The sequence below is a fragment of the Bacillus sp. ISL-39 genome (assembly GCF_018613295.1).
GTDB lineage: Bacteria > Bacillota > Bacilli > Bacillales > Cytobacillaceae > Mesobacillus.
The window spans coordinates 1-113778 of record NZ_JAGGQM010000022.1 but is presented as its reverse complement, the minus strand read 5'-3'; the positions used below and the strand labels follow the sequence as shown (position 1 = coordinate 113778).

Here is a 113778-nt window from a genome sequence, read left to right as displayed (position 1 = left end):
CTTTACCTCTTCAAAATATTCTTTGTAATAACCGCCAACCTTGCCGGAATTATCAATAATGAAGAAAAATTCATCAGTCTCGTTTTTGACTTCATATACCTTTCCAGATGTCAGCTTGTTATTTACAATATATTTTTTTGCATCTGTGTGGACGCATTTTAGCGTCTTGATCGTTTCGCGTTCGTTCCAGTTCGTGTGGATCATCTCTGCACTTCCTTTAAGTAAGTTTCTTATACTATAGTATAGTATAAAGAAAAGATGATCGAATAAGCAATAGTTAGCTGGCACTCGCTTCTTCACCTGCTATTTTCAGGCCACGTACGTCCGCTTTATCAAAAGTCATTGTTTCACCAGTAATAACATTTTTTAAAGTTATATAGCAAACATCACATATTACATCTTTGCGAATATATTGTAAAAAAGAAAAACGTTCATTTTTATAAATCAGTTCATAAAATCCGTTTTTAGTAAATCCATTCATGTTAACCCCTCTTTCCAGGATGTTTTCATCTTGGTGTTTGGCTGTGTCTTTCTTTACCACAATCAAGACTTGTATTAAACATCCCGGAACTAAAGGAAATTTTTTCTATAGACTGTTAATCGGAGCAATTAGTTCTTTTCCTTCATTTCTGGCAGAATTTATTGCGGTTGAAACCGGGTAGGATTCCATGAAATCTCCATCATACGGAATCAGCAGTTTTTTTAGTTTTTCAGCTTGGCCAAAAGAATGGTCAAGCCACATATCAAGCTTATCCTCTGGCAGAATCACAGGCATCCTGTCATGGATTTTTTCGGTAACTTCATTTGGACTTGTCGTGATGATCGTACAGGAAGTAATATTCTTCCCACCCTTATTCCAGTGTTCCCAAAGCCCTGCTAACGCGAACGGTTTTTTATTTTTCATACCAAAACGGTATGGCTGTTTTTGCTTGCCGTCTTTTTTCCATTCGTAAAAACCATCAGTAAGAATCAGGCAGCGCCTTTGTTTAAGAGCATGCTTAAAGCTCGCTTTTTCATCGACCGTCTCTGCGCGTGCATTGATCATTCTATAGCCAATCTTTTCATCATCCGCCCAGAAGGGAATCAATCCCCACCTCATTTTTGTCCCAATCCTGCCTTCTCCACTATCAATTACTGTCATTATGTCCTGCCCGGGTGCGATATTGTACCTGGCATCGATATCGTCCGCGAAGTCGAACTGAAATTGTTCCTTCAAAGAGCCAATGTCCTCGAATAGTGAAAACCGTCCGCACATTTTTCTTTCCTCCATCACATGGTTTTTTACTATACTTCCCGTCCTCTTCGGGAAGTAACATTTTCAGTCAAAAAAAATAAGCCTGCTCCTTTTTAGCCTGGCTTATCTATATCTTTTCCGCATCCAAATTCTTTTTTATTTTTGCCCTGAGAGCAATATTTGCTGCAACCAGCAATGGTATGATCGACGCAATCGTAAAACCTAGCGCATAACCCGATATACCTTCATTCAAAACTCTATCGTTTATGCTGAACCCTAGAAACGTAATACCAATGCCATCCCCATCCACATGGTCAATGACCGACCAAAGCTCAATCCCTTTAATAAGGAATAAAACACTTATGATCGACAGCACTAACACCCAAAGCCACTTCATTCGACCATCCCCCCCTAAGCCCAAACCATGATAAGGTTCGGGTATATACACTATATTATAGGGAGATATGGTATTAATTAATATAATGCTGGTACAGTTGTAACAAAATGTTCAAAATGATGTTCAAAATTTGTTCAATTCAGTGTGTTTTATTTGCTAAATTCAAAACAATCATAATGGTAATTTACTCTTCATCAAGTGATCCAGCTGTAAAAAAGCGTTTTTTACTGTTTCTTGAGGAACTTCTTCATAACGATCCCCAATACTTACTTCAAAATAACACGAGTGTTCTCCAGTTGACTTTAGGTGATTGATGAATCCTACACCTGTTTTTCGTATCACTTCTATTAAAACTGTTTCTATTTCCTCTTTCGGATGAGGAAAATGGACATGAAACATGTTTGAAACCGGAATCTCGGGCAGTGTAGTAATCGAATGGCACGAGTTATAAAAGCCAGCCAGTTCCTTTGCATTTTCGTAATACAGTGCCATTTTGTGAGATTTCTGATTGAAATAGTGATCTGCTGATAGAATATATGGATAAAGGCTAATCAAATCTCCGCCATACCGCCTTTTCCAGACCTTTGATTTAGATACAAATTCTTCCTCGCCCGCCAGGATTGCACCGGCGATCCCTCCTATTCCCTTGTAAAAAGAGAGATAGACACTGTCAAAAAGCTCGCACACTTCAGAAGCTTTCTTCTCATAATAGGGCAGCACTTCGAGGAGTCTCGCTCCATCAAGGTGCAGCTTGATACCATTCTTTCGGCAATACCTAGATATGTTTTCAAGAGTCTCAAAGCTTGGCAGCTCCCCGCCAATCTCCCTTTGGGGCAATTCCAGCAATAGGCAAGCAACAGACTCCTCCATGGATGACACGTCTTCAAGCTCGATCACACGGGTTTCGTCTGCAAGCACTACTGTCTTGATATTATGTAATTCTTTTAACCCATCCTCCTCGTGGATTTCCAGGTGGCTTAACGGATGGTATGCGACTTTCTGCAACCCTTTCTCATCACACCAAATACGCAAAGCGATTTGCTGGGCCATCGTTCCGCTCGGAAAGAAAACAGCCTTTTCCTTGCCCAGGAACGCAGCCATTTTGTCCTGAAAGTCTTCTATAACTTTTCCAGTTCCATAAATATCACTATCCAGCTGTCCGTCGATTTTTTCAAAAGCATCCTTTAAGACCTGGACATTTCTTTTGCCGTGGCCGGTCAATTGGTATGTCGATCGATTAAAAGCTTCCTGCAATGTATTAACCATGAATCATCCCTCCATTCCGTTCTTTAATCGGCCCATCACAACCATATTATAAAAATTGCCATCAGACAGGAGTTTATCATTCTTCAAAACACCTTCGACTTCGAAGCCAAGCTTTTCATAGAGCCTCCTGGCACTTTCATTAGTTTCCATCACATGCAGAGTGATTTTCTTAATTTCGTTTTCATCTGCCCAGGAAATGGATTCAAGTAACAAGTTTTTGCCGATACCATAGCCCCAGAATTCTTTTAAAATACCTACCCCGAATTCTACTTTATGCCGGAACCTCTTCAATTCATTTCCAGCACACCTTGAAAACCCGATAAGCCTTCCATTCGTTTCTGCGACCAGAAATATGTTTCTAGGACTCTCCGTATCTGCTTTTATTATTGACTGAAAACCTTTCTGATCAATGAATGCCTCGCCTTGTTCCCGGTCAAGATTTTCAGTCTCCCCGTCAATTTGCAGCCTTAATTCTGACAAAGCCTCCGCATCTGACTCAACTGCCGATCGAATTTTATAATTCAAACCCTTAATATTAAAACCCTTTTCACTTATCAGCATCGAATTTCCTCCAAAATATCCCTTAGCTTAATTTTAGACATTGAGAACACTTCTGTATAGTTCAATTTATCATAGCAATGTCCAAACTGCTTACAACAACATAAAAAGGATGGAATCCGGCGATTCCATCCTCTTTTTTATACATTCTTGAGCTCTTCCACAGCTTCCATCGCCTGTTCTCTTAGCTTGAATTTTTGAATTTTTCCAGAAGCTGTCATTGGGTAGCTTTCGGTGAATTCGATATATCTTGGAATTTTGTGCTTGGAGATTTTGCCTTTGCAATATTCTTTGATTTCTTTAGCTCTGGCAGATTCTCCATCTTTTAAAATAATCCATGCCATAACTTCCTCTCCATACACACTGTCTGGGATTCCTACAACCTGGACATCAAGGACTTTCGGATGTCTGTATAGGAATTCTTCGATTTCGCGTGGGTAGATGTTTTCCCCGCCCCTGATAATCATATCCTTTAGTCTGCCGGTTACGCGGCAATAGCCATTTTCATCCATGACAGCCAAATCCCCTGTGTGTAGCCAGCCTTCTGCGTCAATTGCTTCCCTCGTCGCGTCAGGATTTTTATAATACCCGTCCATAACATGGTAGCCGCGTGTGCAAAGTTCTCCCTGGACTCCCCTTGGAACTTCCTCCATCGTGCCTGGCTTGACGATTTTCACCTCGACCTCAGGAAGGGCTTTTCCTACAGTTTCCACCCTCAATTCTAGTGGATCGTTCGTCCTCGTCTGCGTAATGACTGGAGACGATTCTGTTTGACCATAGGCAATTGTTATTTCCGTAGCTCCCATTTTGTCATTTACAGCTTTCATCACTTCAATCGGACAATTGGATCCAGCCATAATCCCCGTTCTCAAGGATGAAAGGTCATATTTTTCAAATTCAGGCTCGTTCAGCTCGGCGATGAACATGGTTGGTACACCGTGAAGGGCCGTACACTTTTCTTTTTCGACGGTCTCAAGAACTGCTTTTGGACTGAACTCCTGGACAGGAACCATCGTTGCGCCAACAGTGGCACAAGCAAGGGTACCCATAACACAGCCGAAGCAATGGAAAAACGGCACTGGAATACACAGTCTATCTTGATCCGTAAGCTTCATTGCAGATGCAACATTATACGCGTTATTGACAATATTACTGTGAGTCAGCATAACTCCCTTAGGAAAACCAGTCGTACCTGAAGTATATTGCATATTAATGACTTCACTTTGCTTCAATGTTGCCATTTGCGCGTCGAGTTCTTCCTCTGTCACACCATCGGCCATATCCAGGATATCCTGCCAGCTGTATGTCCCCGGGAAACGCTTTTCTCCCATTACAATCACATTTCTTAAGTATGGAAGGGTGCTGCTTTCAAGCTTGCCTGGCTCACTGGTTTTCAACTCTGGAACAATCTCGTACACCATGTCAATGTAAGATGCGTCTTTGTATTGTTCCATCAATATGATGGTCGTGGAATCTGACTGTTTTAATAGATACTCCAATTCGGCCGTCCGATAATTTGTGTTGACAGTAACAAGCACTGCCCCCATCTTTCCTGTGGCAAACTGGGAAACGACCCATTCCGGCGTATTAGAAGACCAGGCAGCAATGTGCTCTCCTTTCTTCACCCCCAGCTTCATTAAACCTCTGGCAGCTTTGCGGCATAGCATGTTAAATTCCTTGTAATTCATCCTCAAGTCACGGTCTGCATAGACAACCGCTTCGTGCTCAGGGTACTTCTTAGCTTGTACTTCCAGTAATTCACCCACTGTGTATGGCAGCAGATTCTCCATTCAATCAGCCTCCTAAACAAGTTAAATTATGTAAGCGTTTACCAATAACTATAACACTCTAGTTTGAATATTCAATATTTTAAAAATATATTCCTCCCTTTTTACTAAAAATATAAATAAAAAAGCAGGGAAATTTCCCCGCTTCAAATGTTACTTGTCATGCCACATATAGGATTTTCCAGTTTTCTTGGACACAATCGAAATTCCGATAGAGGCGCCATGTCCCGCAGCTATGACGGATTGACTTGAAAGACCTGCCAACAGACTCGTGATAAAAAGATTCGGGAGTTTTGTAGTTCCATCGTGCTCAACCCCAAAGACCTTTATTATTTTACCGCTAGGTACCTTCTCATTAACTGCCAGCTCGAATCCAAGGCTTTCAAGCAACGAGGTTTGAAGGTTCGTGGCAATAATCAGGTACTTTGCAAATCTTTCATTGCCATCAGCCAATTTGACTGAATAGCCATGGTCGTTCCGTGTGACTGTTTCAACCGAACCCTCAAGCCATTCAGTGCCCCCATCAATAGCCTGGTCTTTAATGTTATCCAGAAGTTCTGAACCGGTAATTCCTTTGATTCCCGGATAATTAAAAAGCTTTGAAACTTGTTTGATTTGGGATTTTCCTGAATCGATGACTGAAGTTTTCAATCCGCCCCTGGAAGTGTAAATTGCAGCTGATCCACCTGAAATCCCGCCTCCAATCACTATTACATCTAGCATTTAAAAGTTCCCTCCTGAACTTATGTACCCTCCCCTTATCTAAAGGGAGGCTATCTTTAGAATAACTTAGAAATCAAATAAATGACTCCTGCCAGGAGCCATACGTACGTGGCTGGTCATATGGGCGGAAAGCCAGAAAACTTCCCTTGCCCTTCATCAGCTGTACGCTTTGGTCCGATTCCTCAGGAACCGCCTGCACAATGGTTATTTTTCTTATTTTCTTCCAAATCCTCACCTCATAAGCAATCATTATACTTAAAAAGAGGAAAGCTGTGCTTTCCTCTTTTTGTTTTTAGTGAGTGTGGTGTACAGCGCAGCGGTTAGGGCCGATTTCCAGCTCCATCGCTTCTTCTGCTGTCACTTCTTTTACACCGCGGTTGATCGCAACAATCTCTTCAAAATTTGGCGGTGTCTCACTTGATGCAGATTGAGCTACATGGTCGACAAATTCATCAACTGTTTTACCGGCCATAATTTCATTTTGCTCGCGGATCAAACCTAATTGGCTTCCAATGAACCCTTCTTCATTTACTTCGTCATCAAAGGCAGCATAGTGGCCCGGCAATACAATAACGTCATCTGCAATTTGGGATACTTTGCTATAAACAGTATCATACAAATCTTTTGCCCACTCTGCAGCTTTTCCGCCAAGGTCAGGCCGGCCAAGGCCATTGACAAAGATAGTATCGCCTGAGAAAAGAAGTTTATTATTCACAAAGAAGGAAACACTGCCCGGGGTATGACCAGGTGTCTTAACCGCCAAGACTTCAAGTGTAATGTTCTCGAATTCAATTTTATCATGCTGCTCCAGCGCTTCAAAGCCAAATACTGCGCCTTCACTCTTCATTAGGTAATATTTCGCTCCTGTGACCTCAGCCAGCTCCTTGCCGCCGGATAGGTGGTCAGCATGAAGGTGAGAATCTACGATATGTGTGATTTTCACACTTTCCCTTTGTGCAACTTCAGTATAACGGCTCGTGAACCTTGATGGATCCACAACAAGTGCCTCATTTTCAGAAAGAACCATGTATGAAAGACAGCCTTTCCCAACACGGATGAACTGAAGGACTTTGACTTTTTCATCCTTATATACTTCAACTGGATAAAGGTATTCACTCCAGGATTTCATCCCGCCAGAAAGATAGGAAACATCAAAACCTGCATCGGAAAGCATCTCAGCAACCATTACTGAAGAACCTTCCTTAGCACAGATGACCACGATGTCTTTATCCTTCGGAAGCTGGTCAACTACTTCGTCAACTCCATCGATCAAGTCAAAGTAAGGGATATTAAGGTAGTTAATTTTTTCACCTTCAACCTTCCAGTCTTCAAAGTCTTTAACATTCCTTACGTCAAAAATAAAAAATTCTTTTTTGTTTACTACCCATTCATTTAATTTTTCAGCAGTGATTGCTTGCATTCCCATTAAAATTCCTCCCGTTGTAAAAAATGATTATGTCGAGTATCAAATCCTCATTTAATACCCTTATGGGTATATAATATAATTATGAATGATAAATTGCAAGCTTTTTTTGTTTAATAATGTGACTATGGTGCTTTGTCCAGATTCTGAAGCGGTTTCCCATTATAAAACAGGTTTTGACAGCTTCTCAAATCATGAAAAAATTTCTAATAAAAAATCTTCATAATGGGTTTTCAAATCCTTAATAAACCTTTACAATGAATGAAACTATACAATATAGTTTGAAAATTCAATCCATTCTTACCGAGGAGGAATGCAAATGAAAATTATGAGCAATGAACAGTTGGTGGTCTCGTATCGTGATGCATTAAAGTCGGAACATGATAAAGAATGGGCAAAAATACTTAAAACAGAAATCTCCAAAAGAGGACTAAAGCCATTTAAAAACCGTTAAACTGAATCAAGAAAAACATTTGTCGCCTTGTGACAAAAGCCGCTTGTTGCCATATTGGCAGTTGAGCGGTTTTTTTATTTTTTCGGGGAGATTGAAACTGGTTTGCTGCCGCATTAGTGGCTGATCGTTATTTGTGTGAAGTTAAACTGCTTAATCATTCTTCAGCTTGCTGAAAAGTTAACAAAAAATTCACAAAATTGCATGCCTGTATAGATTAAACTGAGCTTATAGAAAGGAAGTGGACCATGCTACTAAAAGCACGCACGGAGCCAATGGAATTAATCACATTACGGCACTTAAGCAGAAAAACGGAATTATCTCCGCAGGATAAGTTCCAGCTTTGGACGATGGAAAAGGGTTTTACCGGAGAAATGATCTTCGACCGGATGACCGAAAATCTCGCAGAAGAAAGGTATATCATTGATGATCTCCTACTCCAAGTGAATAACTCCTATTTTCAGCTGGATAAAGTCATCATTGCGCAGGATGGAGTTTATCTTATCGATGTCAAATATCACGAAGGCGATTATTATCTCGATGGGGACAAATTATATTCCGTCCGGACGAGCCGAGAATACAAAAACCCTGTCATTCAGTTGACACGAAGTGAGACCCTTTTCCGGCAGCTCCTGCAAAACCTCAAGATGAATCAACTTGTTCGTGCCTCCGTCATCTTCAACAATCCTGAATTCACCCTATACCAGGCCCCTATGGATCAACCGATCATTTTACCAACACAAGTTAATCGTTTCCTAAAGGAGTTAAACTGCACCCCCTCCAAATTGGATGATAGCCACAAGAAACTCGCCCAAGCATTGCTATCATTACATCAGGTTAAAAACCCATTCGCAACTCAGCCTGCCTACCAATATGACCAGCTGGAAAAAGGGATGTATTGCCGGGAGTGCGGATCCTTAAATACCGAAGTCAATGATTATGATCTCGTTTGCGGAAAATGCGGCAAACAAGAAAGAATCGAAAAAGCGATCGTGCGGCATATCGAAGAAATCAAAGTGCTGTTTCCGGAAAAGAAGATCACCACGCAAATCGTTTATGAGTGGTGTAATCGGAAGGTTAGCAGGAGGACGTTTTTGAGGGTGTTGAAGAAACATTATGTTTTAGTAGGAAAGACTAGTGATAGTTATTTTAAGTAAGATGGTCTATCAAAGGTGCTTTTACATGTCAATCCTGTCTGTCGCTGACTAAGTGTCAGTGTTCGGGCAGGTTTTCTTTTTTAACAGATGTACCTGCATGCAGTTATGCTTTCTTCTGACAGCTTTTCTTCTTTTCCCGCCAAACCTGTCTTAAGTTGAGCTTTCTTTTGACAGCTTTTCTTCTTTTCCAGTTAAACCTGTCTTAAGTTGAGCTTTCTTTTGACAGCTTTTCTCCTTTTCCCACCAAACCTGTCTTAAGTTGGGCTTTCTTTTGACAGCTTTTCTTCTTCACCCGCCAAACTTGTCTTAAGTTAGGCTTTCTTTTGACAGCTTTTCTTCATTTCCCACCAAACCTGTCTTAAGTTGGGCTTTCTTTTGACAGCTTTTCTGCTCTTCCCGCCAAACCTGTCTTAAGTTGAGCTTTCTTTTGACAGCTTTTCTTCTTTTCCAGTCAAACCTGTCTTAAGTTGGGCTTTCTTTTGACAGCTTTTCTTCTTCACCCGCCAAATCTGTCTTAAGTTGCTCCTTCTTTTGACAGCTTTTCTTCTTTTCCAGTCAAACCTGTCTTAAGTTGCTCCTTCTTTTGACAGCTTTTCTTCTTTTCCCGCCAAACCTGTCTTAAGTTGAGCTTTCTTTTGACAGCTTTTCTTCTTTTCCCACCAAACCTGTCTTAAGTTGGGCTTTCTTTTGACAGCTTTTCTTCTTTTCCCGCAAAACCTGTCTTAAGTTGGGCTTTCTTTTGACAGCTTTTCTCCTTTTCCCACCAAACCTGTCTTAAGTTGGGCTTTCTTTTGACAGCTTTTCTTCTTCCCTACCTTTTGAATTCCCCTTGGCTAACATTGCTCTTCTTCTCCCATCTCTGTTCCCATATGTACCTCCAAACCGTAATAAAAAGCACTGCCAAAAGAATTCCGGCAGTGCTTCCCAAATTTAACCCTGTAACAGCAACGATTCTGGGTCTTCCATCAGTTCCTTGATACGCTTCAGGAAGGTAACGGCTTCTTTTCCATCGACAATCCTGTGGTCATAGGATAAAGCAATGTACATCATCGGCCTGTTTTCCATTCGGTCTTTATCGATTGCTACGGGACGAAGCTGGATGGTATGCATTCCGAGAATACCTACCTGCGGGCCATTGATGATCGGTGTGGACAGCAATGAACCAAATACGCCTCCGTTTGTAATCGTAAAGCTTCCTCCCTGAAGGTCCTTCAAGGAAAGTTTGTTTGTTCGAGCCTTTTCGGCCAATTCGTTTATATCGTTTTCGATTTCGGCAAAGTTTTTTCTGTCTGCGTCCCTGATGACAGGCACTACAAGCCCTTCATCTGCGGCAACAGCGACTCCAATGTCATAAAACTTTTTGAGGACGATTTCGTCTCCCTGGATTTCAGCATTCAGGTAAGGAGTCTTTTTCAACGCTGCCACAACAGCTTTCGTGAAAAACGACATAAATCCTAAACGAACATCGTTCTCCTCATAGAAACGATCCTTCCATTTCTTCCTCAATTCCATAACAGCCGTCATATCGACTTCATTGAAGGTCGTAAGCATCGCTGCTGTCTGTTGGACCTCTACCAGCCTGTTCGCGATAGTCTGGCGTCTTCGTGACATCTTGATACGTTCGACCCGGCTGTCATCAGCAGAATTGCCAACAGGAGCAGCCTTTGGCGCAGCAGCTTTTTCACCCGCTGGCTTTTGTGAAGCCTTTTCTCCAGCTGGACTTTGAACATTTTCTTGCCCCGGAGTAAATGACTCAACATCCTGTTTTCTTACTCGGCCAAGCGGATCCTGAGAGGTTACCTTGCTCAAATCTATGCCCTTTTCCCTGGCCAGCTTTCTTGCAGCAGGTGATGCAATGATTCGCTCCCCTGCTTCCTCGGCACCAGACTGGTCACCCGATATACTGGTATCGGTTTTTGTTACTTCAGAAGAACCACCAGCAGGTTCATCAGGTGACTCAGTCACCCTTCCTGCTTCTGCCGTATTCTCTTGGTTTCCTGCGCTCCCCTGTTCACCAATAATTGCGATTGCTTCTCCAACCTTCACTGTATCTCCCTCTTCGGCGAGCAGCTCTGTTAATACTCCATCATAGTCAGAGATAATTTCAACATTAACTTTATCGGTCTCCAGTTCGAGGACATATTCACCTTTCGCGACTTGATCACCCTTTTTTTTCAGCCATTGGGCAATCGTTCCCTCGGTGATTGATTCGGCCAATTCAGGAACTTTAATCTCTGCCATTTTTAATTCCTCCTCCATTTGTCCTTGTCAGTGCATCTCTTATAATTCTTGCCTGCTCCAACTTGTGGATGTTTGGATCTCCTTCTGCCGGGCTTGATCGTCTTCTTCTGCCAATATACGAAGCTTCCAGCCCTTTTGGTGCTGCTTCATTGATTCTCGGCTCGACGAAGGTCCATGCACCCATATTCTTTGGTTCTTCCTGGACCCAGACGATTTCTTTTAAGTTCGGATAACGCCCTAACTTCGCTTTTAAAAGTTCAAGCGGGAAAGGATAGATTTCCTCGATTCTTAATACATGCAGCCATCCATGCTCTTCCGGCTTTATCTTTTCAGCAATATCTATGCTCACTTTTCCAGTGCACAGTACCACGCGCTCCACATTTTCAGGCTGGCCGCCAAGTCCTGGCTGCTCAATGATCGGCTTGAAGCTGCCTTCGGCCAATTGTTGTGGTTCCGCTGCAACCGTAGGATTTCTCAGCAGGCTCTTAGGTGTCATCAACACCAGCGGTCGTACTGCCTCCTGCCTTAATATCGACGCCTGTCTCCTAAGGATATGGAAGTATTGAGCCGCAGAGGAAAGGTTTGCAACAGTCCAGTTGTTCTCAGCTGCGAGTGTTAAAAATCTTTCTACTCTACCACTTGAATGCTCTGGACCCTGGCCTTCATAACCATGAGGCAGAAGCATGACCAGACCGGATTTCTGTCCCCACTTTGCTCTCCCTGCCGCCACGAACTGGTCGAACAATACTTGGGCAGCGTTGGCAAAATCACCATATTGTGCTTCCCAGAGGACTAAGGTTTCCGGGGCGAATACGTTATAACCATATTCAAAGCCCACTACAGCCGCTTCAGAAAGCGGGCTGTTATGGATAGAGAAGGATGCTTTGGCATCAGGCAATACATGGAGTGGTGAAAATTGGTCTCCAGTTTCACTGTCATGCAAAACCAGATTCCTCTGGGCGAAGGTTCCTCTCTCGGAATCCTGTCCTGTAAGTCTTACTGGTGTGCCGTCTATAATTATTGAAGCAAACGCCAATGTTTCAGCCAGTCCCCAGTCGATTTTACCACTCGCAGATAAGGCCTCTTTCCTTCTCTGAAGAATTTTCTCCAACTTATTAAAAACATTGAACCCTTCAGGCCAGTTAAGCAGATCACTATTTATTTTTCTTAATGCTTCGATTGGCACCCCAGTTTCTATCTCTGGTATTCCCATTTCCACTACTTCTGGAATATCGGGTTCGTTCGTTACTTCCTTTTCTTTCTTCGGAACTTTTTCATATGCCTCTGTCAGCATGTTCGTGACTCTTTGCTCAATCTCGTTTCTTTTCTCTTCAGACATGGAGCCCTGATCTACAAGTTTATTGCCATAGAGTTTCTTAACTGTCGGATGTTTGTGGACCAGTACATACATTTCAGGATTTGTAGTCATTGGCTCATCCATTTCGTTATGGCCAAATCGTCGATACCCAATCAGGTCAATCAAGAAATCCTTCCCGAAAGTCTTTCTGTATTCAAATGCCAGCCCGGCCGCCATCAAGCAAGCCTCAGGATCATCAGCATTGACATGAATGATCGGAATTTCATATCCCTTCGCAAGGTCGCTGGCATAACGAGTGGAACGTGAATCCATTGATTCAGTAGTAAAGCCAATGGTGTTATTGGCGATAACGTGAATGGTTCCGCCTGTTTTATATCCGTGTAAACGGCTCAAGTTCAATGTTTCAGCCACAATTCCCTGCCCAGGGAAAGCAGCATCTCCATGGATCAGGATCGCCATCGCTTTCACTGGATCATATTTTGCGTAACCAGGTTCGTTCCTGTCATCCTGAGCGGCACGCGTAAAGCCCTCAACCACAGCACCTGCAAATTCCAGGTGGCTCGGATTATTGGCCAGAGTCAGTCTTGCATTCGCTGTATTGTCTGACTTTATCTTACGGTCAAGGCCAAGGTGATATTTAACATCGCCGGTCCAGCCGAAATTAATTCCAATAGATCCTTCTGATGGAACCAGCTCTTTATTTGGTGCATGCTGGAATTCAGCAAAAATCATTTCATACGGTTTACCGAGAACATGGGCAAGGACATTGAGTCTCCCCCTGTGTGCCATACCTATGTTAATTGTTTCAACACCATTATTCACTGCACCAGCGATAACCTCATCAAGAAGAGGAACCATCGAATCGAGGCCTTCAATTGAAAACCTCTTTTGCCCGACAAAAGTCCGGTGCAGGTACTTTTCAAAATTCTCGACTTCTGTAAGACGTTCATATAATCTGATTTTTCTTTCTGCTTCAACTTTAGGAATTAGTTCACCAGATTCAACCTTTTGCCTCAGCCATTCCTTTTCAGCCATTTCATTTACATGTTCAAATTCGTAAGCAATCGTATCGGAGTACACCTGCTTAAGGAATTGAAAAGCCTCTTTTCCATTCTTTATAGAAGAAGGGGCACTCGGACATATGAGATTTACTGGAATGTCCGCCAAATCAGCATCAGTCAATCCCCATTTTGCATAGTCGTCAAGTTGAGAATCCTTGCTGCCAAAATGCAATGGATAAATATTTGCAGATAAATGACCATAAGAACGAATATAATCAGCATATCTCAATGCAGCTGCGATTTTCGCTGGAGACCCCGCTGGTCTTTCCACAAATGATTCTTCATCACGCTTTTCAGGTCCTTTAAATTGAAGACTAGAATGCTGTTCAAAATATTCCTTGATATCAGCATCAACGGAATCAGGATCACTAAGGTACATTTCGTATAATTCTTCGACATATCCCTGGTTTGGCCCATGAAATCCCGGCCATATTGCCTTGTTCCCTGTAACTGGCTTTTTCACAAAAAAACCCCCTTGCCAATACTATATTCGCTAATTATCTGTTACCCTGTCGTGCTTATTTCTAACTGTTATTTCAAAGAATAATATTATAATTCAGATATCAATCGCTTACATTAATATTTTACCATGATATTTTCTTTTAACCAAAGGTTTTGACTATGTCGATAGTGTTAATTCAATTCACACTTTTATTATTTCGGAAAAACTATTCCTTTTAAAAAGGACAATAAAAAAAAACCGGTTATACCGGTTTTTGAGTTTGTTGCTTTATAATCTATAAACTCATCATTGTAGCAAACATGTTTTTGGGTGCAAAAAGATTATTTCTTTTTTCTATCTGACTCGGCTCTATCATTTCACTATGTTCTACAGGCATTTCAATATGCCCGCATGTGATGCACTTCTGAAATCTGGATCCGGCTGTGAAAATGTCTACACCATCATTGGTTGTAAACCCAACATGTTCCTCGTGCAAAGAAAAACGGTGGTGGCAATTTTTTGATTCGCGCATATTCACCCTCCTGTTAATGTTCCTCTTCAAATTATATATCAAATATTCAGAATTTTGCGTGACAAATATCATAACTATAGTCCAAACTGCAAAATAATTTCAGCCTGCCAAATTAAGGGCTTACTCCCAGGTAAAAAGAAAAGGGAAAGCATTTTAATGCCTTCCCTACTTAATTACCTTTTATCAGTCTTTTTAAACCGCAGTTGAGCCAGAAAGTGTCTTTTGTATTTCTTTTTCTATATTTTGTATGACGTCTGGGGCGTCTGCATCAATTTCCACAAAAGGACCATCATACTCTAGCAGTGCATGGTTATACCGGGGATCATAATAATGGACCAGTAAAATCTCAATCAAATCTTTATAATTTTTTTCTTCCAGAGCTGCAGCCAAAGAGGGTGATATTTCATGATTGATTCGCCTTATCAGCTTTGTTACCTTCTCTCTGACTTCTTCTTCAAACCAGGCTTTTCCCATAAAAGGCTGAACATATTCATTGTATATGCGTTCAACTCTAGCAGGTATAGAGCTTTTAACCAGGAAATGAATTCCATTATTTTTTTTTAATAGCAGTTCTTCCGGCTGCGCTGATCGCCCGATTCTTTTGCTCTCCGCTTCAATGATAAAGTAGCTGGAACCTTTTAGCTCATTGAGCCTTTCAAACAGTAAAGCGTCAAATGTTTTCTGATTGTGCGCCTCTCCCTTGCCAATCATTCCAAAAATGGATCCTCTGTGGTTTGCGATTTTTTCCAGATCGACTACAGGGTATCCCTTTTCCTGGAGAGCCTGCAAGATATCCGTTTTTCCAGTACCTGTCATTCCATGCATAACGATGGCTTTTTCGGGCAGCAACTGAGGAGTTTTCTCCAAAATATATTCCCTGTACGCCCGATAACCGCCTTCCAGACGCATTGCGGGGATTCCAGCGTATTCAAGGAAGGAGGCTACAGACCTGCTCCGCATCCCGCCTCTCCAACAATGGATCACCGGTTCAGCACCTGTCTTTTTGAGATCTTTTATCTCACCGAGCAAGCGAGGAAGCTTCGGGGAAACAATCTCCATTGCCCGCCATTTTGCCGCCTCCTCACCAGATCGCTTATAAAGCGTGCCGATTTCTTGTCTTTCATCGTCTGTGAATAATGGTATATTGACCGACCCGGGTATTGCCGATTCACAATGCTCGATTGGCGCCCTGACATCGACTGGTATATATTCCTTTGAGCTGATTAATTGTTGTACTGATATATCTTTCATTTCTCTATTGACCTCCATGGTCGCATGTTTAAAACTACATCTACTTATTGTACCTAAAATAAGCAGATTTTTCACCATTATTCCCTTAAAACAGCTTAATCCTGTCATATATTGAAAAGAAAAAACCGCAGAAGACCTGCGGTTAACATGAAAACTTTTTTCCTACGAGTATACTGACTGCCTGGCAGAATTCCTTCCAATGTTCTGGAAAGGAATCAAGGCCCCTGCTTTCATAGGTCCTGCCTTTTGTTTTTAGTTTTACTGACCAGCTGGTTCCATCCACTACAATACCTTCTGTTTGGTAATCTTCTTCCCACTCCCATAATTTCAAAGGATACAGCTTCTTTTTAAAATCCTCCACGTTTCCAAATGTACCGACTTCAAGCGGCTCGGAAGCTTTAGAATCAAGATGCCATTCAAAGTACGTGAAGCTGTTCCTTTTAAAGTCTATTCTCACCCTCATTTCAGGTCCAGGATATCCATGCAATACCACTGTCATTAAAAGTGGCTCTTTATCAGGCCTTATTGAAACGATGTCATCTTTTAATAGAAATAATTCACTATCTCTGCTGACAATTGTTTTTATATAAGAAGGTTCTACTATATCACTCTTACTTACTACGCTTTGATCATGTTCACTCATTTCCTGGCAAATTACTGGTATCGTCGCATTTCCCTTTTTACCTAAAATATCGAGAATCGCTTCATACATTTTCATCTCGTTCAACTTCCTTTATTAAAAACTAAATATTTCGTCTCTTTTATTTCCTGCCGTTAATTCCTGCCGTGAAAAACTTTAAGTAAAGTATATACAACAAATAATTGAATGTACTGTAACAAATGGCACGCTTTAAGAAAAAAATAAGTTAGCGCATTTGACAAATTCAGTCATTTTTTCATTTAACTATCTTTTAATGTTGTAATTTGTCCATTTCTGCGCTTTCCCGAGAAATAATTTTCAGAATAGACTGTCTTTATTTCCGCCCTGCGTTGTCTTTTGAAGATAAAACGATAGGTATTAAAAGGTTGGGAAGTTTAAAAATATGAGATAACTGGTATAAAAGAACAACCAGGAATAAATCCTGGTAAAAAAATCAGGAGTGACGAATATGATAGATTCGATGGCGAAGCAATTCGAGAAGCCTAAAGGCATACTCGGGAAGCTGGCAGGAACTATAATGTATTTTGAGAATCGCAAAATCAATAGATGGAGTATAAACAAACTTCAAGTAAATAAGAATGATCGAATCTTGGAGGTTGGCTTCGGTCCCGGTTATGGCATAAAGACTTTAATGTCAAATTTTCGCGGAATTGAAGTGGATGGAATTGACTTATCTGCAAAAATGAAGGAGGAAGCGGCAAAGAGAAATAAAGAATGGATCGAAACAGGGAAAGTACAACTGACTATAGGGGATGTTATCGACTTCCAACCCGATCATCGTTACAATAAGATCATTTCGGTTAATAATTACCCACTTTGGGACCAACCGCACACTTCCTTAAGGCATTTATTTCGATTGTTGAAGCAAGGAGGCAGAATCGTCCTGACTGTCCAGCCTCGAGAAGAAGGATCGACTGCAGAGACAGCTAAGCACTTGGGAGAACGCATGAAAAGAGATTTGATGAATGCCGGATTCAAAAACCCGGAGATATCATATCTGCAGGTAAGACCTGTTTTGACAGCATGTGTCACCGCGGAAAAGAAATAGCCGCTGCTTGGAAGGCAGCGGCTATTTTTTGCCGTTTTTGGAGATTAACGATTCTCAAATTAATATCATTACTTGTAAGCTTGTAAGCCAACCTCTTCGGCAGTACGAACGAGCTGTTTTATTCCATCAAGATCTCCTTGTTCAAATAAATCAATAATTTTACTTCCAACAATCACTCCATCACAATGCTTGCACACTTCTCTTACTTGCTCAGCATTTGAAACCCCGAACCCTGCAAGCACCGGGACTGAACTGACACTTTTAACTGAACTTAGGAAAGCAGCAAGATCCTCGCTGAAATTGTTTCTTGCACCAGTGATACCTGTTACGGTTACGGCATAAATGAAACCTGTTGCCCTGGAGCCGATTTCTTTTATTCTCTCAACTGGTGTTGTGAGTGTCACTAGCCTGATTAAGGCGATCTCCTGCTGCTCGAGCGCCGGAAGAATGAAATCTTCCTCCTCAAGCGGGAGGTCGGGGATGATGCATCCTGATATACCAGCGTTCGCAGCATCCTTAGCAAACCTTTGGATCCCGTATGCTACAATGGGATTCAGATAAGTCATTAGAATTAGAGGAATTGAGATTTCAGTTTGGAAGGTTTGTATCGTCTCCAATACCTTTCTCAAGGTAGTTCCATTGCTAAGCGACCGGATACCAGCTTCCTGGATTGTGGGCCCATCCGCAACTGGATCAGAAAAGGGGATGCCAAGTTCTACCGCATCGGCACCACATTCCTGTAAAAACAACAGCTTCTCCTTGAGGGTTTCAAGCCCTCCATCCCCAGCCATTATATATGGAACAAAAGCCTTTTTTTCTTTTTCAGTAAGAGCCTTCTGAATTTTATCCATCATTCCAGTCCTCCGATCCTGTCCTTAATTGTCTGAACATCTTTATCACCACGGCCAGATAAGCAGACAACGATACTCTCGTCTTTATCCATCCCAGCGGCTAGCTTGACCGCGTAAGCAATGGCATGTGCGCTCTCCAGAGCAGGGATGATTCCTTCTAATTTTGAAAGCAATTGAAATGAATGAAGTGCTTCGTCATCCGTTACGGATTCATATGTGATTCTATTTATGTCATGCAGGTGGCTGTGCTCAGGGCCAATGCCAGGATAGTCCAGGCCAGCTGATATCGAGTGTGCTTCCTGAATTTGACCGTCCTCATCCTGCAGAAGATACATCATTGCGCCATGCAGCACCCCTGGTTTGCCCTTGGTTAGTGAAGCGGCATGCTTGTCAGTTGCCAAACCCAGACCGGCAGCTTCTACACCATAAATTGACACACTTTCATCCTCAATAAACGGATAAAATAAACCTATCGAATTGCTGCCCCCACCAATGCAAGCTACAAGAGCATCAGGCAGCTTGCCTTCCTTTTCGAAAAATTGCTGTTTCGTTTCTTTGCCGATGACACTTTGAAAGTCACGAACCATTTTTGGAAACGGATGAGGACCCATTACAGATCCAAGAATATAATGAGTATCACGGACATTAGTAACCCAGTAGCGAAGAGCTTCATTGACCGCATCCTTCAATGTCCCGCTGCCTGCATCAACACTGATCACTTTTGCCCCCAGGAGTTCCATCCGGAAAACATTTAATTGCTGTCGTCTTATATCCTCTTTGCCCATAAATATCACACATTCCAAATTAAGCAGGGCACAGACTGTTGCAGTAGCAACTCCATGCTGTCCAGCCCCTGTCTCAGCCACTATCTTACGCTTGCCCATTCTTACCGCAAGCAAGGCCTGACCGACTGTATTGTTGATTTTATGTGCCCCTGTATGGTTGAGATCCTCCCGCTTCAGGTATATTTTCGCTCCGCCGGCATGTTCCGTGAGATTTCCGGCTAGATATAATGGCGTTTCCCTCCCTACATAATCCTTCATTAATTTTTGCAATTCGTTATGGAATTCCTCGTCTTCCTGCGCCCTGTTGTATTCCTTCTCCAATTCGAGTACAGCCTGCATCAATGTTTCTGGTACGAACCGGCCCCCGTAATTCCCAAAGTGTCCCTTTTCGTCTGGTAAATTATAAGTAATTGAACTCATCCTGCATTTCCTCCCCTGATTTTTTTGCGTTATTGATAAATCCTTTTATTTTTACTAGATCCTTTTCTCCATTTGTTTCAACACCGCTGCTTACATCAACCATCAAAGGATTAACCTTTGCGATTGCTTCCCTGACATTTACAGAATCCAAGCCACCTGCCAGGATTACATTGGTGCTTGTATTTTTTAAGGCATTTGCCAGTTCCCACTCGAAACTCAACCCGTTTCCTCCCCGATATTCCGCCGGAGGGCTGTCAAGAAGGATAAAATCTGCTTCTATTTCACCAATTTTCTCAAGATCTCCCGGTGACTTAACCGAAACAGCTTTTATTAACGGCAGCCCAACTGATCGATAGTCACCTGGAACCTCATCACCATGAAGCTGAATATGTGTAAGGCCGGCAGTTGCGGCGATTTGCTGTATTTTTGCCGCATCCTCATTTACAAAAACCCCTACCTTCCAGACATGTGCTGGTGTTTCGGCAATGATTTGTTGTGCCTGCAGAACTGTTATTTGCCTTTTACTTTCTGCAAAGACGAATCCCAGAGCATCTGCACCATTCTCTACAGCATGGCTTGCTGCCTCAACCGTTTTAATTCCGCAAATCTTAACCTTCATGAAATTCCCTCACAATTGGAACAGTGAACTGGCTGAAAGTATTTTGGAGATCTGAGGAAGTCATCAAAGTTTCTCCAATCAATACGCCGCTTGCACCTGCAGCTGCTGCACGGATTACATCCTCCCTTGTTCTTATACCGCTTTCGCTGATCAGAAAGGCGCCTGCCTTTTTGACTAGAGGTCCTAGTTTTTCGGTATTTTCAAGATTGACTTCGAATGTTTTCAAATCACGGTTATTGATTCCGATGATTTGAGCTTTTATAAGAAGTGCCTTTTCCAAATCTTTATCGTCGTGGATTTCAACAAGGCACTCAAGCCCCTTTTCAGAGGCATACTCGTATAGCTCTGCCAGTTTTTCCAGGGGCAATGCTGATGCGATGAGCAAGATGACATCTGCTCCTGCGGAATAAGCCAGGTCTATTTGGATTGGATCAACGATAAAATCCTTGCAAAGAACAGGAAGCTCCACGGCTTCTCTGACTTGTTTCAAATCGCTGAAAGACCCCTTGAACCCCTTTTCATCGGTTAACACAGATATTGCCGATGCACCAGACAGGGCATAAAGTTTTGCCTGCTGAGCAGGGTCCAAAGAAAGGTTAATGTCCCCTCTCGAAGGTGAAGCCCTTTTAAATTCTGAAATAATGGCGACATTTTTTGCCTCGCTTAAGACTTTCAGCAGAGATCGGGGCTTCCAAGAAATTTCAGGTATTTCCTTTGCTGATTTCCTCAGCTCTTCCACCTCAACAATTTTTCTTTCTATGATTGAATCAAGAATAGTACCCATCTCATCCTACCGCCTTTTTGTTTTGATTACTGATGCTAATTAAGTTCTCCAGTTTGGCCATTGCCCTGCCTGAATCGATGCTTTCCGCTGCCAGATTCACACCCTGCAGAATCGATTCCGCCTTCCCGGCAGTATAAATTCCCAGACCTGCATTCAGCAGCACTGTATCCCGGTGTGCTCCTTTTTTGCCTTGAAGGACTTGGCGCAATATATCAGCATTATCCCGTGCATCCCCGCCCTTGATACTGGTATTATCGTATACTGGCAGGTTCACTTCTTCAGAATTGAGCTTGATTGGCTTGATTTCCCCTCCTGAAACGATGACCATTTCATTCTCACCCGCTAGAGAAGCTTCGTCCATTCCACCCGCTCCGTTGATGACGATGGCCCGCTTCCGGTTCAGGTTTTCCAGCACATGGGCAAACTTATCGAGCATATCCCTGCGGTAGATGCCCAGCAGCTGGTAGTCAAGCTGTACTGGATTTGTCAATGGCCCGATTAAATTAAAGATCGTAGGGATTTTCAGGTCCCTTCTTACCTTCATGATTTGTTTTAGTTTCGGATGGACATGGGGGGCAAAAAGAAATGCAATTCCATTCTGTTCAAGGATTTCTTCTGTTGCTTCCGGAGATAAGTCCAGACTGACACCGAGAGCCTCCAAAACATCCGCACTGCCGGTCTTGCTCGATACACTTCTGTTCCCATGCTTTGCTACCGTAATTCCGGCGCCTGCAATGACAAATGCGGAAGTGGTGCTAATATTGAAGCTTTTGGAACCATCCCCTCCTGTTCCACAATTATCCAGAACATTCGGTATTTTCTTTGTGAAATGCAACGCATGCTTCCTGATCGCCTTTACTAATCCAGATACTTCCTCAGCCGTTTCACCTTTTAATTTAAGCCCTGTTAAAAAAGATGCAATCTCGCTGTCTGTCGTATCTTGTGTGAAAATTTCCTGGACTGCTTCTTCCATTTCATGCTCCAAAAGCGATGTTCCTTCGACAACCATTTCAAGATAATGTTTCATAAGATAAAATCTCCTCTCTGATTTCAGTAAGAAAATTCGATAAAATCTGCTTTCCGCTGTTCGTTCCTATGGATTCCGGATGAAACTGAAGTCCATATAAAGGATAATGATGATGCTTGATTGCCATGATTTCCTTGTCATCAGCTGCTTCCGCCAACACCTGAAAATCTTCATTCAGCGTCATACGGTCGATCACCAAGGAGTGATACCTCATGACCTCAGGATGTTCCTCCAGATTAATCATTAGTGAAGTTCCTGTATGTCTGAGCTTCGATTGCTTGCCGTGCCTGATTTTTTTTGCCTTGATGATCGAGCTGCCAAATGCATGGGCTATCGCCTGGTGGCCAAGACATATCCCCAAGATCGGGATAGCTGGAGCCAATTGTTTAACAGTTTCAACACAGATCCCAGCCTGTTCTGGCCTGCCTGGACCGGGAGAAAGGACGATAGCTTCAGGTTCCATTTTCAAGATTTCCTTAACCGTTATTTTATCGTTCCTGATCGTTTTCACTTCAGCCCCAAGTTCGCTTAGATACTGGTAAAGGTTATAGGTAAATGAATCGTAATTATCAATGAGTAGAATCATTGGCTGCCTCCATCAATGCTTTTAATTTATGGTTGGTTTCATCGAATTCTTTTGCAGGATCAGAGTCATATACAATACCGGCACCTGCCTGTAGATATCCTTTGCCATCCTTGACAACTAATGTTCTGATCGCAAGGGCAAAATCCATGCTTCCACAGGCAGAGAAGTAACCGACTGCTCCTGAATAAACACCTCTTTTTTCAGCTTCAAGCTCGTTGATGATTTGCATCGCCCGAATTTTTGGAGCTCCGGACACTGTTCCTGCAGGCAGGCATGCCGCCAATCCATCAACAGGATGAGCTTCCGGCAAGAGTCTCCCGCTCACCTCTGATACGAGATGCATGACAAACTGATACCTCTCAACAGCCAGGAATTTATCAACCTTTACACTGCCTATCTCACAAATCCTCCCTAAATCATTCCTTGACAGGTCGACTAGCATCTTATGTTCGGCCAATTCTTTTTCATCCTCATTTAATTCCAATTCCATTTTTATGTCTTCCTCAGCTGTTTTTCCTCTTGGCCTTGTTCCTGCAATCGGGTTTGTAATCATCGTTCCATCCCTGTACTTTACGAGGCTTTCAGGGGAGGTACCGGCAACAACATAGCCTTCAAAGTCAATGAAGTACATATAAGGGGAGGGATTATCCACTCTCAGCTTTCGATAGAACGAAAATGGATCTCCTTTTGCATTCGCTGAAAGCCTTCTTGATAACACAACCTGAAAGATTTCTCCCTCTTCAATCAGGCTCTTTGCGGTCCTTACCGATTTTTCAAACTCCTCCCTGTTTTGCGATGTTCTAAAGTCTGATAGTGAAAATCGATTGACAGGATGTTTTTTGACTGACGAATCAAGCTCTTCTTTTCGTTTCTTTATTTTCTTTATAAGATCATCATTGCTGTACCCTGGAAACGGAATGCCAATCAGGTTGATCTTTTGTTTAAGATGGTCAAACACGATTACTTCATTGAAGAACATCAAGTGCGCTTCCGGCATATCGAGTGGATCTTCCTTCAGCGGCCCAATCTCTTCATAATCGCGAATGAAGTCATAGCTGACAAAACCTACCCCGCCTCCTATAAAAGGAATATCAAATTCAGTATTTAATTTAGGAAGCATTTCTTTCAGTGCCTTGGAAAATGGGCCACTTACACGCTCCTTAACCCCGTTCCTTGACAGATACGTCTGGCCCTTTTCATTCAAAAGCTCGTAAACGGGATCACAGCCAATAAAGGAAAAACGGCCGGAATCATTATGTTTATGGGAACTTTCCAGCAGAAATTTTTTCTTTCCGGAAATCATTTGAAATACAGATATAGGGGTTAATGTATCTCCCTCAATTTCCTCAATAAAAACATCAAGTGCCTCTACATTCATATAAATCCTCCTTTAAAATAGACAAGACGCAAAAAGCTTTGATCAAACCCTGTTGATTGTAGTGGAAGGCGCGAAGACTCCTGCGGGATGAGCAAGTCATGGGGAGACCCCGCAGGAGCTTTCGACGAGGAGGCTCCCCGACTGCCCGCGGAAAGCGAAGCGCCTGGAACGTAGATCAACAGCCAATAAAAAAGTCCCCTATACATGCACAATGATTGTGCTGTATAGAGGACGATTACGATAGGACCGCGGTGCCACCTCAAATTGGAGCTTTAAGAGCTCCCTCTCTTCAAGTACAGGAAAACCAAAAAAGCTTTCGATATACCCTATCCTTTTAACGGAGGAATCCCGGGCAAGCCCTACTGTTACTTCAGGCTGCCTCTCACAAGGCCATTCGGCAAGTATTTCTGTGCCGGTTCACACCATACCCGGCTCTCTGCAACAGAAATATCCTGCTTACTCTTCTTGTTCATCGAGTTTACATAATATTATTATCAATATCAAACAGCAGACAAAAAGGGTCCCCCATCCTTATTGAATACAATAAGGACGAGAGACCCGTGGTGCCACCTTAATTAGCTGTAAAACAGCTCACTTAACAGCATCGAGCATTGAATGCTTAATGCCTGCCTTTTATAACGATAAGGCCATTTCGCCAGAGCCTACTGCCGTAAGGGTTCGGTCCGGAAGCTCGGAAGTCCATTCGCTGCAACAGTTACACTGATTCCCACCAACCATCAGCTCTCTGAAGTACCTGATCCAGTTACTACTCTTCGTCATCGCTCATTCATTATATTAATCATTATAATAAAGCGGTGATTCACAAATGTCAAACAAAAAATGAAATATTTTAATTTTTCTGCATTAAAAATTTCTCTAGATTTCTCTTCCAGTCTTCTGCCAGTTCCTCGATTTCTAACAGTCCTTCAATCGCTTGATAGTCCTTCCTCTGGTGAAAATAAATTTCATTTGCCCTTAAAATCGAAAAGTCATTTTGTATCCTCTCCAAAAAAGTGATTTCGGAGTCTTCGTAGACCATTCCCTCTTGAAGAACACGGAAAAAATAGCCGGTATAGCCAGTCTCGACTACCCTTTTCAGCAGACGGTCAATTTGGTTATTCTTCGATATTTTTGAACACGGAATCCTTCCCTGTGTCACCTGGATCACAGATTCTCCAAGCTTGTATGTATCACCGATATAGATATCGGCTTCCAACATGCCCGGGGCTGAAATATTCTCCCCAAAGGTTGGAGGGTCAAATTCCTTTCCGAATTCAACAGACCATTTTGAATAATGCTCTGCGGGATAAAAACAAACCGCTCTGTCAGGTCCTCCATGAAATTCTGTTGCCGCCACGCCATCTCCCTGAAAAGATTCTTTTGTAAGTAACGCTTGTGTCACTCTTTTTTTTCCTATTGCTGAAAGTTCTTCTTTGCCGTTCCAGTTCTTAAGCTCCGGCTTCCCTATATTCAGGTACAATATTTGTGTCATGATTCCACCAACCTTCAAGCCTTTTCCAATTATTTTATCCTTTTCGCCCTAAAATCTCCATAAGGAATTTACACAGCAAATATCTTTCCCATAAAAAGACATCTGTTTTTTCTGTTGTTTATGTCCACACTAAAAATAGTATGAAAAAAGGCAGGTTAATATCATGAATTATATTGAAAGCTTGTTTCCAAAATCTGGTGGAGTTTCGGATAAAAAAGATACGAAAAAGGATAATGTCAATAATCAAAAATGGGCAATTGTCTCTCTCGCATCCATTCCGCTTGTGATGACACTTGGTAATTCGATGCTGATTCCTGTTTTGCCTGTCATGGAAAAGAAAATGGGCATTTCTTCCTTCCAATCAAGCCTGATCATAACTGTATATTCAATAGTAGCCATATTTTTAATCCCGATAGCCGGGTATTTATCTGATCATATTGGCCGAAAAAAAGTCATCATCCCAAGCCTGATCATAACTGGAATTGGAGGAACTATATCTGGGTGGGCATCATGGCAAATGAACGATGGATACTGGGTTGTCTTAATCGGGAGAGCTTTGCAGGGTGTGGGAGCAGCTGGAGCTTTTCCAATCGTTTTGCCCCTGGTTGGAGATATGTTTAAAAACGATGATGAAGTGAGCGGTGCCCTTGGAGAGATTGAAACCGCAAACACGCTGGGAAAGGTGCTCAGCCCGGTTTTAGGCTCTTTCCTGGCAGGATTCATCTGGTTTATCCCATTTTTTTCAATACCAGTGTTCTGTGCACTATCGATCATAATGATGATTTTCCTTGTAAAAAGTCCAAAAAAGAAAGAAAAACCATTACCTTTTAAGGATTTCCTCAAGAAAATCAAACTGACTTTCACCGAGAATGGGCGGTGGCTCTATGCCATCTTTTTTATTGGTGCCATTGTCATGTTCGTGTTGTTTGGAGTCTTATTTTACCTGTCCGATATTCTGGAGAACAAATATGGAATAAAGGATTTGAAAAAAGGATTGTTTCTTGCCCTGCCTTTAGGGGCTCTGTGCCTTTCATCATTTATTACTGGAAAATTAATTAAGAAGAACATGATCCTTATGAAGTGGATTACGTTCTCGAGCTTGGTTCTGCTTGGTATAGCAGTGGCCCTCTTGAGTTTTTCAAGAGAGCTATGGTTTCTAATCTCCATGTTCCTCGTTGCCGGCATTGGTATTGGAGCAAGCCTGCCTCCACTGGATGCATTGATTACTGAAAGTATTGAACAAGAAGAACGAGGGACCATTACATCCTTATACAGCTCAATGAGATTCATCGGGGTAGCTGCAGGTCCGCCTGTCATCGCTTTAATGATGAAAAATTCTAATAAGCTAATGTTCATAATTCTGACGGTATTAAGCATTTCTGCAGCCCTAGCCACATTTCTCGCTATAAAACCAGATAAACAAGAGGCGTAAAAACGCATTGTTTTTCGAACAATGCGTTTTTTTAACGCCTGGCTGATTGCTCTTCCAAAAATTTAGCCACTTCACTATTGAACTCCTGCCATTTCTTTACAGGTACCTGATGTGAGACTTTAGGGATGATCGCTGTCCGGAAATCTTCAAGCTCTCGTTCATACGCCCTTAGATGCTGATTGATAAAATCCCTCGCCCCATAAATAAGCAATAGAGGGACATTCAAATTCTTCAGCCGGCCGATACAAGAATAATTCAATGACTCATGGTAAAAATGGAACCATGTATTTAAATCGGTCTTCAACATATGTTCAATCAGTTCGGTCCTGTAGTTTTTATCGAATGTGTGAGCGGTTGCAATCACCTTGGCCAGGGTTTTTGGTGAATTCCTGACGAAATACATCCCCAGCATATGTTCATATTTCAATGAGGGCGATTGTACCTCAGCAAAGCCTCCGCACAAGATAATTGATTCAGTTCGTTCCGGGTAGGCCAAGGCGAATTCCTGAGCGATGCTGCCTCCTGAGGAATAACCGCATAACGTCACCTTGTCCTGGCCAATAAAGTCAGCCAGCTCCAACACTTCTTTTGCATACTTTTGGATGGTAACGTTTTTTAATAAAACAGAAGACTCCCCATGACCGCTTAAGTCGGGTAAAATTAGCTTATAACGTTCGCTCAGCGGCTTCTGAAATTGAAATACCTTCCTACCCATACCAGGTGGATGCAGAAAGATAATTGGATTTCCCTGCCCAATCTCTTCGTAAAAGAGATCCCCATATTCTAATGTGCATCTAGGCATCCGTTATTCACTCCTATGCATGGATTATACAACTTCATTAGTATAGCCAAATCGCAAAACATCTCATGCATAAAACCCTTATAACCGTGACAATGACCGTCTCCTATGGTATTCTTGTATTGTATGAATGTAAAGAATGACTGCCGGTGTTGGCCCACCAGCAGTCTCCGCAATAGCCGTTCCCGCCTGAGGTTCGGCAAGATAAGCAGATGGACCTCTCACTGTATTACAGTAAAGTGAGGTCTATTTTTTTTGGCTTAACGTTAGGATTGCGAGGATTAGACTGGCAAATGAAAACATAGCCATAAAGGTTTCGAATACCGTCAAAGGCATCACCCCCTTCCTCCGGGGCTTAGCCGACCACCTTGAGAGTGACTATTGCTACTCAAGTATAACATAACCTTGTCCAAAATAAGAACATCCGTTCTATATTAGAACAAAATTAGGGCTAAGATACTAGACGGAATGAATTCTATCTAGTATCCCCCTCCTTCAGTCTGTCTTCAATCTTGGCTTCCCGGGATCGCATTCCGGCTTATTCATTGAGGCTGCTTCAGCAACTTTGGATAAATAATAGCACTCCTCCCTGAACATATGGTCAGCCATTAGCGGAGCAAAGCTGCCCAGTGCCTGTTCAGTCAACTCGAGTTCCTTTAGTTCATCAAGAAACTTCATGAACAGCTGAATTTCCAGCGATACCTCTCGATTCATCCTTTGCAGAGCTGGAAATGAACTTAAATTTGTTCGCAGGTAACCCGTCATTTCGACTGCTTTTAAGTAAAAATCCTCAAAATGCTTCATGTATTTTTCACTCTTGGCCTTTAAACTTTTTTCAACCTGGTCAAGATTACTTTGAATGGCACCGGCATGACCAGCCGCATCAAGCAGCCAGACAGTATGATGGTGCAATTCGTGGAATACCGGCGGAACCTCTCCTCTTTTTAGATATCCAAGAACTCTGATATACTCCTCAACCTCATTTACCATATGGTTTAAAAAGGTTGGGCCGAAATGGATTTTGACATTGCCAGTCAGCATTTTTTCTATCAGATCCAGCTTAAATTGCCGAATTTTCTTTGCTTCTTCATCTGCTCTCAGGCTCAAATGAATGAGATTGGTCGTTTCTACCCTTTGCAGCAGCCTGTCAAAGGTATTAATGAAGTACTTCGCCGTTTCTATTTCTTCCTGCTCTACAGGTACAAGAGCCTCGTGCAGGAATCGCCCATGGTCACCAAGAACCTGAAGCCAAAACCGGTGTTCATACAAGGCAGCCGCTTTAAAATCCCTCTCCATCCTCTTTTCCCCCTTTACAAATCACTTCATAAAAGCTTATAGGCTAAGCGGGGGAAATATTCATATGTCCACTACTATAAAATTTTATACAAAAAGCCTGCAGACTTTAAGCCTGCAGGCCTTTGGTTTTATTTTGCAACTGGTTTCTTCAATATTCCAAGCAAGATGGCTGTGACGACTGAACCGATGAGAATTGCAGCCAGGTATAACAGCCAGCCTCCCTCGACTAGCGGTACTACGAACAATCCGCCGTGAGGAGCTCTCAGCCCAATGTTAAACATCATAGTCAATCCGCCGGCAACAGCTGATCCAGCCATTACAGAAGGGATTACACGGAGCGGATCTGCGGCTGCAAACGGAATGGCACCTTCAGTGATGAAGGAAAGTCCCATGATATAATTTGCCTTTCCTGCATCCTGGTCTTCCTTGGAAAACTTATTTTTAAAGATCGTAGTTGCCAGTGCAATTCCAAGCGGAGGAACCATACCGGCTGCCATGATTGCAGCCATTGGCTCATAAACACCGTTAGCAAGCAAGCCTGTTCCGAAAACATAAGCTGCTTTATTAACCGGACCGCCCATGTCGAATGCCATCATTAAACCGAGGACAATACCAAGCACTACAGCATTGCCAGTCCCTAGTCCCGAGAGCCAATCAGTGATTGCCTGATTCAAGGCACCGACTGGTTTGTTTACTAAAAACAGCATAATGAACCCTGTTGAAGCAATACCGAACAATGGATACAAGAGAATGGTTTTAATACCCTCAAGTGAAGCAGGAAGTCCAGCGAACAATTTCTTCAGTCCCAATACTAGATAGCCAGCGAGGAATCCGGCAACCAAACCGCCAAGGAATCCGCCGCCGCCAGTTGCTGCGAGTAATCCGCCGACCATACCCGGTGCAAAACCTGGCCTGTCAGCAATACTTAGTGCAATAAAGCCGGCAAGAATTGGCACTAACAATCCAAAGGCACCGCCGCCTCCGCCAATGTCCATCAATGCCTTGGCAATTGGGTGATAGGAAGGATCATCTGGATTAAACGCGTTATATCCGAACATGAACGAAATTGCGATTAGAATACCGCCGCCGACTACGAAAGGAAGCATATTCGATACGCCATTCATTAAATGCTTATATATTCCGCCGCGGCTTTCCTTCTTTTCTGCAGTTGCATTGCCTGATGCCTTATATAGTGGTGCGTCCTTTTTAACAGCCTTTTCAATCAAGTCCTTTGGTTTTCGGATTCCATCCGCAACAGGAACATCAATTAGAGGCTTGCCAGCAAAGCGGTCCATATCCACCTTTGTGTCGGCTGCAATGATGACTGCTTCAGCGTTTTCAATGTCTTCTTTCGTAAGGACATTTTTCGCCCCACCCGAGCCATTCGTTTCAACCTTGATATCTACGCCCATTTCGGCAGCTTTCGCTTTTAAGGAATCTGCGGCCATGTAAGTATGGGCAATACCCGTAGGGCATGCAGTTACTGCAACGATAAACTTTTTATTGTTCCTCTCAACCTTCTCTTCGCTTTCATCCTTGTCGTAGCTGTTAATGATTCTAATGACATCATCTGCAGTCTTTGCTCCAAGCAGCTTTTCACGTGCATCAGCTTTCATCAAAATGGAAGAAAGTCGCGCAAGGGCTTCAAGGTGGGTATTGTTTGCCCCTTCTGGTGCTGCAATCATAAAGAATAGATGTGCAGGCTGTCCGTCCAATGATTCATAATCGATTCCAGCCTCAGATCTTCCGAATACAATTGCCGCTTCCTTTACAACTGAAGTTTTTGCATGTGGAATGGCGATCCCATCGCCTACGCCTGTTGTGCTCTGTTCTTCCCGTTTTAGAATGGCTTCCTTAAAAGCATTACGGTCCGTGATTTTCCCAGCCCGCTCTAGCACTCCTACAAGCTCATTTACAGCATCCTGCTTTGATGCAGCACTCATTGATAATAAAATAGTCTCTCTAGTCAGCAGTTCTGTGATTCTCATGTTTTCTCCCCCTTACTAGCTGTTTAATATTTTTACTTCTTGAAGAAGTTGTTCAACTTTCTCAGGTGTGCATAATCCGATTGAAAACGCAGTTGCGCTTCCGGATGCAACACTATAGCGGAAAGCTTCTTTGCGGTCACCGGTCTTTAAATACTGAGCCAGGAAACCAGCCACCATTGAATCGCCTGCACCCACTGAGCTTTTGACTTCACCTTGAGGAACATCAGCTTTATAGGCGTCGTTTTCATTGATATAGACGGCACCTTTCTCAGCCAATGAAACGATGACATTTTTAGCACCAGCTTCAACAAGTTTTTTTCCATAAATAATGGCTTCATCAGCTTCGGTAATTTCCTTGTTGAAGAACTGCCCCAACTCATGATGATTCGGTTTAATCAGGAAAGGCCTGTGGACAAGGATGTTTTTCAGCAAATCACCTTCTGCATCCACGATCACTTCTGCTCCTGTATCCTTGCAGATTTGGACTATCTCTTCATATATGGAATCAGGCATGCTGGAGGGAATGCTTCCCGCGAGGATCAGATAATCACCGAGTCCAAGCTGCTTGATTTGCTCCTTCAATGTTCCTATTGCCAGTGTGGATATTTCCGGGCCACTGGCATTTATTTCTGTTTCTGTTCCGGCCTTAAGCTTAATATTGATTCGAGTATCACCCTCAACATTGACAAATCTGGTTTGCACGCCTTCCCTGTTAAGAAACTCCTCGACATACCTGCCAGTGAAACCTCCGATAAAACCTGTAGCCTTGCTGTCAACTCCAAGGGAGCGAAGTACCCTTGAAACATTGATGCCTTTACCGCCAGGAAGTTTTGTTTCATTCGAACTTCTATTCAAACTGCCTAAATGAATTTCATCTGCTTCAACGAGGTAATCAACAGATGGATTAAGAGTCAGTGTGTATATCATGATGTCACAACCTTTATTGAAGTTTTGCTCGTATATTGTCCTTTATGATCCTCATCAATGGTATTGGTAATGATCGCAGCCTCATGGAGATCTGCAATTTTTGCGAAGGTGATCTCAGAGAACTTTGTGTCATCAGCAAGGACAAATACCTCTCGGGACAATGTCATTGCTTTTTGCTTGATCAGCGCTTCTTCCTGGTCCGGCGTCGTATAGCCAGAATGTGGATGAATTCCATTAACTCCGAGGAAGCATTTATCGAAGCGGTACTGTTCAAGGCTTGCCAGAGCTCCTCTTCCAATGACCGCATTCGTTTTCGGCTTGGCATATCCGCCGATCACATACGATTCTATATTTCTTTCAAGCAGCTGCGGTAAGTGCATGAGTCCATTAGTAACTACGACAATATCTTTTACCGGAAGGAAACTAACCATTTCCAAAATAGTCGAACCGGCATCAAGATAGATGCTATCCCCTTCTTCCACAAGACTTGCTGCATATTGAGCGATTTGTCTTTTTTCCTGAAGGAATTTGGTGGATTTTTCAATCATGCTTGGCTCCTGGAGTTTGCCCCTTAACCTTGCTGCTCCGCCATGCACTCTTTTCAGGAACTTCCCTTCCTCAAGGATGGTCAGGTCCCGGCGGATGGTCGATTCCGAAGCCTCAGTCAGATCAACTAGTTCCTGTATCTTCACTATTGGTTTTTCTTTTATTAATTGTAAAATGAGCTGGTGGCGCTCAGGTGTCAACATGAGCCATTCCTCCTAATTGCTTCGTATTATCATCATAATGTAATCGATTTCAGAAATCAATCATTTTCTTTCAAAAACAATCATTTTAAGTCAAATTTTAAATAAATATGAACGTTTATGACAGTTATCAGAAAATAAAAAAACCTCCGAAATGGAGGTTTTCTAATAGAACTACTAAAATAATAAAGCCTTGATACCCTGGTAGCCAAAATAGAAGCCAAATCCGAGCAAGGAAAGGCCGGACAATATTGAAATAGCCCTCAAGCTGCCATAATTCAAAAACTTCCTGAAACCGGTGGTAATCGCTGCTACAAAAATGTCCCACAATGCCAGGCCGAGAAAAATCATACTGCTGTATATCAGCAGGTCTGTCCGTCCATAGTTGCTGGCGGTTTTTGCAAGCACAGAACCATAGATTCCCAGCCAGAAAAGAATGGATAAAGGGCTGCTGATCGACATGATAAAACCCGTAAGGAAACATTTGAGCAACGATTCTTTACCGCGGCTGAAAGCGAGATCAATGGTATTGGCCTTTATAATACACTCTATCCCCGAGTAAATCATGACGAATCCGCCAAACAGCCAGAGGAATATTTGAATGATAGGCATGTCCAAAAAATTCACAAGACCCAAATAGATTAACAGCATAAAAATGGCGTCGGCAATCATCGAACCTGTCCCTACAATCCAGGCATGCCAGAAACCATTTTTGATCCCCTTATCCAACCTGGCTGAATTTACCGGGCCGATTGGTGCAGCCAGCGTTAACCCAAGGAATATATAACTGACTAGTACACTTACACTCAAGGCTTCGTCCCCCAACATACAAAAACTTTGTACATTGTATGTTGGAAATTTCAATCCTAATACTACCTGTCCAATTTTTTAAAATACAATTTGCAGCTTTGTTTAAACAGCATGATCCTTACTGCACTGCACAAAATTTTTTTCATTGTAATCTATAGTTTCTGTGCTATAATTCTGGTATAAATACGCGGGTGTGGCGGAATCGGCAGACGCGCTAGATTCAGGTTCTAGTGGTGGCAACACCGTGGAGGTTCAAGTCCTCTCATCCGCATACAGAAAAGGTGCCTATACATTGGGCACTTTTTTTGTGCAAAAAAACAGCCTGGATATCCATCCAGACTGTTTTGACTACAATATTATCCAATTAAATTCTGACTATGGTTGTTGACTACTTCAAGAACCTTAGTCTCCTGCTCCATATCACTTTGACAAATTGGGCATGCGGGGACATTGCTGCTTTTAAAGTTGTCGCGAACCCAGCAATTGCAATCATCAGAAGTACATACCCATATTTTCGTTTCAGCGGTTACGATCTCTTCAGGCGGTTTTCTTCCAAATGCCATTTCCTCACGCTCCTATAGTTTAATAATGGCCCTTTTCATTTTTGCAGGCTTTCAATAATAATCCCAGTTTATTCTGGACTTTATAAAGCAGCAAAACATTCGAAAAGACCTTATCATCGTTCGATTGATAAAAAAATTCATTTATTATAAAAAGCCGGCAAATGAAACTTTTTATAATAAATGAATGATCCGAAAGTTGATATCTATTCCATTTTACCACACTTTCTTATTTTTACCAAAAGTGACACATCTGCAGTAGCCTGCGCAACAGTTACTAGTATATTCTTTTCATTTTAAATTTATTAAGACTGCCCTAAAAAAAGAAATTATTTTTGTAAAAATAGGTTGTACGCCTCCATAAGTATGAATAGAAATAGTACAAGCAAATTACGATTTGACTATTGGAGGATTAAAAAGTGAATGTTTTCTTGGGTTATATTTTCCTTGGATTATCACTGGCCGCCCCGATTGGCCCTGTTAATGCCGCACAGATGGACAAAGGGATCAAGAGTGGTTTTTTTCAGGCATGGCTTCTTGGCCTGGGCGCACTGACAGCTGATATCATTTACATGCTGACTGTCTATCTGGGTGTAGTTAAATACCTCGAGACACCGTTCATGCAATCATTTCTCTGGCTGTTCGGATTCTTTGTCTTGATGTATACAGGCATTGAGACAATTATCGGCTCTGGCAAAATCGTCATGGATAATCGAAGTGAGGAATCCGGTTTTAAGTCTTTTTTATCCGGCTTTATCATGTCCATTTCTAACCCGCTCACCATCTTATTTTGGCTCGGAATTTACGGATCAGTCCTTGCCAAGACTGCTTCCTCGTACGGCACTGGCGAACTAGTCATTTACAGCTTTGGGATCATTCTCGGCCTTATTCTCTGGGATATCGTTATGGCCGCAATTTCCAGCAGCTTCCGAAAGCTGCTTACCACAAGGTTGCTTACGATTATTTCCCTCCTATCAGGAATATCACTAATTGGCTTTGCCTTATTCTTCGGATATCAGGCGTTGAAGCTTTTTCTTTAAAAAAGAGTGCCCAATGCATCTCACATACTGTAAAGCTGTCACAATAACAGCTGTTTCTTGACAGCTTTGACCGGGTTTCCTATAAAGCTGTCACAATAACGGATGTTTCTTGACAGCTTTGATTGCGTTTCCTGAAAAGCTGTCACAATAAAGGCTGGTTCTTGACAGCTTTGACTACGTTTTCTGAAAAGCTGTCTCAATAAAGGCTGTTTCTTGACATCTTTGACTACGTTTCCTGAAAAGCTGTCTCAATAACGGAGGTTTCTTGACAGCTTTGACTGCGTCCCCTTAAAAGCTGTCACAATAATTTCTTTGTTTTTAAATCGCTGGTATGTCACCGGTCTCCGTTCCAGTACTTGCAATGGGCTAATAAACACCTGTTTTGTTCCAGGTTGCGATTTCCACATACTGCTCCGTTTTCATTAAGTCCTGAAAGCTGCCTTTTATCCGGCAATCTTCCCTTTGCTTCGAATTCCTTGATTGTTTTTGATGTTTTCGATATATAATAGAGGTGACAAAATTAAAAGGATGAGCATTCATGAATATTACCGGACATACTGTCGAGCTTCTTGAGGATCCATTTGGACTTCTGTCAGGGAGCAGATATGAATATTTCCTAAATATCGAGGTAGACGAAGAAGACGAGCTCTATACTGAAAAAGGCTTACTTTTGAAGGTGCTTTTTTTGGTGAACGGCGAAGAGAGACGGATCCTGCAGAGCTATTTTATTGAACAGGAAACGGAAAAGGTTCTTGATTTTGAACTTGAGGAAGATGAAGTGCTGCAAGTGAAAAAGTATTGTGAGGAAAACTTGCCCGCTGAGGAAGAAAATGAAGAGGAAACAAAATAAAAAAGAGCAGATTCCTGCTCTTTTTTATTTTACTTATACTTCTACTGCCTTTCCTTCCTCAACGATGTGATAAAGGAGATGAGCAAGATGCTGAACAGGTCCAAGCTCCCCCTCTTCTTCGTTAAGTTCTTCAGTAAATTCCAGATCATTCAAGTATAATGCTGAAAACTCATAGAAATCCTTCAGTTCGAAGCCGTAGCAATTCGATGGTTCTTCCTTCTGCTCCTCATATTGGAGCATTAAATAATAGACCTTGCCATCTTTATCTTCCGCATCAAAAAAGACAAAGAAACCAATATTCGTATCAAGGTCAAATAAATGGCGTGTACCGCCCTCTGTAGCCTGCTCATAATCCTCGCTGCTTAATTTTTGAACCTTCATTGTTTCTACCTGATCTTCTGCGTGAAATTTCACATCAAAGGTTTTCATTGTTGAATTACCTCCTGTCTCGAATTTACATAGTGGATCTAAAAAAAGATATGCTTTGCGATAATTCTTTCTTCGACAGTCAGGATACCATAAGAGAATTGCTGCTGTCTCCTTTTATCAGTCGGTGATCCTGGGTTAAAGACAATCACACCACCGATTTCCTTGAGGACGGGGATATGCGAATGACCATATACTATGCAATCTACCTCATCGGCTGCGAATGTTTCAATTGCCCTTTTTTCGGTAGTTTTCCCGGTGCCGTGTCCATGGACTATCCCTATATGGAAATCACCTGCCACGAGGATTTCTTTTGTTTTGAGCAGTTTTTTCAGTTCGGGTCCATCTACATTGCCGGTCACGCCGATAACCGGGCCAAACTGTTTTAACTCGCTATATAGCTCCACGGTCTGCCAATCGCCAGCATGAATAATATAGTCACTATCTTGCAGGTCATTGAGCAGTTTCTCAGGCAGCTGCTTTGCTTTTTTTGGCATATGAGTGTCAGAAATGACAACTATTTTCATGGCTCGACACACTCCCTTCGCCTGCCATCCCCTTTTATGGTACCCTGGTGAGAATGGATTAACCTTTTTCAGGATCTTTATATTTTGTCACATTAAAATAATCTTTCGTATCATTATAACTATTGAACTCGATATCGAGGTCATGAAAATATCGGTGAAGCTGAAGTAAGATTTTCTTATCTTTTATCCCATCTTCAATGGTTCTTGAATAATTGGATATCGTATCAAAATCAGCCTGGAGGGCAGTATTGTCAGTTTCGACAGTTGCCAAAACTGAGATGATTTCAGAAGCGATCTCCCTTTGCTCCTCCCATTCAACCGTATCTATCCTTCCCCAACCAAGAGTATCATTATATTTAGTATGAAATTCACGAATGAAGCCGCCAACTGTTGAGTAGTTTTCATGCTCTGAATTCTCCTGAAATAACGCGACAGTCTGACCTCCGTTTTTAAGGTTGCTTTCATCCCTGGCTTCATGATGACTCCTTTTCTCCCACATTGTATAACCTGCATATAACCCAAACGCCAGTAAGAACAGACTTACAGGTAGAACCATAAGTTTCCATGTGCTTTTTTTCTCCATTTGCCTGCCCCCTGTTAGAACTCGTCGTTTATATTCCGCCACTGAACCTATTATTAATATTATTTGACACCCATCCCGAAAAACCTTTTTAATGTTCTTCCATTTGCGTCCCAGCAATAAATTAACGATGAGGAGGAATGAATATGTACTTGAATTTTGGAAAGGTGCGTCCTTACTTAACAACAAGAAGCCTTATCCCTGAAAATCAGGAAACTCTGATTAACTTTGTTTCTTTTCTTCAGCCGGTTGCTGAGCCTCTATTTTACCGCCGGAATCACTTTTCTTATCCGATTTTAACACCAGAGTCATTCACGCTGACAATTTCCGGCTCAGTTGATCACACTTTACAATTCAATTACTCTGAATTTTTGAAGCTGGCATCTAAATCCAATAGGGTGCTCATTGAATGTTCAGGTAATAAGAGGGCATACTTCAAAGAAAAAGTCTTTGGAGAGCAGTGGGAAGATGGTGCGATGGGTGAGGGAATTTGGAAGGGAGTTCCTTTGAAAACCTTGCTTGAGTACACCGGAATTAAAGAAGGTGTATCTGATGTTGTTTTTAGAGGAAGAGACGCAGGCATCAAGAACAGCAAGTGGATCCACTTTGAAAGAAGTTTACCAATTGCCAAGGCCCTAGATCCTGAAGTAATGATCGCATATGAGTACAACGGGAAACCCATCCCCCATAAACACGGTTTTCCTTTCCGGCTGATTGTTCCAGGGTGGTACGGGATGGCGTCTGTTAAATGGCTAAATGAAATCATATTGATTAAAGACAAATTTAAAGGGCCCTTTCAGAGTGATGATTATGTTTATTATTATAAAAACGGCACAACTGAGCCAGTCACTATAAACAGAGTGAATTCAACAATCCAGCAGCCACTTGATAGACAGTTAGTTAAAAGCGGAACCTGCGAAATCAGAGGGATCGCCTGGACAGGTTCCGGGGTCATCGCAAAGGTGGAAATAAGCTTTGATAATGGAGCTAATTGGGAGCAAGCCAGACTGGATACCCCCACTGTGGAACATCAAACTGTTTCATGGAGTTACGCGAAGTTTTTTAAATATGGAAATTCATATCATATATCAGTCCGGGCAACCGATACCGAAGGTAAAACCCAGCCTTCAGAAGCTGTCTGGAACGAGAAAGGGTATGGATACAATGCAGTTATGCAAATTACTGTAAAGGCAGAATGAAGAAAACCCAGGTGCAGAGTATCTTTGCGCCTTGGTTTATTTTAATGCATATCATTCAGTTCAATATAATAGATGAACAATTGATCCAATAATTGATTTAGTTCGGTAAATTTAAAGCCCAGACCAGCTGCAAGTGCAGTGTCGATCGACCAGGATCCAGGCAATGCATACGGAGAGACCGTTCCGTTTTCAGTGGTATCCTTCACGATTGCTTCTTTATTGGCCAGCAAAGCTATTTTATCAACCAATTCTTTCAAACTAATATCTCCGGAAGATCCAGGATTGATTGGTCCCTCAAAATTTGACTTCCCGATATCCAACAAAAAATCTGCGGCTTCATCAGCGTGGATGAAACTGTAGCGCAAATCAGGGTCTGGCATGCCTATTGGTTGTCCTGAAAGTATTTTATCTACATGGAACTTCAGGCGTTCTGTGTAATCGTCTTCCGAAACGACAATTGGGAACCGGACGGAAACGACCTCAAAATAACCAAGCTGATTGAATACCGCTTCTGAGGCTCTTTTTGCCTCTTTGTAGCCTTCATACCCTGGGTATTCCTTTCGGCTTTTGTATTCTATTGGATATGTAAAAGCATTAAAATTGCCTTCTGTATGAAGCGTGCCAAAGTCATATACAGCTTGAGTAGAGGTGAAAATATAGCGGGCCGCTTTCCCCTTCAATGCCTCTACTGTATCTCTCGCCTCCATTGGCGAAAAACAGGATTGGTCATACACAAGGTCCCATTCTTTTCCTTCGAAGGCTGCTGCCATCGTCTCTTTCTTTTCCCGATCAATTACCAGCCGCTTAACATTTTCACCAAAAGGGTCATTTTTCATTCCCCTGGTAGCAATCGTTACCTCATCACCATTCTTTATCAGCTTTTGCACCAGCTTTTTTCCAAAATACTGGGTTCCTCCAAGTACAAGAATTTTTCTCATCGATAATCCCCCTTCACTATAAATTTATTCTTCTTAAGCTCCGGATTCTCCTTTAAAAATAATCCAAACAAAAACCGGCCACATAGTGATGGCCGGCTGTGTAATCTGTGCTTGTTTCTTTAAGCTTGTTTCTTTTCCTTAGCCTTTGGTTTAGCGGCTGTTTTCTTCTTCTTTGCTGAGGCTGGCGCTGGCTCTTTCTTTTTCTCAGGCTTGGTACGGTCGATAGAAGCCTGAAGCGCTGCCATAAGATCTGTAACATTGGAGACTGGCTCTTTTTCGGTAGGAGTGACCATTTCTTTGCCCGTACGCTTTGCTTCGATAAGTTCCAATAAAGCGGTACGATAATCATCCTTGTACTTTTCTGCATCAAACTCGGTTGTCAGCTGATCAATGAGCATGATGGCAGTAGCCAGCTCCTTTTCCGTCACTTTATCTTCTTCTGGTACATTCGGGACATCTACTGCGTTTCTGACTTCATCCGGGAAATGGATGGTCTCCATGACGAGTGTATTGTTATAGACGCGTACAACTGCAAGTTGTTCCTTTGCCCGAATGATTATTTTGGCAATTCCCACCTTCTGCGATTCTTCAAGAGCTTTCCTGAGTAGAGAATAGGCCTTACCGCCGCCCTCGTTCGGAGACATGAAATAGCTGCGCTGAAAATAAATCGGATCTATTTCCGTAATTTTTACAAAGTCGATTATTTCCACGGCTTTATCTTCATTTTCTTTCCTTAACGCTTCAAGATCCTCATTTTCAAGAACGACAAACTTACCTTTTGTGTATTCATAAGCCTTAACGATGTCTTCGTTTTTCACTTCAACATCGCACACTGGACAAGTTTTCTCATATTTTATTGGCGAGTGGCATTCTTTATGAAGAGTTCTCAGCTTGATGTCCCGATCCTCAGTCGCAGCATGAAGCTTGACCGGGATATTGACAAGCCCGAAGCTGATGCTCCCTTTCCAGATTGTATGCATTACATTCTCCACCTTATCGTTTTAATACTAATTTGCTTAATAATTGTTTTATCATGCATTAAAACATTTCCCAGTGTACTAGGATGGAGCCAAACAGGAACAATATAAATAGTCACTGGTGTGAAAGGATGGGGAAAAATGCTGAAACCAATGCTCCCTACACTGGCATTTGAAACGCCGCAGGGGAATGAATGGCGTTATGAGATCAAATTTGACGGCTTTCGTGCCTTGTTGACATGGGATTCAGAAATTGAATTGACAAGCCGCAATGGAAAACCGCTGCTTCCTTTGTTCCCAGAATTAGAAGTGTTCCTTACTGCCAACAAGGAAAAGTTCCAGCCATATCTGCCTCTGACATTAGACGCTGAGCTAGTTTATTTAGAGAACCCTTATAAAGCCAATTTCGGGGCAATCCAAATCAGGGGAAGAATGAGATCAAAGGAAAAAATCAAAGCCGAAGCTGACAGGAATCCATGCAGGCTGATGGTTTTCGACCTTTTGAAGGTAAAAGGAAAAAATATAGCATCTGAGAGTTACAACCACAGGCGGACAAACCTTCAATCCCTGTTTTCCGAGATTGGGCTGCCTCTCTCTCCCAATCATCAAAACCCGGACTTGGTCCAGCTTATTCCGAGTGAAACGGATTTGAAAAGCTTATGGGAAAAAATCGTCATTTACGATGGAGAGGGGATCATTGCCAAGCAATACAACAGCAGATGGGAGGAAGGAAAACGGACAGAAACGTGGATTAAATCGAAGAACTGGAAGTATGTTTCCTGCTTTGTCACGGCTTATGAGAAATCAAACGGTTACTTTTATATCTCAGTTTACAGGGATTCAAAAATACATCAAATTGGCCTGGTAATCTTCGGATTCAAGCCCGAGGAAAAAAATGCCCTCCATCAAATCATCAAACAAAATAAAAGTGATGAAGATACTCAGTTCATTTATGTGGAACCAGGCATTTGCCTTGATGTAAAGTATCTGGAAATCTATGAGGACCAACTTCGTGAGCCTCATTTTCATCAGTTTCGTTTCGATTTAAGTCCAGATACCTGCACTTATGAAAAGTTTGTTTTCCAACAAAAGAATCTGCCTCCGGATATTGAAGTCACCCATCCCGATAAGCCGATTTGGGAAGAACCGCCGATCCAAAAGATGGATTACATTCATTATTTAAGGGAGATTTCCCCCTATATGCTTCCATTCCTGGAGGACCGGCTGTTAACAGTGATCCGCTATCCTCACGGGATGTTTGGCGAAGCCTTTTACCAAAAAAACGTCCCTGATTATGCACCGGCTTTTGTCCAGACTGCAAAATCTGAAGGAATTGAATATATTGTCTGCAATAATATGAAAACCTTGCTTTGGCTCGGTAATCAAATTGCCATTGAGTTTCATATTCCCTTCCAGACAATCAACAGCAAAGGGCCTGATGAAATCGTCTTTGACCTTGACCCGCCATCGAGGGACGATTTCCATTTAGCGATTAAAGCTGCCGTTTATATCAAAGAGGTCCTGGATGAATTAAAGCTGATCAGCTTTATAAAAACTTCAGGGAACAAAGGACTCCAGGTGTATATCCCGCTCCCGGATAACCGTTATAGCTACGATGATACAAGGTTGTTCACCTCCTTTATCGCGAACTACCTGGTATCTAAAGAGCCGGAATCGTTTACGATCGAACGGCTGAAGAAAAACAGGGGCAACCGATTATATGTGGATTACATCCAGCATTCTGAAGGCAAAACGATTGTCAGCCCCTATTCCGCTCGCGGAAAATCACATGCAGGTGTGGCCACTCCGTTATTTTGGGAAGAAGTGAATGAGAATTTAAGACTTGAGGATTTCCATCTAGGCACAATCATCGAGCGTGTGCAAAAGTCAGGCTGTCCGTTCAGGACTTATTTTGCTGCAAAAACAGCGCAGAATTTCGAACCGGTCCTGAATGTTTTGAAGTCAAAAAAATCCTGAGGAAGCTCCTCAGGATTTTTTTCGTTTAAAATTGGCTTAGATACTTTTTAGCATGCTCCTGCAGTCTGCCGTACAGGATATCTTCGTTGAAATCTTCCTGTTCCAGTATTTCCTCAAGTAATCCCTTATTTGAAAAATCAACTTCAATGTGAGCAGAATATACAAAAGTCGCATTGCCGATCAATTCGATGGTATAAGTATCATTTTCTTTATGGACAGCGCATTGAACCATTCCGCCATTATTATAGACATTGATTGGCTGGCCAAGGTCATTCTCACCCATCAGGCATGTGACAAGTGTGGAGGCCGACATCGCTGTTCCACAAGCATTCGTATAGCCAACGCCTCTTTCATATGTCCTGACAAAGATACTCCCCTTTTCAAGGAGCCTTATGAAGCTGACATTAACACCATCAGGAAATAAATCATTAGGATTGTTTACCTTTTCACTCAATCTCGTCTGCAAATCGGATTCCAATTGCTCTTTGCTGACTACAGCCGTCAGGTGAGGATTTGGCACTGCAAGAGCTGTAAACGTCAATTCCTCAGATAACTGCGGAATCTTCTCCTGAATCAGTTTTTCCTGATTGAGCACTAACGGCAAATCCTTCAGGTCAAAAGTTACCGGTGATATTTCCACCTGGTAAGTTGGGATATCACTGAAAATTTCCTCATGCTTCTTCACCTTGAGGTTGGCTTTCATCGTTTCAATCACGGCTTCATCCACGCCAAGCTTCTCACAGACATAACGTCCTGCACAGCGAAGGCCATTGCCGCACATGGATGCCTCTGTACCGTCAGAATTAAAAATCCGATACTGGGCGTCTGCAACCATGCTTGGACGGATAAACAGAATTCCATCCGCACCCAGTGACGATTCCCTGTCACAAAGCGCCAGCGCTAGATCACGCCTTTTAAAATCATCAAATTTATAATTACGGTCGGTTTCATCTATCAATAAAAAATCATTATTTGATCCATGACATTTAATCAAATCAATTAACATACTTACGCCCCCAAAAACCTTCGTTATATTACAAGATGCCATAAAAGCTCGAATTGTTCAATATTGAAAGTCGTCAGAGATTATTTTTCTTTTGGCTGAGCTTCTGCTTACTGTTTTAGACTTCCCGAGCGGATTTCGGGCAATGCAGATTCCCTCATTTTCAGTTTAGCCTATTCCCTTTTTCATACATAAAAAGAACCAGCTTGGGTTGCTGGTTCTTCTTGTTTTATGATGCCATTCGTCTGCATTCTTCCGCACATTTAAAGCAGGCTTCGGCACATTTTTGGCAATGATCATGGTCATGCTTTTTGCATTCATTGCCGCAAGCTTCGCAAATTTCTGCACACAAACCGCAAATCTGGTTCACAAAGTGGCTGTTTGTCTGCATTGCAGTGACTGCCATACCGCAAATTTCTGCACATTCCCTGTCCATTCTGATACATTCTGCCATCATTTTTACATTCTCTTCCTTTAAACAGGAATCAAAACATACATTACAGGCTTCAATACATTCTATGCATGCCTGGATACAATCCTGATATTGTTGGTTTACCATGTCCCAGCCTCCTTCTAGTTTCTATCTATTTGTTAACCTCTTGGAGCCCAAAATAAACGAAACTTTCAAAAATGGAATAATTTTCAAACTAATGGTTGTAATACATATAAAGATTTGCGAGAGCAGCAAATACAGCCATCCGCTCTTCCTCACCCATCGTATAGTCCAAAGTTAACACAGGGATATTGGCTTCTTTAAAGAACCTGGTCCATTCCAATGGCATCCACCCTTTTTGCAGCCTGGCTGTTGTGTTGCCGTCTTCCCGGACAAATTTATAATCATGAGTCAGACCAGGGGGTTTTTCGATTTTCAACTGTCCTCCACCCAAGACAGCCGAACCAATAGTCACTTTGGTGTTCTTCTTTGGAAAAAACATACCAATTACATCATTTTGTGCATTTAGCATTTTATATCTATATCGCTCTTGTTTCAGCTTTCCTTGCAGATTTCCTTTGGAGTCATAGATTCCAATTTCTTTCATTATTCTTTTATCTGCAAAATAAGGGATAAACCAACGGAACCTTCTAATAGTGAGTTCTCTTAATTCTCCGGCCAGCATTCCGTCGGGAGTAAAAAAGAGCAGCCTTATTGCAGGCGCAGGAGAAAAGGCGATGAGAAGGTGGTTTTGCTCAAATAGTTGTTTATCATCATACCGGTGGAATGCTTCCTCGCTCTCTTCTGATTTTTGTTTATATAATATAAAGTGATTGTAGTGTAGGAAGACTAAAAGCAAGAACGGTACTGCTACCAGGAACAGAGGTATATTCCATGAAAACAGCAGGCTTGCCGTCAAAATCAATGTAAGAAGACCTGCTGATATAATGGAACCGTTTAAGCTGATATAGGCTGTCTGCTGATAATATTGCCGTATACTCATATCTATTATCTCCTCGAAGAAAATCTATTTCGTCACTCTAAGTCTATTAATCGAAGTGCATAATCATTCTGCCTTTTTTCGGCTAAGGCTGTTTTCGATTAATCATAGTGTTCGAACATGTCCTTTCTTCGCCATTCTAATAGGTATCGTGGCATTTTTAGAGACGACTCAGAAGAAAAGTTCATAGAATTATCTACAACTCAATAACTTTATAATTTCCTTAACCAAAAAAACCGGACAGGAGTCCATCCCATCCGGTTTTGCATTAGATTATTTCATTTTCAGCGCATTTACTGCATTGATTAGACCATAGCCAGTTTGCTCATCATAACCCGGTTTGAAAAGATCTTCAGCTGAGTTTTGGATGATTGCCTTGACTTGAGCTGGAGTCAATTTGTCCTTACCGTGTTTGGCGATTACCACACCTGCAAGAGCTGCAGTTTTTGGTGCTGCCATTGAAGTTCCGCCTTTTGCGCCGTATCCATGACCAATGACTTCCTTCGTATCTGGATCAAGTACAGGTACAGTGCTGTAAGCAAGGTAACTATTATCTCTTCCAGTACGAGTAACAGGATCATAATTCGGTCCAAGGTCGCCGCCAGGAGCCATTACATCGATTTTACCAACGCCATAGTTGGAGTAGAATGCAAGATTCTTTAAAGCACCGCCAGCGGAAACTCTGATCATCGTCTGGCTGCTGGGGCTTCTGTGAGTAGCACCAGTGTCATCACCTGACAATTTTCCCGGGCTGCTAAGATCGACACCGTTGTTTCCTGCAGAGCCGACAACTGTTACACCCTTCTTGATTGCGTACTGGATTGCACGATTGAACAATTGAACATCAGCGACGATGTCGTTCGTTGCATACGCTGGATCCTGGAACCAATCATACCCGCCAAGAGACATGTTGACAACGTCGACGTTATCGTCTGCTGCTGTCATTAGAGCTTCGGCAATATGGGAAGTAGCTGCTCCGCCAGTTGGACCAAATACTCTGTATGAGGCTACTTTAAGATCAGGTCCTACACCAAGCGCTTCACCTTTTGCCGCAATTGATCCAGCAACATGGGTTCCGTGGCTGTTCTGGTCGATTGGGTCAGAATATCCAGGTACAAATGATTTACCGCCTGCGTAATTATCTTTTAAATCAGGGTGATTATAGTCAATGCCTGTGTCGATTACGCCTACAACGATATCTTCACCATCAACAGATAATCCAGTTCCCCCTGGAAGGTTCCATGATTCACCATTATTTGTTACTTGCTTAATATCCCACATAAACTGATTATAGAAATCTGCACCTTCAGTAAGGTCTTCAACTGCTACTGTCTCTCCTTCAATCGTTTGTTCAGGATAAACAGTATTCTCTACACCAGCCTCTAAAACAAGAGATGATTTCTTCACTTCATTCAGGAAGTTGGCATTTTTAGAGGTAACCTCTACAGCGCCAAGCTTGTCCAATTTATCTTCCACTTGGCCGCCGGCTTTTTTGATCGCATCCGCATACCCAGCTGGAAGCCCCTGCTGGTCCTTAAAAATGACCAGGTATGTATTTTCTGTATTTGTTTCTGCTTCTCCTTTTGTTACGCCTGCATTAAAAATGGTAGCGGCTCCCAAAAGGACAGCGAGTGTTCCTGCATAAAGTTTTTTTCTTGTCGACATATTACCCCTCCTTTTTCTTAATTTTCATTATATTTAAAAATCAAACTTTAGCAATATAATGAATTCGACATCTAAAATCAGTATTTATCCAGAAAACTAGGTATATTTTATTATTCATAAGTCTGTTTTTGAAACTAATATCCATTTAAATATGTTTAAAGAATCAATTTAACAATTTAATTATCTAAATATTTCGACATAAATTTAGTAAAAACAGTTCTTCCGTACTAGCAAAAAAATAAGATCTGGTCATTGACCAGATCTCAATCTGCAAGTTCTTTTCTTTTAAAAATATATATTGCCAATACAACAAATAAAATTGTCATTGATAAAGTGACCCCTGTCGCTGGCCAGACATGCTCTGGCCACTTTTCGGTAATCAATCTCTCAGAAACATAGGTAAGGAGCTGTGTCGGGCTCCATTCTAGCAGATGCTGGAAGGAGCCTCCTATTATCGTAAAAATAAAGACTGTAACAAGGGCTGCCATACCGGCTGCGACTGGCTGCATGAACAAAGCACTGCAAAGGATTATGAAGGACAATACAAGTACTAGCCATAATGCATATAGTCCGAACGATTCCATGAAAGAGCCAAATGGAATAAACTCAAACAGAACGCCAGTATAATACCAGCTTGCCAGCATACCCAGGAACAATGATAGGAGTATTAATATAAGTGCCGCTGCCCATTTTGAAGTAATATAAGAGAAATAGGAAACTGGCTTTACGAGGATCAGCTGTGCGACACCGCTCTTTCTCTCACCTGCAATTGTTCCCATCATGGAAAGGACGATTACCAGTATTCCAATCATCTGGAATTCTCCCAAGCTCATGATAAACACCTCCTGAGCGGAAGGTTCGGGCATTTCGAATACTGCCCCTTCCGGAAGACCGCCGACGGAATTAAGAATCTCTGGCAAGTAATAGGTGGTTAGCGGGTCCATCACCCCAAGCAAAATAAAAGTGATTGGCATCCAGATCCATTTGTAGTTCCTTGCCATCTCAAGGAATTCTTTGTTTAGTAAAGTGGACCACTGCTTCATTTTCCCACCACCTTCATGAACACATCTTCCAGACTGATTGAACCAATTTCATATTTAGTAAGCGGCCAGTTCTCTCTGGCTGCCTGGCTCAGTATAACCTCTTTGACTGCTTCAAGGTCTTCCGTGTAAATACTCGCTTTATTGACTTCAATTTGGATGGAATCGATTTGTGGATGTTCTGAAAGATGTTTTAAAAAGCTCGAGGCATTCTGGCTGAAAACAAGATCGATTTTTGACTGGTGATATTTCTCCCTGAATTCATCCATTGTTCCAGATTCAATAATTTGACCATTGTGGAGGAACAGAATGCTTTCACACACTTCTTCCGCATCATTAAGAATATGGGTGGAAAATAATACAGTCGCCTCCTTCTTTAGCTTCTCCAGCAGTTCTAGGACCTCTCTTCTTCCAAATGGATCCAGGGCGGAAACTGGCTCATCCAGCATGATCAGTTTCGGCCTGTGTATGATCGCCTGGGCAATCCCCAGCCGCTGCTTCATCCCGCCAGAAAACTTGCCGATCCTCCTGTTTTTTGCATCTGCAATGCCCACAAGCTCGAGAAGTTCAGCGGACCGTTCCTTCGATTCCTTTGAATTCAATCCTGATAGCTTCCCAATATACTCAAGAAACTCTTTCGCCGTCATCCAGTCATGGAATACAGGATGTTGCGGAAGATAACCGATCAATCGTCGATGGTCACCGCCCTGCTTTTGTCCCACAAATGAAATCACCCCATTGCTGGGCTCAAGAAGCCCGGAGAGCATTTTAAGAGTGGTCGTTTTCCCTGCACCATTTGCTCCGATTAACGCTACACATTTCCCATTTTCGAGCTCGAAATCCAATCCCTTGATCACCTGCAAGTCTTTAAAACTCTTCTCCAAATTTTCAACTCGGACTAAGGGCATTATTGATTTCTCCTTCCAATCACGAAATACAGGATAGGCCCGATGATGTTAACCACTAATATAACAATAGCCCACACCCATTTAGGACCATTTGTTTTTTCTATCTTTATAAGATCAACCAGTGCAACAATTAATAAAATCACCTGAATGATCAATATAGGTGCAAGTAAAGCCCAATTTAAATCAAAGAATAATTCCATTCTGACAACCCCCTCATTTGTTTTACACCCATAAGACGGCTGAAGGGAAAAATCGTTCAAACATTTTCAAAAAAAATTTTATATTAAGCTTTCGGAAAGCGAGACCTAATATGTAAAAAATCTATCAACAAAAAAAATCCGGCAACTAACTGCCGGACATTTTTAAAAGCCATATTAAAGAATCCTGAAAATGAATGGGATTCGATATTCCTGTCCTTCATACGCTTTTATTGCACCTACTATGGTAAATACCATCGCTAAAATCCCGATGATCCATAACATGAAAATCCCAATCAACAGGATGACAAGAATTCCGCTGACGATGCCATAAATAGTATAAGAAATAAAGAAGTTCATATATTCCCTTCCATGGTAATCAATATAGCTGGAATCATCCTTTTTAATCAGCCAGATAATCAGCGGCCCAAGAAATGCAGTAAAAAAGCTTATAACATAAATGCCTGCTGCAATAAGTCTTTCATCATTTTTCGGCATTGTCTTTCTCCCTCCAATACTCTTATAGTTAAATTTACGGAGAAGGTGTAAAAAAGTTTCATAATTAGCGTATTTTTTCTTTATAATGAAAAATAATGTGTACTTTTTACACCCTTGATCCATGCCAGTGTGCAAAAAAATAAATACAGGATAGGATGGAAAATGAACAGGATACTACTTAGGAATGCGAATGTAATGCCAATTACCTCTGAGCCAAGCTCAAATTGCGATGTTCTCATAGAGGATGGAATAATAAGCAAAATCGAAACTGATATTGCGATTGAGCCTGGTGACGAGCTTATTGAGTGCGATAATAACTTTTTGCTGCCAGGCTTCATCGATGTCCATACCCATCTCGGCCTTTATGATGAAGGTACAGGCTGGGCCGGAAATGATGCCAACGAAACGATTGAACCGATGAGTCCCCATGTTCGGGCGATTGACGGTGTTTACCCGCTCGATCCCGCATTTGGCGATGCCCTAAAATATGGTATAACCACTGCACATGTTATGCCAGGGAGTGCGAATGTAATTGGGGGAACGACATCTGTCATTAAAACGGCTGGAAAAAACATTAAGAATATGATCATTCAGGAAACAGCAGGTCTTAAAATTGCTCTGGGTGAGAACCCAAAACGAATCCATAGTATGGGGAATAAAGATTCCATCACCCGAATGGGAATCATGGGGATGCTGAGGGAAGCTTTTTACGAGGCGATGAATGCTGAAAATCCTGACTCCTTAAGGATTAAGCCGATCATTAAAGCATTGAACAGGGAAATCCCTGTCCGGATCCATGCACATCGAGCAGATGATATCATGTCTGCGATCAGGTTTGCGGATGAATTCAACCTGGATTTGCGAATTGAGCATTGTACGGAAGGCCACTTGATTGCAGAAGAGCTGGCAGGCCTTAATTTGAAAGTTTCGGTAGGTCCAACACTTACCCGCCGCTCTAAGGTGGAACTTAAGAATAAGAGCTGGAAAACCTATCAGGAGCTGACTGACCATGGTGTTGAAGTATCTGTCACGACTGATCACCCATACACCCCCATCCAGTACTTAAATCTTTGTGCGTCCATCGCAGTAAGGGAAGGATTATCCGAACAAAAAGCACTCGAAGGAATTACAATTTTGCCAGCAAGGAATCTGCGGGTTGATGATCGTGTCGGCAGTATCGAGCCTGGGAAAGATGCTGATCTGGTCCTTTGGAACCAACATCCATTCCACTTCAGCGCAAAGCCAATGTGGACAATGGTCAATGGTAAGATCGTTTATCAAAATTAGTCGAAATCCGGTGTAGATTCTTGCCAAAAAAACACAGAAAAAAAGGGTGAAAAACCTATTTTCTTTTTTGAATATATCCTGTATTATACTCTTTGGAAATAAAATTTCATAAAGCAAAGTGATTAGGGAAGGCAAATGGTGCGCCACCAGTATCCTGGTTCTAGTGGGTTCGATTCCCACCCCGAAATTTTTTAGCAACTTACAAAAAATTTCGAGGGTGGCCGTGCAGTTACATTCGCACGAGATAGGACTGCCCTGCATGGAGGGATACAAAATGCTCAAGAAACGCGATCTGCATGATTGCCATGAATTATTTGAGCTGATGGCGCATCCGGAGGTCTTCCCTTTTGTGCGCCAGAAGGCACATTCATATGAAGAATTCGTATTTGTCACAAAGCAAACAATTGAAGCCGAAGAGCAAGGGGAACTGATTTCCCGTACCATCCTTGATGAGTGGGGAGCTCCAATCGGCACGATAAATCTTTTTGATATCCAGGAAGGAGCCGGATTCTTAGGTACATGGCTCGGGAAACCATTCCATGGAAAAGGGTACAATACATTGGCCAAGGATGCTTTCTTCCAGGAATTATTTTATGAACTAGGGATCGAAACGATCTTTATGCGCATCAGGAAAGTGAATATCCGTTCCATTAAAGCGGCAGAAAAACTGCCTTTTGTAGTAAAAGCGAACGAAACGCGCAAGCACATTTATGACCAGTTAAATGCTAATGGAGAGATTTACGATTTATATGAAATTCCAAAAGATCAATATACTCTATACCTGAAACGGTCTGGCATCCAGGAAGAGGGAGCTGCCCAATTGCTGGAGGCATAATTTAATACCATATAAAAACGCCCTGAAAAATGAACAGGGCGTTTTCTAATGGAGCAGATCCTGCCCTGTTTCTTCTTCCCGTTCCGATAAGGAAGCTTCAGACAGGAATTTTTCTAGTTCGGCATCTGTCATTGTTTCATACCGTCCATCCTCAAAGAAAACCTGCGTCTGGTTTGGGTTTATCCTATTCATGTTAAACCCTATTCCCATTTTAACCACCCCCGCTTGATTAAACTAAATACTAATAATAATTAGATAATTCCATTCAATTTGATTGCTAATTGCTAGTAGTTTTCCCATCCTGTTTCATGTTATTCAATCAGGTTTTATTCATTAACTTCCAGCATTTTGATAGCCCGTTTTTTAAAAAAAAAACGCCAGCTGGCGTTTTTGCGGTCCATTCTATGGATTTTCACGAAAAGCTTTTCCCAGCACATCTTTTCCTCCTGTAATAGGGATGATACTGCCGGTTATGAAACTTGAATCATCATTCGCAAGGAAGCTTATAACTCTCGATATATCCTCCCCGGTACCCGGTCTGCCTACCGGTACTGAAGTGTCGATGGAGTCTAAGGATTCGCTGATTGCTCTCTCTTTCCACTCCCCTGTAATGTCACCGGGACAGACCATATTGGCAGTAATCCCGCTTTCCGCTTCTTCCAGTGCGAGTGTCTTTGTCAAAGAAGCTAATCCTGACTTTGCTGCCGCGAAAGCAGACCTGTAAATCCACCCGGGAGCCGACTCGACTCTGTCGAAACCAACTGTAATGATTCTTCCCCACTTCCGTTCCCTCATCGATGGTATTAGCAAATTAGATAAATAGAAAACTGCATTTAAGTTGCCATTAATTAAGTAACTCCATTCATCAACATGATAATCAGCCATTTTTTTCCTTTCAGAAATGTATGGTCCTGCATTATGAACGACTATATCAACCGCAGTGAATTCCTTCAAGGCCTGCGATACAATTTTCTTACAGTCATCATAGATGGTGATATCTCCCTGAACACAAAGATTCTTTGTGTTGAACCGATTCGATAATTCTTCAGCAAGCTGTTCAGCCTCTGTTTTACTGTTACGATAATTAATGATTATATTTGTTCCTTCGGCAGCAAGCTGCAGTGCTGTTCGCCTTCCTAAACCGGTGGCACCTCCGGTAATCAAAGCAGTTTTATTTTCCACAACTGTACCCCTCATCTTCGTTAGATTGCTTATCCTTATACTAAAAAGAAGCTAGCTGTTTTGCAACTTTTAACCTTTATACCCACACACCAAGTGGACTTTAACCGCTGGACCGGTGCCTGCATATAATATTCATATCGAAGATGGTCTGCTTGAAAGGCGGGATATAATTGTTTCCTTGGAATCTATTGCCGTTTGATCGAAATACACAGAAAAAGTTTTTGGAAATGAAACCAGATGAAATCGAAAATTATGTCCAGCAAATGATGGGCAAAATGCTCCAGCCAAATATGCAAGGGATGTTAAAGCCTGAAGAATGGCTCAAAGGGATGCAGCAGCAACATCCATCTGAACCAGCCAAACCGAACACTGGACTAAAAGCGGAAATGTTTGAAACTCATGATTTTGTTTTTGTAAGGATACCGCTAAAAGATGAAGACCTGTTAAAACAAATGAAACTGTTCTATACCTCGAACCAGGTAATCATTGAACACATTCCTGATCTATCAGATAAACACACACTAGTATTGCCAGCAACCGTAAAGCGTAAGGGAGCAGCAGCAAACTACCGGGATGGTGTTCTGGAACTAAGACTGCAAAAAATTGTTGATATGCAATATGCTGAAATCGACATTTCAACCTGATCATCCTAAAAACTTGGATTTTTTCATGGAATGTTGGCTTTTGAACATTCGTGTTCGCATTACATCTGGAAGAAATCAAGAAGCGACCAGACAGGAATCGGCATACACCCCAATATTGTTTACGAAAAACAAAAAAAGAACAGCCTGATGGCTGCTCTTTTCAATTTATTATTTTCCAATGAACATTTGTGTCCAGTAGTTGCCTGTTGCCACATGGCCTACACCAATGTGTGTATAGCTTGAGTTTAAGATATTCGCACGATGGCCGGAACTGTTCATCCATGCATTTACAACTTCTTCTGGAGTACGCTGACCCATAGCAATGTTTTCACCAGCTGAACGGTATGATATTCCAAACTTCTTCATCATATCGAAAGGTGAACCATAAGTTGGGCTAGTGTGGCTGAAGTAGCCTTTGTTTTGCATATCGCGGGATTTTTCCCTCGCTACTTTGCTTAGCTCAGTATCAAGCGCAAGTGGCTTTAAACCATTCTTGGCTCTCTCCTGATTTGTCAACTCTACCACTTTTTGCTCGTAAGCGCTAACAGCTGAAGAGACCGGTGCTGAAGCAGGTTCTTGAGCAGGGGCTTTAGCTGGCTCCTGTACTGGTGCTGGTGCTGGTGCTTTTACAGGCTCTTGTACGTTTGTTGGCGCAGTAGTTTTTACAGGCTCCTGGACGTTAGGTTTGGCTTGCTGAGCCTGTTTCCAAGAAAATTGATAGTTCTTAAAATACTTTTGTAAAATAGAATTGATTTGTTCATTACTTAAGTTACCACTCTGATAATAGTAAACTTTTGACTGTATAGTAGATGCATTTGCTTTATCCATAGCTGGATTTGCTGCGAATAATGCTGCGGCTGCAAAGGCTGTAAGAATCATTTTCTTCTTCATTCCCGAATTCCTCCCGAAATTTTAGTTTATCTCTCTCTTGCAAACTAATCATATCATGGGTTTTTTGTAATAAACCTGGAATAAAACGGGAAAACTATTATTCATATAATAATATTTTCGCTGAATATTTTCCTTGAGCCCAAAAATTCAGGAATACAAAGGCTTTCAATGAAGTTTTACATGGTTTATTTTAATTGCAGTATTTTCCTGATTACTTTCATAAATACCACCTGGACCACAAATAGGAAAAATAAAATTATTGACAGTTTTTGTGATAGACATGGTTCATGACATTTTTTTCACTTATATGACAATCATTAAAATATGTTACACGGTTTAGGGCAATGCTCAATCCATACTTCAATTAGCCTATGAAAGTAATTTGCATGAAAAAAAGCGGCAATCGCCGCTTTCCCTTAATGTCCACTCTCTTCATGAGCTTCTGTATCATTTTCATCCATATCTTCCTTTTCAGTGGATTTCTCATTTTCCTCTGGCTCACTTGGACTGCCGACCACAAATTCAATCTTTGGCATGTTATGCATCCTCCGTGCTGTAACGTGAGCAATAATATAATAGGTTCCTTCTTCACTAAAGGATTTCTTCAAGCTATAAATCCCGCTTTCATCGTGTTCCACAACTAACTTTTCATGTTCCTCTGCCTGTGAACGCCAGATTTCAAATTTCACCTCGTCGGCATCCTCTACTTCTTCTGTACCATAAGTAACCTTAGCTTCGAAAGTGACTTCTTCATTTAATTGAGCCTTTTCCGGATTTGCTTTAAGCTGAACATCCAGAAATTGCGGTTCATCCTCTACTTCCTGTTGTGCACAAGCTGTCGCTAAAAATCCCATTAATACTGTCATTAATAAAAGCAAAAATCGTTTCATTCAATAACCCCCTTAAAATAATAATGTTGTATAACCTATAAGATTTATAAGTCGAAAGGTCGAGCTAACTGCATGAACAATCATTTAGAAAAAAGAAATCAAGCACCAAACATTATAATTCCAAGGCCGGAAAATAGAGTTCGATAGTCGTTCCTTCTCCTAGCTCACTTGCTATCTCCATTTTACCATCATGCAGCTTGACTAATTTATCAACAATAGCCAGACCAAGTCCAGTACCACCATCGGCCCTCGATCTAGCCTTATTCACTCTATAAAAGCGCTCAGTTAGCTTGTTGACATCCTCTTCCGGGATTCCAATTCCAGTGTCTTTAATTTCAACTTTACATCCATAGGAATGCTTGGAAAGTATGACAGAAATCCTGCCGCCACTCTCTGTATAGCGAATCGAATTATCAATGATATTCTGGAAGATCTGTTCAAGTCTTCCTTCATCTCCGTTAATGATAATATCTGGATCAAGTTCAAGTGTTAAGCTGATATTCTTTTCTTTCAACGCTGGACCATATTTGATAATAAAATCCTCAATGAGCTGTGCCAATGGAAAAGGATTTTTTATTAAACGATATTCATCCGCATCCAGTCTCGATAAATCGAGAAGATCTTCTACGAGCTTTACCATCCTGCCAGATTCTCTGTTAATAAGCTTTAAATATTTATTTTTTTCATTATTTTCTTTTATCATTCCTGTTTCGAGTGCTTCGCTATATCCCTTTATATAGCTGATTGGAGTCCTGAGTTCATGAGATACATCCGCGAGGAATTCCCTCTTTTTCTCATCCTCTCTCTGAACAGACTCAGACATATGATTGAAGGCTTTAGCAAGCTGACCAATTTCATCATCTGACTTGATGTTAACACGCGCAGAGTAATCTCCTCCAGATACTCTTTCGGCTGCATCCTTCATGGCAGCAAGAGGCCTGGTAAGCCTGTGAAGCATTTTAAACCCTAGGAATGCGGCAATGATAATGAATAATACTCCGCCTATAAGCCATAAAAAGGAGAAATCAACAGTTAACTCAGATATTTTAGCAAGGGGAACATATAAATATATAATTCCTTCGAGTCGGTTATTATCAAGGAGTGGTATTGCCACAGCAAGGATTTTCCTGCCAAACCTTTCTTCAAATCCTGATTTCATGACTGGTTCACCTTTTAAAAGCAGTTCACGGTCTTCCTTTCCAATCAATGTTTCATAATCAATTGAATAAGGGAGGCAGGCGCTCAACTCTTTTGGGTTACTGACAAGAAAAACCTCAGATTCTGATTTTTCATTATACCAATCAACTCGCTGCCTCATTTCATCGGTTAATGGACCGCCTTTATAGTCACTGGCAAGGCGGTTCCCTTCTTCTATAAGTGACTCTTCAACTATGTCGACATAGAGCTTTTCATAAAATAGATAGGATAAAAAAAAGGAATACAATACGGTCACCAGGATTGTAGCTGTGACCGTCAGCCAGAGTTTTTTAAACAGGCTGTCTGAAAATGAGATCATGTTGCCGGCACCTCGAATTTATATCCTACACCCCAAATAGTTTGAATATAGTCTTCTGTCCCCAATTTCATCCTCAACGTCTTGATGTGGGTATCGACTGTCCTCAAGCTGCCATGGTAATCCATACCCCACACAAATTCAAGAAGCTGCTCCCTGCTTAGGGCCTGGCCCTGGTGCTGAACCAGAAAAACGAGCAACTCAAACTCTTTGAGGGTAAGCGTGACAATTTCACCTTCGACACTGACCCTTCTTCCCTTTTTATCGATGTTAATCTTGCCTAGTGTCACTGTGTCTTCATCATTCTTGACAAAAGATGTTCTTCTTAACAATGCATTGATTCTGGCTACAAGTTCTCCCGGGCTGAAAGGCTTGACTATATAATCATCTCCTCCCAGCTGGAGCCCTCTAACTTTATCCCATTCTTCGCCTTTAGCTGATAAAAAGATAATCGGTACTTGTGAAAAGGTACGTATCTTTTCACAAACGGCAAAGCCATCTTCAAAAGGCATCATAATATCAAGAATTACGAGGTCAAAATCTTCTTCATGCAGTTTTCTCAAACCTTCTGCTCCATTTGCAGCATGGACACACCTAAATCCAGAGTTTTCGAGATACATTTGGACAAGATTGCGCATATCCTCTTCATCATCTATGATTAAAATATTTATGGGATTCATCCTATTATCTCTCCCTAGTCACTATTTGGAATGGCCCGTTGCCAACTTCAAGCGTTTTTTCAATTGACAGGCTGTCCGGGTCGATTATATATACCTCGTTGCTGTCATAACCAGCAACAATAAGCTTATTCGCAAAAAAGTCAATTTCGAACGGATTCGCACCTACCTTTATCGAACCCTTCTTTGATCCGTCCTCTGCTAATTTATAAAGCATATTAGAGCCATGGCTCAGGACAAATATATCATCTTCATCCTTGGTGAAATCCACAGGCATGACAGGAGCAGAAATCTCTTTTTTCAAACGGCCATTATTAAGGTCGTAAATGTGTATCCGCTCCTCAACTTCAGTTCCTTTTCCATGTCCCCCGATCCATAGCTCACCTTTTTCCCTGCATATTAACGCACCGGCTGCAGCTGGGTGAATCTCAAACCCTGGAAGCCGCTCTTTATTTTCCAAATCCACTATGCTAAGCATTTCTTGTTTATAACTGATTGCATAAAGTTTTTTTTCAGCCTCAAGAAGTGTCAACGGCTCTTTTTCTACTTTGACTTCATCCACTTCTGTTCCATCTATATCAAAAAAACGCACACTGTCTCTTTCCTGGTCAGCAAAGGCTATTTCGGTCCCATCTCCGACTAATAATGCGTTCACTATTCCCTCTCCTGTTTTCCAGGAATCAATCTTCTTCCCTTTGCTTAATGAATATAAGTCTGCCGTATCCACAGCCTTTCCATAAAGCAATATTGTATCCTTGTCAGGCAGGATCAGACCTCCAATGTACGGGCGGTCAACATTCCAGTCAGGTAACTTTTCATCTTTTTCCATGTCATAGAATGAAATTGTCATTTCCTTGATGTTTATCGTAGAAATAAAAGAAGAATCTCCTGGTATGGGCTCAAAAGATTTCAAAGAGCAGGCAGATAAAAAAACAGTGAAAGTCGTTGCGGCTATTACTAAAATCTGCTTCATTATTTACTCCTTTTCTCTCACAAGTATCTCACAATATTATAGCTCTAATTTGTGATAATTCTATGAAATCGAACTACCCAAGTAAAAAGAAAAAACTTGCCGCCCGAGGAGACAAGTCATAAGTATGTATATTGTCATTTTGTCATTAATGCCTTTTTTACGGCTATTTCTTTCAATTCTTCTGCAAGCACTTCCAGCTCCCATGGGCTATCTGATTCAATAAAAAGCTCATTAGGTTTCACGCTGATTTTAAAAAAAGAATCATGAAAACCACCAGTGAACTCAATTTGACCCAGGGATATTATGCAACGATGGTCGTCTTCCTCAACCCAGCATCCCTTAACAAGCAAGTCATGGATACCTTCGACATGAACAGTTTCACTAACAAGTTCCAACTCCACGCGGCTTAAACCAGACATCAGAATTCCTCCTTGTTACTAATTGTCGAAATTTTCTCTTCATTCTTAGTGTACGAATAAAGCAACGCACAAGCAAGCATATTTCGACATTTCCTGGAAAAATCCTTCTCGATTTTCAACATTGCTTGACAATAATATACTTACTTTCAACCAGCCTTACTTCAAAAAAAGAGAGACGGCTTCCGCCATCTCCCTTTTGGTTTATTCTGTTGGACCCTGCCAAGCCATCATGCCGCCCTGCATGTTGATCACATTATAGCCATAGTAGTCCAGGAATTGTGTTGCCCTGGAGCTGCGGCCGCCTGAACGGCAGACCAAAACATAAGTCTTGCTCTTGTCTAACTCATTCATCCTGAATTCTAGCAGACCTAATGGAATATGAATTGCTCCCGGAATTTTCCCTTGTGCTACTTCATTTACTTCACGAACATCAACAACTTCAAATTCATTGGAGCCCAGTCCATTTTGCACTTCTGTTGGTGTCATCTGACGCATTTCAATTTCCTCCTTATAATTACCAGGCACTCATGCCGCCCTTTACATTTGTCACACTTTTAAATCCAGCCTTCTGCAACAACTTGCTTGCCTGGCTGCTGCGCATACCGCTCTGGCAAATAACGACTACATCTTTATCCTGGGAAAGTTCTCCAGTGCGGTTACCAAGCTGCTGCAACGGGATGTTCTTAAACCCTTTGATATGGTTTCCTTTATATTCTCCTGGAGTCCTAACATCGACGTATTGCACCCCAGCCTTCTTTGCTTTCATCATTTCACCTAATTGTGCTGTTGTGATTTGATTTACTCCCTTAGTTGGAGCGAAGCGGCTCCATAAGAAAGCTGCTGCAAGGACAACGATTAATACATTAATTACTACATCCATCCATATGCACCTCTTTTTCTCGAATTTTAGAAAGTCATGATTTAGCAGGGATGGAAGCTTGCACACCCCATATACCCATATGGGTATTTTAAGTGACGAAAATCACCTGGTCAAGAACTGAAATTCATTATTTTCTGCTCTTAACAAGCAATTCTACAGCATCATTTACAGCCTGGGATGTTTCTCTTCCTTCTTGTAAATCGCTGATCAGGCATTGTTCAAGATTTTTGCTGACAATCAAAGCAACGGTTCGGTCAACCGCAGAGCGGATTGCCGATAATTGTGTTACAACCGACTTGCATTCTTCCTGCTCTTCAATCAGCCGGATGCTTCCCCTTACCTGTCCTTCGATTCTTTTCAAACGATTGACTATCTCTTTATTGTACTCCACCTTGCCACCTCCTATTGTGATGGTCCAGTAATTGTATATCCTTTAACATTGTAACCATATTTCTTTAGCAATCTTGCTCCAAAATTCTTTTCCAATTCATTTGAGGCAATGATGACGATATGCCTGTCTGGAATTTCTTTTATATACCTTTTCAAATATCCACAAGGAATATTAATAGCGCCATTTACTGGATTTTTCGCAGAATCCTGATAATCTCTAAGATCGACAAAAACCGCATCCTTTTCATAGTCCTTTACCGCCGGGAGATTCCTGACTGGAACATAACGGTTGAAAACCAAGGTAACTAAAAGGAGACTGATGATTAAAGTTGTGAGCAACTACTCTTCACCTCTCGTTATAACTTGTTCATTACTGAACTTATAATATAGATATTATACCATGAGGGGTATAAAAGCAATAGTTATAGATTATATTTTTTGGCATTTTTTTTACCAAGCAAAAAAAGAAGGAAGAATTCCTTCCCTCTTTAAACATTCTATAGCATCTTGGCATGGTACACACTGCCAATTATACTTGTGATGCGGTCCATGTTAATTGTTTTTTGCAGATGCGTTTTAGGTACCTTCCCTGGTTGAAGCGGTGTCCCATGGATTTATTTTCCAACTTCTCCCTTAATTGCCTCAGCCAATTCCATATGCAACTGTATTAACATCATTTTACTGTCACTTTCCAAAGAGGCTTCCAGGATCCTTTTTGTGGAAAGGTAGTATTTTTCCATTAATGTCCTTCTTGCTCTTGGATGGGAGTTTTCATCCTTCAATTCTCTATAGATAGCTTCTTTAAGTATGTCTTCTGGTAACTGTTCAGAATGAAGTTTCCGGTTGTTCCATATGGTCCTGTATTCTTCAAGTAACTTTTCATAATCCTTTGCTGCCATCCTGTAGCCTCCTGAATAAACCTAACATAATCAAACCCTCACTAGTATATTTACATAATTCAGGCTGACAATGCAAAAAATAAGTTAAATTACTTTAAAGGAGAATAACTATGAGCAAACCGTATCGATGCCCTAACTGCAAGACAAACAGGACTAGATTCAATATGATTTCCCAAGTTCCCCAGCCTGTAAAACTGAACCCTCAATCCGGTGAAATTGTGGAGCAATATTCAAATGACCAGCTTGAGCCTTTTCATCTTCAATACAAAGGTCCAGAACTGAAAATCCAGTGTGCTGCCTGTGGACTTGTTGAGGATGAAAAGACATTTGCCAAGTTTGGGGAAAGTTAACAATAGCCAAGCCGTTAGGACCACTTATCATATTGCAGAATATAAAAAGCTTGAGATAATTCTCAAGCTTTTTCAATTGCTTACCTTTATTCCGGCTTCCTTAAAAAACTTTATTGAATCCACTCTCCATTGTTCATTAGGCATGAACCTCACCAGGAGGACTTCACCTGTAAAGGTCTTGCCGCCAATCTCTTTTAGCTGCAAATTAACCTCGACAGGAACAGTAAGGCTTATCTGATCTCCCACATCTTCACCAGGCAGTACCTCCATCCGTGAAATCCTGATATTTTCGATTTTGTACAGAATCTTCCCCCACTCAAGGTTTTGCAGTGAGACCAAAGAGACGATATCACGGTCCTGCTGCTTCAATCCGGCAATATACACATTTACCAGGTCGTAAGGGTCAGTTTGTTCCAAATATTTCTCAAGCTTTCCTGCTGATTTCAGGATCATAAGTTTATGGGAAAGATCCATGAAACTTGTCCGGTGCGTTGTGCTTCCATAAAAATGGATGCAAAAATGACCTGGAAAGTTATTCTTCAAAGCTCCTCCGCCATGTGGCATTCCATGCATTGAAGCTGCGATTTTCCCATCTTCCGAGATGACGATAATCGCCCTCCGTTTCCAGCTCCACTTCCCATTATAAATCTTCTTCATGATTGCAGTATCTTTTGGTGATAATGGCTGGACATCTGCATGGTTGCTTCCTGCCCTCCTTTGGACTCGGAATTTCATGCCTGTTTCAAGATCGACAACTGTGAACTTGCTATACCTTGGCAAAGTTTTATTAACCTCTTCCCACTGTATCATTTTGATCTGGTCTGTTTTTGGAGTCTTCCCGGCTTTTATGTTATACCCAGTGGAGGCAAGGAGAACAATTGTCAATATAATAACTTTTATTGTTTGCATTTTAATCATCTCTTTTTCACTCGGCTTTAATCTATCTTTTCAACTGCGCAGAATAATGCTTCATGAAAGTTTTTGCTTTTTTGCTTGCTACTATTCAGCTTGCCTCCCTTTCGAGCAAACAAAAAACCCAGCAGAGCTGGGCAACTTCAATCATCTTTATGATTTTCAACATATTCCCTTGCTTTGTCGATTGCAATGAGAATTGCCTTTCCATCGTGATAATGTTCTTCCTGGATAAGCGCATTTGCTATTTCAATAGCCTTCTCACGGACATCAGGGTCCAGGTTTTTCATTTAAGCTGGATAATCATTCTCTGTCCAAGGCAAATGAATCATCCTTTCGATCAAAGATATACATCTTTACCCTTTTCCAAAAAGTGAAAACGCGACTTACTTTTCCAGTTCCATCAGCTGCTGTTCAAGCAGGCTCCAGTCTGTTACCTGGCCGATGAATACGAGATTTAGCGGCAGTTTCATATATTCCTTCATATACAATGGCATCCCGTATGAGTACTGGAACAGGTCAGGGTATTGTGAATGGTCAAATAATACATACCCTTTTATCCGGTATATCGAATCCGGCAGCGCCCTCAAAAAATCCTCAAAACCTTTCTGGCTGATCGCTCCGCCAAATTGATGCACAAACGTGCTTAGCCTCAAATCAGACTGAACATGAGCCCCAGAACTTTTAGCTTTTTCGGTATGAGCCAATCCTTCCAGCAGTTTCATGGGCATTTTCGAATAGGTACTTAAAATACATTTAGCTTGAGGGTTGAGTCCCTGGATGTCCAAATTAACTTTTGCCTGCTCTGCTTCATTGAGCAAGTCTGATTTATTGACGATGATCAGATCCGCATGCTTCACTTGTTCAAGCAAGAGCTGATGCACCTGAGGGTCTAGCGTTGTCCTGTTGAGCCACTGCTGGCCATCAACTGTTGTAATGATCCCCTTGATTGCAAGCTTTTCGGCAAATAATGGGGAAAGGACAGCATCCAATACCTCTACCGGATGTGCGGCGCCTGTGGTCTCTATATAAATCGCATCGAGATCATGTTCAAATAATAATCCCTGAATCTGAGATTCGAGTTTGTCCTGGATTGTGCAGCAGATGCATCCTCCCAAAAGCTCTTTTAAAGGAACATCTGTGTCAACAGCATCCGAATCGATCGAAACACTGCCAAGCTCATTCATCATAACGGCAATGGTGCGTCCGTTATCTTTTTCATGTTGTAAAATTTGCTTAAGTAATGTCGTTTTACCGGTACCAAGGAAACCGGACAAAATATAAACCTCTGTTTTTTTCATTTTACATCCGCCTATCTTCTATGTAATATGGAAAATCTCCAGCAAAAGCTGGAGATCCTTTTTATTTATTCATTTCCTGCTTCAACACTTCAATCGCTTTCTGAATTTGCGGGTCTTCATTTTTAATCTGTTCGCGCAAAGCATTCATTAATTCGATCGTTGAGCTGCCTTTAAGGATACCCGTTTCTTCCAGTTCTTTTGATTTTTGGAAAGCCATCACAGCTTCCTTTGTTTTTTCATCATAAAAACCGTCTTCGCGGCCTGGATCAAATCCAAGAGCTTTGAGCATTTTTTGTGCGGCCCTGACCTGTTCGGATGCTGTTGATTCCTTCAATTCGGTTTCCGGATCGATAAATGGTAATGATGCGTATTCAGGCATGGATACTTCATGGTCCGGCTTTATGCCTTTCTTATGGATCCAATTGCCCTCAGGTGTCAACCATTTTTCTGTCGTCAACTTCATATTGGATCCGTCAGAAAAATCTTCAGCCCGCTGGACGGTCCCTTTGCCGAATGACTTTTCCCCGACAAGAGGCACTCCAGCAGATTCGCTGACTGCTCCTGCCAGTATTTCGGATGCACTCGCACTCCCTTTATCAATGATGACCACTAAAGGAAGGTTATTCTTATTTTCGTTCTCTGATGCATACTTCTTTACATTGCCTGCACGGTCTTCAACCTGGAAAAGTATTTCTCCCTCAGGTACAAAGAGGCTGGAAATCTTTATTGCCTGATCCAGCAGTCCGCCTGGATTTTGGCGAAGGTCCAGAACTAGACCTTTCATCCCTTGTTTTTGCAGGTCATTTAATATATTCACCAGCTCATTTGCTGTGTTTTGCGAGAAATTTGTAATCTGGACTTTCGCTACACCATCGTCCAGCATTTCACCGTATACTGTTTCGATTGGTATAGTATCCCGGGTTATAGTAACGTCAACAGGTTTTTCCCCGCCCTGGCGAAGAATCGACAGCTTTACGTCCGTACCCTTTTCCCCTCTTATTAGAGCCACTGCTTCAGTTGTACTCATACCCTGAACGCTCTTTCCATCCACGGACATGATTTTATCCTCCGGTTGAAGGCCTGCTTTTTCCGCCGGAGAACCTTTCAAAGGAGTAACAATAAAAATGAATCCATCCCGCTCCTGAATTTCTGCTCCAATTCCCTCAAACGAGGAGGACAGACTCTGATGGAAATTCTTCGCGTCTTCCTGGCTCATATAATCCGAATAGGGATCATCCAGTGATTCAAGCATTCCATCTATCGCACCATTTATTAGCTTTTCCTGATCGACTTCCTCGAAATAGTCATTTTTCAAAGTATCATATGCGTCGTATAGCTTTGCAAATTCTTCTCTTTCCCTAATTACCTGCACCGCTGGCTTGTCCTCGCCGAAAGCAAGTGCAAAGGTAGTGATACCTGCTGTTAAAAAGACTAGAAAAAACAACAGCATTGCAAAGTGGAACTTTTTTATCCGAAGAAAACTATTCTTGGTTTCTGTTTCTGTTGCCTTATTTTGGCCCTCAAGCTCTTCTTTGTTTTCTTCATTCATATTTTGCTGATCCAACCCTTTCACCACTTTCCAATCAAGCTTAAAATCCTTAATGATTAGGATAACATTTTTACTGTAAAATTAACAGAAAAATAGGTGCAGCACCAGAATTGAGCTAATATCCCACTCTCGAGCGGCTTTCTCAAACCGGATTGGATTTATTAATAAACAAAAAGAGGCTGTCATAGGTCAAAATCATGACCTCTTGACAGCCTCATTAATTTCTATTCTACATCGTACCCTTGATCTTCAACAGCTTCCTTCATTTTGCTGACTTCTGCTTTTGAAGCATCATATTCGACTTCAGCTTTACCTTCTGAAAGCGAAACGATGACGCTAGCCACTCCGTCTACACCCATCAAAGCGTTCTTGACTGCCTTTTCGCAGTGTCCGCAAGTCATGCCTGATACATTTAAAGTTGTTTTTTCCATTTAAAATCTTCCTCTCTTTTCTAAAATTTATAACTTAATCCGCTTCAAACGAAGGGAATTAGTCACTACTGAAACTGAACTGAAAGCCATAGCTGCTCCTGCCAGCCATGGAGCCAGGAGACCCATGGCAGCAATCGGGATTCCCGCTGAGTTGTATGCAAGAGCCCAGAATAAGTTTTGGCGGATGTTTTGCATCGTTTTTTTACTTAAAGAGATTGCCTTAGGAATCAGGGTCAATTCCCCGCCAAGAATGGTAACGTCTGCAGCCTCGATGGCAACATCTGTCCCAGTTCCGATGGCGATGCCGATATCAGCAAGCGCCAGAGCTGGTGCGTCATTGATGCCGTCCCCTACCATCGCGACTTTTTTGCCTTTTAACTGAAGTTCTTTGACATGGTTCGCCTTTTCTTCAGGGAGTACTTCAGCAATTACATTGTCTACTCCAACCTGGGCTGCAATTGCTTTAGCTGTGCGCATATTGTCACCAGTAAGCATATATACTTCAATACCCATTGATTTAAGCTCTTCAATCGCCGTTTTTGCAGTTTCTTTAACTGTATCGGCAACTGCGACAATTCCAGCCACCTGATTGTTGACCGCAATCATCATCGCAGTCTTGCCTTCAGTCTCCAGTCTTTCAAGCCGGTCTTCAAATTGAGCGAATTCAATACCTTCATTATTCATTAGCTTTCTGGTTCCGACAAAGACTTTTTCCCCATTGATGGTTGCAGCAATTCCATGTCCCGGTATCGCCGAGAACTCATCCATTGATAATACTTCTATATTTCTTGCGTTGCCGTATTCCACGATAGCTTCTGCAAGAGGATGCTCTGAAGCCTTTTCGGCAGATACTAAATATTTCAGGACCTTCTCCTCGTCACCGAAGAATTCAAGATCGGTTACGCTAGGTTTCCCTTTAGTAATTGTTCCCGTTTTATCAAGAACAATAGCATCAATCTTGTGAGTGGCTTCCAAGTGCTCTCCGCCTTTAAAAAGAATTCCATTTTCCGCACCCTTTCCTGTTCCGACCATGATGGAGGTTGGAGTTGCGAGGCCAAGTGCACAAGGGCAGGCAATAACGAGCACGGCAATGGCTGTTTCAAGGGCTGATGCAAAGTCGCCAGGAGTGATGACAAAATACCAGACAAGGAATGTAACGATTGCAATTGCGACAACAATCGGAACGAAAATTCCGGAAATCTGATCTGCCACACGCTGGATTGGAGCTTTGCTTCCCTGAGCGTCCTCGACTACCTTAATGATTCCTGCCAGGGCCGTGTCTTTACCGACCTTTGTTGCAGTCATCGTCAGAGTACCATTTTTATTGATGGTAGCACCGATCAAAGTATCGCCTGCTGCTTTTTCAACCGGAATTGATTCCCCGGTGATCATCGCTTCATCAACAGCCGACTGGCCGGATATGACCTTGCCATCGACAGGAATCTTCTCACCTGGTTTAACGATGATCGTATCATTTACCTTTACTTCTTCAATCGGGATTTTAATCTCCTCGCCATCCCTGATAACAGTCGCCTCTTTGGCCTGCAGGCTTAGAAGCTTGGAAATCGCTTCAGTCGTGCGTCCTTTTGCAAGTGCCTCAAACAGTTTCCCTACAAGGATCAATGTAATCAGAACAGCACTGGTTTCAAAATATAAATGCGGCATATAATCTGGATTACCAATTGTTTTTATAGCTTCTGCAAGACTATAAAAATACGCAGCGGATGTACCAAGTGCCACCAGGACATCCATATTTGCACTCTTGTTCTTAAGTGATTTATAGGCACCTACATAAAATTGCCCGCCAATCCAAAATTGGACCGGAGTTGCCAATAACAGCTGGAACCATGGATTCATCAACAGGTGCGGCATTGGCAGTCCCGTATCCCAGGGAGCATGGCCAATCATTGTATAAAGAAGCGGAAGTGACAAAAGGATGGATATAAATAACTTTCGTTTCTTTGCATTGATTTCCTCTTCTTTTTGCTGCGCCTTCGCTTCCCTCTGGACCTTCTCCTTCGCATCGTAACCAAGATCCTGTATTTTCGAAATGATTTTATCTGCTGAAAGGACAGCACTATTAAACTCAACTGAAGCCGATTCGGTTGCAAGGTTAACGGTTGCCGAGACCATTCCGTCCATTTTGTTGAGCACCTTTTCAATCCTTGTGGAGCAAGCTGCACATGTCATACCGAAAACATCCAAATCCATTTTTTCGTTTCGGACACCGTACCCCAAATCGTTTATTTTTTTAAATATATCATCAGGTTCAATTTTTTCAGATTCATATGTGACTGAGGCATTTTCCATTGCCAGGTTTACAGTTGCCTCGACGCCATCCATTTTATTAAGGACCTTTTCAATCCTTGTGGAACAAGAGGCACATGTCATACCCGTTATGTCGACAGTCATTTGTTCTTTCATCGTCTACACCCCGTTTCATTCGAACTGTTCCTTCCATCTCCAATATTTACTATACCCCTGTATAGTATATTATTCAACAATAAAGTTTGTGTTTTTTTCTATTTTACTCCTAAATGTGTATATAACAGTTAAAAATGTCACATTTATTATTTGATGCCACAGTTTAAAAAGAATTTTATATAGAATAAGCAAAAAACCTGGCCAACAAGCCAGGCTTTCCCTTATATCTTCCTTACATTCTCAAAATACTCTTCCAGTGTCCAATCATTTTCATACATCTCCGTTGCGGCCTTTATTCCCACATACCTGAAATGCCATGGTTCATACATATAGCCTGTTAAATCTTCTTTACCCTTTGGGTATCTGAGGATAAACCCGTATTCATGGGCATTGTGGGCAAGCCACACTCCTTCTTTGGTTGTTCCAAATTGTTCATTCAGATTAAAATTATTGGTTTTGCTGGAAATATCCATCGACAAGCCTGTCTGGTGTTCGCTGCTTCCTGGTCTCGCAACTGCCTGAAGGGCCTTGTCCTCCCCAACCTTATTGACCTCTGCGTTGAAAAGGTTTTCCTGGCGCCCATATGATCGGTATCCGGAAACGGCAGCAAGTTCAATTCCATCCTTCCTTGCGCCGGCAAACATTTCTTCCAATGCTGCTGCAGCTTCTTCCCTCATAAGACTCTTTTCAAGCTTGGCCTCTCCAAAAGAGAAGGGAACATTCGGTCGAACCAAGTCGGCCGGGATATAATGATCTGGCAACCCAAAAATCTTATTGACAAGCGCTAAAGTATTCTGCGGATTCTGGATGACATTCTTTCCGTCTGAATTCTGGACTACATTGAAGTACGCAGCTTCGAGTGTCAATTCGTCTTCTGCTGGCTTGTCCTCTATAGGAGGGTTGTTTTCCGCGTTCTGTTCGGGTTGATTTACCTCAGCCGGCTGATCATCGTGATTATCTTGTCCAACTAATTTATCTCCCAAATAAGGAATTTTTTCAAGATATGGCTCAACCTTTGCACATCCTGCCAAAAAAATCGGCAATGCGATTATCAGTATTAGTTTTTTCATCATTTCCACCAATCTTCAACATTTTAAAGCAATAACACCATTCTAACATTTTTCGGCAAACTTTCGAATGGCCTTTTTTCCCATTAGCCTTGCTAATCATTATACCTGTTATTGAAATGTGCAAACTTCTTGTTCCTGGGTAGTAGACATTTTTAGGATCACTCTGTGCTTTAAATGTCCTTTAAACGCAAGTTCTTAGACATTAGCTTCCATCTTGGCTTGAAATGTCCATTAAACACTGGTTCTTAGACATTTTGGCTTCCTTCTTGGCTTGAAGTGTCCATAAACGCTGGTCTTACTTCAATATGAATTGCTCATAATTAAGAATCTCCACGAAAAAACCCTTTCCACTAAGGAAAGGGTTTTCAAATAATTATTCTTTGATTGCCGCTTCTAGCGCAACCTCGATCATGTCGTTGAATGTTGTTTGGCGTTCTTCTGCAGTGGTCTCTTCACCAGTCAGGATATGGTCGCTGACTGTTAGGATTGAAAGGGCCCTGCGATCATATTTAGCAGCCAGGGTGTATAGAGCTGTTGTTTCCATTTCAACAGCAAGAATCTGGTATTGTGCCCACTTTTCTAATTCTGCATTATCATTGTAGAACTGGTCCGCAGTGAAAACATTGCCGACTTTAAGGTTCAAACCTTTTTCAAGGCCTGTATTATACGCTTTATACAATAAATCAAAGTTTGCTGTCGGAGCAAAATCCACTCCGCCGAAAGTGAGGCGATTCATCTGTGAATCGGTTGAAGAGCTCATAGCCAGAATTACGTCACGTACTTTGACATCCTTTTGGATTGCTCCGCATGTACCTACGCGAATCAGGTTTTGGACATTATAGCTATTCATCAATTCATTGATATAAATTGAAATGGAAGGAACCCCCATGCCTGTCCCCTGTACAGAAACTCTTTTACCTTTATATGTTCCTGTGTAGCCAAACATATTTCTGACTTCATTATATAACTTCGCATCTTCAAGGAATGTTTCCGCAATGTATTTCGCCCTTAATGGATCACCAGGCAGCAAAACCGTTTCTGCGATTTCATTTTCTTTAGCACCAATATGTACACTCATTTAAAATCCTCCATCCTATAGGTTGCTACCTCAAAACTATACCACAATATAGTTAAGCAGGAAAATCTTCAGTTTCATGACAATTTTGTATACGGGCAAGCTAAAAATAGCTTTACCAAAGGTGAAAGAAAAAATCCGCTGCACCAGTTATATAAAAATAAACGAAAAAGAAGGTGATGAAGCAATGGGCAAGAAACACCGCAACCGAATCAATTCACCAAAGAAAAACAATCATATCCCTCCTGAAGCAATCGTTGCTGAACAGGAAGCTCACGGCAAAGAATTTTCAGCTACAGGAAGAAAGAAACAAGGATAACAAAAATGGTCTTTTCTTACAAAAGAGTCACCTTTGCGAAGAAAAATAGGGCATTCAATCCTATTTTGTAGTCAATAGCAACAAAGTTTGAGAAAAGAGCCTAACAAAAAGACGATGAAGCAGTTTGCTTCATCGTCTGTACCTGCTTATTAGCAAAAACGCTCGATCGTGTTCTGTAATTTCTGCTTCAAAGACGGAAGATCAGATACATGGATATTCATTCTTACATATGTTTCATCCATCCCCATGGCTTCTGACAAGAAACCTCCAAGCCCTCTCGCCCTCCGGTCAACTTGCATCAAGACCTCAATTTCGTTCTCGCTGACTGGATAGAAAATTACTTCTAATTCATCCAACCGTCCTCTAAAGGTACCTGATGATGGCACAAATTCAAACTCCTGGACAAATGGCAGATTTCTGCGGAGATGTCTTGGCGCTTGCTCACACTCAGCTTCCCTCAAACGGAAGCCAAGATCGCTTATAGAGTTAAACACCCCATGCATCAATTGATTGGGCACTACCGTCAAAAAATCTTTATCGCTTGGATCCACTGCATTTTTGATATCAAGCCCAGTTGACACCCAAACCTTCGTCCTGCCCATTGATAATGGCATTTCCATAGGAAGCCTGAATGAGAATGGTATCTCCTTTATTTCATTCTCTTTGATTACGAATGACTGCGTCAGCTTGAATCGGTCAATCTGGGCTGTGGCAGTATACTTTTTGTCATCCGCTTCTTTTATATATGTTGTATGTAAACTCAAATAGATGTCATCGATGTTCTGCTCCGTGTTGCCCCCGCGAATTTCTACAATTCCACTTACTTCTTCTCCAGGCATCACCCGGTCCTTTTCCAGCTTTGTATCGACCTTAGCTGCTCCAATGCCGACACTGGCAAAAACCTTATTAAATAATGACATGTCCCTTGCCTCCCAGATTTCACATTTTTCTTTCATATAGATGTATACGTTTATAAATTGAGAGAGTTTCACAGAGAAGTGATTTTTTTTTAAAATAAGACTATGTTAATATTCCATGCCAGCTTTTTAGTTTGGTATGAGAATTTATAAGCGGAAAATTTCCGGCTATTGTATATAGAGAACGCTTCGAAGCAGAAATAGGAGGAGATATTCCGGTTAAATGCTAAAAATAAGCCAAAATCAAACGGTTGGGATGAAATAACCGGAAAAACAACCCTTATTTTAATGGAATTAAGGGCCGTTTCCAATTTAAGCGGAATTTTTCCGTTTATTTTTCAAGATCTGTTAAATCAACATTCTTTTATAACTAAGCGTAATATAAAAAGGCAGATTCCCAAAGAATCTGCCATAACTGTGTAAACCTTACCTAGTCTATATCTTCTTCCTCATCGATGATGCATTTTTCGATCAGATATTCAAAAGTGATATCTGCCATTTCTTCAAGCTCTTCCTCTGTGGGAACGTATCCCCTTTTTAAAAGTTCATGAAAGAAAAATTCAGCAATCTCCTCTGTATCGATTATAACCTCAATCTCTTTCACAGATTCGCCCCCCTTTATTCCAAATGTATGTGAAGAACCTATATTTAATGCCAAGCTCGATCAATTTTCTGAAAATTGTTCTATTACTTTTGGACAAGCATAGAATGGAATAAATCAAAATAGGAGTGATCTGGTATGGAGAGGCTGGGTATTCTTGCGGCAATGTTTGTAGACGATGTGAACAAAGAAGATAGTATGATTATTGAGTTGTTTGGCACTATCGTAAATTTCTTATTTAAAATTCTGTTGTGGGCAGGAATTCCTTTTCTTGCTTATGTGCTGCTTGAATTTGCAGGCCATTTTTAAACATGGCTTTTTCCATCATTGTTAACGAGCATTGACAGTTTACGAAGAATGACTCTCATGACATGGGCGTATTCATCATCCTGGAACCACTTATATAAAATTCGGTAATCGTTATAAATATCAAGCAGATTGTCGATCGTCATCCTCTTTTGATTGGTTTTCCTAAGCTCTTCTTTTTCACCTGCCCGCGGCTGAGGAGACTTTTTCTCGAGGTTGACTGATGGATTTACTTCTTTATTGGCAGAAAACAGAAGCCCCAGCTTCTGGATAAACGTATCAGCACTGTCCGAATCCGCAACAAGTGTCAGTTCTTCTTCCCCGGCTTCAAGCCATTCACCATCTTTAATCCTGGAAAGTTCATATATGACATCCTCCCAGGCATCTTCTTTATATCTCCAGATTTCAGTTCGAAATCCGACAACCTTAAATAGGTCCGAACCATAACCTTTTACCTGAACCAGGTCCCCAAAAAAATATTTGTACTCGATGTCGATTTGCTCCTTTTCAAGCAGCTTCCCATCGTACTCAGAGAGCATCTGCAAACTTGTTTCCAAATACAAGCCCTCGCTCTTATTTATCTCATATACATGAAGGCCGTCAAGCCATTTTACATCTGTCACTTTCCCCACAGTCCCATAAATAGTGATCACGACTGTATCACCGATGTTAAACTTAGGTTTCTTCCGTTTTTCCATTTCCTCCATCCTCTCAACGATGAGTCGTGAATTGTGATTACAACAGTATATGCATTTTTCTGAAAATCGCTACGCCTAGATGGTGGATGGAAGAAGCTTTTAACCTTTGTGTCCGGGTAGAGAAAACAAAATTCAATCAGCTTAATGAGCGCTTCATTTCAACTTCTTAGTATATAAAAAAGCTCCTGCGGATAGCCGCAAGAGCCTTTAACTTTCTGCAATCAAATATTCATCCCATGCTTCGTCAAATACAGTCATACTTTCCGGATATTGACCGTTCATTTCCAAATAGGAGCTGATTTCATCATAATCCTCCGAGTTTTTGGGAAACGAGAGATCATCATACGCGGAATTCGCGAACCTGCTGATCGCATCCTTTGGTTTGGTGGAACGATATTTCATGAGAAAGTGGTAAAAGCTTTTATACATATATGAACGCCTGCCTATTGTTAAATTAGTTTGTCCATACTATAACGGATTGGTTAAGGGCTCGTCCACTTTAATGCAAAAAAAAGAGCACCTTTCCGATTTAGGTAGGTGCTCTTTTTTTCAACTATATAAGAAAGTATAAACTTATTACACTTAGATTAGTGTCTAGCTCCAGCGCCTAGCCAGTTTTCATCCAATAATGTGCTTCCTCGAGTATCTTGCGAGAAGCGTTAGCTTTGAGCAGCTCGAGACGGTTGGCTAGTGTCGCCTCCTAGAAACTCCGAAACTTCAACTCCGCTGGCAGAAGCAAAAAGCGCTTCTTTGTCGGAGTCTCCAGTTTCTGCGTTTCTGATCAGTCGGCTATACTTTGCGATTTCGGTCCTGCCAATGAAGTCAAAGAATGACTTCACTGTCAGGCCCTCCGTGGCACACGATGTGTTAGACCCGCCAGCCACAGGACGTGGCGGTTTAGGCAGGCACCGCATGTCGGGGCTGATCAGGGCGCTTGCGCTTTTCTCATTGCCATCTGGCTGATTTCGCCATCTCAAGCAGTGCCCATATGATATTGAACATTAAAATCGCGACGGTGATTGGCACGGCATGAAGCCAGTTCATCCCGAACTTCTCCTTGATCAGCCTTACATAGTATCCGCAAAAGAATAAGACAACCATTGCCGCTACCAGCATGATGGATAAAGCGATAGACATTTTCTTTCCCCATTTCCATTAAAAATACTCCCCACTCTATTATAAAGAGGCGGGAGTAACTGGATAAAAAGGAAGTGTGAAACTTTTGTGAACAGCTTACCGACTCAGGTTATTTTTATCACACACCGGACTTCAAGATGAAAAATCAAAGTAATTCCGCTTCAGCAACCTTGGCTGTGCCATCAATTCCTCAAAGGTAACTTCCTTGCCGAGTTTTTTCGTATCGATTAAAAATAATTGGTCTTCGATTTCCTTTGTGATCAACTCAGTCTGGTAGGTCATCTCGCAATCGAGACAGTGGATGGCAGGAGTTTCATTGATTTGAATGGCTTTTGTACCGTCCGGAAGTTCCCAATAGACTTTGTCTGTTACAGCTTTCGTTTTTTCACTGCTGCACCACTCGCACTTTGCCATCAGTCAACCCCCTTAGTCGAAGGAATAGCTCCCTGGCCATCAACCACTTCAGCTGACGATTTGTTCTGCTGTGCCATGAATTTCTTTTCCTTCAGCTCATCACGTTTTTCACGCTTATCCTTCAAAGAAGCATGTGCAGGGTCATCCTCATATTTTTCCCTGCGGTCAAGCCTTCCAAGACCTTCTGGAATCAGGTTGAATTCACTGTCGTTCATGATTGCCGCGATTCCAGTGTTCGATTTTTTGTTTTCATATTCTGGATATACCTGTTTGAAGTATCCTTCTGCTCTGCCTGGAACATAACTTTCAGGCTCTGGATAAGAGGTGATTACACCTTCAAAATTCCGCAGCACCACTTTTTCTGGACTTTGGGAAATCAGGTAGTTTGGCTGCAAGGAAATTTTGCCGCCTCCGCCAGGTGCATCGACCACAAAGGTTGGGACTGTGTTTTTTATTGTAAGTATTAAATTTCAATTAGGGCGTAGCTTTTTAAATAAATAAACTGCAAACCGCGATCTTATTTATCATCTTGGTTTGCAGTGTCAATTAGATAATAGATAAACATGACTCCCCTGTCTTTTTCAAATAGTTTTTCTTCTACATTACAATATACTTTCCGCTAACAGTATTTTTAAATCTGTTTAAGAATAAAACTTCGAATGGAACTTCAAAAAAGGGATGTATATAGAATGTATTGAACAATATTCAATAAACAAACTTAAAGAAACTATATATTTCCTATAATCCTTATCAAACTTCTATCCAGGTTTCTGGAATAAGTGCTCTACCGTTTCTCCACGGTCTCTCAACCAAAGCATTTTGAAATTCACTATCTTGTAAGTTTGCATGATCAAGTACAATAATCTGAAAGTCGGGATATAACTCCTTACATACTTTAAATAAGAGATCGAACATCATTTTTACTGCTTTTCTATCCTCATCATTTAATTCCTCTACGTTTCCTTCTAACGTCTCATCCTTTTCAGGTGGAAAATAGACTTGCGTTGGTTGATCTAGTATAAGGAATGCAGGAACAGGTCTTTTTTTCTGAATAAAGTATTTATGAAGAGCAAGATGACTAATTAAATGACAACCTAACCAGTTTTCTCCGCTTCCCATTCGGTTTAAAGGAATAGGTCTTTCTTCTTGATCGGCAATAACCGTAAGGTTTTTAATATCCAACCGATAAGGAGCGTCGGAATGTTCAAGTTCTAACTCCTTTGCCCAATCCGTCATATATTTTGAAATTCTACTCATGATTGAAGATAATTTTTCTTCCTTATTCTCATGGTCAAGTAAGTCTTCTAAATAGGTAATATGGGCTTCAGTTTCATCTATCTTTGATTGTAATTCATTATTTTCATGTGTTTCTTTATAGTTTTCTAAGAAAAAACTTATACGCCCTATTACTCGTGATATTCTCCTATTTATATCCTCAATTTCTTTAGCCACTTCTTGTTCATGAATTAAAGCTTCTATAGAGGTTGAAGTATGATTGATTAGTTTTATTTTTTCTTCCTTTTCACTTTCTAGAGTTGCAATATATGTTCGAAGTTTTGGTCTTTCTCTGACAACAGCTTGTAAATTATTCTGCAATCTTTGTAACGATAAACTCATATTATTTAACTGCGGGATTTCTACTTCCAATTCGGACGAACAAAACGGGCATTTACTATGATTTTCTTCGGGTGCTTCCTCAAATAGAGAAATTGATTCAAGTCTTAGTCTTTGTTCATTCGCATGTGCAGAATAACCAGACGCTTCATTTGCATAAGACTCTGCAGCTTTGATCTGTTCATCTATGCCAGCGAGTTGTGCTATATAACTGGCTCGTTCCTCTCTTAAGTCCTCTAAACTGTTCGTTTCAATACCAGGAGTACTTGATGGTTTCCAAGATAGACATTTTCTTAACATAAGAATTATTTCCTCTTCACTTCCACTAAACCCTTTCTCCAATAAACCAACTTGCTGTGCTTCTTGTATCAAATTTTGAGCTTTTATTGCTCCACCACCGCTAAGCAATTCCGACTCCATTTTTTGCTTTTTTAAGAGCTTTAATGTTCGTTTCGTTGTGCGGAGTTCAGCTTCTAATTTAATGAAATCCTCCCTTACCGCTCCTAAAAAATAAGGTAATACATCTTTGATAGCCTGAGGCATAAACGGTTCTTTTTGCCGGTGAAAAAGAATACTCTCGTCTGCTATTACACTTTGTTTTTGGAAAAGGAATAACCTTGCGTGTTTAAAATTTGTTTCTAGTGGGTCCCTTGATTCTGAATCCTTTGGTATATGTTTATTAGGAGATATTCCTAAGTGACTACCAAGAAATTCAACTAAGCTATCATCATTAGAATTAGGTTTTATTTTTGCCAATGGAGGTGGCGTGATATCATTTCCTATCTCAATGTAAACACTACTTTGACTTTGTTTTTGTCCTACTGGTGGAGCTTTTGCGATAAAAATTTCTTCAGAGTTTGATATTAATTTAAGCGCATACATTGATACTGTTTGTCTAATAATTCCCTCAGGTATTAAAAAATCTGAACGCCCTAAACAATATTCAATAATTTCTATAATTGCAGATTTGCCCGTCTTGGACTTTCCAGTAATAATATTTACTTTTCCAGGACTAAATTCTAGATTTCTTGTTTGCCCTTCCCTATTGTAAAGAATTATTTCTTTTATCTGAAGTGTCATGGACTGATCCCCCACATTGTATAAATAGTAGAACTAGTGCCTGTTACAGCAAACCATTTTCCTAATAATTTTGCTTTTGCTTGGTAATCGGTCAGGTATAGATTTACTTCTCTATCCATGTTTAACCGTAACCTTTTAGAGGAGGTGCTTAACGATCCGTCATTATTTATTATCAACAGATCTCTAGCTGTTAGAAATTTAGTCGCTTCTTTTGTATATGGAACCAGTTCTCTTGCTCTTTTTGCATATCCAATTCTGACTTCTGGATTGCTTTGTAGCCAAGTATGCATGTATGAACGTATAGACCTTGGAAGTTTTTCTTTTGTTGGCTTGTGAAGAAGTATTGGGAGAGTTAAAAAAAGTAACTCATACGATATACCGCAATCATATTCAGACTTTTCCTCATACCCTTTTATCATTTCATGGATAAGAAAAGCACAGAATGAGGGGTTAATAAGATTTGCTATTTCTACTGGACGATTCTCCCATCTAATCATTTCCTTTCCCCTTTACATCTTGTAGAAAGGCAAGTTTATCGCTATATAGAGGATGCCAGCCAATTCTAAAGGGAATTTGATCTGCTAAAATATGAAAACTCCCCATCATAACAAAACGGTCCGTTACATTATTTCTAATATTAAGATAAGGGATTCTCATAACTTTATTATAGAATTCTCTTCCAAATTTCTTCATAAGTTCTTCATCAGAGTGATCGCTTATATCTTCGTGTAAGATAGCGAATTCTTCTTCCCACTCTTCCATCAATTTTCTTTCGTAGTCCTCTAATTCACTCATACTTATTAGTTGATCATCTACCCATTTGGCTCTTTGAGTTGATGCACGATAAAAGTCTTTTATGGCTCGGTTAATTCGTATATCCGTTAATGACAACACCTTTAATTGCTCTACAAATGTTCGATTATCACTTGAGAAGTAATCAGGTGGATTTGAATTCGCAAAATCAATTGGCAAAGAGTCTGGTTTTAACTGATCCCTTATCTCTTGTATTTTTCTTTGGACTTCTGAACCTTTTATAGGGTCATTTGAACCAAAGAACAAATGATGTACAGATACTTCAAACCACCAACCCTCAAGTCTTTCGTACAAAGCATCGATGTGTTCTGGGTTCACTGCAAATTTCAACTCACTTTTCAATTCCTTTTCTAAATCAACAATATTCTCTTCCTCATCCAGAATGTAAATGCTATCCACTAGCCTGTATTGTTGATTATCATCAAGAGATAAGAACGCCTCATATGCTGCTTTATTTCCATCTCCTCTGGATGTTGTAATATGATTCTTTAGTTTTAAGTGAGCTTCTCTTGGATTCCTACTTTTATCTGCTTTTAACAAAGAAACAAGTGAACCTGGAGAAGCTTTTGAAGTAGTTACTAGGCTAAACACTACTCCGGGGATGGATACGATATTGTTTTTGATTGCTTCCGACCAAATTCTTATGCTTTTCCATAAGTCAGACGAGCTATCAGTTAAATTTGCTGGACGTTTGCTTGAATGATGTTTTAACTGTAGAAGCTCAATAGGTGTCCCTTCTTTTTCAAATTCTATGTCATCTAAATTCTCAATAGCTACATCGATTGGGTGTCTTTTCATTATCATCAATAAGGCGTATCTAATTTGATATAAATACCCGACCGCAGAGCTGCCTGCTGAAAACTGATTTGTCATTCTCAATCCTCCTAACCAACTACCAGTGGCTTATATACGATTCAACTTTTTTCTCTGTGAAATTGTCGAATATTCTCGATATTAACTCAGGAAGTTTTAATGATGCGAGAGAATCAACAGCTGACGTTTCTTTAACATAGCCTTCTTTGAGTATTTTTTTAATGATATACTCGCGTTAATTCCGTAAACTGTTTCAAAACCACCCGGGAACTGTACATTTTCCTGTTTTCCAGAAATCCAATTGATTAACAATACTCCTCTGGAAGTATTCCCGCAGGAAACTTCTTTAGAAGAATGGGATCAATATCGAATGAGTTCATTAAACTTTTCGATATTGATGTAGTTTGTTTAGATTTTTGGTTCAAATTATCAGAAGAAAGTGTGTTTTTGAAAAAATATAAAATGCCCACCAGATTCCTCCTATTCTTCATAAAATAAATTAATTAGCTACTCCTTCTACACATGTACCATCTTAAGGTCCTTATAATCCATGTTATTTGAACTATCGCCTACTTTTATATTTCGACAATTATTGTAAAAATCCTCCAAAAAGCCACACTAAAAAATAGCACCCATTACTGAGTGCCGTTTGTATGTGCAAACTAAGAAGAAAAAACAAAAATATTTTCTCTTCAGCAATCTTGGTAGTTCCATTAGTTCCTTAAAACTTATAAAACTTCCAACTTCTTTTGTGTCAACCAAAAACAACTGATCCTCAATTTCCTTAATCACCTTTTCTTCCGATACACCATCTTACAATCATTGCACATCAAAGCCGGTGTCTCCGTGATTTCAATTACCCTCGCCACATCTGGCTGCTCCCAATAAACCTTACTTATTCCTAAAGTTGCTCTTCCTCCACACCACTCACAAATCATGCTCATGATCTAATCATTCCCCGCTGGTTCTTTTTCTTGGCCAATTATCTTTGCTGAAGTTTGTTGTTGAGCTTTAAATTTCTTTTCTTTTAATTCATCTCGTTTTCCCTGCTTATCCTTTAAAGAAGACTGATGTGGATCTTCCTGATATTTTTGTCTTCTATCTAGGCGCTGAAGATCTATTGTTAATCCTGATTATAATCAGCAGCTTGTTCCATGGTATTATGTATATAGGAAAATGTGTTTTCCGTGGAGGTGGATAGCATGGACAAGCCATCTGAGATTATTACAATAAGTGACCGTGATATAATTTCAGCCATTCAAGAAAATGGTTGGTACATTGACAAGGTAGAAAAAACGCCAGAAAGATGCTTAGAGGCTGTTAAGCAAGATGGTCGTACATTAAAATCAATCCCTAAAAATTTGCATTCTGTAGACTTGTGTTTTGAGGCTGTTAAACAAAATGCTTCAGCTATAAAATATGTGTCAAAAAAAAGTAATGACGAATGAAATTTGTATAGAAGCCGTTAAAAATGATGGAAGTATACTAGCCTACTCCTCATATATTGCTGATGAGTTTCGAACAAAAAAGCTTTATCTTGAGGCAATAAAACAAAACGGCAAAGCCCTTAAATATGTACCCGATAAGTATAAGTCGGAAAGTCTTTGCAGAATAGCAACTGAACAAAATGGTTTAGCGCTAGAATTTGTTCCGAAGAATATACTGTCAAAAGAATTATTCATGTTAGCAGTTGAGCAAAATGGATTAGCCTTGGAATATGTGCCGAGTAAAAACAGAAGCAAAGGATTGTGTAATGTTGCTGTTGATAATAATGCATTGGCGTTAGAGCATGTACCTGACAAATTTAAAAAAGTGGAGCTGTGCAATGTCGCAGTAAAATCCAGCTGGAAAGCTTTCCTTTATGTTCCTGAGAGTATGTATACTTTAAATAATTGCCTTGAAATATTTGAACGGATCTTAAGGGAATGCGACGATTCTTCTGAGATTTCGTATAGTGACCGATCTTATGTTAGAGCGATAGCAAACCGCTTACCAGATGATATAAACAGCGATATTAATATCATCAAGTTGGAAAGACAATTACAGGTACGGGAATTTAAGAGAAAATACTTTGATAAAGAAACACACAGGTTTATTACGATAGAAAAAATATGTTATAGAGAAGACGACGAAGTAAAAGAATTCGATTTATTTGTTGATTTTTATAACCATTTAGATGCGGATTTAAAAAATGCAAATCTACATGATTATGATTTTAAAGAAGTTAGTCTCGCCGATTTTAATATTGAAGATGCCTATATTAACAGCGATGTGTTAGTCGAACAACACTTATATGATAATTCTTTTTACGCTGAAAACGTCAAGGATTCTGATTGCAACACACAACTTATGATTTCGGCAGAAAATGAGGTAGTAGAGGCTATATCTGTTCTGCATGATATCGATTTTGTTTCAGGTGCCACACTAAACGACACTTCTTACAAGATATACTATATTAGTGATATCCACCTCAACCATAAGCTTTTGAATGCATTCCCGACAAATGCTACAGAACTAGAAGTTATAATGTATATCAGACAGCTTGTAAAAGAAATGATTGATACCGCTTCAGATAAATCCTACGACGACTACTTATTAATTGCGGGAGATATATCTTTTAACTTTGAAATATCTACTTTGTTTTATACAGAATTAGTCAAATTTTGGAGTCCCGGTCAAATAGTAGTAGTGCTTGGTAATCACGAATTATGGGATTTCAATCGACGCGGAGTCGCACATTCTAATTTGCTTACATTGGATGAAATTATTCTGCAATACCGGGATTTGTTTTCAAGTCAAGGCATCCGCTTTTTACAAAATGATTTGCTTCTTACAGACGGAACGATTATATCAGAAGAGCAATTGAAATCCATTGATCATCACGAGTTGAAACATATCTGCTTGAAAAGTCCTTATGTAATACTTGGTGGTTTAGGTTATTCTGGATTAAATTCAAACTTCAACGCCAATCAAGGAATTTACCGGCAAACCATTATGTCTTTAGATGAGGACATCAAACACACAAGCCAATTTAACTTCATTTACAACAAGGTGAAAAGCGTTTTAGGTAACGATAAAGTAATTATTTTAACTCATACGCCAAAAGAAAACTGGTCGAATGAAGATTACAACCGTAACTGGATATATGTGAACGGACATACTCATCGAAATGACTACTGTTGTGATGAGGAAAAAACTTTTTATTCCGACAATCAAGTTGGATATTATTCTACAAACATAGGTTTAAAGCATTTTAAATTGTCAAAGGTTTATGATATTTTCAAATATTATCCTGACGGAATTTATCCTATTTCAAGAGAGCAATATTTGGACTTTAACCGAGGCGTTAATATTAAAGTAACTTTTAATAGAACAGGCAATATACATATGCTTAAAGACAATAATGTATATTGTTTTATACTTGAAAACCAAAACACAGGGAAAATTTATCTGTTAAATGGTGGGATGATAAATAATTTAGAACATAACGACCTTAATTATTACTTTGAGAGAATGGCGTATTATTCAGATGCAATCAGAGGGATATTTAACGATTACAATCAAGCTCTAAAATCCATATCTGATAGTATTAAAAAAATCGGCGGTACTGGGACAATCCACGGTTGTATTGTTGATATAGATTTCTTTAATCACATTTATCTGAATCCGGAAGACGGAACCGTAACCCCTTATTTTGCACTGTCGATTATTGATAAGTATATCTATCCAGATGTTAAAGCGCTTTTGTTAGATCGAAGAATAGATTTATATAATAATTATTTGAAACTTTTAGACGGAGAGAGCGAGAACGTTAAGCTTTTAAAAGGAGAAATAAGAGCAGGAAGCACTGAAATATCAAGATTTATTCCAGATACTTATATGTATAGACCATCAAGGATAATGAAGTCATTGCAGTACCTGACAGAAGTTAATGTTATAAGGCTTTGGAACGATCGTATTTTCGAATCTGAATATCAAAATAAAAATAAAGCAAAAGATTTGGGTACTAATAACAATGACACCTTGTTGCTATCCGTTAGACGAAACAGAAGCAATTAACGCCCCTTTTCAGGGGCGTTTCTGCTGCTAAGATATATATTCGACAAATGAAGGAATCCGGAGCTTCCCGCCCTTTGTGTAATTCCGAAATTTTACGCGGCATGTTATTTTGGGTTCAAGGAAGAAAAACTTAGTGTTCTCATCATGGATATAATCCCGGTAAGAATCGTATAACCATTTCCTTGCATCTGGATTCATAAACTCCATGACCCCTACCGGTTTTATCTTCCCTTCTTCTTCTAATCCAAGAAGCAAACCGAATTCTTCTTTTCTGATTCCGATTACGACAGCATCAGCATATTGGTAATGGATAACTTTATCAAGACCTTTTTTAGAAATTTTCATTAAAATCAAGGCTTTTACATATTAGTCATGTTTAATATGTTACTCCTTTCCCAATCAGGTTTCGGGATATTTCTGTTAAAATAATAGGAAGGCTTATTCAACTAAACCAGCTAATAGTTTGTCAATATTTTTCATTAAAATCTAAAATTCAACCGTGATATACTAAAAAAGGGTATACCAAATAACCTTCATATTCTGTGAATTGGAAGGTTTTTCGTTTTTTAGTTAGATGTTGCTTCTAAGCTATATCTTGGAAAGTGGTTCTGTTTTTTAATAGGGCAAAAATCCAATGTAAAAGCTTATTTACACAAGCAATCACTGCTACTTTAAAAGGCTTTCCTTCTTCACGCTTCTTGTCGTAAAACTCACGCATTCGTTTGTTTCGGGGAATGATTTCATCCGTGGTTTTCTGTTTGCGACAATCGCGTATGGCACATCGAACAGCCATATATAAGGCGTGACGAAGCCTGCTGGATCCTCTTTTTGTGATTCGGTTTTTGGTGGCAGTAAACTTGCCAGATTCGAAAACACTAGGGTCTACTCCAGCGAAAGCCACCAGCTTTTTAGGATCAGTAAATCGGTCTATCTCCCCAATTTCAGAAATGATCGTTGCAGCGATCTTTTCACCGATACCAGGGATGGATTTGATAATATTATATTCTTCAACTTCTTTAGCGAGGGCATCTATCTCTGACTCCAATGTGGATAGGTGCTCTTTGTATTGAAGAATAATATTAATATACATACCTAAGCTTAAGATATGACTCTGATAGACTGTCTTTTCAAAGGGATTGCGAGCTGCCGCCTCTTTTAGTTGTAAGGCTTTTTCATTGGCCCATCTGATTGAGCGACTTTTACATAATTCCTTGATCCTCATTGAGAGAGTTTCATTACTAGCTTCTAAGATGTCTTCAGATGACGGAAACTCCTTTAACGTTAAGAGGGATACCACAGAATATAAATCACCGAACACTCCACGATATTCAGGAAATACTTGATCTAGAATAGCCTGGAACTGAAGCTTTGTCTGAATCATCACTCCTGTAATATTCTCGTGTTGTCTTGTAAGGTTACGAAGGTTTAAAAGCTGAACCCCTCGCTTTTTATACGGCTCTAACTCCTCCTTGTAAAACAACTCGCAGAGGTGGTAAGCATCGACGGCATCTGTCTTTACTTTCCTTAAACTTGAACTTTTCGCCTTGTAGGAAATCAAAGGGTTAATAATAATTAATAAATATCCACGTTCCTCTAGATATTGGACAACGGGTGTTTGATAGTGTCCGGTTGCTTCTAGTATCACAGGAGGCTTCATACCTGTTTCTTGCTGCACAAGTTCTAGAAACTCCACAAGTAACCCAAGTCCTTCAAGAGTATGAGATACTTTAAAGCTCTTACGAAATGGTTTGCCTTTATCTACAAAAGCTTGAACCTGACTTTCCCCCTTTGAAATATCCAGACCAACAACTGGATTCATCCTGTATCATCTCCTAATCTTTTATTTGCCGGTACCCCTTGTCCTTCTTGTAGTGTCACAGCTTCGCTTGTTATACGAGATCTATGTCCCAACCAGCCTCAATCATGTTTCTACAAGTAGGGGGCAAACTGTTTAGCTGACGGGATCCAGGTCCCACGGGCAGTTACGTTTTACCCCGGCTACCGTTATAATAAGACCATATAGAAAAAGGTCAACCAGAAATATTTTCTTTTCTGGATGACCTTATAATACAAACGAAGCAGTTTAGTTTTTTAATGAATTTACGATATTTAGTTAGAGATCACAATCCTTTTAATATAATGAATCTGTTATATAAAATTTGTAACGCAGAATTGTGGTATTAATAAGCAAGATGGCAAAAATATTTGAGGATTATTTTTCTGAGTTACACTGTACAATTCGTTTGTACGGTGGGCACCAAATACTTTTTATCATTCCATTCGATGGAGTCCCAAATCCTTAGGATAAATCAACGAAAGTTGTCAAAAATATGGTTTTCCCCTTTAACAAATTCTTCTTCGTATTGTTTGGATATAAAAAATTTCCCAATAATCAACATAGACTTATTGCTGAAAAGCTAAGAGGTTAAGGTATAAAAATGTTATTTATAACAAAAACAAATTTTTTTGTCATGAATTTTCCCAATTACAATTTTTTCAAAATTATATTACTTATTGTATATTTGTACCAAATATTACAATTTTTATAGGAGGATAGGTATATTTTTTTAATGTGAAATTTTAGGAGGGGAAATATGTTTAAGAAAAAAATGTTATCTGCATTAGCTTTAGCCACTGGATTAGTTTTTGCATCTGTAACACCTTCTTCAGCTGCTGCACCGTCTAATCCGACCGGATGGACTTACAACTCAACTGACGATGTGTTTAACCTACAGTATTTAAATAATGGATATACTGGTTATTCGTCAAAAATTGATGACGGAAAAAAATTATATAATGGAGAGTATTTTTTGCAGCAAACTTGGCTTTATAATGATAATAAATATTCAAAGATGAGAGCAGTTATTGGATATGATCCAACATATGTTTCTTACGAATCCGCTTCTAACATGACAACTAGCTATGTAGGAATTAGTAGTATTAGTGTGGGTCAGACAAATGCTGGAACGTGGGTTGTTGCAATTACTTATGGATACTCCGATTACCAAGATTGGAGTGCAGCAAACGTAAAGTTTAAATACAAGCGAGCATCTGGGACATCATATACTTGGAATGATTACCCTTATCAAGGATATTCATCAAATGGTTGGTACCAAAGCACAGCTGGTTTCCTGAGTACGTTGGGCCCCTATGCAGTGCAAGCTGACGTAACAGCAAAACCAGTTACAATTGGAGGGCTGTAAAATGAAAAAGATTCTAGCGGTAACTGCGACGATTGGTTTTTTGGCAATAGGGACCCTATTTGTTGGTGCTGAACCGGAAGAAACATATCCAGAGAAAGAAGTAACTCATAATCTTCCTGAAAATGCTCCCGACTTCGACGCACCGGTCACTGAAATTCCAGCAGAAGATGTGCCATTGGAAATTCGTGATAAAAAAGGCAATGTGATATGGAAAGGTAAGCAGAGGGATTTTGTGAAAAATCAAAAAGAAATTAGAAAATTAATAAAAGAAAAAACGGGACAAGACTTATAGATGTTATAATAGAATGAACTTAAGGATTTCTTTGGAATTTATGATTCTAGAGAAATCCTTTTAAATTATTGAGGAGGTTTCCCAAATGAAGTCTAAGTGGTTTATTACTTTAATAATTCCTATCATTATATTTGTTTTACTTTTTTTGGCTTCTGTACTTTTTAAGTCCGGAATAGATTTTGCTTTTATTGGGACTACAGGATTTCTGGTAGGTCTTATTGTCTTAATTGCTTCTTTATCATTTACCAAGATTATTCAATTCGGGACAAGAGCTCCACAAGCGGAATGGATCTTTCCAGACGAGCATTTAGTAGATAAAGTGCAAAAGCAATACGGCAAGAAAGAAAAGCTACATAATAGTGACCAATTTTTAATTGCTGGAATAATTATTATAGTGGTTAGTATTTTCTTTATTTTATAAGATTGCATATGAAGCAAAAAATATAAACTTCATTTGAAAGTATGGAAAATGCTTAGAGCCTAAAAAGGCCTGAGCATTTTTAATTATGGCTTACTATTTTATTGACTAATTGAAATTTAGAAATTTAATTAAATATAATTTATAACATAATAGTTTACCTCTATTTTTTTCCTTTCAAGCTAAATGTTGTTGTGTCCCATGGAAGAAATAATGCACTTTTTTCAACAACATTTCTTATTGAATTCCTTATTTTACAAACGTTGCAGTTCAAGAAGGATTAAAAAAACCCTTACAGCCCATTTACGAGCCGTACGGATTTTCCCTTTCAAAGTTTGAACTTGAAGAAATGAGTCTTTGGGTTTCAGCGTCAAATACGGCAGTGAGATACTGTTTCTCATCCTTGCTGACTGATACAAAAACATACACTTGTCTAGTGGGATGATATCCTTCTCCGCCAGTTCTAGACTTACCGTACTTATCAGCTTTTGATAGCACGCTATTAATGTCCTTAAAATAACTCTTTTCTCGAATATTCAATTTCGCATTTTCAAATTCGATATATTGCTTTTTATCAAGTGAATCATAAAATGAGTCAGCATCTTTGAAATGCATTGCTGAGTTATCAGGATACTTACTCCAAGGAGCTGGTGAATTGGCTAATGTAAAATGAACACTTATAGTGAGTAATGCGACTACCATAAAAATGAAGGAACTTACTTTTTTCATTAATACACCTCCTTTTTTGTATTATCTCCACAATTTTGCTTAGTATGTAAGATGAATATTTAGTTTGATTAAGGGGGAATCGAATGGATTTAACAATTATAGGTGTGCTTTATTGATCGGATTCATAGCTGCAATTATTCACTCAATTAAAGACATTTCAGTTATAAAGCAAGAAATTAGTCAAATCAAAAAACAAAATGAAGAGTTAAAAGAATTGCTTTAAAATAAAGATAGCCTTAACGATTAGAACTCAATGGTCTCTTAATTGTTCTAAAGAAAAAGGACTATCATTGTTATACTAACGATACAGAAGAACTGAAGAGTAACCTTAGATTAGGGTTATACTTTGTGAAAAGGTGTACTTAAAGTATTGGGTGCTTATCTTCAACAAACATATTAATATAAAGAAGCTCAGGGCTTTATGATATGCTCCCCTTTAGGTAGACAGATTAAAAAATAAAAATCTGTTTACTTAAAGGGGAGTATTTATTATGTCAAAAAGAGCACATTCCCTCCAAGATAAAATCATGATCATTAAGGCAATGGAAAACGGGAGCCAAACCATTTCCGAATTAGAATTTTTATATAAGGTAAATAATCTCTCCATATATGAATGGGTATATAAATATGAAAAATACGGAGTGGCAGGATTAAAAGAGTCCCCTTCCTGGAAGGTGTATTCGAAAGAATTGAAACAGGCGGCAGTACAGGACGTTCTTAGCGGGAATTACTCGATCCGAGAGGTTACGAGGAAATATGAAATTTCCAGTACTTCTCTCCTTCGCAAGTGGATTAAAAAGTATAATAGTCATAGAGAATTAAAGGATACTTCCAAAGGAAGGACAAGCACTATGACTAAAGGAAGAAACACTACCCTGAATGAACGGAAAGAGATCGTGCTATATTGCCTTGAGAACGACAAGGATTATCAGAAGGCAGCTGAGACCTACCAGGTCTCTTACCAACAAGTATATCAATGGGTTCAAAAATATAAGGATGGCGGAGAAGAAGCCCTCAGGGATAAACGCGGAAGGAAAAAGGAAGAAGTTGAACTTTCTCCAGAACAAAAGATCAAATTAGAGATGCAGAGGCTTGAAAGAGAAAATGAACGTTTACGTGCAGAGAACTTATTCCTAAAAAAGTTAGAGGAGATCGAAAGGAGGCGAAGATAAGCCAAGTACGCCTTGAGGAGAAGTATATCGCAATCAAAGAACTTCATCAGGAAGATGGGTTCTCTTTTATCATGCTTTGTAAAATAGCGGGGGTTGCTAGGTCAGCGTATTATAAATGGCTAAAGCGAACACCTTCCTCACGTCAACGCCAGAATGAGGAGCTTATAGAAGAAATAAAGGCTCTCCATGAGAAGGTTAAAGGGATCTACGGCGATCGTCGAATCACAATGACTTTGAACCGCAAGTTGGGGAAAAGCTTCAATCATAAGCGAATTTATAGGCTGATGAAGATTTTCGGCATTCAAAGTGTTATACGGAAAAAGAAGAAACGTTATAAAGCATCCACCCCACAACACGTGGCAGAAAATGTGTTGAATCGTAAATTTCAAGCCGAAACACCAAATGAAAAATGGGTTACGGATGTCACTGAGTTTAAGTATGGCGAAGCCAAAAAGGCTTATTTAAGTGCGATTCGAGACTTATATGATGGATCCATTGTCAGCTACGTTTTAGGACATTCAAACAACAATAAGCTTGTGTTTGAAACGCTGGATCAGGCTACAACCCAATTGAATAAAGCTCGTCCCCTTATACATAGCGACCGAGGGTTCCAGTACACCCATATAGGTTTTAAACGAAGAATAGATCAAGCACAGATGACTCAAAGTATGTCCCGAGTGGGAAGATGTATTGACAATGGTCCCATGGAATCATTTTGGGGAACTCTGAAAAGCGAAAAGTATTATTTGGAGAAATATAAGACGTTTGAAGAACTTTCTTCGGCGATTGATGAGTACATATACTTTTATAATCATGAACGTTACCAAAAAAGATTAAACGGCCTTAGCCCCCTTGAATACAGGGCTAAAGCCGCTTAGGTTGTTTTTATTATTTCCACTGTCTACTTGACGGGGAGCAGTTCATTATGGCTCCGAGCTTTTTTATATGCTTATTTAGCTCCTAAAGTACCCTGCTTATTCAAATGCGATTATTAATTAATAACACCCATTTTTTAAATTTTTTTATAAACTTCCGCATATGCAAATTTCACTTGTTCTCGCAACTCTTTGTTTTCATCTTCGAGTTTCTTTACTTTTCTCTTTAATGATTCGATCAGAGCGTCTTTATTATTATCATCCATATTCCTCTTCACCTGTTTTTTGCTAGGCGCGCTTATTTGTTGTAGGCGAAGAGATTCAATGCGGCGTCGAAGCTCCTGGTTATTGTATAACGTCGCCTTTGAGAGACCGGCTTCCTTTGCCACGCTATTAAAATTGATATTTTCATTTGATTTTATAAGTCTTTTTATTGCTTCATCCACTTTCATAGCTGTTGAAGCTTTACGGCTCTGATGGATTTTTTTTAATTGCTCCTTACGATCATAGTTTGTCATTACGATTCCTGCTTTCGTTTAATACGGTCCAAGCGACCGAAAATAATATTTCCGTTTTGGATAGTTTTTAGGATGTCCTGATATCTGTCTAGATTTTTTTTGTTTTTCTGGGCAACATCATACCGACCTCGTTGTTCCAGAACTTCAATGGTTTTTGAAGAAGTTTTAACAAGAAGGTCATATTTTTGCACATCCATATCGGACAATCCTATCGCCAGGTCTTTACAGGGGCTGCCTCCGTTACACGTAAGACAAGGAGGTTCTTCTGAATAAGGACAATTCCCATTAATTCTTGCGTGACATGTTCCATAAGGATTATCAATTGCGGTTAGCTTCTGCTCTCTCCATAACATTTCAAGAACATCTTCTGGAATATCCTCATTTGGTTTGATTTCTTTCACTTCACCATTTTTGTCGAAAGAGAATACACCGTTCTTTATTGCTTCTTCGAAAGCCTTTCGTTTTGTTCCGTCCAGCAATTTTGCATATCGCATTGTCATTTCTGGAGAGGCTTGTGCTAAAAGCTCTTTTACTGTTAAGATGTCGGTACCGTTATTGAGCATTTTTACCGCGTAGGTATGCCTGAATTGATGGGTTTTAAAATGAAAAATCTTGCCATCCTCTGTTTTGATTTCGCGGTCATGAGCCAAAGTATTTAATTTCTGTCTTACCCATTCCTGGCTGAAAGGCTTTCCCTTTCTAACGCCTGAATAACGCGAAAAAATGAATTTTTCCGGGTTGTTATCGCTATTACTGTTATTAATAGACAAATCGATTAAAGCAGCGATAATAGAAGCAATTTCTTCGTCTATTGGAATGGAATGCCCCGCAACATAGGTTTTTTTAATATCAGTAACTATTTGATATTTCCCATTTAATTTTACTAGACAGTCCTGCCGCAAGGACAAAATGTCCGAGATTCTTAACCCGGTTTTAAAGGCAATCCAGACTATTGGCTGTACTTCCTTATGCAAATGATTGATTTCAGTGAACAGCTGATCAAGGACGAAATCTGGGATATAATCAACTTGATCGTAAGCCTTTTTCTTCTCCAAAGGCTTATCCTCAGGGAAAATTAATATCCTTATGTCCGTTTCCGGCGCTGTGTCATATTGATAGTTCTGGAAATCCGTTAATACCTTTTGAACAATTGCCAAGGATTGCCGTACATATCCGTCCGGATTGCTGTTTCTATGATTTATGCTACTATTGGCATACCTATGGAGCCACTGAATGTAATTCAGTATGTGTTTTCGCTGCAGTTTTTTAAAATCTTTCCATTCAGGTTCTAGATCGCTAATGTGATTAAAAAACGGGGTAACATACGTCATGTAATTTCCAGCAGTAGTACCAGAGAAATTTTGTTTTCCTAGAAGCCGGTGCCTGAAATACTTCTTTACCGCGTCCTTGAATTTTGGATTTTTTATTTTATCGAAATGGAGAAAATAAGAATTTGCAGATTGATTGTGGGATATCCCGTATAGCTTTTTTAAATTCCTAATATCCCAGGATTCCTTTTCCCACTCATCACGGTCATCCGTCACAGTTTTTATTGCTGAATAAATCATTTTTAAAAATGTCACAATGCCTGTTGATGCCTTTTCAAAAGTGTCCCTATGCCCCACGTATTTGGTGATTTTCAAATTTACTCCTTTACTTTCTAACCAAAGCACCCATTTCTCAGCGGCTTTGTCCATATCAAGTTCTAAAATCGATTTAACATTTGGGTAACATTCATTCAAGAACCCTTGAATCTTATTGACTTGATAAATTGCTGTCATGATCCTATTCAATGACCATTCATCATTAAATAGCTTTTTATAAAATAAATACTTGATTTCAATTCTGAACGTTGGATTAAGAAGCCGGAAATCGATATTTTTGGTACTTCTATTGTAGCGTGAATGCATTTCTTTAAAGTTGTTAATTAAGCCGATAGTGTCTATATTCCAAACATCGTTTTTTTGGAAATAGGGATTGTTTTTCATTTCCGTTAAAACTTCCCCTTTAGTATTTACTGTTCTTTCGTAATAGGTAGACATTTCGTTCTTAAGCCGCTCATGGAAGCCCATTTCCGATTTTTGTTCTTTATGACTTTGTATCATGCGAATCTCCTTGTTGTTTTAAAGAGTTTATTTTAAATGCGTGCTGCGACCTTTCCCAATTCTCACGAATTTCCTCAGTGGACGGGTGAAGGTATAAATTCATCGTTGTTTGAATCTGAGAATGTCCCAGCCGTTCTTGGACCTGTTTAATGTCCTTTGTTTCTTTAAAAAAGATTGTTGCATGTGTGTGTCGGAATAAATGTGGGTGCACATTTATTCCTGTTTTCTTCTTTAAACGCTTAAACAGTGCGGAAACATCCTGATAATTCATTGCATGTCCCATTTTATCGCCGCGCAGTTTAACGAAAAGAAAGTTTGTAGCCGTGTTCAAATCATCCAAAACTTCGTATAGATAATCATCGTATAAATCCATCAGAGCCTGGGAAACAAAAATGTTCCGTTCACCAGTTTTGAGTTTTGCTCCGTTTTCAAGTTCTCCACGATTAACCAGATGGATTCGATTTCCGTTTTTATGGTCTATCTTGAAATCTTCAATAAATAAAGATAGTGCTTCTCCGATACGTAAGCCGGTTTCAAAAAGGAGTTGAAGCAAAAACTTATCCCTTATATTTGATGTAGCTTCTATAAGGAGTTCAACCTCTTTCTTTGTTAATACCTCTACTTTTCTTCGCGGCTCCTTGATTTTAATGATGTTTCTGCTTGACGATTTTCCTTTATTTACGTGAAAAAGGAAATCTTTATACTTCCTTTTTCCACCGGGAAAAACCTGCTTGAATAGTCGATCTACCACGTTTTTATCCAGTGCCTCGTTACGATGGAGAAAATCATAAAAATTTGTTACAGCGGTAATTGTAAGGTTAACAGTCCTTTCCGTCCTTACGGATGAAACTTTTTCAATTGGACTGATTTTTGTTGCACCGTATGGGTTCCTCAACCATGCTACGAATTCTATAAAATCCTCTAATTTTACATCTATGTATTCCTTTTTATTCTCCTGTAGGAATTCAAAGTAGAGTTTTAACGAATAGCAATACGTTTTTTGTGTGTTTACACTCTTGCCGCCAGTATCCAAGAATTTCAGGTATTGCATAACTGGTATTACCGGTTTTCCTACACCATCCAACAACATATATCTCTTTTTGTTTCCTTCAAGGATAATCTCCTGAACTCGCATATGATACCCCTCCCCCTGAATGATAACATTATATACATACTGTACATTATTTTTTAGGTAAATTTAATAATTCATTCTTGTATAAAAAAAGAGAATACATGTTACACTTTAAACATAGTATCCTCTTAATATTATAGTATAGTTAAGATGACTTTGAGCCAGTCGTTCGACCTTTTATTGATCTGGTATTTTGCATCTGCCTTTTTTAAGACAATTCCTTCAAGTCCTTGCTCTTTAATTAGGTTAAAATAATCAGTTCCCCTGCCGTACCATCCACTGAACCTTCGTGATTGCCTCTGTAGGCTCCAGAATGGCATCCAGAAGCTCTTTACGCTCTACCAAAGGCAACTGGGTCACTTTCTTTCCTTTGTGGTAAATGACGTCAAATACACAGTATTGGACCATGTGGTGAGACCGACGTGACATATATCGTTCCATCATGGCTTCAAAATCAGGTTTACCTTGTTTGTTTGTCCGTCACAACAATTTGTCCATCCAAAACCATTCCTTTTGGGATATCTACCTGATGTAGTTCCGGGAACTTTGAAGTCACTTCATTGTTATGCCGAAGGTATAAACGGACTTTATCTTCAAACTTAGTAAGAATGAGCCGGAAGCCATCCAGCTTCAACTCTGTTATATATTTATCATCATCAAATGGATGATTGGATTTGTGCAAAAGCATGGGTGCAACAAACTTAAGAACCACTCAACGTAATAGTAGCATGATAAGACGACCTACTTACCTGGTAATTTTTGATTTAACAATATTGCACAAATAATAAAAAGACAAGAAATTGACCATCTTGTCTTTTCAAACTCTTTTATTTACTTTACAGCATTTTCAAGAAATCTTGTTCACTCACAATCTCGATATTTATTCCTTCATTTATCATTTTTTCAGCTTTTATTAACTTTGAAGATTTATTTCCTTTGATCATAACATCCTCAAAATCGCCTAGTACAATATAATCTGTTTGATTGTTGATTCCGTTTTGAGGTGTTCCGCCCTTTTTCCCTACCAATACTGCAGCTTCTCTTCGTGAAAACACGGACAGTTTTCCCGTGAATACAACGTTCTTCCCGAACAATGGGTGTTCCGAATCTGCTTCATTGCTTACTTCAATTGAACGCAAATCCAACTTTTCTCCATTTCGGCTTAGTGCTGGGGAGAAGTAGTTTTCAAGCGATACTTTTCCTGGTTTTATAGATGTTTTTTCATAAACAGCATCTAAACTGTGTAATTCATAATTTTTAATTAAGCACATCATCAGTTCAGCACACGCCTTTGCGTCATCAAGGGCGTGGTGATGTTGGTTTAAACTAAGTTGAAAGTGTTGGCACAACGGTTTTATCCCGTAACTCGGAAGGTTAGGGACCAGTCTTTTTGAGAGCTGGTATGAACATAGTAGGTCATGATTAACCGGTGTGATTCCATACCGTCTTAAATTGTCACGCAGGGCATACCCGTCAAAAGCCATATTATGAGCGATCAACAGTTTATTTTCGATCCTGCTTTTAATCTTTTCGTAAAACACAGGAAAGGTAAGAGCATTCGCTACATCGCTCTCTCTTATTCCATGGATTAGTGTATTATAAGAATCAAATTCTTCCTCCGGATTGATGAGTTCATAAATAGAATCTAAAATCACACCGTTTTCTACAAATACCATTCCAACAGAGCAGATGCTATGACGGTTACGATTGGCAGTTTCAAAATCAAACGCAACGAAATCCATCCCTACACCTACCTCCTTTTTCGGACGAAAATGCCTTGTATAGTATGGATAGGTATTATATCCACGACCATCCGAATCGTTTTGATATTCATGGATTTGTTTTCTTACCAGTTCAATCAATTCTTCTTTCGTTGGTGCAAAGCAGCTTCTGCCAAATCCTACGAAACGCCAGACAAAGGCTTTGCGTTTTTTCACGTTATTGTTTTCATCTACATAATGCTCATAATCATACAGTAAAGTACCTACCCTGTTTTCAATCTGCACAAGTTCATAGGTCATGATTTTTGCATTCTTTTTGTAGTTTTCTTCTTTTTTCGTTAAAAACTGATATGTAGTGACTCCGTTATCAAAAAAATATAACAGCGCGTCTTCTTTTTTCACGTGATAATTGTTTATTCCACCGATACTTGTGACGTACTTACATTCTATTGGACGATGTGGGTCAGGATAATCAAAAAAATAAAGTTTTCCTTCTTTCATTTGTCATCAACCTCCTATACATCGATAATTAGTTCGATATTCCTAATGGAAATACCTGCTAATTTAATAAAAAAATCGTCCTAACTAATAGGACGATTTTTCAATAGTTACAAAAGCTGTGTTATTTCTGATAGCTTCTAATAATCAATAATTTTTTGCAAAGTAATACTCATTAAACACAGGATCATCACCTGGCAAGAAGGTGATTTTTATACTCTCTCCTTCATCCATATATGCAATTTTTCCTTTCCCTTCACCCTGTCTATATCATCAATCTTTAAGCTGTTGTAAATCGTCTGAAGCTTTTCTATAGGGATTACTTCATCAAACAGTTCAATCCGGGCTGCCTCATCTACTAGTTAATTAATTGGTCTAAACGCTTATTATTTTAAACTAAACCCCTTTTTAAGTAATAACACCATCGCAATAAAGGTTAAATTCACTTTAATAATAGTGTTACCTAAAAAAAGAGCATACAGATTGACAACTGTATGCTCCTTATTAATAATTATTCGCGCAGGCTGACATGGTTTCTTTTGTCGTTTGGGGATGACAGTGCGACTCTGGGTCTGGTGCCTTTTCGAGTGCCATCCATTTTCCACGTTTGAATTGGATTACCAATACTATTGCACGAAATGCGATATCGGCTCCGATTGCTATCCATACTCCCGCAAGTCCCCAGCCCAGCTTGATTCCAAGAAGATAGACAAGTACGGTTCGTACCGCCCACATACCGAATCCAGTCAGGTACATCGGGAATTTCGTGTTATTTGCCCCCTGGAATGCTCCTGTAAGTACCATTAATACAGCGAGGAACGGCTGGAAAATACCCGAAATCTTTAATGCGGTACCTATATCATCGATAACTTGCTGTTCGTCGGTAAAAATGCTGCCAGCCCAATCACCAAGGAAGAAGAGCAAGGCACCGAGCAAGGTCATCGCTCCTACTGTGAGATAGGTGGATAGTTTGGCATAATGCTTGGCTTCTTCAAGATTTCCCGCACCGATTTGCTGTCCAACCAAAATTGTGGCGGCTGTAGCAAATCCATATCCAATCATATAGGAAAATACTTCAACATTGCCGGCAATCTGATGAGCGGCAAATGCATTGGTACCAAGGGCAACGACGAAACCAAAATAGACGATTTGGCCGGCACGCATGACTAGTCTCTCGCCTGCAGCTGGGGCTCCAAGAGTAGTCAGTTCCATTAAATGTGTCCTGTCAATCCTCCAGTAATCTCTTCTGAAGGTAAGGGTTTCTGTTTTATTGACATAGTAAAATAGCGCAATGCTGCCAATCAATCGTGAAATTACGGTTGCAATCCCTGCTCCTACGATGCCCATTTCGGGGATGAACAAAAAACCAAAGATAAGGACATAATCCAAAACTGCATTTACAATATTGATAACAATACTTACCTTCATCGGCGATTTTGTATCGCCTGCTCCCCGCAGGATAGCGCTTAATACAAACATGAAGCTCATCACAATCGAAGGGATCCCAACAATCCGGAAATACAGGGCACCGGCCTCGAGAACCTCTGCCTCGATTCCCATCAGTTTCAGCAGCGGTTCAGCGAAAATCAAGGTAATGAGCCCTGTTAAAATTCCAAATATGGCAGCAAGTACGATTGATTGCTGTGATATATGCCTTGCTTTTTCCGGAAGGTTAGCACCAAGGAAGTTTGCAATCCTTACATTGGCCGCTACCCCAATTGCCATAAATAACGCAAAATATATCGCAAGGACTGCATTGGTGACCCCTACTGCCGAAACTTCTGCCAGACCGATTTTTGATACAAAGTATGTATCGACAAAGCCGAGGATCGTCTGGAAAAAATTTTCGATGACTGCGGGAATAGCAAGCACCGTGATAATTTTTAATCTTCCTTTGTTCGTTTGCGGCATGACAATTTTCCCCTCAATATCCTTCACAGTTCCACCTCCTTAACTAGAAAATTGAACAATAGCACACAATTCTGTGTGCCATTGCTGTACTGATGCCTATTACTTAACTTCAATCACAAAAGGCACCGTATAAAGTTTGTGTTTGTACTTGAACTGTCCCCAAATTTTATACAATCCACTTTGGGGAAAGCTGGTCATATACTCAACATCTGGTCCTTTTGTGTCTTCATCTACTGGATGGACATGGAGAAATTCATTCATATCCTCACTGACAATCACCACATGTCCTGCAGAACCAAGATATGGTTCAAGTTCAGTAATTGGGTTTCCATTCTTATCATTTAGAGTGAAAATCAAACTTATATGCTCATCCACTTTCGCTTCTGGGAGAATGAGCTCGATTGTCAGGTCGTCCATCTCCTTTTTCAAAAGCTTGTCGGGAACAACCTCTTCCATAGTTTCCGAACCGTTTACGACAAGCTCATGAGATGCAAGCTGCTGATTTGCCCCCTCCGGCAGGAAATCTGCATAAAATTTATATTCCCCTGCCTTTGGGAAGGTTGTCTCCACCTGAAATCTGCCTTTCCCACGATAATGCGGATGAAGATGCTGGAATACAGATAAATCCTTTTTAATTGCCAGTAGGTGCATTTCTTTTTCATGCACAGCTTGAAAAGTCTCGATAACCTTCCCGGAGAAATCTTTTATGTCAATAAAAATTTCTGTTTCTTGATCCACTTTGACCGTATGAGGGTTTGAGGTCCAATCAACCCGTACTTTTGCTATGTTCTCCTTATGGTCGGTGTGTCCCTGATGGGAGTCCATCATGCTATTTTCTTGATGATGTTCATGACTGTCATGTGGTGTTCGACTGGACTGGCTACTATCTTTAGTCATACTGCTGGTCTGACTGTGGTCATGATTGTTTACAGTACTATGTTCATTTTCAGTATTCATCTCTCGACCTCCAATCAAAATCTATTCTTCCATCATATGACTGAAATGATTCATGACTTTCTTTTGTTCATCTGGCGTACCCATAGGCGTTACATCTGCTTCAATCTCCTTCAGGAATTCAGTAACCATATTAAGCAGCTTTACTTGCTGAAGTGCCATTTCAATATGAGTCTGTTTGACCTGCGGGTCCTTCATTTTAAGAGCTGAGACGAAGTTATCCTTTGCCATTGCCTCTGTCGAAGCCTTAATTTCCATTGCGATATGCTTGTCCATCTGCTGTGATCCTCTAGATGTAGTTTCGAGCTGACCTTGCGGAAGTTCATTGAAATCCGGAAGTTTCTCAAAATCGCTTTTTTGAGAATCGAGCATATCCATCATGATGCGCACATGGCTTCTTAAAATTCCTAATTTGGTATTTAGTAATTTAATTAATTTTTCATCTTTTGCCTCTCTTGCCATAAGCTTCACTTTCATTATCATGCCGTCATGGGCAGGTAGGTGACTTGCAATCAACCCCAGGTCCGATGCTGGTAAAAACATGTTCATTCCTCCTTAATTTTTCGGTTCTTTAATATTTTTACCACAGGTTATTAGAACTAAACTCCATAGAAAATGCACATTTTACTACAGTAACCCTAATAATTGCAATTAAAAACTGGCGCTTATAAAATATGCACGGAGGTATTATGAGAATGTAATAATGCAATCATGTGAAAACTAGATAAGACGAAAAAGGAAGAAAAAGCTAGGTGAAAAAATTTGTTTTGGCCGCACTAGTCATATTGATTCTGGTCATTGCTGGCGGCTGGTTTTTTATGAGGGGCACTGGTGGGATGAACGGTAATATGCCAGGACAAGGCGGTGGTATGATGGGTAACGATAACGGAGAGGTTGAAGATATGAAGAATGACTCATTCGCTGATGGAGGAACCTTTCTTCCCATTCCCCCCATCCTAAAAGACGAGAATCCGGACCCAGGAAAAGCAGAGTTCACTCTTGTTGCCCAAAAAGGTTCTATGGAGTTTATAGAAGGCAAACCAACAGATACGTTTGGATATAATGGCGATTACCTAGGACCCGTGATTCGTGTAAAAACTGGAGATGATGTTTCGATCAAGGTGAAAAATGAGATTGATGAAGCAACCACGGTCCATTGGCATGGACTAGAAGTTGACGGCGACCAGGATGGCGGCCCTCATTCCGGCATCCAGCCTGGAACGACGTGGAATCCGCAATTCAAAATTGAACAAAACGCTGCTACTTTATGGTATCACCCCCATCTGCTCCATGAAACTGGCGAACACGTATATAAAGGACTTGCTGGTCTATTTATAATTGATGATGAGGATAGTGACAACCTGGATCTGCCTAACGAATATGGGGTGAATGATATACCATTAATAGTCCAGGATAAACAGCTCGATGAAAACGGTCAGTTTACCTATGATTTGAGCATGCACGATGTCATGATGGGACTGCATGGAGATACAATAATGGTGAATGGAGCCATTAATCCTTATGTTGAAGTTCCTAAAGGCAAGGTCCGTTTCCGGCTGCTAAATGGCTCCAATGCACGGATTTATCAATTCCAACTGAGCAACAATCAGAAATTTTACCAGATTGGGACAGATGGTGGACTCCTGGAAAAACCCGTAGAAATGGACAAGCTTATTTTAAGTTCTGCAGAACGTGCTGAGTTGATTGTTGATTTTTCAGAAATAGAAGAGGGAGAAACCGTGGAATTGACCGATAAGGGAACTTCATTTATGAAATTCATCGTCACGGGCGAGGAAAAAGGGCCAAATAATGTTCCATCAAAATTGGTTGACATTCCAGATCCAGATGAAACCATGGCTGCACGTACTCGGAAATTCGTCATGTCAGGAATGGGCCGTAATGTCAGCATCAACGGCAAACAGATGGACATGAATCGCATTGACGAGCAACTTAAGCTTCATGATACCGAGATTTGGGAAATTTCGAATGAAGGAATGGGCATGATGGGTAATAATATGGGCATGGCTCATCCGTTCCACGGCCATGGAACCCAATTCCTGATCCTTGATCGTGATGGGAATCCCCCGCCGCCAAATGAACGCGGATGGAAGGATACTATTTTGGTTGCACCTGGAGAAAAAGTCCGAGCAATTGCAACATTTGATCATCAAGGGTTATTCATGTACCATTGCCATATCCTCGAGCATGAAGACGCAGGGATGATGGGGCAATTTAATGTGGAATAGGCAAAAGACTCCGGTGATTTACCGGAGCCTTTTGGTTGACCACTGTTTTAGGGTTTATGCATCTCAGATTCGCACCTATGCAAATAACGCAACTATAGCAGAAAGGCTGTCGCATTTTAAACGACAGCCTTTCATGCATAGGAAGTAATCTATATTAAAAGGGGGGGTGTCCTAGCAATTAAATAATAACGAGTCAACGTGCACATAGTGTGCAATTCATATTACACATTTATTACATTTCGTTAAAATTAATAGGTGGATTTTATCTGTAACAGATATTATCGCTTTTTGTTTGTTCCAATTGATTCAATCAAGAAAACCAGATACTGTTCTAATTTATGTATAACATATTTACAAAACAGCTTATTAAAATTGTGTTCATCTTATTATCACTTATTCGGAAATCAAGGATCAGGAAAAATGACTATGGCCTGCTTGCCCATTTGCTCCCAGGCCTCCTTAAAACTGCTGTATGGTTCTTTCCTGTTTTTTATTCCCGTGATAGGATCGTTAAAATATATATATTTATCGTCGTAACCTGTAATCAGCACGGAATGTTCTTTGTAGGTGATTGATACAGGTCCTGATGGCGTTATCCATTCCTCAAAATAAGAGACCGGCAGCTCCTTATAGGTTGTATTAATAACCACCCATATGGGAAGGTCCAAAGATAAATAGGTATTAATTTCGGAAAAGTCAGCCCCCGTTATATCCTTTACTTTACCAGGTAAGTATTTTTCTGCTAGCTCAGCTATTGGTCTATGGTAAACACCAAACCCGGGTTTCTTATAGGTATACATATCCCCAATATAGCCATCGTTTGGATGTCCCCAGTAAGTTACACCCTCTCTTTTTTTGAGCAACACAGGATTCTTCTTAATACCTGAAGCTAATTCCATTTTATCCACATCAATATCATTGTATTGAAGCAACATTGCAAGACTAGTTACTTCACATCCTCGTGGAAGTTCCGGGAATTGTTTAACCACCGGTGCGTCAAGAAGCACTTTATCCTTTATTCTTACAATCACATTTTCCTTTATTGGTCCCTCGTTTTCATACGGTTCCTTCATTGAAGTTGCTTGATTTACAACATTCCCTCGCATTGCCAACACCTTATCAAGTGATTCACCGTTCCGATAAAGAATAAATGTATAAGCGATTTGGTAAGCAATTATGAGAGTTACCATAATGACTGCATGCCTCAATATAACGTTCTTAATCTTTGTACTCCCCCTGCCTGTAAATTTTTCAACCATGTTACCATTAAATTTAGGAGAATTTATGCAGGGTGTCATTTTCTTATCTTTTTGGTATTCTTTAATTAAAACCCCAGATCTCTATGGGAGTCTGGGGGGGTATGATATGTGTTTAAGCTACTGATTAGCAGCACTTTCTTTATATGACTCACCTGCCAATCCTTTACGCCTTCGATACCAGGCGAGTGAAAGAGAAAGGCCAATCAAAACCAGTGAAATGACCTGTGCAATTCTTAGTTCATCAGTTACCATTAGACTGTCTGTCCTCAATCCCTCCACAAAAAACCTGCCTACTGAATACCAAATGAGATAAGAAAGGAAAACTTCTCCCCGCTTGACTCCAAACTTTCTGATGGCAAGGAGTACAAAAAAACCTGAAAGATTCCATAATGATTCATACAAAAAGGTTGGGTGGTAATACGCTCCATCTATATACATCTGGTTAATAATCCAGTCTGGAAGCATTAAATCTTCAAGAAAGGTTCTTGTGACCTCTGTTCCATGCGCTTCTTGGTTCATGAAGTTTCCCCATCGACCAATGGCCTGCCCGAGAATAATGCTAGGAGCAGCTATGTCAGCGAGCTGCCAGAAAGAAATTTCTTTTTTTCGTGCGTAAACTATCGAGGTTGCTACCGCACCGATCAATCCTCCATGGATGGCGATGCCGCCTTCCCAGATTGCTAGAATCTGTCCTGGATTATCCAAATAGTAATCTAGTTTGAATACTACGTAATATAACCGAGCACTAAGGAGAGAAATCGGGATCGCCCAAAGAAGCAAATCTGAAAAGACATCCTGGTGCAACCCTCTTCTTGTTGCTTCTTTTGTAGCGAGTAACCATCCTAAGAAAATCCCAAAGCCGATAATTATGCCGTACCAATAAATAGTGATAGGGCCTAATTCCAATGCTATTCGATTAATTGGTTCAAAGTTTCCCATCTATTTCACCTCTTCTATGTCATTCTCTGTCATCATACCTTGTATTTATGGATTTTGTATGGAGGGAAACAAAGAACATTGATTTTCCCTTAATCGTCATTAGCTGGAAAGATAGAATTGTGCTAGCTGATTATAAATGAAGAAACGGCTGTATGCGGACCGTTTCTTCCAGGGGAGATTAAGAAGTAACCACCTACATGTTAGAGGAACTTTGTGCAATAACTAAGGATATTTAATCATTCTTCTCAACTTGGATTGAACTTTCCTTAATATATTGCCGATTTTTTTATGTGCATAAACTTCCTGCATACTTTCTTCTCATTTATTCGTTACCCTAGGTTAATAAAACTTTGTGAAAAGCACAGAGTGAATATCCTTAATTGGAGTGAGAAGCCATGCTAATCAGGAAACTTTATAATAATGGCCAAATCATCATACCGAAGAAAGTGACACAAAAACTCGGAATTGAAGATGGTCAAGTGCTTTATATTTATAACGAAAAAGATACTATTGTTATTGAGAAAGACCACGAAAATAAATACTTAAATCAGGCAACACTAAATAATGGTAACTTAACGATACCTTGTGAACTACGTAAATTGCTAAACTGGGAAGGGGAAAATTCCCTGGAAATGGAGGTAAGTTCCAACAACAAAATTCACCTTAAGAAAATTTGATTAAAGCTCAATGCTAAAACACTAACGCATTTTTAAAAGGAATACGACTTCTGTACATCTCGACAGGCACAGAAATGTCAATTCTACCGTCATATTCTCTACTATGCTTACCTTATAGCAGGGGTGGCATATCCTATTTATTGGAGAGTTTCGCTTTCCTAACACAAATAGTCAATTGAGGAATAAGTCGTAAAAAATTAGAAACACAAACAAAAAACGGTTCTTGAACCGTTTTTTGTTATATAGATCTATTTATTGGGAGAAAGCAACAGTCTTCTCATTATTGACCCCATTAGTCTTTCTTCGCCAACAACAGACAATCCTGCTGCTTTAATGTTTTCCATTGTCTCCCGGTTTATATTTGCGCCCCACATTCTCACTGTTACTGGATTCAGGAAATCCATTACAAGTCCTGCCGCCTGGTTTTCGCTTCTCATATGCTCAAGCATAAGAATCTGTCCGTCCGGTTTGCAAACCCTTCTAAGTTCTTCTAGACCCAACACCGGGTCTGGTACAGAGCAAAACACACAGGTAGATACTACCGTATCAAAGCCGTTATCCGAAAAGGGCAGTTCCTGGATGTCACCCTCAATCAGTTCCATTTTATAAGGCGCATTAAGTTGTGAAGCTTTCTGTTTTGCATAATTTAACATATCGCTGCTGAAATCCACTCCAATCAAGGACTTAATACTACTCGGATAAAAAGATAGGTTCGCCCCAGTACCTACCCCTGCTTCCAGGACATCACCATATGCACCAGCCAACAAGTCCCTCCTCCAATCTTCTCGAATCATCTTATCCATACTGTCATAAATCTTTGAAACTCGGTTGTATCTTTTTTTAATTTTCTCATTTAATTCCTGTTTCAATGATACCATCCTCTCTGAATACGGATTAGTGACCATTATACTGGCAAACTGTGCACAAAGAATGAATAAAGGTATTTCTAGTTCCATTTTTGAACCTTTATAATATAATTTTAATGAGGTGAAAAAAATGTGTGTTTCTCATCATAATATCGACCAGCTATCATACTATACCGCCGAACAAATCGTTCAATTCACAGTATATCGCCCGTTGTATATTGAATTGATTGGGGAAGGCAGATTTGCCATTGAAGCAGGCCAACCCTTTCCAGCTGAGAACCACGGAGTGATTTCAAAAATCGCACTGGCTGATAAGGGTGGTAAGCTGTACCGAATTGAGCCAGATGAAATCGGACTCAAGTTTGCACGCGGGGAAATCGATTACAAAGAATATTTAAATCAACAGAAAAAGGGAAACAGGCAACTGATTGGTCTGACACTAGGACTCATCACTCTATTTGCAACAGCAGGTTGGGGATTTGTTTCGCTTTTCTAAAAACAATCATTAAAACTGATGAATAAAAAAGCTGCCGTTTGGCAGCTTTCTTTTAGAATAGGTTTTTAGAAATCATTTCATATTCACTTTGAGAAATCTCGCCTTTGACATAACGAAGTTTCAGGGTTTCAGCAGGAGATTCCTTTTGTATTGAATCTTGCTTCTGCTTTTTGAAAGAGTACATAAGGTCAACAATCAGTTTCCTTGTCCTCTTGGTCAGTCTGAACAGATCTCCAGTCTTCAATAAGTAATATAAGACTATGGCTGCTAATATAAGAGTAATCACTTCATTCACCTCGATTACGATTTAATCGTTTTTAAAATTTGCTGGAATTCTTCTAAGGTGATCTCTCCTCTTGCGTATCTTAACTTTGCCATTTCTTCTGCTTCTATTGATTGGATATTCCCTGAATTCACCTTGGGTAAAGACTGGTTTTTCATCAGAAAATATACTCCAATTGCAATTAGAATAAGGAAAATTAAAGTAGACGAGTTAAAGTATGGCATCATTCCAAACTGGGTGAAGCCTGATGGACCGCTATATCCATTTATAAAAGAACCCATGTGACCGTTCATCATTTGTCATTACTCCTTTATATTAAATGAGATTTTTCAGTTTAACGTATTCTTCTTCGGTAATTTTGCCTGCAGCATACCTCAAATCAATGATTTGTCTGGCTGAGTTATGATCTGGAACGTGAGTACCCATCTTCCTAAAGAATTTTTGTAAATCGCCTGTTTTGTAAAGGTAAAAACCTATTGCCAAGATCAACAGTGTAAACATTGTTCCAATCCTCCTGAATTTTGAATTTTGGTATTAAGGGCCAGAAAACCGGCCCTCGAAGGGATTTTATAAGCCCGTGTTCCCCATACCCTGGAAATTCCGGCTGTTAGATGCGCCACCTGTGCCATGCATCCCTTTATACATATCCTCAAGGTCTTTAGTGCTCAAATCAGGATGCATTTCCTGCATATATGGTTTCATTTGTCCAAAGTTGATATTCTGGTCATCCATGAATTTTTGCATATCATCAAAACCTCCTGATTCCATCATTTGATTCATCTCATCGATATTTACACCCTGCTCACCCATGAACTCCTGCATATTTTCAAAGTTGCCTTCACCCATGATGTTAGCCATATTCTTGAAATCAATTCCCTGTTCCTTCATAAAATCAGCAGGATTAACTGCATTTTCCTTCGCGGATGCCATATACAATCCTGTACCTCCTGTTGCGATAAGGGCTGCTGCTAATGCGCCAGTAATAATTGTCTTTTTCATCATAGTAAACACTCCTATTTTTTTATTTTTATAAGGTTTTTTTAAACTTTTTATAAAAGGTTTGCTTTCATTTTCTCGAATTCTTCGACAGTGATTTCTCCTCTTGCCAACCTGTCCTTGGCAAGATCAATTGCTTGATTGTTCACTTGCTGGAGTGGAAGCGTTTGTTCACTCCTTCTATTTTGGTTGAAAGCCAGATACAGCAGATAGCCAACTGCCAGGAAAACTATTATCATCATTAAAGAACCACCTCCCATCCCGAAGCCTCCAAAGTAACCATACCCAGGTCCCATCATCATTTCCTTCTCTCCTTTCCATTTCTTTATACTTTCATACTCTCTTAAAAATTTGTAGAAAGTATGAAGTGAAAAATGTTATTTTGAAACAATGTCTTTCATCTTCTGGTACTCTTCCGGGGTGATGTCCCCTTGTGCCAGTCGCATCTTCAATTGTTCCATTGCTTTATCAGGCAAGTTCGCCCCATCTGATTTCTTCCTGTTCTTCAACAAGTAGATCAGGAGACCAATCAACAGCAAACCAATAAGTAAGCCAAACGGTCCGCAGCCAGCTGTTGCAAAACCAGGTCCCATCATGCTAGCTCCTCCTTTCTAGTGATGATGTTTGTTTCTATGCTTTAAATATAAAAGCGAATCATGGAGAAAGTATGTAGAGTGAAAAAATTATAAAGAACATCAAATATAGGAGATTATATCGATTGTACTTATTGTCCTCACTATTCTGGCTGTTCCCGGAATAACTGAATAACTTACTTTTTGTAATAAAAAGTTGGGCGCTACTGGGATGTAATCAACCTACCTGTTAGCCCCCTCACTCTATCCATTGATCTAGTAGAATATATCCATGTTTATCTAAATGATTTATTTGAACTTCTTTCCCCCTCACTGGGATCGTTGAAAGAACCGCCCAATATATAATAGGCTGGACGAGTTTTGCCAAATTATATTAATGGTTGGACTACAAGCAAGTTATCACCTTGGGCTTACAGATCTACATTAACCATTTTTCTTTCCTGCTACATTGAAGTCATAAGAAGCTAGACCCGTTAAAAAACTAAAGGGTTCCGTTTAGAGGTAGTTTCCTAAAAATACATGCCGAAATGACAGTTGAAGTGCATCGTTATTTGTATAAAAAAAAGTTAAACTCGCCATTCATAATTTAACGGGTTTACTTGTGAGGTGCAAAACGTTAAATCGCACGGCAAATAGCAGGAAATTTCACAACACAAACCACAATATATTTCGCTGGCAAAAAGGCTTAGAGTTATTTTCAACTCTAAGCCTTTTTTGTATTATCTTATTTCGCTAAAGCACCCGTTAGTTTAAGTGTAATCTTTCACAAACTTTAAATGAAAAAACCATAAGATAAAATCAAGCTCTATGGTTTCATTTGCAATCATTAATAGACCCATAACGTTCCTTCTGGCCATTTTCCATTCCAACCGCAAGGAAAGTTTCCGGATTCATATATAGATAGTAAATCGAGGAAAAATTTCTTTCTAACGTTACATCTTTTATATGTCGCTTCCATAATTGCGTGTGAAATATCCCAAGTTATACAATCAATAAATATTTGGTCTAAATTATGCTTCTCTTTTATTATGTTAATTTCAGGTAATACTTCCACATCAATATACATTCTAACCTCTCTTGCAAGTTGGTTCCAATTTAAATATTGAGGTTTGCACCGATCATGTAAAAAACTAGTTAGTTCATTACTTGCCTCTAAAGTTGTATTTTCCCATTCTGTGGTTTGGTAGCTTTCCTTAGCCTCTACCCAAGAATTCACATAAGTTACTGGAATATTTATCTCCGTGTTTGTTTGCATTCCACAGTTTTCAAACCATTTTATGTTCTTTATTCTTTCTAACACATTGTCCTCTATCTTCATAATTCTCACACCCTAACAGAAATGCTTCAAATATTGTAGATTTACACTTGTTAATTAATGAGTCTTGATTTAGTGAAGATTATATCATTCTGGTTTCAACTAATCTCCCTCAATAAAAGAAGCCAAAACGCCCGATTTCTCTGGTTTTCACAGTATTTCACTAGTAGCCATTTCAGTCATGAATATCGTCATTATGGTTGGATTTATCTTACGAGGATAAATTTGGACTTCAAAAGCAAAAAGATCTAATACCCGTTCTACCACTAACTTACAATAATTGGTGGCTATGGTATTTTATGATCGCACTGGTGGATGTCCACATTTCTCATGGAGGTCAACCCTCCCATGCCTCACAGAGTCTTCGCTCTCAAATTCCTTCGTCCAACCTTTCCATGAGGTGGATGTCAGTCATGCTGCTCCACAGGGTCCATGCCCGAAGTTTAGTTGCTTTGCTGACTAATCCGTGCTTCAAATATATATGACGTACTTCAGCCTAAAAACCTACCTGCTACTCTACAGTTGCCACCAAATTAAGCTGCCGCTCTAACTTCAATTCGTTCTCTCATATGAGGGATATCCTTTAACATTCTTTCTTCACTGAACTCAAATTGTTTTTTGCCTATGGCAAAGAAAATACGAATCAACTTATTGCACAAGGCGATTAACGACTGCATCTTCTTTAACGGATTATCGGGACGCTGGGTATAGTAGATATGCAAAGCCTTGAAAGCTTGGTTCTTGGCAACCATGATCATACACACCCTGAACAGGAGTGCCCTTAGCTTCTTCCTGCCTCTTTTGGTTATCTTGGTTTGTCCCTTATGCTTACCAGAAGTGTTTTCCTTCAAGCTCAACCCTGCCAGTTTGATGATTTGTCTAGGGTGGGAGTACTCTTGTAGATCTCCCACTTCGGCGAAGAAACCGGCAACTGTATCTCTTCCTACACCCTTGATTGCCAACATTTGCTGTACACCAGGGATATGTTCAATAAGGTTATCTATCTTTGAATCTAATTCTTCAAATTTCATCTGGATTAAATCATACTTATCTAGCAGTGTAGTCAACTCAAGTTTCGCCATAGCTGTGCCCTGGCGAAGCCCGATTGATTCTGTCGCTGCACGCTTCAACTCTTGTATCTTGTTCAGTCCCACACTTCGGGTAACTGCTTTCCTTAGATGAACCAATAAATCCTGATCAGAATAGCCAATTAATTCGTGTGGTAAGGCTTCCAGCCTTAAAAATTGCAGGGCTGCTTTCCCTTCCCAGCTTTTAAAAACCGTCAAGAACTCGGGAAAATATCGGTCGATCCAGTTGTGAATCTGCCCCTGCACGGTTTGAAGGTCATCAGTCAGTAGATCACGAATTTTTTTCGCCACCCTGAGTTCTGCATAAACTCCTTGTGGAATCGTAGGTTCGGCGTATCTACCATCCTTGACCAGCTGTGCAATAACTCTGGCATCTTTCACATCGTTTTTTGTCGGTGAATTGTCGTCGAGTTCCTTGCTTTTCTTTACATGTAACGGATTAACAGCTACAAACTTTATCTTATGTTCTTTCAGAACGTGAGCTAGGTTTAACCAATAATGACCGGTTGGCTCCATGCCTACAATCACTTGTTCCATCTCTTGTTCCTTTTTAAGTTGAAGGATCCAGTCGAGGAAAAGTTGAAATCCTTGCTTGGTATTATCAAAAAAGCAAGGTGATCCAAACTCCATACCTCTATAGTCCTGCGCGCGTGCGACATGTTTGAACTTCGCAATATCAACACCTATAATTAAAGTCTGAGAAGTAATTTGAGCAATTTTATCATTTTGGTTATAATTCATTACACGGCCTCCTGGTATATGAGTTTTGTCCTTTTCGCTGGCCAGCTTCAGGACTCTCTCATTCTACCAAGAGGCTATTTTTTTATACAAACTCCATTTTCTTTCATTACAGGAATGCTGCTTCGTTAGTGAAAGAAACCAATATTGTAATTTGGCCATCGTGTACGCTTTTAAGTATTCTTTCAATATTTCAATTTTTGATATTCATTCCAAATTAAATTTGTGTTTAAAAAGGTTAAATCCCTTAGCTCCCATCCGTTTTTCAATAGTGTTAGTATCACTTGCATCCCGAAAAAGTAGCCGGATTTGCCGAATTTCAAATTCTCATTTAGCATAAAGTATTTTTCCATAAGAGATGGAGTTATATTTTTCTCGAAATCTAATTTAATGTCTTCCTCAATCAAATGAATGTTTTCTTTTAGAAGATTGTATTGTTGGTCATCTAAAAACAACATTTTCTGAAGATTACTATGAGAAAAATCCATCTTATTCATAATCAAGGGAGTTAAAGTTGCAAGACCTTCTGCTATAATTAACTGCCCTACCGTCAAATTATCCTCTAACAAGGAATCAAAACGTACCAGATGATTAAATTCGTGCTGTATTAATCTCTTAATATCTATATTCGATAGTCTTTCCAAACCTAAATATAAAAATGGTCTGGATGCAGCGGGCAATGCCGTTCCATCTATGTGTCCAAAACCGACCAACATATAAACATCAAATTCTTTTGTAAATTTAAAGTAATCAGCAGCCTTTTTCAGTACTTCAGTTACCTCTGCCTGGTCTAAAACCAGTGAACTGTTATTTGCCTGTTTAGCTAAATAATAAAAGTCAATATGGGGAACTATATCCTGCTTTATTCTTTCTATATCTGTCATATACAAATTAGCAAAGATAGTATCGAAGATTTCTTTGTACTCTTTGTAATAGTTCAGCCAAGCTTCCTCTTTACTTTGGTTATTTTCCAAGTTTTTAATGACATTTAAAAAAGAGTTCAGTCCGCTATGTACTTGCATCGTTACCCCCCTAAATTGCTATAGCCTTACTCCACTATCCTGCATCGTTAGTTGAACAAACTCTATTTATAGAATAACATATTTACAAAATATTCTTATAAATAAATTAGTAGAAACAGGGTTATAAATTTACTTCATAAATATTTTTTAACAACCTAATTAGCGACCATTTTAACAGGTGTACAAAAATTATTGTAGACCTGTTATTTACTATGCTAATTAGTGCGCTAATTCCACTGCTAAAACCTATAAAACCACCATAAACCATTGATATATCAACGAAAAAAAGAGATGAGAATTAGCGTGCTAATTCCATCTCTAAAAGGTGTGTTATTTCGTGTTTTCTCCCTATCAACCGAACGGGTTAATAAAAAGAAATGGTGGGTTTTTTCCCACCATTCAGAAACGTTCACACATATTATTTTTTGGATTTTCTTTCTTGTAATGTCTTTGTAGTGAACAAAATGTGACTCTTATTCATTGGCTATTTTTACGGTATAACCATGTTTTTGGAAAAGTTCCATTAAATATGAACCATCAATTAGGGTAATAGGCTTGTCCTTCACAAATTTATGGCTATCATTTCCAAAATAACTAGTGGTCACTAATAATCCCTTTGCAGCACCCTCATTAATCATGGTTCCATAAAGGTCCCTTACAGCGGAAACTGGTACAACATTATTATATCTTTTAGCTTGTACAACAAATACTCCTCCACGAATTGGATCAGGATCATAGACAATTACATCCACTCCGCCATCCCTGCTCGCTTTTGTGGTTCTTACTTCGCTCCCATTAATAGAAAACATTCGCTCAAATAGACCACGTACTAGATGCTCAAAGTCTTCCCAGGGCATTTTAGAGATATTTGGGATATTTTCCACCCCTATTAAAATGTCTTTGGATTCAACAAATCTATTTTCGTTTTTTGTAAATTCCATAAAGGGTTTCACAGGTGCCATGTCTTTTAATGCACCAATTGAAAGACCCTTTAACTTTCGAAAACACTCTTTAGGGTTCACTCTTTCTAAATTTAAAGGTTGATAATCCTCTTTCCCAACACTTAGAGTTATAATGCAGGACGTAAAATCATTGCCAGTAGCTGGGCTTGTCCCATGAACAATTCCATTAAAAACAATGGTATTAATGTTGTTATGAGTATCACTACTAAAAAGTTCATGGATTGTCTTTAACGACAATTGGTAAATGACATGATCATAAAAAGAATCTAATTCTTTCTGATTCATTAATTTTTCAGTGATTTCCTTTTTAGTTTTGATGTATTTGTATTCAATAACTCTTGGCATCCTATCAGGCGTGGGAAGCGTATAATCAACAATTAAGGATTTCAGTTGCTTTATATAATCAATCTCAAACTTTGGATTAAAGCTGGTCGGTAAAGGTGCTCTCCTTATGACTAAATCGCAATGTTCAAAAACTGCATGTTTTTCCCCTTCAATAAGACCATTTTTAATGTTTTGAATTGATTCATTATGGTTGTTTTTAGCCGCTTCAAAAATTGACTTCTCTTCTAGGTATTTTTGATATAACTTTTCCTTCTTATCTCTATAGAGGCGATATTCTCTTTCATAATCTAATCTGGCAGCCTCCTCAATCTTAAGACGGGAGTTTTTTATAAATGGTAAGAGATCTTCCCAAAACGATGTGCCTGGTACCTTGTGCTTCTTAAAATACTCTTCTAATTTTGGTGCAACATCATTAAATACGAATGGTTCAAACTCGCTTTTAATTAAAAGGTTGTCCCAGTTTACTGCATGGTTTATTTTTGCCGAGTTTAAAAGTAAGTTTCGGTAATCATTAATTAACTGATTCGCTTCCTTTGTAAGTGCTTCGGCTTTCAATAAATCCTTTTCCTCTTTATTTTTGTTTTTTAATTTCTCCACTTGTATCTTCCACTTTTCCTTTTGTTCTTTTACTTTGTTATCTAACTCAACCGAAGTTTTGCCTTTTATAGTTTTGCTAACTCCTAAATGAGTGTTGGAGATGGTTTTTTGGTAAGGATACTGTGATGCCATATTCAATTCCCCTCATCGAATCACCTATTATTGAAATAAATAGTAATATAACGAGAATCAATATACAAATTTTGGAATATTCACAGAAATTTTTAAAAACAAAAAAGCATCAGTTAATTACCAGATGCCCATTGGATTTAATATATTTATATCCTTCAATTGATTTCGACTTTTGAATAATAAAGGAATTTACTAATTTAATCTTTCCCATTCAACAAAATTATTATCTAATATAACCAGGCTTTTGCATTGTAAGTGGTAGTAGCAACCATATTGGCAGATTGTAATTGTAGTACATATTCAGGTTTTTACTTGTTACCAATAATATCTTCGTATTCTATCGTAATGTGTTTTCCATTATATGTCTCAAAATTATTGACCCTGCATTTGGTAATAATAAAGAAATTTATGTCAGTATGTTATAAATGGTTCACCGCTAAACTACCAGGTAAATCGGCAATTGCCACAAAATACTTAAAAGAAGAAAATTGGTACACTGTAATACCTGTTGGTGGGGATATTCCTTTTAATACTGATGAAGAAAAGCAGAAAATTGCGGAAAAATATGAGAAGGCTTATAAAGAAGAAATACCCTTCAAAATCAATTCAGTTTAGTATTTGAAAAACGCTTGATAATTCAAGCATTTTTCTTGTCATTTAAATGGGTAATGTGTACGTCTTTGGATCACTTTGAAAAGATTCATCGTATATAATTCTTATAAAGTATCAGAGCATGTGAAGGAAAATGAAAACAGTTGCTTAAGCAAAAAATTGCTCAAAACGGACGTTTTTTGTGATTCACATTATTGGAGCGACTAACACATGTGGAAGGTTGCTTAGCGTTATATCCTACTCTCAACTGGGCTTAACTAAGTCTTAATTTGATGGACATGTGGTTGCTGCCTAGTAATCGAAAATTCCTAAACCCTAATTCCTTATTACAGATACCTTTACCAATATCTGAAACATCATCACAAAAATAAGCGTTAATTCTAAAATAAGCGTTAATCCTTCTAGGATCAAAG

General features: G+C 40.1%; 124 protein-coding genes, 1 tRNA gene, 2 pseudogenes and 2 other annotated features (1 of these 129 only partly in view). Of the genes and pseudogenes, 26 read left to right on the top strand and 101 right to left on the bottom strand.

The window, feature by feature from the left end:
• The 9 genes from J7E37_RS16385 to J7E37_RS16345 all read right to left on the bottom strand — a co-directional run.
• On the bottom strand, nt 1-204 hold the 5' portion of the coding sequence (locus tag J7E37_RS16385) for a DUF6501 family protein (protein WP_214781341.1). Its footprint begins 3 nt before the window's first position; the window shows 204 of its 207 coding nt (coding positions 1-204); its start codon is at nt 202-204; its stop codon lies beyond the left edge, outside the window.
• Between the two features lie 73 nt (nt 205-277).
• On the bottom strand, nt 278-481 hold the full coding sequence (locus tag J7E37_RS16380; RefSeq protein ID WP_215025192.1) for a hypothetical protein: 204 nt from the start codon (nt 479-481) through the stop codon (nt 278-280).
• A 105-nt stretch (nt 482-586) separates the two neighbouring features.
• Nucleotides 587-1255, bottom strand: a complete 669-nt coding sequence (locus J7E37_RS16375; protein WP_214781336.1) for an SOS response-associated peptidase — start codon at nt 1253-1255, stop codon at nt 587-589.
• Nucleotides 1256-1361: 106 nt separating this feature from the next.
• Nucleotides 1362-1631 (bottom strand): hypothetical protein, encoded by a 270-nt coding sequence (locus tag J7E37_RS16370; RefSeq protein WP_214781335.1) that lies wholly within the window; start codon nt 1629-1631, stop codon nt 1362-1364.
• Between the two features lie 171 nt (nt 1632-1802).
• Nucleotides 1803-2897: a threonine aldolase family protein gene (locus J7E37_RS16365; RefSeq protein ID WP_215025189.1), complete on the bottom strand. Its 1095-nt coding sequence runs from the start codon at nt 2895-2897 to the stop codon at nt 1803-1805.
• A 3-nt stretch (nt 2898-2900) separates the two neighbouring features.
• The gene (locus tag J7E37_RS16360) at nt 2901-3458 is read right to left on the bottom strand and encodes a GNAT family N-acetyltransferase (protein WP_214781330.1); all 558 of its coding nucleotides are present in this window, start codon (nt 3456-3458) and stop codon (nt 2901-2903) included.
• A 137-nt stretch (nt 3459-3595) separates the two neighbouring features.
• The gene (locus J7E37_RS16355; RefSeq protein ID WP_215025303.1) at nt 3596-5236 is read right to left on the bottom strand and encodes an AMP-binding protein; all 1641 of its coding nucleotides are present in this window, start codon (nt 5234-5236) and stop codon (nt 3596-3598) included.
• Between the two features lie 159 nt (nt 5237-5395).
• Entirely contained in the window at nt 5396-5965 is a 570-nt protein-coding gene (locus J7E37_RS16350; RefSeq protein ID WP_215025186.1) for an FAD-dependent oxidoreductase, read from the bottom strand.
• 292 nt (nt 5966-6257) lie between these two features.
• Nucleotides 6258-7391: an MBL fold metallo-hydrolase gene (locus J7E37_RS16345; protein ID WP_215025183.1), complete on the bottom strand. Its 1134-nt coding sequence runs from the start codon at nt 7389-7391 to the stop codon at nt 6258-6260.
• 316 nt (nt 7392-7707) lie between these two features.
• On the opposite strand from J7E37_RS16345, the gene sda reads away from it, so the two are divergent.
• Together sda and J7E37_RS16335 are read left to right on the top strand one after the other, a co-directional pair.
• A complete protein-coding gene (gene sda, locus J7E37_RS16340) occupies nt 7708-7842 on the top strand; it encodes a sporulation histidine kinase inhibitor Sda (RefSeq protein WP_192470565.1) in 135 nt (44 codons plus the stop codon).
• Nucleotides 7843-8087: 245 nt separating this feature from the next.
• Nucleotides 8088-8996 carry an NERD domain-containing protein gene (locus J7E37_RS16335; protein ID WP_215025180.1) on the top strand — a complete coding sequence of 303 codons (909 nt, stop codon included), beginning with the start codon at nt 8088-8090 and terminating at the stop codon, nt 8994-8996.
• 930 nt (nt 8997-9926) lie between these two features.
• Here the strand turns inward: J7E37_RS16335 and odhB are convergent.
• The 5 genes from odhB to J7E37_RS16310 form a co-directional block, all read right to left on the bottom strand.
• Complete coding sequence (gene odhB, locus J7E37_RS16330) at nt 9927-11237, bottom strand: 2-oxoglutarate dehydrogenase complex dihydrolipoyllysine-residue succinyltransferase (protein WP_215025178.1); 1311 nt, start codon at nt 11235-11237, stop codon at nt 9927-9929.
• Complete coding sequence (sucA, locus tag J7E37_RS16325; protein WP_215025175.1) at nt 11224-14079, bottom strand: 2-oxoglutarate dehydrogenase E1 component; 2856 nt, start codon at nt 14077-14079, stop codon at nt 11224-11226. Before sucA ends, odhB begins: the two co-directional genes overlap by 14 nt.
• Nucleotides 14080-14353: 274 nt before the next feature.
• Nucleotides 14354-14590, bottom strand: a complete 237-nt coding sequence (locus J7E37_RS16320) for a hypothetical protein (RefSeq protein WP_214781319.1) — start codon at nt 14588-14590, stop codon at nt 14354-14356.
• A gap of 192 nt (nt 14591-14782) precedes the next feature.
• Nucleotides 14783-15841 (bottom strand): tRNA 2-selenouridine(34) synthase MnmH, encoded by a 1059-nt coding sequence (gene mnmH / locus J7E37_RS16315; protein ID WP_215025173.1) that lies wholly within the window; start codon nt 15839-15841, stop codon nt 14783-14785.
• 142 nt (nt 15842-15983) lie between these two features.
• Nucleotides 15984-16559 (bottom strand): hypothetical protein, encoded by a 576-nt coding sequence (locus J7E37_RS16310; RefSeq protein WP_215025171.1) that lies wholly within the window; start codon nt 16557-16559, stop codon nt 15984-15986.
• A 391-nt stretch (nt 16560-16950) separates the two neighbouring features.
• Between J7E37_RS16310 and J7E37_RS16305 the strand changes: the two genes are divergently transcribed.
• Nucleotides 16951-17550 (top strand): class I SAM-dependent methyltransferase, encoded by a 600-nt coding sequence (locus tag J7E37_RS16305; RefSeq protein WP_215025169.1) that lies wholly within the window; start codon nt 16951-16953, stop codon nt 17548-17550.
• A gap of 68 nt (nt 17551-17618) precedes the next feature.
• On the opposite strand, the gene trpA is transcribed toward J7E37_RS16305, so the two are convergent.
• The 8 genes from trpA to J7E37_RS16265 form a co-directional block, all read right to left on the bottom strand.
• Nucleotides 17619-18401, bottom strand: coding sequence for a tryptophan synthase subunit alpha (gene trpA / locus J7E37_RS16300; protein ID WP_215025301.1), 783 nt, complete (start codon nt 18399-18401; stop codon nt 17619-17621).
• Nucleotides 18401-19606, bottom strand: a complete 1206-nt coding sequence (trpB, locus tag J7E37_RS16295; RefSeq protein ID WP_215025167.1) for a tryptophan synthase subunit beta — start codon at nt 19604-19606, stop codon at nt 18401-18403. The genes trpA and trpB overlap by 1 nt, the downstream gene beginning before the upstream one ends.
• Complete coding sequence (locus J7E37_RS16290) at nt 19587-20225, bottom strand: phosphoribosylanthranilate isomerase (RefSeq protein WP_215025165.1); 639 nt, start codon at nt 20223-20225, stop codon at nt 19587-19589. Before J7E37_RS16290 ends, trpB begins: the two co-directional genes overlap by 20 nt.
• Nucleotides 20215-21009: an indole-3-glycerol phosphate synthase TrpC gene (trpC, locus tag J7E37_RS16285; protein ID WP_215025163.1), complete on the bottom strand. Its 795-nt coding sequence runs from the start codon at nt 21007-21009 to the stop codon at nt 20215-20217. Before trpC ends, J7E37_RS16290 begins: the two co-directional genes overlap by 11 nt.
• 1 nt (nt 21010) lies before the next feature.
• The gene (gene trpD, locus J7E37_RS16280; RefSeq protein ID WP_215025160.1) at nt 21011-22036 is read right to left on the bottom strand and encodes an anthranilate phosphoribosyltransferase; all 1026 of its coding nucleotides are present in this window, start codon (nt 22034-22036) and stop codon (nt 21011-21013) included.
• The gene (locus J7E37_RS16275) at nt 22020-22622 is read right to left on the bottom strand and encodes an anthranilate synthase component II (RefSeq protein WP_215025157.1); all 603 of its coding nucleotides are present in this window, start codon (nt 22620-22622) and stop codon (nt 22020-22022) included. Before J7E37_RS16275 ends, trpD begins: the two co-directional genes overlap by 17 nt.
• Entirely contained in the window at nt 22606-24000 is a 1395-nt protein-coding gene (gene trpE, locus J7E37_RS16270) for an anthranilate synthase component I (RefSeq protein WP_215025154.1), read from the bottom strand. The genes J7E37_RS16275 and trpE overlap by 17 nt, the downstream gene beginning before the upstream one ends.
• A gap of 224 nt (nt 24001-24224) precedes the next feature.
• Nucleotides 24225-24482 (bottom strand) — a binding site (T-box leader).
• 60 nt (nt 24483-24542) lie between these two features.
• Nucleotides 24543-24789: a binding site (T-box leader), on the bottom strand.
• Nucleotides 24790-24850: 61 nt separating this feature from the next.
• Nucleotides 24851-25492 carry an MOSC domain-containing protein gene (locus J7E37_RS16265; RefSeq protein WP_251009712.1) on the bottom strand — a complete coding sequence of 214 codons (642 nt, stop codon included), beginning with the start codon at nt 25490-25492 and terminating at the stop codon, nt 24851-24853.
• Nucleotides 25493-25655: 163 nt separating this feature from the next.
• Here J7E37_RS16265 and bcbE point away from each other — a divergent pair, with 163 nt between their 5' ends.
• Entirely contained in the window at nt 25656-26924 is a 1269-nt protein-coding gene (bcbE, locus tag J7E37_RS16260; RefSeq protein WP_214781302.1) for a bacillibactin exporter BcbE, read from the top strand.
• Between the two features lie 31 nt (nt 26925-26955).
• On the opposite strand, the gene J7E37_RS16255 is transcribed toward bcbE, so the two are convergent.
• The 7 genes from J7E37_RS16255 to J7E37_RS16230 all read right to left on the bottom strand — a co-directional run bounded on the left by J7E37_RS16255 (nt 26956) and on the right by J7E37_RS16230 (nt 33490).
• Nucleotides 26956-27726 (bottom strand): alpha/beta fold hydrolase, encoded by a 771-nt coding sequence (locus tag J7E37_RS16255; protein ID WP_215025152.1) that lies wholly within the window; start codon nt 27724-27726, stop codon nt 26956-26958.
• A 243-nt stretch (nt 27727-27969) separates the two neighbouring features.
• Nucleotides 27970-28059, bottom strand: a complete 90-nt coding sequence (locus J7E37_RS22510) for a putative holin-like toxin (protein WP_225649917.1) — start codon at nt 28057-28059, stop codon at nt 27970-27972.
• A gap of 159 nt (nt 28060-28218) precedes the next feature.
• A complete protein-coding gene (locus J7E37_RS16250) occupies nt 28219-29019 on the bottom strand; it encodes a DUF2935 domain-containing protein (protein ID WP_215025149.1) in 801 nt (266 codons plus the stop codon).
• A 128-nt stretch (nt 29020-29147) separates the two neighbouring features.
• Entirely contained in the window at nt 29148-31007 is a 1860-nt protein-coding gene (locus tag J7E37_RS16245; protein ID WP_214781295.1) for a PTS fructose transporter subunit IIABC, read from the bottom strand.
• Between the two features lie 15 nt (nt 31008-31022).
• Complete coding sequence (pfkB, locus tag J7E37_RS16240; protein WP_214781293.1) at nt 31023-31934, bottom strand: 1-phosphofructokinase; 912 nt, start codon at nt 31932-31934, stop codon at nt 31023-31025.
• Complete coding sequence (locus tag J7E37_RS16235; protein WP_214781291.1) at nt 31931-32683, bottom strand: DeoR/GlpR family DNA-binding transcription regulator; 753 nt, start codon at nt 32681-32683, stop codon at nt 31931-31933. Before J7E37_RS16235 ends, pfkB begins: the two co-directional genes overlap by 4 nt.
• Nucleotides 32684-32857: 174 nt before the next feature.
• A complete protein-coding gene (locus J7E37_RS16230; protein ID WP_214781289.1) occupies nt 32858-33490 on the bottom strand; it encodes a LysE family transporter in 633 nt (210 codons plus the stop codon).
• 187 nt (nt 33491-33677) lie between these two features.
• Between J7E37_RS16230 and J7E37_RS16225 the strand changes: the two genes are divergently transcribed.
• Nucleotides 33678-33761 (top strand) — tRNA-Leu (locus tag J7E37_RS16225).
• Between the two features lie 85 nt (nt 33762-33846).
• Here the strand turns inward: J7E37_RS16225 and J7E37_RS16220 are convergent.
• Nucleotides 33847-34053 (bottom strand): cold-shock protein, encoded by a 207-nt coding sequence (locus tag J7E37_RS16220; RefSeq protein ID WP_192470543.1) that lies wholly within the window; start codon nt 34051-34053, stop codon nt 33847-33849.
• A 416-nt stretch (nt 34054-34469) separates the two neighbouring features.
• Here J7E37_RS16220 and J7E37_RS16215 point away from each other — a divergent pair, with 416 nt between their 5' ends.
• A complete protein-coding gene (locus tag J7E37_RS16215) occupies nt 34470-35090 on the top strand; it encodes a LysE family transporter (RefSeq protein ID WP_214781287.1) in 621 nt (206 codons plus the stop codon).
• A gap of 538 nt (nt 35091-35628) precedes the next feature.
• The gene (locus J7E37_RS16210) at nt 35629-35940 is read left to right on the top strand and encodes a DUF6509 family protein (protein WP_214781285.1); all 312 of its coding nucleotides are present in this window, start codon (nt 35629-35631) and stop codon (nt 35938-35940) included.
• A gap of 33 nt (nt 35941-35973) precedes the next feature.
• Here the strand turns inward: J7E37_RS16210 and J7E37_RS16205 are convergent, their stop codons facing one another.
• Genes J7E37_RS16205 through J7E37_RS16195 form a run of 3 tightly spaced genes read right to left on the bottom strand, consistent with a single transcriptional unit; the run spans nt 35974 to nt 37476 of the window.
• Complete coding sequence (locus J7E37_RS16205; protein WP_214781283.1) at nt 35974-36369, bottom strand: cytosolic protein; 396 nt, start codon at nt 36367-36369, stop codon at nt 35974-35976.
• A gap of 38 nt (nt 36370-36407) precedes the next feature.
• Nucleotides 36408-36893, bottom strand: coding sequence for a metallophosphoesterase family protein (locus tag J7E37_RS16200; RefSeq protein ID WP_214781282.1), 486 nt, complete (start codon nt 36891-36893; stop codon nt 36408-36410).
• Between the two features lie 58 nt (nt 36894-36951).
• The gene (locus J7E37_RS16195) at nt 36952-37476 is read right to left on the bottom strand and encodes a hypothetical protein (RefSeq protein ID WP_214781281.1); all 525 of its coding nucleotides are present in this window, start codon (nt 37474-37476) and stop codon (nt 36952-36954) included.
• A gap of 143 nt (nt 37477-37619) precedes the next feature.
• Here J7E37_RS16195 and J7E37_RS16190 point away from each other — a divergent pair, with 143 nt between their 5' ends.
• Nucleotides 37620-38672, top strand: a complete 1053-nt coding sequence (locus J7E37_RS16190; protein ID WP_251009711.1) for a sulfite oxidase — start codon at nt 37620-37622, stop codon at nt 38670-38672.
• 41 nt (nt 38673-38713) lie between these two features.
• Here the strand turns inward: J7E37_RS16190 and J7E37_RS16185 are convergent, their stop codons facing one another.
• Together J7E37_RS16185 and ku are read right to left on the bottom strand one after the other, a co-directional pair.
• A complete protein-coding gene (locus J7E37_RS16185; RefSeq protein ID WP_214781279.1) occupies nt 38714-39610 on the bottom strand; it encodes an NAD-dependent epimerase/dehydratase family protein in 897 nt (298 codons plus the stop codon).
• 119 nt (nt 39611-39729) lie between these two features.
• Nucleotides 39730-40590 (bottom strand): non-homologous end joining protein Ku, encoded by an 861-nt coding sequence (gene ku, locus J7E37_RS16180; protein ID WP_214781278.1) that lies wholly within the window; start codon nt 40588-40590, stop codon nt 39730-39732.
• A gap of 141 nt (nt 40591-40731) precedes the next feature.
• Between ku and J7E37_RS16175 the strand changes: the two genes are divergently transcribed.
• A complete protein-coding gene (locus J7E37_RS16175) occupies nt 40732-42564 on the top strand; it encodes a DNA ligase D (RefSeq protein ID WP_214781558.1) in 1833 nt (610 codons plus the stop codon).
• 25 nt (nt 42565-42589) lie between these two features.
• On the opposite strand, the gene dapF is transcribed toward J7E37_RS16175, so the two are convergent.
• The 8 genes from dapF to J7E37_RS16135 form a co-directional block, all read right to left on the bottom strand.
• Nucleotides 42590-43570 (bottom strand): diaminopimelate epimerase, encoded by a 981-nt coding sequence (gene dapF / locus J7E37_RS16170; protein WP_215025147.1) that lies wholly within the window; start codon nt 43568-43570, stop codon nt 42590-42592.
• 226 nt (nt 43571-43796) lie between these two features.
• A complete protein-coding gene (locus J7E37_RS16165) occupies nt 43797-44126 on the bottom strand; it encodes a four-helix bundle copper-binding protein (protein WP_214736363.1) in 330 nt (109 codons plus the stop codon).
• Nucleotides 44127-44214: 88 nt separating this feature from the next.
• Nucleotides 44215-45003 (bottom strand): hypothetical protein, encoded by a 789-nt coding sequence (locus J7E37_RS16160; protein WP_215025144.1) that lies wholly within the window; start codon nt 45001-45003, stop codon nt 44215-44217.
• Nucleotides 45004-45273: 270 nt separating this feature from the next.
• Nucleotides 45274-46665, bottom strand: coding sequence for a S8 family peptidase (locus J7E37_RS16155; RefSeq protein ID WP_214781272.1), 1392 nt, complete (start codon nt 46663-46665; stop codon nt 45274-45276).
• A 263-nt stretch (nt 46666-46928) separates the two neighbouring features.
• Nucleotides 46929-47708, bottom strand: coding sequence for an ABC transporter permease (locus J7E37_RS16150; RefSeq protein WP_215025141.1), 780 nt, complete (start codon nt 47706-47708; stop codon nt 46929-46931).
• Complete coding sequence (locus J7E37_RS16145; protein WP_215025138.1) at nt 47705-48613, bottom strand: ABC transporter ATP-binding protein; 909 nt, start codon at nt 48611-48613, stop codon at nt 47705-47707. The genes J7E37_RS16150 and J7E37_RS16145 overlap by 4 nt, the downstream gene beginning before the upstream one ends.
• Entirely contained in the window at nt 48613-48813 is a 201-nt protein-coding gene (locus J7E37_RS16140; protein WP_214781266.1) for a PLD nuclease N-terminal domain-containing protein, read from the bottom strand. Before J7E37_RS16140 ends, J7E37_RS16145 begins: the two co-directional genes overlap by 1 nt.
• 174 nt (nt 48814-48987) lie before the next feature.
• Entirely contained in the window at nt 48988-49308 is a 321-nt protein-coding gene (locus tag J7E37_RS16135; protein WP_214781263.1) for a DUF4870 domain-containing protein, read from the bottom strand.
• A 162-nt stretch (nt 49309-49470) separates the two neighbouring features.
• On the opposite strand from J7E37_RS16135, the gene J7E37_RS16130 reads away from it, so the two are divergent.
• The gene (locus J7E37_RS16130; protein WP_215025135.1) at nt 49471-50595 is read left to right on the top strand and encodes an amidohydrolase; all 1125 of its coding nucleotides are present in this window, start codon (nt 49471-49473) and stop codon (nt 50593-50595) included.
• 274 nt (nt 50596-50869) lie between these two features.
• Nucleotides 50870-51430, top strand: coding sequence for a GNAT family N-acetyltransferase (locus J7E37_RS16125; protein ID WP_214781259.1), 561 nt, complete (start codon nt 50870-50872; stop codon nt 51428-51430).
• A 45-nt stretch (nt 51431-51475) separates the two neighbouring features.
• Here J7E37_RS16125 and J7E37_RS16120 read toward each other — a convergent pair whose 3' ends face one another.
• Both J7E37_RS16120 and J7E37_RS16115 read right to left on the bottom strand, forming a co-directional pair.
• Nucleotides 51476-51640 (bottom strand): hypothetical protein, encoded by a 165-nt coding sequence (locus tag J7E37_RS16120; RefSeq protein ID WP_215025320.1) that lies wholly within the window; start codon nt 51638-51640, stop codon nt 51476-51478.
• 192 nt (nt 51641-51832) lie between these two features.
• A complete protein-coding gene (locus J7E37_RS16115) occupies nt 51833-52612 on the bottom strand; it encodes an SDR family oxidoreductase (RefSeq protein WP_215025132.1) in 780 nt (259 codons plus the stop codon).
• 170 nt (nt 52613-52782) lie between these two features.
• Here J7E37_RS16115 and J7E37_RS16110 point away from each other — a divergent pair, with 170 nt between their 5' ends.
• Entirely contained in the window at nt 52783-53256 is a 474-nt protein-coding gene (locus J7E37_RS16110; RefSeq protein WP_215025129.1) for an Hsp20/alpha crystallin family protein, read from the top strand.
• Between the two features lie 168 nt (nt 53257-53424).
• On the opposite strand, the gene J7E37_RS16105 is transcribed toward J7E37_RS16110, so the two are convergent.
• The 11 genes from J7E37_RS16105 to J7E37_RS16055 all read right to left on the bottom strand — a co-directional run bounded on the left by J7E37_RS16105 (nt 53425) and on the right by J7E37_RS16055 (nt 60788).
• Nucleotides 53425-54147, bottom strand: coding sequence for a CAP domain-containing protein (locus J7E37_RS16105; protein WP_215025126.1), 723 nt, complete (start codon nt 54145-54147; stop codon nt 53425-53427).
• A 416-nt stretch (nt 54148-54563) separates the two neighbouring features.
• A complete protein-coding gene (locus J7E37_RS16100) occupies nt 54564-55037 on the bottom strand; it encodes a FixH family protein (protein ID WP_215025123.1) in 474 nt (157 codons plus the stop codon).
• Nucleotides 55038-55149: 112 nt separating this feature from the next.
• Nucleotides 55150-56553, bottom strand: a complete 1404-nt coding sequence (locus J7E37_RS16095) for a sensor histidine kinase (RefSeq protein ID WP_214781249.1) — start codon at nt 56551-56553, stop codon at nt 55150-55152.
• A complete protein-coding gene (locus tag J7E37_RS16090; protein ID WP_215025120.1) occupies nt 56550-57230 on the bottom strand; it encodes a response regulator transcription factor in 681 nt (226 codons plus the stop codon). The genes J7E37_RS16095 and J7E37_RS16090 overlap by 4 nt, the downstream gene beginning before the upstream one ends.
• 4 nt (nt 57231-57234) lie before the next feature.
• A complete protein-coding gene (locus J7E37_RS16085) occupies nt 57235-58200 on the bottom strand; it encodes a YncE family protein (RefSeq protein ID WP_215025117.1) in 966 nt (321 codons plus the stop codon).
• Between the two features lie 134 nt (nt 58201-58334).
• Nucleotides 58335-58619, bottom strand: a complete 285-nt coding sequence (locus tag J7E37_RS16080) for a hypothetical protein (protein WP_215025114.1) — start codon at nt 58617-58619, stop codon at nt 58335-58337.
• Between the two features lie 201 nt (nt 58620-58820).
• Nucleotides 58821-59114 carry a rhodanese-like domain-containing protein gene (locus J7E37_RS16075; RefSeq protein WP_214781241.1) on the bottom strand — a complete coding sequence of 98 codons (294 nt, stop codon included), beginning with the start codon at nt 59112-59114 and terminating at the stop codon, nt 58821-58823.
• 19 nt (nt 59115-59133) lie between these two features.
• Nucleotides 59134-59499: a rhodanese-like domain-containing protein gene (locus J7E37_RS16070; RefSeq protein ID WP_214781239.1), complete on the bottom strand. Its 366-nt coding sequence runs from the start codon at nt 59497-59499 to the stop codon at nt 59134-59136.
• 127 nt (nt 59500-59626) lie between these two features.
• The gene (locus J7E37_RS16065; RefSeq protein ID WP_214781237.1) at nt 59627-59890 is read right to left on the bottom strand and encodes a metal-sensitive transcriptional regulator; all 264 of its coding nucleotides are present in this window, start codon (nt 59888-59890) and stop codon (nt 59627-59629) included.
• Nucleotides 59891-59901: 11 nt separating this feature from the next.
• Nucleotides 59902-60228 (bottom strand): rhodanese-like domain-containing protein, encoded by a 327-nt coding sequence (locus tag J7E37_RS16060; RefSeq protein ID WP_214736344.1) that lies wholly within the window; start codon nt 60226-60228, stop codon nt 59902-59904.
• A gap of 275 nt (nt 60229-60503) precedes the next feature.
• Nucleotides 60504-60788: a hypothetical protein gene (locus J7E37_RS16055; protein WP_214781233.1), complete on the bottom strand. Its 285-nt coding sequence runs from the start codon at nt 60786-60788 to the stop codon at nt 60504-60506.
• A 110-nt stretch (nt 60789-60898) separates the two neighbouring features.
• On the opposite strand from J7E37_RS16055, the gene J7E37_RS16050 reads away from it, so the two are divergent.
• On the top strand, nt 60899-61138 hold the full coding sequence (locus tag J7E37_RS16050) for a DNA alkylation repair protein (RefSeq protein ID WP_215025111.1): 240 nt from the start codon (nt 60899-60901) through the stop codon (nt 61136-61138).
• A gap of 72 nt (nt 61139-61210) precedes the next feature.
• On the opposite strand, the gene J7E37_RS16045 is transcribed toward J7E37_RS16050, so the two are convergent.
• The 8 genes from J7E37_RS16045 to deoD form a co-directional block, all read right to left on the bottom strand.
• Nucleotides 61211-62047, bottom strand: coding sequence for a hypothetical protein (locus tag J7E37_RS16045; protein WP_215025108.1), 837 nt, complete (start codon nt 62045-62047; stop codon nt 61211-61213).
• 146 nt (nt 62048-62193) lie between these two features.
• Nucleotides 62194-62340 (bottom strand): DUF2188 domain-containing protein, encoded by a 147-nt coding sequence (locus tag J7E37_RS16040; RefSeq protein WP_251009708.1) that lies wholly within the window; start codon nt 62338-62340, stop codon nt 62194-62196.
• Nucleotides 62341-62436: 96 nt separating this feature from the next.
• Nucleotides 62437-63351, bottom strand: coding sequence for a CobW family GTP-binding protein (locus J7E37_RS16035; RefSeq protein ID WP_215025104.1), 915 nt, complete (start codon nt 63349-63351; stop codon nt 62437-62439).
• Nucleotides 63352-63412: 61 nt separating this feature from the next.
• A complete protein-coding gene (locus J7E37_RS16030) occupies nt 63413-64900 on the bottom strand; it encodes a lmo1851 family serine protease (RefSeq protein WP_215025299.1) in 1488 nt (495 codons plus the stop codon).
• A 224-nt stretch (nt 64901-65124) separates the two neighbouring features.
• Entirely contained in the window at nt 65125-65331 is a 207-nt protein-coding gene (copZ, locus tag J7E37_RS16025; RefSeq protein WP_215025101.1) for a copper chaperone CopZ, read from the bottom strand.
• Between the two features lie 27 nt (nt 65332-65358).
• Entirely contained in the window at nt 65359-67755 is a 2397-nt protein-coding gene (locus tag J7E37_RS16020; protein WP_215025098.1) for a heavy metal translocating P-type ATPase, read from the bottom strand.
• Nucleotides 67756-67976: 221 nt separating this feature from the next.
• Entirely contained in the window at nt 67977-68825 is an 849-nt protein-coding gene (locus tag J7E37_RS16015) for a M15 family metallopeptidase (protein WP_215025095.1), read from the bottom strand.
• A 373-nt stretch (nt 68826-69198) separates the two neighbouring features.
• Nucleotides 69199-69903, bottom strand: coding sequence for a purine-nucleoside phosphorylase (deoD, locus tag J7E37_RS16010; RefSeq protein ID WP_214781221.1), 705 nt, complete (start codon nt 69901-69903; stop codon nt 69199-69201).
• A gap of 184 nt (nt 69904-70087) precedes the next feature.
• On the opposite strand from deoD, the gene J7E37_RS22635 reads away from it, so the two are divergent.
• A complete protein-coding gene (locus J7E37_RS22635; protein WP_285289116.1) occupies nt 70088-70219 on the top strand; it encodes a hypothetical protein in 132 nt (43 codons plus the stop codon).
• A 149-nt stretch (nt 70220-70368) separates the two neighbouring features.
• Here the strand turns inward: J7E37_RS22635 and J7E37_RS16000 are convergent, their stop codons facing one another.
• Together J7E37_RS16000 and J7E37_RS15995 are read right to left on the bottom strand one after the other, a co-directional pair.
• Complete coding sequence (locus J7E37_RS16000; RefSeq protein ID WP_214781219.1) at nt 70369-71139, bottom strand: sporulation protein; 771 nt, start codon at nt 71137-71139, stop codon at nt 70369-70371.
• A gap of 427 nt (nt 71140-71566) precedes the next feature.
• The gene (locus J7E37_RS15995; protein WP_214781217.1) at nt 71567-71740 is read right to left on the bottom strand and encodes a YozD family protein; all 174 of its coding nucleotides are present in this window, start codon (nt 71738-71740) and stop codon (nt 71567-71569) included.
• A gap of 135 nt (nt 71741-71875) precedes the next feature.
• Between J7E37_RS15995 and J7E37_RS15990 the strand changes: the two genes are divergently transcribed.
• A complete protein-coding gene (locus J7E37_RS15990; RefSeq protein WP_215025092.1) occupies nt 71876-72046 on the top strand; it encodes a hypothetical protein in 171 nt (56 codons plus the stop codon).
• On the opposite strand, the gene J7E37_RS15985 is transcribed toward J7E37_RS15990, so the two are convergent.
• A complete protein-coding gene (locus J7E37_RS15985) occupies nt 72043-72741 on the bottom strand; it encodes a hypothetical protein (protein WP_214781208.1) in 699 nt (232 codons plus the stop codon). The genes J7E37_RS15990 and J7E37_RS15985 overlap by 4 nt on opposite strands.
• 207 nt (nt 72742-72948) lie before the next feature.
• Entirely contained in the window at nt 72949-73170 is a 222-nt protein-coding gene (locus tag J7E37_RS15980; RefSeq protein WP_214781206.1) for a YozE family protein, read from the bottom strand.
• A 261-nt stretch (nt 73171-73431) separates the two neighbouring features.
• Here J7E37_RS15980 and J7E37_RS15975 point away from each other — a divergent pair, with 261 nt between their 5' ends.
• Nucleotides 73432-73704, top strand: a complete 273-nt coding sequence (locus J7E37_RS15975) for a hypothetical protein (RefSeq protein ID WP_215025089.1) — start codon at nt 73432-73434, stop codon at nt 73702-73704.
• Here J7E37_RS15975 and J7E37_RS15970 read toward each other — a convergent pair.
• The 7 genes and pseudogenes from J7E37_RS15970 to J7E37_RS15940 all read right to left on the bottom strand — a co-directional run bounded on the left by J7E37_RS15970 (nt 73687) and on the right by J7E37_RS15940 (nt 79556).
• Nucleotides 73687-73878: a hypothetical protein gene (locus J7E37_RS15970; RefSeq protein WP_215025086.1), complete on the bottom strand. Its 192-nt coding sequence runs from the start codon at nt 73876-73878 to the stop codon at nt 73687-73689. The two genes, J7E37_RS15975 and J7E37_RS15970, sit on opposite strands and share 18 nt — an antisense overlap.
• A 132-nt stretch (nt 73879-74010) precedes the next feature.
• Nucleotides 74011-74292: a YokU family protein gene (locus J7E37_RS15965; protein ID WP_215025083.1), complete on the bottom strand. Its 282-nt coding sequence runs from the start codon at nt 74290-74292 to the stop codon at nt 74011-74013.
• Nucleotides 74292-74735, bottom strand: a pseudogene (locus J7E37_RS15960) (hypothetical protein); the annotation flags it as partial. The pseudogene J7E37_RS15960 and the gene J7E37_RS15965, both read right to left, overlap by 1 nt.
• Nucleotides 74736-75042: 307 nt before the next feature.
• Nucleotides 75043-76986 (bottom strand): DUF3732 domain-containing protein, encoded by a 1944-nt coding sequence (locus tag J7E37_RS15955; protein ID WP_215025080.1) that lies wholly within the window; start codon nt 76984-76986, stop codon nt 75043-75045.
• A complete protein-coding gene (locus J7E37_RS15950) occupies nt 76983-77483 on the bottom strand; it encodes a three component ABC system middle component (RefSeq protein ID WP_215025077.1) in 501 nt (166 codons plus the stop codon). The genes J7E37_RS15955 and J7E37_RS15950 overlap by 4 nt, the downstream gene beginning before the upstream one ends.
• On the bottom strand, nt 77476-78672 hold the full coding sequence (locus tag J7E37_RS15945; protein WP_215025074.1) for an ABC-three component system protein: 1197 nt from the start codon (nt 78670-78672) through the stop codon (nt 77476-77478). The genes J7E37_RS15950 and J7E37_RS15945 overlap by 8 nt, the downstream gene beginning before the upstream one ends.
• A gap of 558 nt (nt 78673-79230) precedes the next feature.
• Nucleotides 79231-79556: pseudogene (locus J7E37_RS15940) on the bottom strand (YokU family protein).
• 258 nt (nt 79557-79814) lie between these two features.
• Between J7E37_RS15940 and J7E37_RS15935 the strand changes: the two are divergent.
• Nucleotides 79815-80060, top strand: coding sequence for a DUF4116 domain-containing protein (locus J7E37_RS15935; protein ID WP_215025071.1), 246 nt, complete (start codon nt 79815-79817; stop codon nt 80058-80060).
• Entirely contained in the window at nt 80050-82671 is a 2622-nt protein-coding gene (locus J7E37_RS15930) for a DUF4116 domain-containing protein (protein ID WP_215025069.1), read from the top strand. Before J7E37_RS15935 ends, J7E37_RS15930 begins: the two co-directional genes overlap by 11 nt.
• Nucleotides 82672-82698: 27 nt before the next feature.
• On the opposite strand, the gene J7E37_RS15925 is transcribed toward J7E37_RS15930, so the two are convergent.
• Entirely contained in the window at nt 82699-83016 is a 318-nt protein-coding gene (locus tag J7E37_RS15925; protein WP_215025066.1) for a hypothetical protein, read from the bottom strand.
• A 238-nt stretch (nt 83017-83254) separates the two neighbouring features.
• On the bottom strand, nt 83255-84490 hold the full coding sequence (locus J7E37_RS15920) for an IS110 family RNA-guided transposase (RefSeq protein ID WP_215025063.1): 1236 nt from the start codon (nt 84488-84490) through the stop codon (nt 83255-83257).
• A 775-nt stretch (nt 84491-85265) separates the two neighbouring features.
• Between J7E37_RS15920 and J7E37_RS15915 the strand changes: the two genes are divergently transcribed.
• From J7E37_RS15915 to J7E37_RS15905, 3 genes are all read left to right on the top strand, one after another.
• Nucleotides 85266-85874, top strand: a complete 609-nt coding sequence (locus J7E37_RS15915) for a hypothetical protein (protein ID WP_215025060.1) — start codon at nt 85266-85268, stop codon at nt 85872-85874.
• A gap of 1 nt (nt 85875) precedes the next feature.
• The gene (locus tag J7E37_RS15910; protein ID WP_215025057.1) at nt 85876-86166 is read left to right on the top strand and encodes a hypothetical protein; all 291 of its coding nucleotides are present in this window, start codon (nt 85876-85878) and stop codon (nt 86164-86166) included.
• Nucleotides 86167-86251: 85 nt separating this feature from the next.
• Nucleotides 86252-86587 (top strand): hypothetical protein, encoded by a 336-nt coding sequence (locus J7E37_RS15905; RefSeq protein ID WP_215025054.1) that lies wholly within the window; start codon nt 86252-86254, stop codon nt 86585-86587.
• A gap of 300 nt (nt 86588-86887) precedes the next feature.
• Here the strand turns inward: J7E37_RS15905 and J7E37_RS15900 are convergent, their stop codons facing one another.
• Nucleotides 86888-87313, bottom strand: a complete 426-nt coding sequence (locus tag J7E37_RS15900; RefSeq protein ID WP_215025052.1) for a hypothetical protein — start codon at nt 87311-87313, stop codon at nt 86888-86890.
• A gap of 491 nt (nt 87314-87804) precedes the next feature.
• Here J7E37_RS15900 and J7E37_RS15895 point away from each other — a divergent pair.
• Nucleotides 87805-89363, top strand: a protein-coding gene (locus J7E37_RS15895) for an IS3 family transposase (protein WP_215025049.1) whose coding sequence is annotated in 2 segments (ribosomal slippage) — nt 87805-88447 and nt 88447-89363 — 1560 coding nt in all. Because the reading frame shifts where the segments join, the coding sequence is not laid out codon by codon here.
• 134 nt (nt 89364-89497) lie between these two features.
• Here the strand turns inward: J7E37_RS15895 and J7E37_RS15890 are convergent.
• The 10 genes from J7E37_RS15890 to J7E37_RS15845 all read right to left on the bottom strand — a co-directional run bounded on the left by J7E37_RS15890 (nt 89498) and on the right by J7E37_RS15845 (nt 98742).
• Nucleotides 89498-89878: a DUF6262 family protein gene (locus J7E37_RS15890; RefSeq protein ID WP_215025046.1), complete on the bottom strand. Its 381-nt coding sequence runs from the start codon at nt 89876-89878 to the stop codon at nt 89498-89500.
• Nucleotides 89878-91983, bottom strand: coding sequence for a tyrosine-type recombinase/integrase (locus J7E37_RS15885; RefSeq protein WP_215025043.1), 2106 nt, complete (start codon nt 91981-91983; stop codon nt 89878-89880). The genes J7E37_RS15890 and J7E37_RS15885 overlap by 1 nt, the downstream gene beginning before the upstream one ends.
• On the bottom strand, nt 91967-93118 hold the full coding sequence (locus tag J7E37_RS15880; RefSeq protein WP_215025040.1) for a tyrosine-type recombinase/integrase: 1152 nt from the start codon (nt 93116-93118) through the stop codon (nt 91967-91969). The genes J7E37_RS15885 and J7E37_RS15880 overlap by 17 nt, the downstream gene beginning before the upstream one ends.
• Before the next feature lie 131 nt (nt 93119-93249).
• Nucleotides 93250-93435 (bottom strand): ATP-dependent DNA ligase, encoded by a 186-nt coding sequence (locus J7E37_RS22505; protein ID WP_215025037.1) that lies wholly within the window; start codon nt 93433-93435, stop codon nt 93250-93252.
• A complete protein-coding gene (locus tag J7E37_RS15870) occupies nt 93371-93556 on the bottom strand; it encodes an ATP-dependent DNA ligase (RefSeq protein ID WP_483297219.1) in 186 nt (61 codons plus the stop codon). The genes J7E37_RS22505 and J7E37_RS15870 overlap by 65 nt, the downstream gene beginning before the upstream one ends.
• Nucleotides 93557-93575: 19 nt before the next feature.
• Nucleotides 93576-93803 carry an ATP-dependent DNA ligase gene (locus J7E37_RS15865; protein ID WP_215025031.1) on the bottom strand — a complete coding sequence of 76 codons (228 nt, stop codon included), beginning with the start codon at nt 93801-93803 and terminating at the stop codon, nt 93576-93578.
• Nucleotides 93804-93951: 148 nt separating this feature from the next.
• Entirely contained in the window at nt 93952-95337 is a 1386-nt protein-coding gene (locus J7E37_RS15860) for an exonuclease domain-containing protein (protein ID WP_251009707.1), read from the bottom strand.
• Between the two features lie 501 nt (nt 95338-95838).
• Entirely contained in the window at nt 95839-97245 is a 1407-nt protein-coding gene (locus tag J7E37_RS15855) for an MATE family efflux transporter (protein WP_215025291.1), read from the bottom strand.
• Between the two features lie 99 nt (nt 97246-97344).
• A complete protein-coding gene (locus J7E37_RS15850; RefSeq protein ID WP_215025028.1) occupies nt 97345-98202 on the bottom strand; it encodes a hypothetical protein in 858 nt (285 codons plus the stop codon).
• Nucleotides 98203-98223: 21 nt separating this feature from the next.
• Nucleotides 98224-98742, bottom strand: coding sequence for a hypothetical protein (locus J7E37_RS15845; protein WP_215025025.1), 519 nt, complete (start codon nt 98740-98742; stop codon nt 98224-98226).
• Nucleotides 98743-98951: 209 nt separating this feature from the next.
• On the opposite strand from J7E37_RS15845, the gene J7E37_RS15840 reads away from it, so the two are divergent.
• On the top strand, nt 98952-100445 hold the full coding sequence (locus tag J7E37_RS15840; protein ID WP_353050028.1) for a multicopper oxidase family protein: 1494 nt from the start codon (nt 98952-98954) through the stop codon (nt 100443-100445).
• Nucleotides 100446-100849: 404 nt separating this feature from the next.
• Here the strand turns inward: J7E37_RS15840 and J7E37_RS15835 are convergent, their stop codons facing one another.
• Together J7E37_RS15835 and lgt are read right to left on the bottom strand one after the other, a co-directional pair.
• Nucleotides 100850-101743 (bottom strand): C39 family peptidase, encoded by an 894-nt coding sequence (locus tag J7E37_RS15835; protein WP_251009706.1) that lies wholly within the window; start codon nt 101741-101743, stop codon nt 100850-100852.
• A 78-nt stretch (nt 101744-101821) separates the two neighbouring features.
• Nucleotides 101822-102643, bottom strand: a complete 822-nt coding sequence (gene lgt / locus J7E37_RS15830) for a prolipoprotein diacylglyceryl transferase (RefSeq protein WP_215025022.1) — start codon at nt 102641-102643, stop codon at nt 101822-101824.
• Nucleotides 102644-103038: 395 nt separating this feature from the next.
• Between lgt and J7E37_RS15825 the strand changes: the two genes are divergently transcribed.
• Nucleotides 103039-103320 (top strand): AbrB/MazE/SpoVT family DNA-binding domain-containing protein, encoded by a 282-nt coding sequence (locus J7E37_RS15825; RefSeq protein ID WP_215025020.1) that lies wholly within the window; start codon nt 103039-103041, stop codon nt 103318-103320.
• A gap of 248 nt (nt 103321-103568) precedes the next feature.
• Here J7E37_RS15825 and J7E37_RS15820 read toward each other — a convergent pair whose 3' ends face one another.
• Nucleotides 103569-104198 (bottom strand): methyltransferase domain-containing protein, encoded by a 630-nt coding sequence (locus tag J7E37_RS15820; protein ID WP_215025280.1) that lies wholly within the window; start codon nt 104196-104198, stop codon nt 103569-103571.
• A gap of 118 nt (nt 104199-104316) precedes the next feature.
• Here J7E37_RS15820 and J7E37_RS15815 point away from each other — a divergent pair, with 118 nt between their 5' ends.
• Nucleotides 104317-104682 (top strand): hypothetical protein, encoded by a 366-nt coding sequence (locus J7E37_RS15815; protein WP_215025017.1) that lies wholly within the window; start codon nt 104317-104319, stop codon nt 104680-104682.
• A 52-nt stretch (nt 104683-104734) separates the two neighbouring features.
• Here J7E37_RS15815 and J7E37_RS15810 read toward each other — a convergent pair whose 3' ends face one another.
• The 10 genes from J7E37_RS15810 to J7E37_RS15765 all read right to left on the bottom strand — a co-directional run bounded on the left by J7E37_RS15810 (nt 104735) and on the right by J7E37_RS15765 (nt 112753).
• On the bottom strand, nt 104735-104968 hold the full coding sequence (locus J7E37_RS15810; RefSeq protein WP_215025015.1) for an SHOCT domain-containing protein: 234 nt from the start codon (nt 104966-104968) through the stop codon (nt 104735-104737).
• A 14-nt stretch (nt 104969-104982) separates the two neighbouring features.
• Entirely contained in the window at nt 104983-105261 is a 279-nt protein-coding gene (locus J7E37_RS15805; RefSeq protein ID WP_215025011.1) for an SHOCT domain-containing protein, read from the bottom strand.
• A gap of 19 nt (nt 105262-105280) precedes the next feature.
• On the bottom strand, nt 105281-105466 hold the full coding sequence (locus J7E37_RS15800) for an SHOCT domain-containing protein (protein WP_214705856.1): 186 nt from the start codon (nt 105464-105466) through the stop codon (nt 105281-105283).
• A 66-nt stretch (nt 105467-105532) separates the two neighbouring features.
• Nucleotides 105533-105967, bottom strand: coding sequence for a hypothetical protein (locus J7E37_RS15795; RefSeq protein ID WP_251009704.1), 435 nt, complete (start codon nt 105965-105967; stop codon nt 105533-105535).
• 47 nt (nt 105968-106014) lie between these two features.
• The gene (locus J7E37_RS15790) at nt 106015-106263 is read right to left on the bottom strand and encodes an SHOCT domain-containing protein (RefSeq protein ID WP_251009703.1); all 249 of its coding nucleotides are present in this window, start codon (nt 106261-106263) and stop codon (nt 106015-106017) included.
• A 75-nt stretch (nt 106264-106338) separates the two neighbouring features.
• On the bottom strand, nt 106339-106557 hold the full coding sequence (locus J7E37_RS15785) for an SHOCT domain-containing protein (RefSeq protein WP_215025007.1): 219 nt from the start codon (nt 106555-106557) through the stop codon (nt 106339-106341).
• A gap of 823 nt (nt 106558-107380) precedes the next feature.
• Nucleotides 107381-107872 carry a hypothetical protein gene (locus J7E37_RS15780; RefSeq protein ID WP_215025004.1) on the bottom strand — a complete coding sequence of 164 codons (492 nt, stop codon included), beginning with the start codon at nt 107870-107872 and terminating at the stop codon, nt 107381-107383.
• Between the two features lie 530 nt (nt 107873-108402).
• Complete coding sequence (locus J7E37_RS15775) at nt 108403-109698, bottom strand: IS110 family RNA-guided transposase (RefSeq protein WP_215025001.1); 1296 nt, start codon at nt 109696-109698, stop codon at nt 108403-108405.
• Nucleotides 109699-109880: 182 nt separating this feature from the next.
• On the bottom strand, nt 109881-110717 hold the full coding sequence (locus tag J7E37_RS15770; RefSeq protein ID WP_215024998.1) for a DUF2268 domain-containing putative Zn-dependent protease: 837 nt from the start codon (nt 110715-110717) through the stop codon (nt 109881-109883).
• 473 nt (nt 110718-111190) lie between these two features.
• On the bottom strand, nt 111191-112753 hold the full coding sequence (locus J7E37_RS15765) for a restriction endonuclease (protein ID WP_215024995.1): 1563 nt from the start codon (nt 112751-112753) through the stop codon (nt 111191-111193).
• A 312-nt stretch (nt 112754-113065) separates the two neighbouring features.
• Between J7E37_RS15765 and J7E37_RS15760 the strand changes: the two genes are divergently transcribed.
• Entirely contained in the window at nt 113066-113368 is a 303-nt protein-coding gene (locus J7E37_RS15760) for a hypothetical protein (protein ID WP_215024992.1), read from the top strand.
• Nucleotides 113369-113778 lie beyond the last annotated feature (410 nt).

Coding starts and splice junctions, on each gene's coding strand:
- J7E37_RS16380 (WP_215025192.1), bottom strand. CDS start 481: ATGAATGGATTTACTAAAAACGGATTTTATGAACTGATTTATAAAAAT.
- J7E37_RS16375 (WP_214781336.1), bottom strand. CDS start 1,255: ATGTGCGGACGGTTTTCACTATTCGAGGACATTGGCTCTTTGAAGGAA.
- J7E37_RS16370 (WP_214781335.1), bottom strand. CDS start 1,631: ATGAAGTGGCTTTGGGTGTTAGTGCTGTCGATCATAAGTGTTTTATTC.
- J7E37_RS16365 (WP_215025189.1), bottom strand. CDS start 2,897: ATGGTTAATACATTGCAGGAAGCTTTTAATCGATCGACATACCAATTG.
- J7E37_RS16360 (WP_214781330.1), bottom strand. CDS start 3,458: ATGCTGATAAGTGAAAAGGGTTTTAATATTAAGGGTTTGAATTATAAA.
- J7E37_RS16350 (WP_215025186.1), bottom strand. CDS start 5,965: ATGCTAGATGTAATAGTGATTGGAGGCGGGATTTCAGGTGGATCAGCT.
- J7E37_RS16345 (WP_215025183.1), bottom strand. CDS start 7,391: ATGGGAATGCAAGCAATCACTGCTGAAAAATTAAATGAATGGGTAGTA.
- sda (WP_192470565.1), top strand. CDS start 7,708: ATGAAAATTATGAGCAATGAACAGTTGGTGGTCTCGTATCGTGATGCA.
- J7E37_RS16335 (WP_215025180.1), top strand. CDS start 8,088: ATGCTACTAAAAGCACGCACGGAGCCAATGGAATTAATCACATTACGG.
- odhB (WP_215025178.1), bottom strand. CDS start 11,237: ATGGCAGAGATTAAAGTTCCTGAATTGGCCGAATCAATCACCGAGGGA.
- J7E37_RS16320 (WP_214781319.1), bottom strand. CDS start 14,590: ATGCGCGAATCAAAAAATTGCCACCACCGTTTTTCTTTGCACGAGGAA.
- mnmH (WP_215025173.1), bottom strand. CDS start 15,841: ATGAAAGATATATCAGTACAACAATTAATCAGCTCAAAGGAATATATA.
- J7E37_RS16310 (WP_215025171.1), bottom strand. CDS start 16,559: ATGAAAATGTATGAAGCGATTCTCGATATTTTAGGTAAAAAGGGAAAT.
- J7E37_RS16305 (WP_215025169.1), top strand. CDS start 16,951: ATGATAGATTCGATGGCGAAGCAATTCGAGAAGCCTAAAGGCATACTC.
- trpA (WP_215025301.1), bottom strand. CDS start 18,401: ATGGATAAAATTCAGAAGGCTCTTACTGAAAAAGAAAAAAAGGCTTTT.
- trpB (WP_215025167.1), bottom strand. CDS start 19,606: ATGAGTTCAATTACTTATAATTTACCAGACGAAAAGGGACACTTTGGG.
- J7E37_RS16290 (WP_215025165.1), bottom strand. CDS start 20,225: ATGAAGGTTAAGATTTGCGGAATTAAAACGGTTGAGGCAGCAAGCCAT.
- trpC (WP_215025163.1), bottom strand. CDS start 21,009: ATGGGTACTATTCTTGATTCAATCATAGAAAGAAAAATTGTTGAGGTG.
- trpD (WP_215025160.1), bottom strand. CDS start 22,036: ATGAAACATTATCTTGAAATGGTTGTCGAAGGAACATCGCTTTTGGAG.
- J7E37_RS16275 (WP_215025157.1), bottom strand. CDS start 22,622: ATGATTCTACTCATTGATAATTACGATTCATTTACCTATAACCTTTAC.
- trpE (WP_215025154.1), bottom strand. CDS start 24,000: ATGAATGTAGAGGCACTTGATGTTTTTATTGAGGAAATTGAGGGAGAT.
- J7E37_RS16265 (WP_251009712.1), bottom strand. CDS start 25,492: ATGACACAAATATTGTACCTGAATATAGGGAAGCCGGAGCTTAAGAAC.
- bcbE (WP_214781302.1), top strand. CDS start 25,656: ATGAATTATATTGAAAGCTTGTTTCCAAAATCTGGTGGAGTTTCGGAT.
- J7E37_RS16255 (WP_215025152.1), bottom strand. CDS start 27,726: ATGCCTAGATGCACATTAGAATATGGGGATCTCTTTTACGAAGAGATT.
- J7E37_RS22510 (WP_225649917.1), bottom strand. CDS start 28,059: ATGCCTTTGACGGTATTCGAAACCTTTATGGCTATGTTTTCATTTGCC.
- J7E37_RS16250 (WP_215025149.1), bottom strand. CDS start 29,019: ATGGAGAGGGATTTTAAAGCGGCTGCCTTGTATGAACACCGGTTTTGG.
- J7E37_RS16245 (WP_214781295.1), bottom strand. CDS start 31,007: ATGAGAATCACAGAACTGCTGACTAGAGAGACTATTTTATTATCAATG.
- pfkB (WP_214781293.1), bottom strand. CDS start 31,934: ATGATATACACACTGACTCTTAATCCATCTGTTGATTACCTCGTTGAA.
- J7E37_RS16235 (WP_214781291.1), bottom strand. CDS start 32,683: ATGTTGACACCTGAGCGCCACCAGCTCATTTTACAATTAATAAAAGAA.
- J7E37_RS16220 (WP_192470543.1), bottom strand. CDS start 34,053: ATGGCATTTGGAAGAAAACCGCCTGAAGAGATCGTAACCGCTGAAACG.
- J7E37_RS16210 (WP_214781285.1), top strand. CDS start 35,629: ATGAATATTACCGGACATACTGTCGAGCTTCTTGAGGATCCATTTGGA.
- J7E37_RS16205 (WP_214781283.1), bottom strand. CDS start 36,369: ATGAAAACCTTTGATGTGAAATTTCACGCAGAAGATCAGGTAGAAACA.
- J7E37_RS16200 (WP_214781282.1), bottom strand. CDS start 36,893: ATGAAAATAGTTGTCATTTCTGACACTCATATGCCAAAAAAAGCAAAG.
- J7E37_RS16195 (WP_214781281.1), bottom strand. CDS start 37,476: ATGGAGAAAAAAAGCACATGGAAACTTATGGTTCTACCTGTAAGTCTG.
- J7E37_RS16190 (WP_251009711.1), top strand. CDS start 37,620: ATGTACTTGAATTTTGGAAAGGTGCGTCCTTACTTAACAACAAGAAGC.
- J7E37_RS16185 (WP_214781279.1), bottom strand. CDS start 39,610: ATGAGAAAAATTCTTGTACTTGGAGGAACCCAGTATTTTGGAAAAAAG.
- ku (WP_214781278.1), bottom strand. CDS start 40,590: ATGCATACAATCTGGAAAGGGAGCATCAGCTTCGGGCTTGTCAATATC.
- dapF (WP_215025147.1), bottom strand. CDS start 43,570: ATGTTAATTGATTTGATTAAATGTCATGGATCAAATAATGATTTTTTA.
- J7E37_RS16165 (WP_214736363.1), bottom strand. CDS start 44,126: ATGGTAAACCAACAATATCAGGATTGTATCCAGGCATGCATAGAATGT.
- J7E37_RS16160 (WP_215025144.1), bottom strand. CDS start 45,003: ATGAGTATACGGCAATATTATCAGCAGACAGCCTATATCAGCTTAAAC.
- J7E37_RS16155 (WP_214781272.1), bottom strand. CDS start 46,665: ATGTCGACAAGAAAAAAACTTTATGCAGGAACACTCGCTGTCCTTTTG.
- J7E37_RS16150 (WP_215025141.1), bottom strand. CDS start 47,708: ATGAAGCAGTGGTCCACTTTACTAAACAAAGAATTCCTTGAGATGGCA.
- J7E37_RS16145 (WP_215025138.1), bottom strand. CDS start 48,613: ATGCCCTTAGTCCGAGTTGAAAATTTGGAGAAGAGTTTTAAAGACTTG.
- J7E37_RS16140 (WP_214781266.1), bottom strand. CDS start 48,813: ATGGAATTATTCTTTGATTTAAATTGGGCTTTACTTGCACCTATATTG.
- J7E37_RS16135 (WP_214781263.1), bottom strand. CDS start 49,308: ATGCCGAAAAATGATGAAAGACTTATTGCAGCAGGCATTTATGTTATA.
- J7E37_RS16130 (WP_215025135.1), top strand. CDS start 49,471: ATGAACAGGATACTACTTAGGAATGCGAATGTAATGCCAATTACCTCT.
- J7E37_RS16125 (WP_214781259.1), top strand. CDS start 50,870: ATGCTCAAGAAACGCGATCTGCATGATTGCCATGAATTATTTGAGCTG.
- J7E37_RS16120 (WP_215025320.1), bottom strand. CDS start 51,640: ATGGGAATAGGGTTTAACATGAATAGGATAAACCCAAACCAGACGCAG.
- J7E37_RS16105 (WP_215025126.1), bottom strand. CDS start 54,147: ATGAAGAAGAAAATGATTCTTACAGCCTTTGCAGCCGCAGCATTATTC.
- J7E37_RS16100 (WP_215025123.1), bottom strand. CDS start 55,037: ATGAAACGATTTTTGCTTTTATTAATGACAGTATTAATGGGATTTTTA.
- J7E37_RS16095 (WP_214781249.1), bottom strand. CDS start 56,553: ATGATCTCATTTTCAGACAGCCTGTTTAAAAAACTCTGGCTGACGGTC.
- J7E37_RS16090 (WP_215025120.1), bottom strand. CDS start 57,230: ATGAATCCCATAAATATTTTAATCATAGATGATGAAGAGGATATGCGC.
- J7E37_RS16085 (WP_215025117.1), bottom strand. CDS start 58,200: ATGAAGCAGATTTTAGTAATAGCCGCAACGACTTTCACTGTTTTTTTA.
- J7E37_RS16080 (WP_215025114.1), bottom strand. CDS start 58,619: ATGTCTGGTTTAAGCCGCGTGGAGTTGGAACTTGTTAGTGAAACTGTT.
- J7E37_RS16075 (WP_214781241.1), bottom strand. CDS start 59,114: ATGCGTCAGATGACACCAACAGAAGTGCAAAATGGACTGGGCTCCAAT.
- J7E37_RS16070 (WP_214781239.1), bottom strand. CDS start 59,499: ATGGATGTAGTAATTAATGTATTAATCGTTGTCCTTGCAGCAGCTTTC.
- J7E37_RS16055 (WP_214781233.1), bottom strand. CDS start 60,788: ATGGCAGCAAAGGATTATGAAAAGTTACTTGAAGAATACAGGACCATA.
- J7E37_RS16050 (WP_215025111.1), top strand. CDS start 60,899: ATGAGCAAACCGTATCGATGCCCTAACTGCAAGACAAACAGGACTAGA.
- J7E37_RS16045 (WP_215025108.1), bottom strand. CDS start 62,047: ATGCAAACAATAAAAGTTATTATATTGACAATTGTTCTCCTTGCCTCC.
- J7E37_RS16040 (WP_251009708.1), bottom strand. CDS start 62,340: ATGAAAAACCTGGACCCTGATGTCCGTGAGAAGGCTATTGAAATAGCA.
- J7E37_RS16035 (WP_215025104.1), bottom strand. CDS start 63,351: ATGAAAAAAACAGAGGTTTATATTTTGTCCGGTTTCCTTGGTACCGGT.
- J7E37_RS16030 (WP_215025299.1), bottom strand. CDS start 64,900: ATGAATGAAGAAAACAAAGAAGAGCTTGAGGGCCAAAATAAGGCAACA.
- copZ (WP_215025101.1), bottom strand. CDS start 65,331: ATGGAAAAAACAACTTTAAATGTATCAGGCATGACTTGCGGACACTGC.
- J7E37_RS16020 (WP_215025098.1), bottom strand. CDS start 67,755: ATGAAAGAACAAATGACTGTCGACATAACGGGTATGACATGTGCCTCT.
- J7E37_RS16015 (WP_215025095.1), bottom strand. CDS start 68,825: ATGAAAAAACTAATACTGATAATCGCATTGCCGATTTTTTTGGCAGGA.
- deoD (WP_214781221.1), bottom strand. CDS start 69,903: ATGAGTGTACATATTGGTGCTAAAGAAAATGAAATCGCAGAAACGGTT.
- J7E37_RS22635 (WP_285289116.1), top strand. CDS start 70,088: ATGGGCAAGAAACACCGCAACCGAATCAATTCACCAAAGAAAAACAAT.
- J7E37_RS16000 (WP_214781219.1), bottom strand. CDS start 71,139: ATGTCATTATTTAATAAGGTTTTTGCCAGTGTCGGCATTGGAGCAGCT.
- J7E37_RS15990 (WP_215025092.1), top strand. CDS start 71,876: ATGGAGAGGCTGGGTATTCTTGCGGCAATGTTTGTAGACGATGTGAAC.
- J7E37_RS15985 (WP_214781208.1), bottom strand. CDS start 72,741: ATGGAAAAACGGAAGAAACCTAAGTTTAACATCGGTGATACAGTCGTG.
- J7E37_RS15980 (WP_214781206.1), bottom strand. CDS start 73,170: ATGTATAAAAGCTTTTACCACTTTCTCATGAAATATCGTTCCACCAAA.
- J7E37_RS15970 (WP_215025086.1), bottom strand. CDS start 73,878: ATGTCTATCGCTTTATCCATCATGCTGGTAGCGGCAATGGTTGTCTTA.
- J7E37_RS15965 (WP_215025083.1), bottom strand. CDS start 74,292: ATGGCAAAGTGCGAGTGGTGCAGCAGTGAAAAAACGAAAGCTGTAACA.
- J7E37_RS15955 (WP_215025080.1), bottom strand. CDS start 76,986: ATGACACTTCAGATAAAAGAAATAATTCTTTACAATAGGGAAGGGCAA.
- J7E37_RS15950 (WP_215025077.1), bottom strand. CDS start 77,483: ATGATTAGATGGGAGAATCGTCCAGTAGAAATAGCAAATCTTATTAAC.
- J7E37_RS15945 (WP_215025074.1), bottom strand. CDS start 78,672: ATGACAAATCAGTTTTCAGCAGGCAGCTCTGCGGTCGGGTATTTATAT.
- J7E37_RS15935 (WP_215025071.1), top strand. CDS start 79,815: ATGGACAAGCCATCTGAGATTATTACAATAAGTGACCGTGATATAATT.
- J7E37_RS15930 (WP_215025069.1), top strand. CDS start 80,050: ATGACGAATGAAATTTGTATAGAAGCCGTTAAAAATGATGGAAGTATA.
- J7E37_RS15925 (WP_215025066.1), bottom strand. CDS start 83,016: ATGAAAATTTCTAAAAAAGGTCTTGATAAAGTTATCCATTACCAATAT.
- J7E37_RS15920 (WP_215025063.1), bottom strand. CDS start 84,490: ATGAATCCAGTTGTTGGTCTGGATATTTCAAAGGGGGAAAGTCAGGTT.
- J7E37_RS15915 (WP_215025060.1), top strand. CDS start 85,266: ATGTTTAAGAAAAAAATGTTATCTGCATTAGCTTTAGCCACTGGATTA.
- J7E37_RS15910 (WP_215025057.1), top strand. CDS start 85,876: ATGAAAAAGATTCTAGCGGTAACTGCGACGATTGGTTTTTTGGCAATA.
- J7E37_RS15905 (WP_215025054.1), top strand. CDS start 86,252: ATGAAGTCTAAGTGGTTTATTACTTTAATAATTCCTATCATTATATTT.
- J7E37_RS15900 (WP_215025052.1), bottom strand. CDS start 87,313: ATGAAAAAAGTAAGTTCCTTCATTTTTATGGTAGTCGCATTACTCACT.
- J7E37_RS15890 (WP_215025046.1), bottom strand. CDS start 89,878: ATGACAAACTATGATCGTAAGGAGCAATTAAAAAAAATCCATCAGAGC.
- J7E37_RS15885 (WP_215025043.1), bottom strand. CDS start 91,983: ATGATACAAAGTCATAAAGAACAAAAATCGGAAATGGGCTTCCATGAG.
- J7E37_RS15880 (WP_215025040.1), bottom strand. CDS start 93,118: ATGCGAGTTCAGGAGATTATCCTTGAAGGAAACAAAAAGAGATATATG.
- J7E37_RS22505 (WP_215025037.1), bottom strand. CDS start 93,435: ATGCCATTCTGGAGCCTACAGAGGCAATCACGAAGGTTCAGTGGATGG.
- J7E37_RS15870 (WP_483297219.1), bottom strand. CDS start 93,556: ATGGAACGATATATGTCACGTCGGTCTCACCACATGGTCCAATACTGT.
- J7E37_RS15865 (WP_215025031.1), bottom strand. CDS start 93,803: ATGCTTTTGCACAAATCCAATCATCCATTTGATGATGATAAATATATA.
- J7E37_RS15860 (WP_251009707.1), bottom strand. CDS start 95,337: ATGAAAGAAGGAAAACTTTATTTTTTTGATTATCCTGACCCACATCGT.
- J7E37_RS15855 (WP_215025291.1), bottom strand. CDS start 97,245: ATGCCGCAAACGAACAAAGGAAGATTAAAAATTATCACGGTGCTTGCT.
- J7E37_RS15850 (WP_215025028.1), bottom strand. CDS start 98,202: ATGAATACTGAAAATGAACATAGTACTGTAAACAATCATGACCACAGT.
- J7E37_RS15845 (WP_215025025.1), bottom strand. CDS start 98,742: ATGTTTTTACCAGCATCGGACCTGGGGTTGATTGCAAGTCACCTACCT.
- J7E37_RS15835 (WP_251009706.1), bottom strand. CDS start 101,743: ATGACACCCTGCATAAATTCTCCTAAATTTAATGGTAACATGGTTGAA.
- lgt (WP_215025022.1), bottom strand. CDS start 102,643: ATGGGAAACTTTGAACCAATTAATCGAATAGCATTGGAATTAGGCCCT.
- J7E37_RS15825 (WP_215025020.1), top strand. CDS start 103,039: ATGCTAATCAGGAAACTTTATAATAATGGCCAAATCATCATACCGAAG.
- J7E37_RS15820 (WP_215025280.1), bottom strand. CDS start 104,198: ATGGTATCATTGAAACAGGAATTAAATGAGAAAATTAAAAAAAGATAC.
- J7E37_RS15815 (WP_215025017.1), top strand. CDS start 104,317: ATGTGTGTTTCTCATCATAATATCGACCAGCTATCATACTATACCGCC.
- J7E37_RS15805 (WP_215025011.1), bottom strand. CDS start 105,261: ATGATGAACGGTCACATGGGTTCTTTTATAAATGGATATAGCGGTCCA.
- J7E37_RS15800 (WP_214705856.1), bottom strand. CDS start 105,466: ATGTTTACACTGTTGATCTTGGCAATAGGTTTTTACCTTTACAAAACA.
- J7E37_RS15795 (WP_251009704.1), bottom strand. CDS start 105,967: ATGATGAAAAAGACAATTATTACTGGCGCATTAGCAGCAGCCCTTATC.
- J7E37_RS15790 (WP_251009703.1), bottom strand. CDS start 106,263: ATGATGATGGGACCTGGGTATGGTTACTTTGGAGGCTTCGGGATGGGA.
- J7E37_RS15785 (WP_215025007.1), bottom strand. CDS start 106,557: ATGATGGGACCTGGTTTTGCAACAGCTGGCTGCGGACCGTTTGGCTTA.
- J7E37_RS15780 (WP_215025004.1), bottom strand. CDS start 107,872: ATGAAGATAGAGGACAATGTGTTAGAAAGAATAAAGAACATAAAATGG.
- J7E37_RS15775 (WP_215025001.1), bottom strand. CDS start 109,698: ATGAATTATAACCAAAATGATAAAATTGCTCAAATTACTTCTCAGACT.
- J7E37_RS15770 (WP_215024998.1), bottom strand. CDS start 110,717: ATGCAAGTACATAGCGGACTGAACTCTTTTTTAAATGTCATTAAAAAC.
- J7E37_RS15765 (WP_215024995.1), bottom strand. CDS start 112,753: ATGGCATCACAGTATCCTTACCAAAAAACCATCTCCAACACTCATTTA.